The following is a 114,213-nucleotide window of genomic DNA, read 5'->3' as shown; positions in this document are numbered from 1 at the left end:
TCCATTCACCCCAATCGTCAAAGTAAGACGCGACTGCTGCACCGGTACCTTCTTCTACCTGAATACCCACTGGATTGCGTCGATAAGGTTTGAATAGATCCAAAGGTCGATAGCCATAACCTACCCCCCAATCCAGTCTTACCTTACCCAAAGTCAGATCCACGGCGTCATCGAACACGCTACCTTGCCAAAACAGCTCTTGGATAATCAGCTCGCTATCAAATGACTGGTCAGAATCAGAGTGATAAATATCATTGGCTTTCAGAGCAACTAAGCCAGTAAACCCCTTCCAGCCCAGCTCTACGTCAAGTAACGCATCCATTGATTCACTACGATCGGTTTCAGCACTTCCAAACAACATCGAGTCTCTATGCTTTGCTGCGCTAGCGCTGATGGTGTAGTCCCAATCGACTTGCACGCTTTGAGCCATCGAGAAGCTCGACCAAAGCAAGAGTCCGCAATACCAAGTGTGTTTGTTCATGGTTACAACTCTGCCAGCGCATTTCGAGTGAGATAAGCGGGGTTATAGTATTTGTCAGCCAATTCCACCTCGGTAATTTCTTGGTATTCAATCACGGTCTTTTTCGCTGGTTGGATTTGATCCAGCAAGGTCATTGCCGTTACCCGTGTTTGGCCGTTTCGCTCACCAGCCTTAAACCACGCCTGCTTCGCCAACTTACCTGAGCGCAAGTAAAGATCGGCTTTGATTGGGAAGTCGGATTGTTTGTTTAACCAAAGGTCGATTTTTTGATAGCTTGCCCCTTTAGTGGTTGCCACCAACGAAAGTAGGTTCGCTTCGACAGTCTCCCCGTCAATGTCCAGTGACTCAACATCAACCAGTGTGGCTGAATAATCTTCACTCCAAGTTAAGGTCGATATATCACCCACCGAGGCTTCACCCAATAACTTTTGCATTGGGGTAATACGAATCGGACGGCGACTTTTCGGCATCACTAACCAGTAGTTATCTCCAAGCATCAGCATCTTTTGCCCTGCTTCTACTTCTGACTTAAACAGCACCAAAGACTCTCTGTTTGGGCGAGTGTAAACGCTGTATTTACGAGTTTTATCCAGTTGATGATGTTCATATAAGCTCACCAAAGAGACCACCTTGGCGGATTTAGCCTCAAGTCGATATTGGTCCGCGTTGTGTACCATCTGAACCACATCGTTCGCCCACACATTACTGACCCAAAGCGACGGGCTGAGAATAAGCGCAGCACCAACCAGGTAATTTTTGAATGAATTAAACATAGATTAGCGCCTCCGTAATTGGCTTTTTCACGCCTTTTGATGCAGATATCCAAGCCGCAGCGATACAGATAGCCATTACGCCCAATGCAGTAACAGCGAAGAGTTCAAACGAAAAGTAGATGTTCAGTGGGTAGCCTTCTGTGCGACCTGGAGGTGGCGGCATTTGCACATCGACAACCATTAACAAGGCGCTAGTCAGTAAGCTTGCAACACCGCCAAGTAACGCACCAATCGCGGCGAGTAGAGCGGATTCTTGAATAAAGCCACGCACAATTTCGCTCGGATACGTGCCCAGTGCCGACAAGGTACCGATTTCTCGAGTTCGTTCCGTCACTGACATGGTCATGGTATTAAACAAAGCAACAAACACCACCAATGCCATCACCGCCCCCATGATGCCAAAAATGCGATCGTATAAATCCTTGACCTTGGTGTAGAAAAACGCCCTTTCTTGCCACGGTGTTACACTCACCTCTTGAGGTAAGGTCATCTTCGACAGCTGCTCAGTTACCCAAGTTTGATTTACCTTGGTCAATTCAGTCTCAAATAAGAACACCGAAAGAGTGCTGACTTTATCGGTCACGAGCAGATCTTGCGCAGAGGCGATATGAATGTAGAGCTGGCGTTTATCCAATTCAGGCACACCGGTGGAATAGATACCCCGCACCTTATAGTCATAGGCATTCAGCGCACCATCACTGGTTGTCGCCAGTAACGTAACCCAATCTCCCGGTGACACATTAAGGTTTCTTGCCAGGTCTACACCCAGCATCACCTGAGGCTCATCGGCCTGATAACGTGACGAGTGAATGCTTGACAGCGTTTTTCCGTCGCGTACATCAAGAAACGGTCCTTTCATATCAAATTCACGTTCGTTGACGCCAATACCAACAAAGATCGTTGACTTGTTGCCATTGGAAACCAGTCCGGTAAAGTCAATTCTTGGTTGCACGCCTCGAATGTCATCGTGCGCTACTAAACGTTGAATGATGTCATCTGAGCCACTGAGTCCATTTGAAAGCGGCATCTCTTCATCACTTTCAAAGTAATCAGGCTGACTAATGGTCAAGTGGCCGACATCTCGCGCCGTTGACTCTTTTAGCGACTCATAGGTGTAAAGCCCAAAACCACCAGCGGCCGTGAGTGCGAACACTGCGATGGCAATGATTAACACTGAAAGAAGGCTTCTTCTCCCATTGCGTTGCAGGTTTAAAAACGAAAAACGCAATGAATCAGGAATTAGCTTGCCCATTGCATCACCTCCGTTTGAATCATGCCATCCACCAGTTCAATCGTGCGATCACACTGGGTCGCCATGCGTGGGTCATGAGTAGCAACAATAAAGGTTGTACCCATTTCATGACCTAAGCTTTTCATCAGGTCAATGACAGTCGTTGCTGTCTGGCTATCTAAGCTTGCAGTTGGCTCATCAGCAATGACCAGTTGCGGCTTGTGTACTAAGGCTCGAGCTATGGCGACTCGTTGCTGCTGACCGCCCGATAAGTTGTCTGGTCGGTGATCTTTCAAATCAAGTAGGCCGACTCTGTCTAACAACTCTTCCGCTCGCTGCTTTTGCTCTGCCAACGAGTAGCCGTTCAGCATCAATGGGTAGGCGATGTTTTCCCACGCACTCATCACCGGAACAAGATTAAACTTTTGAAACACAAACCCGAGTTGCGTTCTTCTTAGTAACGCAGCTTGACGCGGATCTTTAGGGTAAGCGTTACCTGATAACGTAATCTCTCCTTGGTAATCCATATCCAACAAACCGAGAATATTCAGTAAGGTACTTTTTCCTGAGCCTGAAGGACCGCAAAGTGCCACCATTTCTCCTGTTCGTATCTCTCCAGCGACATCACTCAGTGCTTCAACGGTCTGATGCCCCATCTGATAGTGCTTTCTAATTCCTGAAAATTTGATCATAACGCCCACCTAAGCTGCTTGTTCAACAATGGCTGTAGCCTGCAAAGTCATTGGGTGATTCGGCTGTTGAGTTTGCATTTCTTCAAGCCACTTCTGAGCTTGGGGTCTGTCTTCAGCACGTAATGCAGCTTGAATCGCGTAGATGTATACCCACGAAATCGCATCGTAGTGTTGAGTAGTAAACGTGTTGTCTGCCAATAGGTCTAGGAAGATCTCGTAGCCTCTGTCGAAGTGGTTAAACATATCTGGCAATGAGGTAAACGTCGCTGCGGCGATCGATCTGGCGAGCAGAAATTCAGGTAAACCTTGACGAATTTGCTGATCTTCAAGTCCTTTCGGTTGAGAATTGAGAAGATCTAACCCTTTGCTGATCGTCGCTAGCCCTTGCTCGGTGTACTTCATTTTGTTCCAAGGCATGAACGCATCACGGCCCATCAAGGTTTGAGTGCTGCCCAAGTAGACTAAGCTGAGTGGGTCAGCGCCTTGGTCTTTAATTTGCGCATCCAACTCTTGGTAAACCTGTTCAACTTTATCTTCATCACCTTCTGCTGCTTGATTGTATTGCGCAATGATCGCTTCTGATGGAGCCGCTGTAACGTAAGTCGCTGCCAGTAAGCTTAGTGAACATAGAGTTGCTAAAGTACGTGTTTTCATGTTTCTCATCCTTGCTTTGTTTGATGGAAACACTCTATCGAGGATAAGAACACGCTGCTGATGAATGCGATGAATGAACAAATAACGGCGTGAATGGAAAGATTCTGGATTGAATGGTGAGCAAATGTTCAACTCGGTCCGTCCGAGAGTAGTAATTTAGAGCTATGATCGTTAAAGTAACCCGTAATTTCGAAGCAGCTTGCCTAACGTGGTAAGCGGATAGATGGATAGTAAAGATGATTAAAGACGACAAGATTATTGCCGATCTAACAGAGCTAGAGGCATTCCTTATTGCAGTTGAAAGCGGCGTTCTTGGCCTAAACAATGCGGAAGGCGTTGTATTAGCGACGAACAATAGCGATGGTCGCCGTTTTGTAGCCGTGCTTGATGACAAGCACCAACTGATTCTTGGCCGTTGGGTGACCGAAGAAGTATTCCAAACAGGTCAAGACTTAGTGCGTAACGGCCCTAAGCGTACACACTAATGACTCAAGCCGGCCTCTGCGCCGGCTTTATAGTTCTTCAGGCATCACCCTCTGATTTCGTCCTTGATCTTTGGCTTGATAAAGACACTCATCTGCCACCTGAAATGCATGCTGCGAACGTTTAAGCGCCGCCAAAGACGCAGGATGACTCGCCCCTAACGAGATCGACACATTCAGTTCCAACTCTTTTAGGCTGTATGGCTTGCTATTAATCGCATCCACTAGGCTTTGAGCTCGAACTTGGTAGTCATTGTTCGCTTCCAACAACAATAAAAACTCTTCTCCACCCCAACGAACAATCAACTCTTTGTCGGTGAGCTTGGCTTTCAACCTGCTGGCCGTTTCAGTCAGTACCGCATCGCCGACCTCATGCCCATAGTTGTCGTTGACTGATTTAAACCAATCGAGATCAATTAACGTCACTCGGTAATTCAGGTTTGCATCGAGCAACGTCGGATGCTCAAGTTCTCTATGATACAAGCGGCGGTTACCGACTCGGGTTAAAGCGTCTTTGTAAGACAGATCATGTAAGTGTTGGCTGCGTTTTTTCTCTTTTTTCCAGCGCCTTACTACCCATAACGCGATGACTGCGACAATCGCAAGCCAGGTATACAAAACACGAAGACGTTGCTCACTGATGCCTTTTTCCAACTCTTTGAGATCGTTTTGCACATCGAGTAAATCACGTTCACGCTCTATCTCTTCCACTTCGAAGGCCGTTTTAAGCAGGTGAATTTCCGCGAGGATCTGATCACGTTCTTGAGCATGATAGTTTTTGTAAACATTGAGTGCTTGCTCGTACTCACCTTGCTTTTCAAGAATGTCACCGAGGATTAAGTGACTTTTTATCAACCAACGCTGATGCTCGATGGCGACAAACGTTCCGATGCTTTCAACAATGGCTTCATGGGCACGTTCAATATGACCCAGTTCAGACATAGCAAGTGCGTATTCCAACTGACAAATACCTTTTTGCTTTGGAAAACGATCAATGGCATCCGTATTAATGCACGTTTGTGCGGTTTGACTGGCTTGCTGCGCACTGCCTTCTAGAAGCTGCAGCCTCGCCAAAGACTTGATTTGGACAATCTTGTAATACGCGGGCGTATCTTCTCGAACGTACTGCAATCCTTTTTCATAGGCTTCGCGTGATAACGTCACTTCTCCAAGTTGGTTATAAACATAAGATTGATTCATCAAAATGATCAGCAGACTTTCAGGCTGTGCAAACTGAGACCTGGCATAAATGGCTTCAGCTTTCTTTAAATACTCGATGGCTCGGGGCCACTGTTCAGAGTGAACATAAAGCAAACCTAAATTATTGTTGAAACGGGCGTTATATTCATTGTTAGGATATTTTTGGCCGAGCTCAGCCCCTTTCATAAAGTATTTCTGGGCCTGCTTGAGCTGGTTGTTCGCATTGTATAAGATGCCTGCCGTGTTATAGGCCTCAAGTAATAGAAACTCGGCACGTATCGCTTCAGCATACGAAATCGCATCGGTCACCAACTGAATACCTTGAGCGTAGGTGCCTTGTTTAATTTTGCGATACGCTTGTTCAACGTCCAGTTTCGCATTCAACCAATGTATGTCGTGAGTTTGAGCAAGTGCGCGTAACTCTTTGTCTATCTCTTTGATGGTCTCGGGTTGATTTTTTGCAGCAGCACGCTGAATCCATAAGGTAAAAATCTGTTCAACTGTCGTCGACGCATGTAGCTGTTGAGATTGCCATTGGGTGAGTTGTTCTAGCGCCTGAGTCGGCTGCTGATATGCCAGGTCGTAAATCGAAAGTAGCGGGTGGTTTTTCTTCACTCGTTCTAACTTTTCTTGAGGAGAGAGCGCCACGGGAGAATCATGCATCGAAGAGATCGTTTGTTGCTCGAAATGAAACGCCTCTAACGTCACTACAAGCAGCAGTGAAAGTGACATAAACAGAAATACAGTCGTCGCTTTGTTTGACATTAGGTTGGTAAAAAATCCAAGTTACACACGCTTGTTATAAATTATACAGTGTTTTGATAAAACTAGGTGATGAAATCAGTGTTGCAAATCATGACTTAACGATACTTCTCCCTCATCAAACACCGTTTTGGGGTATATCCTTTTGACTCGCATTTCTCACTCAACCAAATCGAATAACAAGTCAAATAAAAGCCGATAAAAACAAAAAGGTGCGAGTAAAAAGAACTCGCACCTTATTCATAATTACCTATGACGTGATGTTATTTGGCTGGTGGCGTGCCTTCAGCATTCGAAATAATCACATCCAGTTGGACAGCTGCCCCCATAGGAATATCGCTCACACCAATCACCGTTCTTGCTGGCAGCTCGTTCTCAAAGAACGAAGTGTACACATCATTCACAGCATCTAGGTCTGCCATATCACGAAGTTGAAGGTTCACTTTAACCACATCATCCATCACATGGCCGATGCTTTCGACAATTGAACGAACATGGGTTAAACATTGCTTCGCTTGCTGCTGTACGCCACCTTCAAGCAACTTGCCCGTTGCCAAATCGATCGGTAGCTGCGCCGCAATATGGTTGTAGTGAGAGAACGCCACCGTTTGGGTGTAGTAAGGGCTGAGCGGCGCTTCAGCGGTGTTGTTGGCACGAATCACGATACCGTGGCGATCTTCAACTTCTTGCGGTGGAGTGCCATCACCATGAGAAATCACCACATCGATTTGTACTTTCGCCTCCATTGGCAATGCTTCGACCGCAACAATCGAACGAGCCGGTACATAAGCGACGGTACGCGCAATCGCCGAGTCAGGGAAGAAAGTGGTGTAAACTTCATTCACTGCGTCCACATCAGCAAGGTCTGTTACGTGAATGGTTGCCTTAACGATGTCATCGAACGGTACATCAATACTTTCTAAAATGGATTTTACGTTTCTCAAACATTGCGCGGTTTGCTCTTTCACGCCGCCCTCTACCAAATCCCCTGTTTCAGGTACGATTGGCAACTGAGCTGAAATATTGTTGTAGTGAGAAAACGCGACAGTCTGAGTAGAAAGAGCGTTACATGGCGCCGCTTCGGTGTTTCTTGCCAGTTTAATCAAGGCGCAAGCTTCTTGAGGGTATGTCCCCTCGCCGTTTGAAATCAGCGCATCAATTTGAACCAGTGCATCACTGTTTGGCAAAGCCGCAACAGCAATGATCGTGCGTGTTGGCATGTAGTCCGAGAAAAACGTGCGATACGCTTCATCGATGGCTTCAACATCCGCAATGTTTTTCACGAAGATATTGAGTTTTACAACGTCATCCATGACATGATCGATACTTTCCACAATCGCTTTAATGTTCAATAAACATTGATGTGCCTGCTCTTTCACGCCACCCACAACCACTTCACCCGTTGTTGCATCAATCGGCAACTGCGCTGAGATGTTGTTGTAGTGTGAGAACGCCACTGACTGCGTAGAGTATTCGCAGATAGGTGCATGTTCAGTGTTTCTTGAAGCTTTAATGATCACGTCAGTCATTTTTATATTTATCCTTTATCTTGATACCGAAACAGTGTCGGCAAGCGTTATTGGTATTAGTTGATGACCTGATACTAGGGAAATTTAGTAAGCGTGAATGTGATGATATTCAAAGAGTATTTGAGCGTTCGACTCTTGCGTTTTTGGATAATTAACCAAGCAAAATCTAATTATTCAGCCGCACCGAGAGAATTGGTGATTATCTCTGTTTTCATGCTTTTTTAATTCGTCAGTCTTGACTAAATACCCCACCGTCGGCAGCTCAAAGCGAAAGATTTTGTCGGAATCTGATGGTTCGTTCACAGTAATCCAGCGCGAGAGATTCGCTTCCTTGAATAATATCCAGAAAAACGAGCCCTCTTCGCATAATGTTTCTTAAGCGTACAAAAAAGAGCCAACGGACTTCGTTGACTCTTTTATAAACTGGATATGATCCTCTATTGGACAAAAATGCGTTGAAGCATGAGATCGCAAGTGTTTCCTTCGATAAGGTTAGTTTGTGGAAAGTTAAGTAGACGGCTCTGTTTCTTTTGAAATATTATTTGATGATGGATGGAAGCTGCCTGGGAGGCGGCATAAGATAGGGAATAGAATCGCTTGTGAATTATCAGACCTTTCAGCCACACCGAGAGCTAGAATCGCTAATCAGTTGCTACTGGACTTTGGAAGTCCCTAAAACGGAAGACACTCAAAGACAACGAATCATTCCAGACGGTACCATCGAAATGGCATTTATTCTTGGAGACGATATAAAAAGATATACCTCTGAAGATAGCTTCATAATACAGCCTAGAGCGATGGTACTGGGTCATACCATCGCACCTTGTTATATTGAACCGACGGGGTACGTCAACACATTCGCCATTCGTTTTTACCCTTATGGATTTGCTAACTTTGTAAATGGACCTATCAAGGCGTTGGCAAATACCGAGACACCCTTAGCTCGATTGTTCGAGGAAAAAGCGGCTAAGAAGTTGGAACAAGACATCATCCGCGCCGAAGATACGGAGCAAAGAATAAAGATAATCGAGTCATTTTTTCTCAACAAGCTCAATGAACAGACGACGCTGGATAATATCGTCAAAACAACAATAGATGCTCTATTCGCAACAAAGGGAAGTGCGTCGATTAACACGCTCCTCAAAGAGGATTTATCCAAAAGAAGACAACTTGAGAGGATGTTCGTAAAACAAGTTGGCGTCAGCCCGAAACAACTAGGTAAATTGATTCGGCTTCAAACTGCTTTAAAAGCGATGCTTAACGAAGAGGAAAGCCTTACCCACATCGCTTATCAGAATGATTACTACGATCAGTCGCACTTTATCAAAGATTTCAAAGAATTCACCGGAGTCAGCCCAAAAGAATTTCTAGGAAATAAGAACATGGCTCTTTCTTCTATTTTCTATAAGTGAATTTAATCTGTCGCATTTTTACAATTCCTTCTTCTATCGAATACGTAATCTTTCCTTAGCATTTCAATCAGTAGGTATGAGGTTACATAAGTAACGTCATGACGAGCCTTAGCGTTGCAACGTTAGCTTTGGCTCCACTGTTTGTTGCAACACAAACCGGATGGAATCAGAAAAACCGCGATTCCGCTATGAGTCAAAAAGGAGAAGGTATGAACAGCTATATTTCTATTTTTGAAATTCCAGCATTAAATATTTCAAGAGCGATCGAATTCTACCAGGCTATTCTGGCCATCAATATAGAAAAAATGGAAATGCCAGGTATGGAAATGGGCATATTCCCTTATGAAGATCAGTCAGTTACTGGCGTTATTTTAAAAGAAGAAGGTTTCCAGCCTTCATCAAGTGGCGTAACTATCTATCTAAACGGAGGAGACAACCTACAGGTTGTTCTTGATGAAGTGGTGAAAAATCACGGGGAGATTGTTATCCCTAAAACAGCTCATGCCGATGACAGTGGATTTTTTGCCATTTTCCTTGATTCTGAAGGAAACAGAATAGGGTTACATTCTCCCAATTGATTCATCCCCTCTCTGGCTCAGATAAGGTGACCATTGACTGGTCGCATTTTACGCATAGCCAAACTTTCCAAGAAGGCAGCGTTCTTGACTCTGCCTTCTTTACATCGCCTTTCGACTAATTTTTTAATCATTTCTGGCGGCTGTGTTCGAATTTCAAAGCGTAACCCATCAAGGGACATGTCTGAGCTAGCCTACTCGACTAGCTCAAAGGTGCACACTTTAAAGCACACTGCACATAAAATGGTGACTGGATATCTTAAAGCCCTCTCGCAGGTAAAACTTATGCGCGCCAAAGCGGTTGACTCCAGAGCCTAGGTGTACTTGCTGACAACCATTTTTCTCAGCATATTGTTTAACCCAATCAAGGAAGAACTTGCCTACGCCCGCAGAACGACTCTCGCTATTGGTGACAAAGTCATCGATGTAAATGTGCTTGCCCCACGAGAGCTTTTCTCCAACGTTAAATCCGCAAACTGCAGCGCAAACACCCTCCTTCTGCAGATATGCCAGTTGATAGCCATATTCCTGCTGACGGGCAACCTTGATCGCAAGCTCTTGGATTGAAAATTCTGGCCTAAGCTGCTGTAAAACGCCCAGTGCAGCCCGCTCTTCAGAAGTAAGAAGTTCAGAAGTAAGAAGTTCAGAAGTCAGTTGTTCGCCGTTAAGCGGTGCTAGAATTGATATTTCCATGGTTAAGCCTTCGGGTTATAAAGCGGAATGTTCTCACCAATAATGTATTTCTGGCGTAGGACGCTCGATACCTTATCTAGAATCATGATCACCACCACCAGCACCAATGTGATGAAGGTGACGACATCCCAATTCCAAAGACGCATATTCTCTGCATAGACCAAGCCGATACCACCCGCGCCCACAAAGCCTAATACCGCTGCCGAACGAGTATTCGATTCCAATTGGTAAAGCGTTAGGGCTAAAAAGCTTGGGAATGATTGAGTAAAGATAGAGAAACGATGCTTTTGTAGGCTATTCGCGCCTACCGATGTCATGCCTTGCGAAGGTTTTTTGTCAGCAGCTTCATGGCTTTCAGCGTAGAGTTTGCCGAATAAACCTAAGTCTTGAACAAAAATGGCCATGACGCCTGCTAACGGACCAAGACCTACGGCACGCACAAAAATCATGCCCCAGATAGCCATATCGATACCTCGACACACATCGAAGATACGGCGCATAAAGGTCGCTGCAATACGAAACGGACCTGTCATCACATTGCGAGCCGCCAGAAAGGACAAAGGCAGTGCCACAACCGATGCGGTCAAAGTACCACCAAATACAATCGCTAGCGTGATACCAATTTGCTTAAAGTAGTACTCGAACGGCCAGTCCCAGAAGTCTCGCCACACAAACATGCTTAGGAAGTACGTTCCAATTTTTTCACAACCCATCGCAAACTGTTCTTCAGAGACGCCATAAACGGAGAAAAACAGGAAGTAGTAACCGATGATTACGGCAACCGTCAGCGCCACTAGACGCAGATAGCGAGTTTGCAGGGAAAAGACCTCAGCGTTTTGTTGTTTGATTTGGGTAATTGCTTGCTGTTCCATTATGCGCCACCACTGATAACTTTTCTTCGCAAGACACCAGACAGCGAATCGATAATGCCTACCACAATGATAATCAGCATAAGGGTAATACTGACTTGGTCATTGCGACCTAAACTTATATTGGTCATTAACTCCTGACCAATACCACCAGCGCCGACTAGGCCTAAGATGGTTGACGAACGGAAGTTAACTTCAAAACGTAGGAAAACAAACGAAAGCACTGTTGGCTTAACCTGAGGCCAAAAAGCAAAACGGATTCTCTGAATCGGGCTTGAGCCACAGGATGTTAAGCCGCGAACTGGTTTGTCAGAAATGGTTTCAATAGACTCATAAAACAGCTTGGTCAGGCTACCAATACTGTGAAGTGTCAGCGCAACAAAACCAGGGAAAGTACCGACACCAAAAGCCATGACAAACATCACCGCCCATGCCAGCTCGGGCATCGTACGTAAGAAGGCAACAAATGAACGCACCCCAACACGAACTGACGCTGGCGCATAACCATTACTTGCACACAAAAAGGCAAGAACGATAGCAACTGCAGAAGAGACCAATGTCGCTGCCATCGCGACGTTGATGGTTTCCCAAAGGAGTGGGATCTGAATATGCAGGCGATATCCCCAATAAATCAGTGACCCTGGTACCGCGTGACCAGCCTCATCACGGCCCGCAAACAGATGCTGCCAAGAAAGGTCTGGAATGGTGTCGTAGATATAATCAAAAAGCGACGGGGCGTTATTAATAATCTGGCGGAGACTAAACTCAGCAAAGTGTCCAGAAAGCAAATAAAGCAGCATAAACATCCCTGACCACATGAATGCGTCGGTTTTCTGTTTACGGCGAACCTGCTGATAATAGTGTTCGAACTGCATAACAAATCCAAAGATACAAAAATAGTGAAGAGCTTACTCCCCAACCACGTTCACTTTGCAGTGGGGAGTAAGCTAAGCCGCAAGGGGCATAGAGAAGGCTTAACGCTTAGCGAATTTCGTCGCTTTAACCAGGTCGATGATCGATTGGTATTCGGCAACGTTTGTATCCGCTAGGTGCAGCGTGCCACCCGCAGCTTTGCTGAAACACTCATTTTGTTCCGCAGATAGCTTCTTGATTGCTGCCGTTAAGTCTGCTTTGAACTTAGGCTCAAGGTTATTGCTTACCAGCGTTGGGCCATTTGCAATCAATGGCGATTTCCAGATGATGCGGATTTTGCTCATTAGATCTTTATCGTGATCAAGGTAACGACGGATGGCACCCGCGCTGTAGCCTTCATTCTCATTACCTAGCATTGAAGACCAAGTGACCGCTGCATCAAACTGGCCATTGATAACACCAACGATGTCTTGCTCGTGGCCGCCAGAGAAACCGACTGACTTAAAGTAGCCGTTGTACGCGTTATCCATATTACCGCCTAGCGATTGCTCAAGCTGGTTGTTTGGAATAAGGAAACCAGACGTCGAGTTTGGATCAGCAAATGAGAAATCTGTGCCTTTTAGATCTTCAATGGATTTGAACTCACTGTCAGACTTAACCAAGATCACCGAGTGGTAACCACGCGAATCATCGGTATTGTCAACCGTGATACCCACAAGCTCGACTGCGTCTGGGTCGTTTAGGTAGATTTCGGCAAAAGACTTAGGAGACATATTGATGACTAGGTCGATCTTGTTGCCTAGTAGCCCTTGGATTACCGCGTTGTAATCCGTTGAGTTACGGATGTTTGTCTTAACACCCAACTCTTCTTTTAGAAACTCTGCTACACACTGGTTGTCGCCAATTTGCTGAGCTGCATTTTGGCCACCAAGAATACCGAGGTTGATTTCCTTTGGTGCTGCTTGAGCATTAAAAGTCGCCATTGAAGCTGCGATCATACCTAGGGCAAATACCTTTTTCATTTTCTATCCTTAACTCTAAAGATTTTGAGCGTTTGTGCTCGTTGCGTGTATTAAGTGGAATAAAAACTATTGAGCTGCGTTTAGCTCACCTGATCGATTTCGTCACCGTACAGCTGGTTCAAAATCTGTTCATTCAATCCAGATGGATGGCCGTCATAAATCACCCGACCTTTTGCTAGACCGATAACTCGTGTGCAGTACTGTTGAACCAGTTCAATTGAATGCAGATTCACCATCACACCAACCCCATCGGAGGCGACTTTTTGTAGCGCTTCCATAATGCGGACTGTGTTTTTAGGATCGAGTGAAGCGACTGGCTCATCGGCAAGAAGAATCTTAGGTTTTTGCATCATGGCGCGGCATATCGCGACACGTTGTTGCTGACCACCAGATAGGTTTTCAGCGCGCTGAAGTGCATACGGCAACATGTTGAGCCATTTGAGGAGTTCGATGGCTTCCGCTCGATCTTTGTCGCTAAACACTTTAAGCAGAGACTTGAACGTAGAGGTAAAGCTGAGGCGGCCAAGCAGTACATTCGAAATAACGTCCAAGCGAGGCACTAAGCAGAAGTCTTGAAAAATCATGCCACAGTGAGTGCGCCAGTTGCGGAGCTCTTTGCGGTTCATGCTCAGTACATCGTCTGTAGTGAGGTCAGTATGGACGTTAAGGATATGCCCACTGGTCGCGGGTATTGTGCCGTTCAGTGTATGCAATAACGTCGATTTACCCGCTCCTGAGCGCCCCACTACAGCAACAAATTCACCCGCTCTCAGCTCGAAGCTAATCCCGTCCAGTACCAGTTTCTCTTGCTGATACGCTTTAGTCAGATTCTGGACCTCTAGCACCTTGCGCCCAAGATCGATTAACGGTGCTTCAAAGGGGTCATTGACGACCTCAAATAGCGGTGCAGCCATTGCCATAATGTTTCTCCATGATCTATAAAATACTGGAGCAATTACAATTCAAATAGTTGAAGGAAATTGTTCAATTTAATGACACTTAGGTTAATTAATGCTCTAGACAGATATAAAACACCACGACCTCTTTTTCCTAAGTTACATAAACTTACTGACCAACAGAGGGGTTGTGGGCACATAAAATTTAATCAGCTATGACAACAAAGAAACAGAATCTATCTAACACTTATCTGTAATCAGTTGGTCATGAAACAGGCTGAACCATAGGGAAAAGAAGCGCCGCAGACGTGGATGGAACGTGAGGGGGCTTCGTCGGCAATCGAAACCCGTTAAACGCTTATGATAAGGTGAACGCTATTGCTCAAAAACGCTAAGGAACTCTGCCGCGCCTTTTTGGAACAATGGTAATGCTTGTGCAATTTGTGCATCTTGCCAATCCCACCAGGCGAGAGCTTCTAAACGCTGCGCGATTGTTGGATCATCAAAACGAGAACGTAGAGGTTTGGCTGGGTTTCCAACCACAATGGTGTAAGGTGCAACATCCTTAGTCACTACGCTACCAGCGCCGACAATAGAACCATTGCCAATCGTCACTCCCGGCAAGATGATCGCACCATGCCCAATCCAAACATCGTGACCAATGGAGACTTTGTCTTCTGCACGCCATTCAAATACCTCGTCATCGAGTGACTGAGAACTCTCCCCTAGCCCATACTTTCCCGGTCGATAGGTGAAGTGGTGTAAGGTGGGCCTCCACCAAGGATGATTGCTTGGGTTCACACGGACTGATGAAGCGATTGAGGTAAATTTTCCGACATCGGTGAACATCAAATCACAGTCATTTTGGATATAACTGTAATCGCCCACTGAAACATTATTTAGCTTGCAGCGCTCTGCGATCTCAGTCCAACGCCCGAGCGTCGTGTTGTGAATGCGAGAACAGCTAGCAATTTGCGGTTGATGAGAAAGCTGCGCTGATTCAGGTTGGCTTGGTACAGATGGGCTCATATTTTTATCTCCTGATTGTCCCTAAGCAGGTGAAGACTTTGATTAAAGAAATTTGGATGATCGTGCGCCCACTCAAGTAAGGTATGGCTAAGGTGAGTTAGCCCCATATTGACAGGCTGACAACACTCGAAAACATCCAGAATCTGGTAGATATCGTTATGGTTTTTCGACAAACGTGTCTGCTCGCAGTCTATTGGCGGAAAGCTACAATCGATGATCATCCACTCGACATCACGTTGTGCTAACCACGCTTTTGTTTCCGGTGGCAGACCGTTGGTATCCGTCAGGTAAGCAAAGCACTTTCCCTGATACTCAAAGCCATAACCCAAACAGAGTTTGGAGTGAATCAACGGCAGTGGCGTAATGGTAATACCTTGCCAATAAAAGGATTCAAAGGGCTGAGTTCGAGATGAGAAATCCAAACAACCGGGATGCTTGTAGAGATCATCACAACCGATCGGGTCATCTGGTGAGAGCACGGGGATCGTCGGCCCCTTACCCGTTCTAAGGTCAAACAGACTGATCACATGATCCATGTGGTAATGCGTTAGTAAGATCGTGTCTATACTGCCAGATGGAAACCGTTTGAGCAGATCCGGCGCATTTGCATCGAGCAACAACTTCTGACCATTGTGCTCTAACAAGGCGGACGCTTTTTCTCTTCTCAACGAAGTATCGCTTTGAGCTTGGATGCAAACCGAACATTCACATCCATATACCGGGATCATCTCTGAACCCGCCGTGCCTAATAATGTCAGTTTCACGCTGTGTACTCCTTGCCAGTCACACCATCACCTTGACTCACGCTGTAATTAGCTCCTAAGGTTACGGTTCGATGGATTTGCCAAAATTGCTCTGCGGCCTGCTCTAGGCTTTGGCTATTGTCGAGCTCAAAGACTCCCTCAACATCGCCCAAACAAAACTGTTGGCTTCGCAATAAACGGCGCTCGATCTCTTCATCGGTTTCACGTCCTCGTTGTATTAGACGCTGCCTTAAAACACTTGGTGCAACCGTGACAACCATCGGAACTAATGCCTGACCAAAAACCGCTTGAGCTTGAGCCAATTGAGCCCGAGAGCCATTTAAGATGACGTTGTGGCCTTGCTCTAGCCAAGAAAGCACCTCACTGCCGACACCATAATGATTGCCATGGGCTACCCAGTGCATCGCAAAGAGTTGATTGTCTCTGCGTGAAGAAAACTCAGCTTCACTCAGCGCGACATGATTCTCGCCACCAGCATTAGCGCACCGAGTGATGTAGCGATGAGCAACCATAAACTGATCCACATAACGATGGCGCACGGTTTCTATCAGACTATCTTTGCCGACACCTGATGGGCCAACGACATAGAAAAGCTTACCTATAAGCCCCTGCCTGCTAGGAACAAAAGAAGCATCCGAGGATGCTTCTTTGATAAGTGTTTTTTCCATTGTTAGAAAACCTTCTTGCCTTGACGCCAAACACGCTTCACCAATGGGTGGCCGTCGACTTTATGGGCTAACACCATATCGGCACGCTTGCCTTCGGCGATCACTCCTCGGTCATCTAAGTTGAGTGCTTGTGCTGGGTGCTTAGTCACTAACTTTACTGCTTGTGACAACGTCAAGCTGTTACGCTCATCGGCGGCTAGCATATAAACGCCTTCCAGAAGACTCATTGGGTAATAATCGGAAGAGAGAATATCCAACACCCCTAGTGACGCTAATTCATGCGCCGCCACGTTACCGGAATGTGAGCCACCACGGACAACGTTAGGTGCGCCCATCAACACCTTAAGACCTAACTCGTGGGAGCGTTTTGCCGCTTCAATCGTGGTCGGAAATTCGGCTATTACCATACCGAGTTCTTTCGATTCGGTGACATGCGCTTCGGTCGCATCATCATGGCTTGCGGTTGGAATGCCTAGCTCACGACATTGACGGCAGATCTCGTTGCGGTTTTGGCTCGACCAACGCTCTGACAACGATATTTGGCGAGCTTCATACGCTTCCATTTCATGATCCGCTAAGTTGTACTTGGCCTGATAATAGGTTCTGAACGCCTCAAGGTTCACAAATTGACGTTGACCAGGCGCGTGATCCATCAGGGAGACGAGCTGCACCTCCGGTAGGTTCACAAACTTCTCAAATGCTGGCACTGTGCTTTCATGTGGCACTTCGCAGCGTAGATGCAGGCGATGTTCAGCGCGGGTTAAGTTGCGCTTTTGGCTTTCAACCACGGTATTGATGAACTGCTCAAGGTTGGCTTGGCGTTTCTCATCTCGATAATCCCCCAGACAAACGGCATCAAGTACCGTCGTAATCCCAGAGCCGATCAATTGAGTGTCGTGAGCACTCATGGCAGAAAATGGCGGCCAATCCACTTTAGGACGTGGAGTGAAGTACTGTTCAAGGTTGTCTGTATGCAGCTCAATAAACCCCGGCATTAGGTGGCCATTTTCACCATCAAACGCTTGAGGAAGTTGGCTTTGGGTATCAGACATACTGGTAATGATGCCATCTTTGATTTCAACCGAGCCTTTTACAACTTCGTTATCTAGAACTAGATTGACATTGGTAATGATCATGCTGCTATCTCCCTTATGCGCAGGCTGCCATGGATTGTGTTTTCTTGACGTCGTACAAACGGTCGGCGACTTGGCCTCTTGTCTCTTGGTCGTGGAAAATCCCCACGATAGCGGCGCCGCGTTGTTTAGCTTCATTAATCAAGCTCACGACAACCGCACTGTTGGTGGCATCTAAAGAGGCGGTTGGCTCATCGAGCAACAGGATTGGGTAATCGACGATAAAACCACGAGCAATGTTGACGCGCTGCTGCTCACCACCCGAGAAGGTTGCTGGGGCAAGGTGCCACAAATGCTCCGGTACATTGAGACGAGTCAATAACCGCTTTGCTTTTTGCTCTGCCTCTTGTGGGCAGCCGCCCATTTCTAGCATCGGTTGCATCACCACTTCTAATGCGCTGATGCGTGGAATCACACGTAAGAACTGGCTAACCCAGCCGATGGTGTGTTTGCGTACATTGATGATTTCGCGCGGCTGAGCAATGGCAATATTGACCCAACGACCTTGGTGCAACACCTCGATATCACCACTGTCGACAAGGTAGTTGGCGTACAAAGCACGCAGCAACGTCGACTTTCCTGAACCTGAGCTGCCGTTTAGTACCACACACTCGTGGCTCGCAACGGAAAACTCTGCGCCATTTAGCACTTCAAGTGCCACGCTATTTTGGTTATGCAGAACGAAGGTTTTGCTTACGTTCGACACCTTGATTTTGGTCTGATTTGTCATCTGCTTATTCCTAATTCTGCAATACCGAAGAGACCAGTAACTGTGTGTATGGGTGCTGTGGATCATCGAGCACTTGGTCGGTCAAACCCATCTCAACCACTTCACTGCGGCGCATCACCATCAGACGGTGTGCCAGCAGACGTGCAACGGCCAAATCATGAGTCACGATCACCACCGAGAGGTTGAGTTCGGTCACTAAGCGGCGCAGCAAATCAAGCAGCTTGGCCTGAACAGACACATCCAGCCCTCCGGTTGGCTCATCCATGAAAATAAGCTTTGGGGAAGTCACGAGGTTGCGTGCAATTTGCAAGCGCTGCTGCATACCACCAGAGAAAGTCGTTGGCATGTCATCAATGCGATCGGTTGGGATCTCAACATCGCTCAGCCACTTGGCCGCCACTGCTCGGATATCACCGTAGTTACGCTCCCCGACTGCCATTAGGCGTTCACCAATGTTACCGCCAGCTGAAACACGCGCGCGCAGACCATCCATTGGATGTTGGTGTACAACGCCCCATTCTGTGCGCAGCAGTTGGCGACGTTCGCTTTCTGCCATCTTATAAAGATCAGCTAATTGGCTAAGCTGCTGGTCACCGCTACCACGCACATACAACACCTCACCACTGTCTGGAGTTTGGCGACCCGACAAGGATTTAAGTAAAGTACTCTTGCCTGAACCAGACTCGCCAACGATGCCAAGGACTTCTCCTGGAAAAAGGTCAAAGCTGACATTGGTAAAACCTTTACCCGGCGCATAAAGCATAGAGAGTTCACGTACAGACAGTAACGGGGTTTCCATGTCGATGTTCATTGATGGGTTGCTCATGAAAAACTCTCCTGTACAGCTTCATTTTTAGCGACTTGCTCTTGGCAGAAATCGGTATCGGAGCAAACAAACATATGGTTGCCAGCATCATCCATTACGACTTCATCAAGGAAGGTATGGGTAGACCCACAGATCGCGCAGCAATCGTCCCAGCGCTGAACCTCAAATGGGTGGTCATCAAAATCTAAACTACGAACCTTGGTATAAGGTGGGATGGCATAGATGCGTTTTTCACGACCTGCCCCAAACAGTTGCAGGGCTTCCATCTCATCCATCTTCGGGTTATCGAATTTGGGAATTGGCGATGGGTCCATGATGTAGCGATCGTCAACGCACACTGGGTAAGCATACGAGGTTGCGATATGGCCAAATCGAGCAATATCCTCATACAGTTTGACGTGCATGATCCCGTACTCTTCTAATGCGTGCATCTTGCGCGTCTCGGTTTCACGGGGTTCGATAAAACGAAGTGGCTCAGGGATTGGCACCTGATAGACCAGAATCTGCCCATTCTCTAGTGGCGTCTCGGGGATACGGTGACGAGTTTGAATGATGCTCGCATCTAACGTCTTTTCTGTCGTCTTAGCATCGGCGACCGATTTGAAGAACTCACGAATCGAGACTGCATTGGTCGTGTCGTCAGCGCCTTGGTCTATCACCTTTAACGTATCGCTGGTGCCGATTATTGCGGCTGTAACCTGCACACCACCGGTACCCCACCCATACGGCATTGGCATCTCGCGGCCACCAAATGGCACCTGATAGCCCGGAATAGCCACGGCTTTTAATAATGCACGGCGGATCATGCGCTTGGTTTGTTCATCAAGGTAACCATAGTTGTAGCCCGCCATACCTTGTTCGGCAGTTGAAACCATGCTCATGACTCATTCTCCTTGCTACTGTCGTGCTCTTTGTGCATTTTGCGCAGCAATTCCAGTTCTGATTGGAAATCTACGTAGTGTGGAAGTTTAAGGTGAGAAACAAAGCCGGCCGCCTCAACGTTATCTGAGTGAGAGAGCACAAACTCTTCATCTTGAGCTGGGCCATCAACCATCTCGCCATATTCGGGCGCCTGAAGAGCGCGGTCTACCAATGCCATCGACATCGCTTTGCGCTCGGTTGAGCCAAAGGTGAGACCGTAGCCGCGAGTGAACTTCGACTTTTCGGTTTTACTTCCTTCGAACTCGTTCACCATCTGACATTCGGTCAACTCGATCTCGCCGATATCAATCGCAAAGCCCAACTCTTCAGGCACAAGTGACATGGCACATTGGCCAATGCGAATCTCACCAGCAAAAGGGTGATTACGCCCATAGCCACGTTGCGTTGAGTAGCCCAAGGCCAACAAGAAGCCTTCATCACCACGGACAAGATTTTGCAAACGTGCACTGCGGTCACATGGGTAAGTCACCGGATTCATGGTGATATCTTGCGGTGTTTTTTCGTCATCTGCTTCGACTGTCATCAGATCGAGCTTCTCAAGCATTTCCATCACTTGTGGGCACGCTTGCATTGGTTCTGATTCAGAAGAATCAAGGTGTGGGGTTTCACCTTCCGCGAGCAGAGTAAAGTCCAACAATCGGTGTGTGTAATCGTAAGTTGGACCTAACACTTGGCCGCCCGGCAGATCTTTATAGATGGCAGAGATTCGGCGCTCGATACGCATCTGGCTGGTCTCGACAGGCTGCGTCACCGACAAACGAGGTAGCGTAGTACGGTAAGCGCGTAACAAGAAAATAGCCTCGACCAGATCGCCATTGGCCTGCTTTACCGCAAGTCCGGCAAGCTCAGGGTCGTAGATGCCACCTTCCGTCATCACTCGGTCAACCGACCCTGCGAGCTGCTGGCAAATTTGCTCAACGCTGAGTTCATTGATATCGCTATTACCGCGGCGCTTCTTCGCTTGTAACTGGTGAGCGTTATTGATGGCCTTTTCACCACCTTTTACTGCGACGTACATGCGGTCACCTCAATCTTGGTTGTGCGTGGAATGGCGAGTAGCGCTTCACCGCTAACAAGCAGTAAATCAATACCGATCGGAAAGGCAAATTGGTCTTGGCGCTGCTCCAAAAACGCGATAAGTGACGCTGGCATTAAGTCACTGTCGATCTCAACCTGAGTTTTAATTCCAGGACCGGTTAAGCGCAGCACTTGGCTTGTCGTTTGCTCTGACGCAAGAGAAAGCGCCTTCAGTTCAACAATCACCGTGGTTGACGAGTCTGGGTATTCTTCATTACCTACGTAGAAGGCTGCATCCCCCCATGAGAACTCAGCAAGGTCTTGCTCTGCTATGACAGCGAAGCTGGCTTTTTCTTGTGAAGGTTCAATCGACACTCCGCAATGAAAGCGTAAATTTTCAATTAGCGTGCTTTGCGAGGCATAGCTTTTTGATAGCCATAGCGGAGTCGTGTTGTCGGTCAATGTCAGCAAAGTTTGCGTTGCTGCGCTGTGCATTGAGCTAAAGCCTGAACAGCGGTCGAGGGTAATCAACTTACCTGGTTCTGACAGTGCGGTGAGCAGCTGCCTAAAGCAGTGTTGGCTATCATGTACCGCGTTAGGAAATGCGGTGGTAATTGTATTCATCTTGATATTCCATAAAGCTAGCGCTGGGCTAGCATTCGTCCTTCGAAATGTACTGAGTTCGAACTGCACCTAACGGCATTATTTAGTCTTCGCCACGAACAAGAGTGAAGAAGTCCACTTTACTGGTCGCAACCTCTTTGGCTCGTTGTTGGTCACGTTCAAATTTCAACGCCGCTAAAGGCTCAATGATTTGATGCATTAAAGCTTGGTGATGAACACCCGTTTGCAGCATGCCATCAATAACAGCGGCCAATTCAGCGTGCGGCTTGTTGCGGCCACATAGGTAGCTGTAGCCCATCTCACCTGTGTCGAGTTTGACGGCAGCACGAGTGATGGTGACATCGCCCATATTGAATGGATTGCCTGAACTGCCCATGCGAGCACGGACTTGTGCTAAGCCAATTTCTGGCTGACGAATCACTTGATAGCTCGGCTTTAGCTCTGTTGCTTGCCAATGCTCAACAAGTTCTGCGTACTGGCTCTGGGCCAAAGTAGAGATCCAATTAGATCTTTCGGTCACGTCTGTCATTTAATGCTCCATGACGATTTCGGTGGTGTCTGAACGACTGTGGGAGAAGGAAAATTCCGCCACCCTGTCCGTTCCTTTGATGATGTTGTGGGTTTTAATCGTGAGAATTGGGGTGTGCTTATCGATCTCTAGCAGTGAACATTCCTCATTGGTCGGCTCTTTTGCCCCAACACGGGTTCGTTTCCGCTCAAGTTCAATGCCAAGGCCGCGATTCATAAACTCATGCAATGAGCCCTGCCGGTAATTCTTGATGATGCTCCACCAGCTAGGATCAACCAGGTAATGGTCGATAACCGTTCGCGGTGAGATCTCGGTTTTGCGCAAGGTGCGCAGATGAATGATCTTTTCGCCTTGAGCGACGTTTAGCTCAACGGCTATTTGGGACGGCGCAACAATGATGCGGCTCTGAATCACCTCACATCGCGGGCGTGCTCCTTGCTCAATCAGATTCTTGGTGAACTTTGCGTCTGCATTCACAAGGTACTCGTCTGGTTGGCTCATCACTCGATTACCTTTGCCTTGATGACGCTGGATAAGCCCCGTGTTCACCAACTCGTCAATCGCACGTCTTAGGGTGTGACGATTGACTGCAAAGCGTTCAGCCAGTGAGCTTTCTGATGGAAGAAAATCCCCCACCGCATAGTGCTCACGAACCTCTCGATCCAGTTTTGTTGCTATGTCTAGATAAACGGGCATAACCCCTCCAAGCATAAATGGCGATACAGTCACTAAAGGTGCTTACCGCCAGCTTTTAGAAAGGCAGATATCCGGGCAATTTCCGCATTTATCGGCCTTGGAACAGCAACAACTTTGCCGAGGTTATATGAACAAGGGGTGTCAAAAGGGTTTCAGAAATAAGTCATCGTCAGTGAACGAGATACTTATCTAGACAAGTGAAGATCTACGCAATATGCGGCGTTAGTAAAGGCAGGTTTGTTCAATCACTAAATTGGTTGATGTAAAGGTTTAACCAAACCTTCATATAAGCGGTAAAAAGAGATTACCTAGGTTAGTGCCAGTGATACTTGGTTTGATGAAGTGAACTATGCGAAGAGAGATGGCTCTCACCTGACTAAAGTGGGACTGATCATGAAAGGTAGTCAGATGCTTATGGACGCATTGTAACGGTGAGAAATGAAAAGTCCGGCTGATTAGCCGGACTTTTGTATTTGAGCCGATTACTTTGGCTGATGGCCCGTTTTCTTGGCGAGCTCTTGCATTGCTTCAGCGAACGTTGTTGTTGCGCCTTTGGGCTTAACCTGCACAACCTTGTACCCCATCTTTTCTAACGCTTGGCGCTCTGCCAACACGTCTTTATCGTCTTGCTGGCTACCTTGAGCAGGTTGATGAATGTAACACCCCTCTAATTGGCCATCTTCAACCAGTTGGTGGTGTTTCAGTGCGTTGATATCTAGATTCATAGTACTTCTTTTCGTTTAAATGGGGGGTTCTTTAGCAAAGGCGTCAAATATACAATTTTATCGCTGCTACCAATAGGTATTTAGCCATGAAAAGTGAATCTAAACACCGCTGTCCAATCGAATATAAGTCATCTCAGAAGTACGCAAAAAGAGTCAGCCTGACGGTCTAACTCTTTTAAAAAAACAAAGGGGATAGTGAAGCGCTGTGACAGGTTACATACGCTTTAACGGCTTAACCACACTATCTAGCCCTTCATTCTTCACGAGCCATTTTGCCATATCAAGCGTTAACGAGTATGTGTAACTCAGTCAAGTCATAAGCTCAATAGGCTTTAGATACAGAGCGTGAACACAGCTCTAAAACCAAGCAATACACGTTATTTATTTAACCATTTTAATAACACATGATTGGTTTCTTCAGGCTTTTCTTGCTGAATCCAATGACCGCAGTCTAGGCTGATAATATCTACGTTGGGAACAAATTGTGATAGGTTTTCAGATTTTGGTATCACATCCTTCTCACCGTAAATCATTAGTGTTGGATGGAGAATGACTGGATCGACCTTTGCCAATAAGTGCCAATTTCTGTCAAGGTTTCTGTACCAATTAATGCTTGCGGTAAAACCGGATGACTCAAAAGCGGAAACAAATATCGCGAGCTCATTATCAGTCAGTATTGAGCGGCCTTTGGTAGATTTCGCCTTAGCAAGGTTGATCATCATCATGCCTGGTTCTGGAGTACTCTCTGGCGGAGCAATTCTGTATAAATTATTAAAAAATCGGTAGGTATTTTGCTCTAGAATTGTATCAGCAACACCGGGCTGTCGATTAAAATGGACGAAATAGTAATCTTCTCCCAAATATTGTTCCATTAGTTCTATCCAAGGTCTTTCTCCGCGTTCCTGGTAAGGTAGAGCAAGGTTTATCACCTTCTTTACACGGCTTGGATGCAGCAAGGCTAGGCCCCACACCACCATTGCTCCCCAGTCGTGACCTACAAAAACCGCATTTTTATAACCAAAATAATCTAAAAGTGCTGTGAGATCCGAGGTTAAATGTTCAATATCATACGCTTCAACATCAACTGGCCTCGATGACTTTCCAAAACCTCGTTGGTTAGGAACAATGACATGGTAGCCAGCTTCAACCAACGGTTTAATTTGATGTCTCCATGCAAAGGCTAGCTCAGGCCAGCCATGGCAAAGCACTATGGGATTGCCGTAATTTTGTTTACCGGCTTCAAAAACCTCCAATACCACATCATTAGCAGGAATCATTGTCGCGGTAGGAAAGTTGGGGTGGTCAAACATTATGGTACTCCGATAGTCATTTGAATTGTTGAGTGTGCAGCCACCACTTCAAAAAGTGCTTTGCTGACTGTGAAGACACTGTTATAACCCTTAAAGGTGCCAAAAAGTGGCACCTTTAAGGGTTAAAGTTCTAGTATGACAATTCGACAACGACAAGAAGCGATAATACGCAGCCTAAGACGCAAAGGCACAACCACCATTTCTGAACTTGCCCAAGAGGTAGGAACTTCACGACGTACGGTGCTACGTGACTTAACAGCGCTGCGCGACGAAGGTTTTGTAATTTATTCCGAGCCAGGGCGCGGAGGCGGGATCCAACTTGATCCGCACTCTGTTCAAACGACAGTGCGTCTTTCTGTTGCCGAAGTTTTTGCATTGGTGATCAGTGTCTCTTCCGTGTATGCGATAGGTGGTGTGCCTTTTACAGGGCTTGCTGATGTCGCATTGTCTAAGATTGAAAAGTCTTTACCATCGGATAAACTTCACGATTTACGACGATTGCTAGATTGCTTGTACATAGGAACACTTGCTCCGCAGGTTAACCTTACAGACATGGGCGACCCAGATTCGTCGCTGCTCCCTGAATTTGAGGCTGCTTTTTTAAAGCAATGTCCATTGAGATTTTGCTACCGAGATGCAAAAAAGGTAGTAACCGAGCGGTATGTCGAACCTCAAGCGATGCTGATATTACCTCCACTATGGTACTTGGTGGCATGGGATCCATCGCGACAGGGTTTTCGGCATTTTAGGATGGACAGGATCAGTCACCCTAGGATTATTGAAGGCGAGACCTTTAAACGACGTCATGTTCCTTTCGATGAACACGTCTCGCCAGTTCGAAATTTTGCACATAGTGTTAAGGTTGTACCATAAAGAAAAAACAAGAGTACAAGTAAGGTCGAGGTGAAACTCGCCTTGGGGCACTTCTGTGTTACGAAGTGCCAACTGTGAAGGTTCTGGACAGAAATCATTTGGACTATTTACTTAACCCCTCGATCATCGGAGTAGTGTTAGCATAGTATTTGTTTAGTCGAACTAGTCAATTTAACTGGAGCAGATCATCACTAACCCCACTCCTTAATAGCCAGTGCTTATACCATTGTTTTCGATGACTATCGATTGTTGGCGAGAACCTTTACAATCACCTTAAACTTATTGGCGGCATTGGTTTTTGTCCACAGTACATCTCCGCTTTTTGAGCAGCCAGAAATATGCTCTGGAAAAAGTTGTTTACCTTGCTCACAACCCAGCTGTAAATCGAGCTTTCTCGCACTGTTTTTGCAGTAGTCACCGCTGATAGAACCGTTGTAGGTCACGTTCACCTTTTGTAGATCAACTCCGTGTTCATTGGACCTTACAATCTCAACTCTTTCACCCTTTAACTCTTTATCATCGCAAGCACTGAAGAAGCCGTCACGTACTGCTCCTGGAATAGAGATATTGGCAATAAATTCCCTTTCATAATAGGAAAATGGTCCCTCTCTTTTTCGCGCCATTTCAAGTATTTGTTGGCCGCCAATTGAGTTTGGTGTTAGCTGCTTTATGTTTTCTAATAGAAACTGTGAATACTTCAATTCCATTTGTTTAATTTCTGCTTGAAGTTGCTCTACTTCCCCTTTCAAAATTTGTTTCTCAGTTTTTCGAGTTCGGAGTTCTTGCTTAAGTTGATCAATTGTCACATAAGCTTTTTCCAGTTTAGCGACACTGTCTTTGATGTTCATTTGAACTTCCAGACTACTGTTTGCAAAATACACTGTCCCGATAAGCAAAGCCGAGGACCCCGCGAGCTTGAGCGCTCCAACTTTAAACTCGGAACCAGATGTACCCCCCAAATATTTGTATGTAATCGTAGCAACAGCTATGCCTAATAGGATCGAAAGCAACATAGGTGGATAGTAATATCCGTATATTTGCCAAACCGTTAACATTGCAATTGGTCCTAGCAACCCAAAGATAATGATTAAAGGAAATGCGACCGAATCAGATCTTCTTCTAAATCTAGGTGATTCAGGTTCGCTCGATTGTACTGAGTCTTCTTTGTTTTTTTTCTCTGTCATTTTTTCTCCGGCATGGTTTAATATCACCATCATCTGCTCAATTTGGGACCTGATCTTGCTTATTGCGCTCGAATTATTTGTACCTCAAAACTAACAAATCATCTGAACTAGCGATTAGATACAAATCCATTTCCAAACTCTGCTGCGTAATTCGAGTTAACTAAATCAGGCTATTACGCTATGAACATCTCCTACGGATACCTAAAGCTACCCTTCAATGAACTGTATTGTTGGCCCGCCCAAGCGGGCCAATATACCCTAACTCACCATCAATCCATGTTGCGGTAAAAGCTCTCGCAGAACATACCAACGGTGATATGACGCCGCCTGATAAAAACGATAAATAGGATGCTCCATCGCCTCAGCGCTACTTCCATGGCGAAGAGCTTCAAACCCATCATTCCAATCTCTGTACTCTGGAATATCTTCCGCGATATTGAACAATTCACCGTACTGAGCTTCGTGTTTCCACTTCGCAATCCGCTCATCACCTTTAGCCTGATACTGTAAAACAGTGACAACTTTAGATGCTAAATGCTCCCAAGTCTGCTGTTGAGACTCGTCTTTCCAATCAGGATTATCGTTAGCAATTTGGGTAAAGATATTATGAATCTTTTGGCAGTACTCAGTAAAAGTCGCGACATTATCTCGCCACCCTGAATGACCTGACAATTCATACTCAAAACTCCAGTGGAGATAAGGCCTATCTGGAAACGTAACAACACTCCCATGACCGAGTGCATTGGAGACACTTTCAGCAACACTCGATTTAATATTGCGAATGATGGGGTTAAACCTGTCCCAAACACTGTTCTTTTTAGTCACAATGTAATCTTTAATTTCCCCATCTAAGTCTTTAAACTCAAAGGAAAACTGCTTTACACTGTTTCGTCGAGAGCTCACGCCAGAAAACCCATAGTGAGCAAAGGTATCAGCGTAGACATGCGCCATAACCCCTAGCAACTCTAAGAAATAGGGCTTCGTAGATTGTGCTATGTGGTTGGTACACATCTGTTGTGCAATGTCACTGTCTTTTCGACAAATCAACTTCTCAGTAAATGAATTACCTTCATTGCCAGGAAGAAAGTGAAAAGGAACCCAAACATTACGCTGATCTATAGGGTCTAGGTTTTCAAAAGAAGTGGTATGATGCGCAGTGGCCTCCACTTGACAGCTTGAAGCATCCTCTAGACTAATGCCGTTTCGCTGTGCGTTGTCATCTACAAACTGTGCAGAGGTTGCTATAATGCGAGAAGCTTCTCGGGTAAGCCCAGCAGCACGTGCTAGGCAGTAAGTTCCGTAATAATGCATATCGATTTGCATAAGTCCTCCTAGCGAACCGCGTTGATAATATCTTGTGTGAGATCCCAAGCCTCTTCACCCAATTGGCGAACATTGCTTTCAAACTCAGCCACACTCAAATTGCGTTCGGATGCCGCCTGTATCACATCCATCAAGGCTTGATATTGGGCATGACCTTTAATCGCAGGACTTAACGCCTCCAAATCAAAACGAGTGTCCAACAGTAGTTGAAGCTCTCGTTCTGCCAATTGACGGTTTGCGGTTGCAACAGACTTCTTAATTCGGTTTCTCATACTCATTTGATTTTCTCCAGGTAAGGTTGTGCTTTCTCATCGAGTTCACGAACCTTATCTAAGCCTTTATCAGCTTGATCCGATAACTCACTAAGTTGTTGGTTGATATTGTTTCTTAATTGCTCTAAATCGACACTTTCAAGTAGCTCATTCTGCACATCTTGCACTTCTCTAATGCTATTAAGATGAGCGGTAATGGTCTGATTCCCTTGCTTCATTAATGCGAAACTCTGACGGATATCAGCTAACATCACAGACTCAGCTTTTTCCAAAGGCACGACGAGCTCACGGCGCTTCGCCTCAATTTCTTCAGTCGCAACAAGCGCCCATTCCTTAACACCATTGAGTTGAGCGAGCCTATTGGGCTTATCCACGGCGACGAAGTCTTCCACTTGGTTGTCATAAAGCACTTTCCCTTGCGCCATCTCAATCAGCATTCCTTCGACTATCCAGTCTTCCAGCAACGCAGGTACCCACTCGTTGTACAAGTACTCTTCTCGCTGCTTTTTAAGGACAGCAATGTGTTTACGTACCAAGTCCATATAGGCTTGTTCCACATGTGTCATGTCCTTATCCATTTTGTAGGACAGCTCAACGACTTCTTTGGGGACCGAGGCCGAGCAAGCCGAAAGGAGCAAAGAAAGCATGATTATCCATAATGACTTCATATTGCTTCTCCGATAAAGGTGATGATCTGAGCGTTAACCACCTCAAAATTAAGTAGATACAATGGCATTACTAATGCAATGACCATCACACCGATCTTTTGTAGGTTATTTGTGAACCTATGCTCAGGCGGCGTTGTTCGTATCGCATGAGACGCAAACACGGTGAGAAATAGAGCCCCAGCTTGGCTTATTGCGGTAACAATGATGTGGAAAGGAAGGTGATCCAAACGAATGGCCTCAACATAGGCTTTTAGCCCTTGACCTTTCAACGATTGGACGACGCTAACGTAATAAGGGTCTATAGGGGATCGATAGATGGAATAAAGAATGTAGAACAGAACACCATAGGCTAGGGTTTTAATAACTTTTGTATTCTTAGATTCAAAATAGCCGAGAGTAAAAGCGGCATTAAAAAGAAGGAACAATAGACTAAACCCGAGGGCCCATTCTCTATGGCGAATATAGAGAATAGCGGCGATAACACCCAACACTCCAAAGAGGAATATCTCACCTTCGGCTTGCGATTTCGTTGGCTGGCCGCCGTTGTAGTTATGGTTGTGATTGGTAACGTTGTTACCATGACCAATCTGGATATTACTGTCATCGCTCGCGGTGATTGTGCCGCTATTCGAGACGCTAACATGGCCCTTTGATAGCCCCTCGCTATTGCGAGAGTCTGCATTAAGTATTTTTGTCCAAGTAATGCCAGCGATAGGGCCAATAAAAACCGCGAGCACGATTGGATCTGTCAGTAGATCTAACATAGGTTTGTACCTTTCGATAAGGCGAGCGAAGCCCGCCTAGCTAAATTGATGTCACTTATCGTGGGTATGAGCTTTTATGCTTACAAACGTATTCGAGTCGGCCGAAACGGCGACGCACATACGCGCAAACATCAACGAGTTTTGGTCGAATACTCATGAGAGATTCCTCCATACTTCTTAACAAAGAGGGAACTCAACGATTGAAGTGAATGCTATAGAAAGGTAATATCGCAATTCTCACCGAGCGATTGGGTTTCTATAGAGACCTGAGACCTCTTAGTGTTGGGTCTTGTAATCGATCACGCCAATGACGACTACATTTCACTTCGCTAGTAAAAAGGCACTTTTAGTAACTTACTGAAAGTGCCTTTTTATTTTTCTTTTCGGACGCCTTTGAAGGGTGTGCCATCTAGCTTCACATCCATAAAACGTCCTGTATTCGCATCACGCTTGACCCAGTGACCCGAGGGTGTTTGAGTCTGTGAACGTTCGCGAACCATACCATGTCGACGGTTATCGCCTGTTTTTCCGTTAGTTGCCATACGGTTCTCCTGCAAATTCAATTAAAGTATCTTAGGGCAAGGCTATCTAGCATTGACCACGCTTATTACTATGTCATAAAAACTGAGCAGAGATCAATCAAAAGTTAAAAAGTTAATCCATGACAATTAATTTTTTAACTCTAAATAATTAATTATTACTAACCAAGGTCGGTGTTAAGCTTCTTTTTCTTGCTATACTGTGGTTAAATTTAGTTAGCAAGAAACTGAAAGAGACATACAGATGTACACTATAAATGACTTAATAGAAGAAATCGGTAACCAATCGAAAGCGGTTCGACTCGCGTTTATCGACTTTAAGGTTAGATTTAGTGGGAAGATTTATAGAACAGAAATAGTAGATGAATTTGGTGTATCTGAGCCTTTAGCAACAAAAGACCTTAATGAGTATAAGCTACTTACTCAACAAAATAACATTCACCCGAAGTCTCATCAGATCAAACTCGATACTTATGCCCCTTTAGTTGCTATAGATGCCCGTAAGGCCCTCGAAATGCATTTTGAAGGTTTCTGTCGCCATAAGCTACATAATCACGAATCCCCATATTATAAACGAGCTTGTGATTTGAAGACCGATTTAGACCCAAATGCAGTAGCTGTAATTACTAGAGCTATTACAGACAGAAAACGTGTTGTAGGGGAATACGTATCTGCTAATAGTCATAATCGTAACATCCGAACATTGGAGCCCTCTACAGTTTTCTTTGATGGTTTAAACTGGGTTTTTCGAGCAAAAGATATTAAAGAAGATACTCATCTTTCAATATTCAAAAGTTTCCATTTTTCCCGCTTTGAAAACATAACCCCTACTAATGAAGAGTCACTATCATCAGTTAATGATGATAGTGAGTGGAATACACTGATCCCGATCCAATTGAGCCTGCACCCCAATCTAGATGCTAAAGGAAAAGAAGCTATTCGTATCGAATTTGGAATGGGTAACAATGAAGACTTAGTAGTGGTTGAAAAAGCAGTATTTGCTTGGTCATTACTGGAAAGGTGGGCAGTTGACTCAGGGACGACTCCTTGCAGTGTTCCTACGGAAGCGAACAGGTTCAAATTCTACTTAAAAAACGCTGACATGTTGCGGCACGTTAATAGCGTAGAACGAATGATGCATGACTATGTTATAAAAACTGAAATGTAATTGAGTACTGTCTGAAACATACTCCCAACACTGCCACAGCTGCGCCATTAGCTTATAAGTGAAAACCTCATGATGTAGCCCTTTGCTCACTGATAGCGCCTTTTAAAAGCCGACAATCACGGGATGCTGATTTATCAACTCAATTGAATAAGTTTTAGTGGGGAAAGGCAGGTTAACAAGGTATTAATGAGCAAATGCACTAACAAGAAATGGGGCAGAAACGGGATAATGGAATCTGTCAGATCTGATTAAATCATGGTTTGCGAACTGACAGATTGAGTCATGACTAATTCAGTTTATGATACCTATGCTATCTCTTCGTATTCAAGATCAAAGAAATTGTTATCTGAAAGCTTCGCTCTTCGAAGCACTATGTTGGATAGATTTTTTGTCCGGTTCTCATTGAGAGTCGCCACGATGCTTTGTATTAGTTTTACGGTGCTCTCAGGAAACTTGTAACCGACAGTTATGCTTTTTATGTATGCTGTAGCGTTATGAGTTCGGTTTGGATAAGTTGCTTTCTCGTAGTAGACCTTATCTTTCTTGTATGCAAACAACCTTACTTCTTTTTCATATGACCAGTCGCTGTTCTTAATTAGCATGTATTGATTGAAAAGATACTTGTCCTTTTTAATGAATCTTTGTTCGGGATGTTGGTATTGGATTTTTTCAATACCAACCTGATCTGGTAAAGAGCCTTCAAAACAGTATTCAATCATGAGACCAGAATGGTTTTCTGCATAGTGTGACCACATCAACATTGAGTTTTCATTATGTGAAAATGAACACAATCGAAAGTCAGGTCTAAGAACAACAAAATCTTTATCTTTAGTAAGATTGTCATATGGCAGCTCAATAGGGTCATTGAGTTGCTCTGCTGATGCCAGATAGAAGTAGCCATTCACTAAAGCATCTAATGTGAACTTATTGAAAGGATAATATTTGTACAGAGAGTTGCCACTGTCGTGCAAGAACCGATGGTGAATAAAACCCTCAGTTAAACTATGATTGAATAGTTCGACATAACTTTCATATAGTTCTTTATCAATCGTTGAGCTTGAGCGGTGCAAACAATATAGATAGTTGTTGATGATGGTGCTATTTTTTTCGCCACTAGACAACATGATATCAAGTGCAAGCTTAGCGTGCTCCAATGCGGAGTCGAAATCATCGAGGTTTTCGAAACATACACCGAGTAGATTATTAACAGACATTGAGGACTCCAAATCAGAGAGGACACCCAATGCTTTGTGATATTCACCTTTGTCCATCAATAAACTAGCGATCTCAATATCATCAAGCTCTTGTTCTTTTGCTGATGCTAAACTGTCTTCAACTCGCTTGCTATGCCATTGTTCTTTTAGCTCTTGTAGAGTATCCACTAGTGAGTCATACAAGTGATGACCGGTGAGGCTTTCATGACGCAGATTAGCCTTTATGTCTTTGTACAAAGCGTAGTCCGTTAACTGATGTAAATTGTCACGCTTTGCTAATATGGACTTGAGTTTATTGATGTTTACTAGAACAAGATATGCAAGATAAAGGGCTAGAACTTTCCCATCGCTGCCAGTATCCGTGTCTCCAAAGTAGTTTACGCTGTTGACATCTTTTTCATACTGTTCATCGAGTGATTTGCCTAAGAACTGGGATGACAAAATGTGTTGTAACTTCAAGACATGTGAAGAATGGATAAATTTTTCTTTCTCAAACGCACGCTCAACTAACTCAATGACTTCATCATAAGCCTTTGCTTCAAAAGCATATTTGATGATTGCTTCTTGCGTTAGATTTGAGTTGCCTTTAGCAACTTCTTTCTTAACTTGTTCATAAGCTGATTCAGCATCACCTATAAGTTTCAATCGCTCGTAATAACTGATCTTACTCCAAAAGGTATCTTCATCAATATGAGCGTGTTGTAGATAAGGCTCGATGATTTGTTTAGGAATATATTTTGCTGAGTTGATTAGAGCGATCCCATCTTCGTACTCTTCAAGATGAAAGTGACAACACAAAAGTATCTCTATTTGACTCTCAACTCTTTCATCTAGACAAATTGATTTAAGCAGCTTCCATTCATCAACGGTAAGTTCTGAATTGATCAAACTGGGTGCGTAAAAGCGATTCATCTTGTTATTGATCAGATCAAAATTACCTGATTCATGTTCAATGGAAATTGCTTTGAATAAATGGCGTGGGTCACGCGTAGAACGAAACAGGCCCCAGTGAGCATGTACGTTCTGCTCAGAGTATGTTAGCGCACGCTCATAGTAATATATGGCGATATAACGGTCGTCACGTTCATAAAATAGGTCAAAAGCAGTGTCGCCTAGGTAGTTGAATGCTGACGCATGATCGCCTTTAACAGCTAATATCTGATTGAAAGCAGAATCAGTTGGTTCTCCTTTGGCTTCTAACAAAAAGTAATAGAGACCAAGATTCAATTCATCTTCGTTCCAAGACTCCTCTTTGTTCAAGTATTCTAGTCTAGAAAATCGTCTATATTTGAAGTCGTGCTTTACTTTAAAATCCATAGATCACCCAGAAATACGTAATTAGAACAAGGATATATGATTAGCATGTGTTTGGATATAGAGCGTGCGTATAATGGTCGGTAATTTGAGTTCTATTAATAGTAATGACTGCTTTTTGTGTCCGACTATCAATGGATGATAAATTACTCAAGCAAACACGATTCAAACACATCGGTTACTTCCTATTTTTTCTCAGTAAAGAGTTGATATGAAGAGAAGCTTACTCAATTAGCGTGAAGGATCTGGCCTTAGCCGTAGGAGGCCTCAAAGCGTAAGTGCGGCAGATTTCCGATGAAAAGATGTGTGGAGCCTTCAGGGGCCGCCCCTCTTTCATTGGATTAGATTTGATAGGAAAAACGCACGCTCTCAGAATTGTGTAGAGTATTTGTTCTAACAGGTTTAGGGGCAAAAAAGAGTCAGCCTTACTGGCTGACTCTTTCAAAAAACAAGGGAGATGGTGAAGTACTTATGAGGCGTTGTAGCGGGTTACATACGCTTTAACGGCTTAACCACACTATCTAGCCCTTCAATCTTCAACGCTAGACAAAGCTTCAATAAATCACCTAGCTCACCGCTCGGGAACCCTTTCTTATCAAACCAAAGCAAATACTCTTCTGGAAGATCAATCAATACACGGCCAGCGTATTTACCAAAAGGCATTTGTACTCTTGCTAACTTAAGCAGGTTCTCTTTTTCTAGCATGGATCTGTCTACAATTGTTCAGGGTTTTCTAGAGTAACACCTAAACGCTCTACCCAATAGTTGATTGCATCTTTCGCGTCATCTAAAGCATCAATCATGGTCGAGAAGTCTTTATTGCCTGCTTCGCGGTCGATAGCAGCAAACAGTGGCGTTCCATCTTGTGCATCGCTGACCAACAGCTCGACACTCGCACTGCCCACATTAGTGTGCTCACCGGTCGCCACTTTTGAAATGGTCGACATCGCTAAACCAAATGGAAGCACGCTGCTGGTAACAGCCAATATTGGGTTGGGCGTTTCAACGTTACTTAACGCAATGCTAAGGCGTAAACTGCTGCCGGTTGGTTCATCAACAATCGTTTTATAAGGGGAGATTTTATCTTCTAGTCGGCTGACCATGTAATCGGTCAATTCTTGGATCTCTTCTTGATCAAGCGTGTCTTCTTCTGCAAGAACAAACACTTGGTCAATCACCACTGAGTCGTACTCGTCTAACTTATCTTTAAGTCGTGCTGGATCTCTTAGGCCAATACGTGCCCAAACTAAATCTACGCCACCTTTTGGCCCTGGCTGAAAATCTTCATAGGTGGTGAACTTCGTTGCGCGCTGCACAGGGCCGCCCGCACACCCCACCAATACAACACCAGTCAGGACTATTAGGGCAAGTTTTATAGATTTCATAGATAGCACTTCAATTAGGGAAAATAATTAACGTGAGGATGCTATACCATATGTGGATCTTTTGTCGATTTTGTTTGGCTATTTCAGACCCAGGTCTAAATTAAGATGGCTGTACTCGATGAGCATACTCGACGATGACTTGGTTACCTTCAATGTAGGCATTTTGGATTTCACCATCGACACTCATGCGGCTTTGTAGATACACCACTTTAGGCCCTGAGCTTTGGCTTTCTTTCAATGACGGCACCACTGTATGTGGTTCAATGTGAAGTAAGCGACAAAACTGAGTGACAAACTGCATGGTCACTGGGTCTTCTCCACGTAATACACGAGAGAAACTAAGCTGATTCATACCGAGTTTTTTCGCAAATTCCATTTGGGTTAAACGCATTTTAGATTTCTTTGACATCCACGTTTGGTAGAGAGCCTCTCTGTCTCTTTCGGTAAATTCCATGATGGTTCCTTGCTTTTATTAGACTGGGCATATTGTCGGAGTTTTCTGAGCTAATGCTGTCAAGAACGAGTCAGGCAAAGTCAGCGCATTGTCGGAAATTCCCAAAAAATTGACACATAGCGTGGATAATAAAAAAGCCAAACTATTCACCAAGACAATGGTTAATTCTAATAACCCACCATTATTCAATGAGTTACAAAATCAACCTTTATCAGCTGGCAAGTTAATTTTTGAAACAAACTTTAAACCGAGATTATCATTCCACATTTTTATCGGTCACATGGCATTTATAAATTCCGTTGGCTACATTCCGCCTGCCTACATAGGCAATTCTGGCAAACTATCTGAAAAGGTAGGACGCAAAGCTTCCGGTCTGTCGGCATGATTGCCCATGATAGCGGGGTTGCCGCTCTTTACTTTAATAATCAATGAGCGCTTGCCGGAGTTAACTTTTTTTGTCAAAAAGTCAGAGGACAAATAATGAACAAGCTCCCTAAAAAATCTCTTATCGCCTTAGCGTTGCTTTCCGTTAGCGGTGCAAGCTACGGCCACGGTTATGTGTCTGCTTATGGTGACGGTGTGGCTGAGAGCCGCGTAGCGCTGTGTAAGTTCCCAGCCAGCGACACCAATGAAAAGAACACCAACTGTGGTGCGATTCAATATGAACCTCAAAGTGTTGAAGGCCCTGATGGCTTCCCAGAAACTGGCCCTCGTGATGGCAAGATTGCCAGTGGCGAAACCTCATTAGGCGCAGCACTGGATGCGCAAACCGCAGATCGCTGGGTTAAGCGCCCTATTCAATCGGGTAGCCAATACTTTGAATGGACGTTCACCGCAAACCACGTAACCAAAGATTGGAAATACTACATCACTAAAGCCGATTGGAATCCAAACCAACCTTTAGCGCGCAGTTCATTTGATTTGAATCCTTTCTGTGTGGTAGATGGCGGTATGGTTCAACCACCTAAACGTGTGAGCCATCTGTGTAATGTGCCTGAGCGTGAAGGTTACCAAGCGATTCTGGCAGTTTGGGATGTGGGTGATACCGCCGCTTCTTTCTACAACGTGATTGACGTTAAGTTTGATGGTGACGGTCCTGTTCTTCCTGACTGGAACCTTGGCGGCCAAATTACACCAACGATGAATCTGAATGTTGGCGATAAGGTTTATACCCGTATTTTCGATCAGCAAGGCGAGAATGCGAGCTACACAACTGAGCTAATGATCGAGTCGAGTGAGCAAGGTAAAGCGAACAACTGGTCACACGCACTGGCAACCAAGATCAACCAAGAACAGACTCAGATTCGTTCCGGCCAACTAGGTGAAAACGGTGAAGTGACGCCGGTTTATGGCACTAACCCTGTTTACTTAAAGCAAGGCTCTGGCCTGCAAAGCGTTGAGATCGGCTACAAGATCGAAACACCAGAACCGGATTACGATCTTCAAATCGATGGCTTAGAGCCTGAGTACATCATCGGTCAAGACGCGACTCAGCTTGATCTTACTCTGTACGCCGTGGGTGACATCACCGCTGAGCTGACGGTTTACAACCACCACCGCGAGCCATTAGCGTCATACTCTGAGTCTTTAAAAGATGGTGATGTTCAGCCAGTTCAACTGACGCTTTCAAAATCTGAACCGGGTCATCACATGCTGGTTTCTATCATGAAAGATACGCAAGGCAACGTGATTGAACAAAACACGCTAGATTTCCACTTAGTGGAAGAGCAAACACCGCCACCAGCAGGCGACTATGACTTTGTTTTCCCTGAGAACTTTAGCAACTACGAGGCAGGTACTAAGGTTCTAGCAACTGACGGTAATATCTACCAATGTAAGGCTTTCCCATACTCTGGTTTCTGTGTGCAGTGGTCGCCATCTGCAAACCACTATGAACCAGGTGTAGGCTCTCACTGGGCAGATGCTTGGAACAAATTGAACTAATCATTAGCTATGATTGATAGATAAAGCGGATGCACACAGCATTCGCTTTGTTGTTTTCATACATCGACAATTTAATGGAATCAGCCCCTCACTCTCACAAAGGCTAACACTTTTAATATGCATGTCAGGGAATAGGCTTTGTATATTCAATGGCTTTCACAACCAATATAAGGTCTGAGATACGCACATGAATAAAGTTCTATTTCTTTCGTCTTTACTGACTCTCTCTTCGTCAGCGGCTTTTGCAGCAAGCAGCCATGATGTTTCTGACAGTGTGATTGCCAAACAACGAGCGGCACTGGCCGAGAATACTCAAGGGCAAGGCTTTGGCCCTCAGTCCCCACGAGACATTGATAACCTTTCCGGCAATAACTCACGCCACTTCGGCACGGCGCCTAGCTATACTGAAATGAACCTATGCAATATTCACTTCCACAAAAATGCAGAGCACAAAGGCGGTGAATTCAGTACCTACGCAGGGAACGGCGATGGTAAGGGTTACAACACTGGCTATGTCTATAATGGGCAGCTAAGTGAAGCCGAATTGAAACCGTTTAAAGGACAAGTGGGCGCTAAAGGCCACGGCCAGCTTCAACCCGGTGACACGATTGAGCTTCACTATGTGCATTCGAGCGCTCAGGTTACGCCGGGGCCAACACTTGGGGCATGTCTCAGTGAATCCATTGCAAATCCTCAATTGCGCGTAGAGACACAAGTCTTTGTCGTAGTGAATGACAAGAGCGCACTCGATCTTGTCGACTTAACCAAATTTAAACAGAAAGACGGTGTCTACCAAGCGATCAACATTCCTACTGAGACCGGTAAACCTATCCAATACGCGGGTTCAACAACAGGCCCAAGCTACAACGAAAAAGCTTCCCCACTGCAAGTTACTTGGAGCGTTCGACCAAAAGTCGCCAAGGTAGATATTGCATCTGTGGCCAAATGGCTAGAAAGCAATAAATTTGATGAAGACCACGCACACGGGGTTCGTAATCTGGTGACCAACCCAGATTTGCTCTCTGCTGACCATTAAATCGATTCAACACATACGTAAACGGGCACTTATGTGCCCGTTTTCTTTATGACTGATGGCAAGCGATGTTGATGTCTTCACTGCCCGATTGGCTATACAAAAACAGCAGTTTCCCATCGACCTCATACCTTAGGTCGGACTTGTAACCCACGAGACTGTCTTTGTCTCTGATATAGAGTGGCGATTGCTCCGGTCTTAGGTTCCAATCCACTCGTTTAAACGTCTGCTTAAGCTGATTCCCCTTAGTCTCGTTATCAGCCGTTAAGATCAGTTCATACGGTTCTTCCATACCATCTTGATGGACTAACTTACCCGTCTGAAAATAGGTCACACTCTCTTTCGAGGTAAAGTAAATGGCCGTGATTTCTGAGACTTTTCGATAGTGACGATAGGTTTCAGACGTAAATCCAGACTTCGACTCAGAGCACAACCAACGTGTACCGGTAAAATTGTATGTCGCAAACTGCCATTGATAGATCACGCTTGCGATCAATATGGCTATCAGTGCCCCTATTGTAACTCGCATCTTACCTCCCGATTATCAAATGCCATAAGCACCGACTCGGCCATGGTTAAATTCGTGACATTAAAATGCTGAAACACATGAGAATGTGGACTGGTCTTAGACTTCAGCCTGACCGTCATTGCAATCACATCGGGCTCATAAATAGAGGGAAAAACACGTACATAAGCATTAACGGCACAGTGAGTAAAAGAAGCTTTGCGAAGTTGGGCAGTTAAAAACGCCTTATCAACCATGCCGTCCGTGCCATCCATAAAATAGAACGTTGGCTCTCCATCTAGCAATTGCACATATTGCGAAGAGTCCGTAAAGGGTGAACGTGGTTTAAAAGGTTCAAAAACAAACGTCGCCGCGATCATCGCCAGCAAAGCAAACACCAAAAGGTAAGAAGCTTTGAAATGAAGGCCCTGCTTTGATGTATGTTCAACGCTTTCTAGTGATGCCTGTGGCGAAGCCTCTACCGAAATTGGTTCGACATCGGCGGTATCTTCATTTGTTTGAACAGATTCCAGAGCCTCAATAATCTTAACCTCCACATCAAGGAAGTACCCAACCTTGCTGATGGTTTGAATATTGATCTCTTTGGCGCTTAACACATGGAAATGGCGGCGTAGACCCGAAATGACGTTGGTTAGGGCTTGGTCGGTTACCACAGCGCCACCCCAGCACTTTTCAAACAGTTCTTCGCGAGATGCAGGCGCGCCTTTTAATAGCAGAAACACCAACACTTCGTAAGGCAACGGACGCAGGACAACTTGGTTACCAACGTCGTTAGATAATGTTCGTGTTTCGCATTCTAGCTTTAGTGAAGAGAACTGAATCGCTTTCATTGAATCGCTATACCTTGCTGTTAGATCTTAGCAACGTACTCAAGAAGGCTCGTTGCGACAGCCGATGTATGAATGGCTGATGATTTATAAGGTGGCACAGTCTACTTGCCTGCATTTATAAATCAAGAGTAGCAATCTGGTAAAAAATTGCACAACACCTATATAAAACAAGCGCTTAAATTGAGTTTAGAAAAACCTAAATTTCACAATTTTATAATGTGTGTTTTTTATTTGAATTTTATTTAGCCAAAAAATCTCAGTTTTATAGAGTCTGCCCCGAAAACAACCTCACTCAATCGAGACTCTAAACAATGAAAAAACTCCTTTTAGTCACTGCCCTTTTCTCTAGTGTTGCGTGTGCAAACGTTCACAACGGTTTCTACCTAGGTGCAGGTGTGGGTACCACAGATTTTGACGATGACGGACTTTTAACTAGCTCTAGTGCTGCAATCACGACCGATTCTGATAACTCATACAAAATCATTGCGGGTTACCAGTTCAACCGTATTGTTAGCTTAGAAACGCAATACACTAGCTATGGCGACACCAACATTAAAGTGCATGCGCCTGGTCAAGGTATGCACATCACCGCAGGCAAAATCGAACAAAAAACCTTTACCGTTGCAGCTAACCTAGGCTACACGTTTGATAATGGTCTTCGTCCTTTTGCCACTATCGGCCTTGGTTCGATTGATTACAAGATGGGTGATTTTTCTGATGATGGCGGCGTTATCCGAACAGGTGTAGGACTTGAGTACACACCTCAACAGCTGCAAGGTTTGTCACTGCGTACTGCATACGAAGTCGATAACTACGAGCTTGAGATGCAAGATGTTTATTTCTCTAAAACTTACAATCAATCGGTAGGCGCTTGGTACTTAGCGGCGACTTACAAGTTCTAAAAAAAATGGCGAGGTATCAACCTCGCCATTATTCTATCTGAACAGTTTAGAACCAACTTGCCACTAAGCGTTTGAGCCAATCCATCAGCTTTTTAAAGATGCCACCTTCTTCAACATCTTGCTGAGCAACTAAGGTAGCACTGGTAACTTCATTACCCTCAACGCTGTAAATCACTTTACCGATCGGGTCACCTTTGCGAATTGGTGCGGTCAGTTCACCCGCAAACTCCACTTCTGCGATCAGCTTATTGGCGTCACCTTTAGGCAACGTGATCAAGACCGTTTCATCTACGCCTGCAGAAACGTGATCGACTGCGCCCATCCAAACTCTGGCCTCTGCTAACGTGTCTGTCGGCTTAGTCGGTGACACAGTATCGAAGAAGCGGAAACCATAACTCAGTAGTTGCTTACTCTCTGACTCGCGGCTTTTCGCGCTGTTAGACCCCATAACAACCGAAATCAGTCTCATGTCGCCACTCGTTGCTGAGGTCGCCAAACTGTAACCTGCGCCGCTTGTGTAGCCCGTTTTCATGCCATCGACATTCAGGCTACGATCTCTGAGCAAGCCATTACGGTTGTACTGAGTGATGCCGTTATAGGTGTAAGAGGTTTCACTATAGAGTGGGTAGATGGTTGGTAGGTCACGGATGATCGCTTGGCTAAGTAATGCGATATCGTGTGGCGTTGAATAGAGACCATCACTATCGAGCCCGTGCGGATTGGTATAACCGGAATTGTTAAGGCCCAATTTTTGCGCCCAAGAATTCATCAAACCAACAAATGCGTCTTCACTGCCCGCTACGTGTTCCGCAATGGCCACACTGGCATCATTACCTGACTGGACGATTAAGCCTCGGTACAAGTCCATAAGCTCAACGTCTGTGCCCACTTCAATGAACATTTTTGAAGAATCAGGAAAGTTTTTTGCCCATGCATTGCGGCTAATTCGGACTTGGTCACTCAGTGAGACATTACCACTGTTGACCTCTTGGCCTGCTACGTACGCCGTCATCAACTTAGTTAAACTGGCTGGATTGAGCTTTTTGTCGGCATTTTTCTCTACGATCACTTCACCGGTGTGATAGTCGATCAGGATATAGCCTTTTGCGCCTAACGCTGGAGGGTCGGGAATGATGGTGGGTGCAGCCATTGCCCCAACTGAAACAGAAATTGTCGAAAGAAGTACTGATGCTGTTAGAAAGCGTGATTTCATGATGTGCGACATCTCACTGTAGTCGTTTATAGTCGGATTCAGTATAGACAAGCTGATGCAAGATGCAGCGACTCTGAAACTAATCGTTACTATTCAACACGAAATATCGAAATTATGGCTGTTTGCTCCCAAATTTAGACACAAAAAAACCAGCGAGTTTAACCGCTGGTTTTCACTAAATTTACTTTTCTTATGCTGCTTTCAATAAAGCATCTTTCTTCGCCATGAGTTTTTCTCTGTAAGCAAACCAAACATACGTCGCTACAATTGAGAAGAACAAGTAAGAAAGCGAGAACACAAAAGGTGAACTAATCAGCTCTTGAGATAGACCCCATAAGACGCCAGTTACCGTGATGGCAATCTTTGAGAACAGCCCACAAAGCAAAAGCACCAATGCTAACTGAGGGAAACGGCTGCTTCTAAAAGCAAACCAATAGCAGCTACCAACCGCTAGAGTTGCGACGTATAAACCAAGTAAGAATGAATGAAGATGATCAGCCGATGCAACGCCAGCTGAGATGGATACCATAAAAATTAGAAATAACTTCATACTACTTCGCCTCTGAATTCAAATTTAGGAAAAGCTTCCTTTCATTTTTGCAAACTCATTTTGCGGTTATTTTCGCCATTTCCCATAGAAATACAAGTGCTATTTTTGTGCATTTATTAACCATAAATACCTCTGTTACACCGTGTGAAATTATTGTTAAATACCTAATTTTGTTAGATTCCATATCTCAATGAGTTAGAGCAATATGACTAAGATTACTCACTTCTGCGGTTACAATTAAATAACATTAGTTACAATTTAAAAAATCTTCTTTTTTGTGAACAATATCGATATAAGGGTGTGGTTTTATATAAAAATCCCACCTCAAAAACTGAGTTTTCAATAATGACCTCTTGCCCTTCCCCAAACGGAGTAATTAGTGTGAGCTCTCGCACTCTTCCCTCCTATTTCGCTCGAATACGTTAGACGCCTTTGTTACCTTTGCCGCACAATTTTTTACGTACTACATACCATGCCTTCGAAGTACAGAATTAAGAAGATTGTCGAGATCGGCGACACCCTTCATCGTAGCGGTTGCGCACCCTACAAACTCGAAAAATATACGCAATTTTATGCCCGTAAGCATGGCGTTGACGTGATGATTCAAGCCTCACCGACAACGGTGAATTATCAATTCCCCGATGATAATAATGTGGTGGTGATGAAACGCCATCAACCAGCCTCCATCAACCTGAGTTTGCTCGCCAACACCATTATTCGAATCAATCAGCCAAGTAATGAGCCCGTTCCAGAACCGGTGGGATACCCGAAGTGGGTAATCGCCTTGGCTAACATGGGAATCCCACCTGCGTATTTGATGCTTGTGGGCAGTACCATGGAAGCCGTCCTTTTCTCGATCTTTTTAGGCTTCGTGGTTTGGCTAACACAGCAAGTTTGCAGAGCTCGCCGCGCCATCGCCGCAGAGTTTATCGCCGCGTTGTTGACGGGTATTCTTGTGGCCGCTTTTGCCAGCACGGGCGCAGCTATTCCTATTTGGGCACTCTGTATCGCCGCCATCGTTTTGTTTGTCCCTGGGTTATCCATCGCCAACTCGTTAGAGTGTCTTGCTTTCAATGATTTGGTATCAGGAACAAGTCTACTCGGGCAAAGTGCGTTAACCCTCATTAAGTTATTTGTCGGGATCGTCATGGGGCTGAACATAGGTGAAGCGGTATGGGGACAAGCGGAGTCAATCAATTATGTCAATGAAGTGCCCACATGGCTGCACATCTTTGGCCTGTTTCTGATTTCTGTCTCGATTGGTGTGATGTTTAATGCGCGCCCGATGGACATTCTTCTAGGTTTACCCGTTGCGGTGCTTGGAATGTGGGGTCCATTCTACCTAGGTTTTGATAGCGGTTGGGTTGTCGGCACTTGGGTAACGACCGTTTTGATCACGCTCTACGGTACTTGGGTTGCGAAAAAGATGGATCTCACTGGCTCAATCTATATTGTTCAAGGCATCATCATTTTGGTACCAGGAAGTCGAGTACTGGTGAGTGCAAGTCAGTCTGTATTTGAGCAGTCGATCTTGCCTATACCAAGTATTGGTTTGTCAGCGTTGTTTATGTTCTCTGCCATCGTGGCTGGACAGATCACGGCGTATTCCATCTATTCTCCGAAGATCGAACGTTAATCAAAGCCAACGCTCTTAACGCCTAATAGAAAGAGCCCTATTCAAACCACGCTATTTAAGCGGCTTTTGAATAGGGCTCTTTGCCTCTATGTTTCATGTTTCGTTTAAAACTGCCTTTCCCTTTTTTCGCTTTCTCTACTCTAATCCGAAATAGTTGACTGGTTACCGCCGCTTTCAGTGCATTATCGTTGATTTGGCCACGCCCTAGTTCCGTCTCGATGTCGACTGTTGCACTCTCTTGGTGCTTCAACCGTTTTTGCTTTGCCATATGGCCTCCGAGGGTTTGTTAAAACCTGTTTGGTGTTGATCTAATATGATATTTATTAGTAATAACTCTAAAAGTCTTCAGAACAAATATTACACGATTTATAGATGTATCAGCAAAATTATCGAAATAATACCTAGCGCAAATTTCTAACGAAAACCTTTGCATCATGGTCAAAAATCCCTCGCTTGTTATTGACTTAGTTGCACGTCTCTTTAGACTGATTATCAGCTTGAAAACGGTACTTGTTTACTTTCGCCGTTCCGTTAGGTTTATCGATATCTTCCGTAACGTCGTGCACTATAGCAATCTCCTTTTCCACGCTATCAATGCCGTATGGCTTTTACATGATTTATCAAGGATATACGTTATGTCTAACACTGTTACTGGTACAGTAAAATGGTTCAACGAAACTAAAGGTTTCGGTTTCATCCAACAAGAAAACGGTCCAGACGTTTTCGCTCACTTCTCTGCAATCACAGGTGACGGTTTCCGCACTCTAGTTGAAGGTCAGAAAGTTGAGTTCGTTGTGACTACTGGCCAAAAAGGCCCTCAAGCTGAGAACATTAAAGTACTTTAATTCTTAAGTACTAAAGATTTACAATAGCCAGCATTACGCTGGCTATTTTTTTATATATAAGTTGTTTTATGGCTCTCAAACCCACTATCTATAAGTTCCGTATTTCCCTATCTGACACCAACCGTGACATTTATGACTCGACTCAATTGACGGTTGCACAGCATCCTTCGGAAACCGTACCTCGCATGATGGCTCGCGTGTTGGCATTCTGTGTGAAATGGCAACCAGAACTGGCGCTAACAAAAGGACTTTCGACCACCGAAGAACCGGACCTTTGGGTTAAATCGCTCGATGATCAAATTCAACTTTGGGTTGATATTGGCGAACCGTCTTTGGACCGCATGAAAAAGGCTTGTCGCCTAGCACCAGCAGTTGATGTGTTCTCATTCAATAGCAAGTCAGACGTATGGTGGGAGCAGACTAAAAACAAGTCTCACCAATATAAGGTCAATATCCACCGCTTTGACCCAGCAGCCATTGAAGCGCTGTCTGAAACCGTGGCAAGGACCATGGACTTATCAGTGATGATCACGGGCAACAGCCTTTTCGTAGACTCCGACAACGGCTCTCATGAAATCACATTAGAGACGCTTCAATCGAATGACTAAGCTCGAAGCTCAACTGAAAGCGATTCAAGCAGACTCAATTCCGAGTGTGGCGAATGATGGCAAAAATTGGCAATTACTGTGCGACAAACACAGTGATTTTTATGCTCGAGTTCTTAGCAACAAACCGGATATCAAACCCATTAATCACCTGCTCGGCTTACTCACAAAACTGCATATCGAAGAGACATCATCCGTCACCTCTTATGCAGAGTCAGCATCGGCTATGCGTCAGTTGATCGATGAAAAAGTTGGCCCAGAACACAGCCATAAATTTGATGAGCTTGGTAGCCAACAGCTTTCTCTTGTCACTCATTTGTGGGTGTATCTGCAGGGGTATTTGCGAATGGATTTCAGTTTAGCCAATGATCACGCATTCAATACCGCTGAACTGCTAAGTCCAATGCTTCAGTCTCCCACTCATGAGCTGCGCGCTCAGTTTCTAGAGAGTTACTATCTTGGAGTGGAGCGTTCTCCTATTCAGGAAAAGTCAGAGTCGAAAGTCATGGCTCTGATTAAACGCTTATTTGGTTAACATTACTCACCACTAGTGAATGGCTTTCCATACACTAGTGGTTTGTTCATTAGACATAGTCTGATTTCGATCTCAGAACAATCAGCGCACCCGCTGGCTCATCATCCGCTTTGATCATTGGGCTCACTTGAACTTCCATCCACTCTTCTTGAGACGATTCTCCGAACTTACGAATCAGCGAAATGCCGCTGTATTCACTCGCACTGTGGATCGCACGATAGAGCCAGTTTGCAGGGCTTGGTGTATCTTGCGACATATTGGAGATAAGAAACTCAAAACTTTGACCGTACAGCTGATTTGCACTCACATTCAGCCATTCCGTCGCGGCCGGGTTACAGTAATCAATGTTCCCTAAGTGATCGACCGTAAAGATCACGTCACTGATAGAGTAAAGCAACAGCTGACTAAACTGGTGTTGTTGGTACAAGTTGTTATAGATGCTACTGAACTTTTCACTCAGCTCCCCGACTTCACCATTTCCCGCGTGTTTGAACGGTTTCAACTCTTCAGCAAGCTGTGAGCCATCAACTTGGTTTAACCAACGGATCAGTTCTTGAAGTGGGCGCGTGATGTACTTTCGAAGCAAGACAATCATCAGGATCGGCGTAATCAAAATCGCCGTCATAGGGGCTGCAGAATGCAAAATATGCTCTTGCCAAGACGGAGCCTCCATCGCACTGTGCACTTGAATCTCTAAAGGAACTCTGTCTCGATTGTCCTGAGCAATCACATACGTTCCTTGCATAGTATTCTGCTCAAGACTTTGTTGCTCGGTAAACATTTGCCAACGGGTCTGAGCAATAAACGTGAAGAACTGAGTCTCTTCCGTCTTAGTCACAATGCGAAATTTGTCACCAATTAGCTCTGAAATCCCTGACATTGTTTTTTGGTTGATCTGTTTGAAGAACAACAATCGCCCATTTGACGGAAAATTAAGGTTGGTGCTTTTGATCGGAGCGCTGGCGAAAAGGAATAAGCTCTCATTATGGAACATGATGCCTTGATAAGGTATATCATCCACATCATGCTTTACATCATATAAATGCTCGTGAAAAGAAATGTCATCAAAGCCCGAGATATTGGCGCTGGTCGCTATTGTTTCGTTAGCATTATTGAGTATAGCTACACCGGCTATATGCAGTGTATCAAGTAACTGAACATCAAAGTTTTCAACAAAAAACGGCTCATTGCGGCCTTCAATGTATTGGTAGGTCTCGTCCCAAAATGCGTAATCATGAGCGATGATGCTCAGCTGATCGAGCTGGTAGCCGAGTAACCTTAAGCCTAGGACAGACTTACTCTCGTTCTCTTGAAATTGGCGGGCCGTGTGTTCATGTCGTTCTAAGTAATAAGAAGCAACGGTTATCGCACCGAGCACAAACGTCGTTACTGCAAGAAAAATTACAAGCAATCGTTTTTCAGTTGAACCAAGCAAGTCGAAGCACCTATAGATTAATGACCCTTGAACTATACAGGATAACATTCTATTAGTATGTTCTTTAAAGAACACAAAAAAGGCCCTTTAACGATAAAGGGCCTAGGTAGAGTTGGTGGTAGGTTTACGTTCTTAGTTCAAACCTTCACAGGTGAAATTACAAATAAGTATGAGGACCGAACACTTCATAGTGAACACGAGATCGTTCAACACCCAGTCCTTCCAACTGTTTAACGACAGATTCCATAAAGCCTACTGGGCCACATAGATAGAAATCACCGTTATCCAATGGAAGCTCTCGTGCGATGAGGTTGGCATCTAGCTCACCGCTAAAATCTGCGCCTGTATCATTTAAGTACCAGCTGTATGAAGGCCAGTTGTTTTCTAATGCCACTTCTGCCGTCTGCTTCTTAAACGTGTGTTGTTGGTCGTTATTACATGCGTACATGACTGTCACATTGGCTTTGTTTTGATCGGCCAGTGTTTGAAGCATGGCTTGCATTGGCGTAGCGCCGACACCCGCCGAGATCAATACAACAGGTTGGCTCTTCTCTTGATAGAAGAAGTCGCCCGCTGGTGGGTAAAGGTTGACTACATCACCTTCTGCGATTTCATCATGCAGATAGTTAGACACCAATCCTTTAAATTCGCCACTTTCTCGCTTAACCGAGATTCGGTATGACTCACCATTTGGCTTTTGCGACAGCGAGTATTGACGAATTTCATTGTGTTCGCCAGCGGTTGGTTTTACTTCGATACCAATATACTGGCCCGGTAGATAGTCCAATACCGGTTCGCCATCTTCCGGAGTCAATACAAAGCTAGTCACAAACTCTGACTCTGCCGTTTTTTGACTCACAATAAAGCGTCTTGCGTTCGCCCAGCCACCCACAGCCTGACGGCGCTGCAAATAGAGTTCGCCTTCACGATCAATAAAGATTTGCGCCAAAAACAGATAAGCCGCAGTCCAAGCCTCTTCGACTTCACTGGTAAACGCTTCCGGTGCTAATTCGCGCAATGTTTCGATTAAGTGATGGCCTACGATTTGGTAGTGCTCGGCTTGGATATTGAAGCTGGTGTGTTTGTGGGCAATACGCTCAACAGCCGTCGTCAAGGCTGCTAAGTTTTCAATGTTTTTCGCATACGCCGCGACCGCTTCAAACAGTGCCACGCTTTGACGCCCAGTCTTTTGATGCGTCATATTGAAAATGTCTTTCAGCTCAGGGTTATGAGAGAACATTCTTTGGTAAAAATGTTGAGTTAATGCAGGCCCCGCTGACTCCAAGAGCGGAATAGTGCTTTTTACGATTTCAATATGTTGGTTGTTAAGCATTGGAGCTTTCTCCTCGTTATTATTTGATTTCACTTCCATATAGCAGGAACAGTGCCAATAATTAAAACCCTGTAAACAATTGGAAATTATCGCTTTTTGATTAATATTCATGTCATTTTGACCCACAAAAATCAAGTCATAATGACACTAAAAAGTTGTTTTATCACAGCCAGTGTGTTTAATTCTAAAGCATAGACGTAATCTGAAAGAAAAAGTGGACTCACATGCAAGATATCTCTGTCTCTACTCTGATCGATATGACCATCGGGCTCGCGCGTGGTGATAATGAACAAGACCGTTTCAATAGCCTGCTCGATGCGATTCGAAAGGCGATTCAGTGTGACTGTGTCGCTTTACTCTCTCTGCAAGGAGACACCCTCGTTCCACTCGCAATGCAAGGCTTAACTCGTGACACGCTAGGGCGACGTTTCAAGATTGCTGAGCACCCAAGGTTTGCCGAAATATGCGCGTCTAAAACGGCGGTAAGATTCGATGCTGACAGTGAATTACCCGATCCTTTCGATAACCTGCTTCTCGATTATGAGGGCGATCTGCCTATGCACTCCTGCATGGGGCTCCCACTTATCTATTCAGACAAATTACTGGGTGTCCTTACGTTAGATAGCCTATCGCCGGGCGTGTTTGAACAGATCCCCACTCGTAGCCTAGAGGCCCTTTCTGCCATTGCAGCATCAACGCTTAAGGTGGCCCTGTCTGTGAGCCAACTGGAACAACAAGCCAAGCAGACACAGCAAAGATTTGAAGAGTTAAACGAAGAATCATGGGATCGCGATGGTGGCGAGATCATTGGTGATAGCTCTGCGATGCAAAACCTTAAGGCAGATATTGAGGTTGTTGCCCCTTCTAACTTCAATATTCTTATCCATGGAGAGACCGGGGTTGGTAAAGAGTTGGTGGCGAGAAGCCTCCACCACCTTTCACCACGAAAGAAACACCCTTTGGTCTATGTAAACTGCGCAGCGATCCCTGAGAATTTGGTTGAGAGTGAACTGTTTGGACACGTTAAAGGCGCCTTCACTGGCGCTGAGAAATCACGCTTAGGTAAGTTTGCCCTTGCCGATGGTGGCACACTGTTTCTTGACGAAATCGGTGAATTGCCTTTGGCTGCGCAAAGTAAGATCCTCCGTGCGCTGCAAAACAACGAAATTCAGCCTGTCGGACAAGACAAGGTTGAAACGATTGATGTGCGCGTATTGGCTGCCACCAATCGAGATCTAAAAGAAGAAGTCGCAGAAGGCCGTTTTCGATCAGATCTCTTCCACCGTTTGAGTGTTTACCCTATCACTGTCCCGACCTTACGTGAACGTAACGGTGACATCGTTCTTCTGGCTGGCTATTTCCTAGAGCAAGCGCGACGAAAACTTGGCATTGTTCAGATCAAACTAGGCAAAGAAGCACAGATGGTACTGTCACAATACAACTGGCCAGGCAATGTGAGAGAGTTAGAACATGTGATTAACCGAGCGGCACTAAAAGCAAGAGCGCGAGGCCGTGGAGGCAAGTTGATCACGATTTCTGCCGAAGAGATTGGTGAACTTAGGGCACTACTCGATCTACCACAAAGCCTTGATATTCCAGCCTCTACAGCAAGCCATGAGATTGACGCCTCGCTTGGATTAAGAGAGTCCACCGAAGCTTACCAACGCCAAATGATCATCGAAGCGCTCAACAAGGCCGAGTTTAATTGGGCTCAAGCCGCAAGACAGCTGAAAACCGACCGCGCAAATTTAACCAGGCTGGCAAAGCGATTGGGGCTCGAAGTGACAAAGCAGCACCACATTAAGCAACACTAAATTAAGCTAGGTTGAGTTTAAGTATGATCACAAGTCGGTTACAATGCGTAACGTAAATGTCACCGTAGATTTTAATAATATTCAATAGGATTTGTATGAAGTTTATCCGCTGGTTCCTTGGGCGAGTTATCTTACTCCTAAACTTTGTTTTTTCACCAAAAGGCGTAAAGCGTTCAGCTGACGCGCAACAAACGGCAAACGAAAAAGCTCAGTCACTCGCACTGTATCAATTTGAAGCGTGCCCATTTTGCGTAAAAGTGCGCCGTGCAATGAAACGTCAATCGGTTAGCTTTGATTTACGTGACGCGAAAAACGATCAAGCACACCGCGCAGAATTGGAAGCCGGTGGTGGTAAAATTAAGGTTCCTTGCCTAAGAATTGAGAAAGAAGGCAATGTAGAATGGATGTATGAATCTTCTGATATCGTTGCTTATCTGGAGAAAGAATTCGCATAACTAAGGAGAGTCTATGTCTTATGTGCCACTGAATATTGATCAAATCAAAGCCATTGTGTTTGATCTCGATAATACCTTAGTGAGCTCAGATATGGACTTTCGTTGGTTAAGAGAGCAAATCGGTTGTCCACTCAATCTCGATTTGCTCTCTTATGTCGAACAATTAGATTGCACTCAGCAACAGCAATATGCCTCCGCCCTCATTCTGCAACATGAACAAGAAGATGCTCAGTCTTCCCATCCAATGCCTGGATGTTTACCACTGCTAGAGTTTATAGAGACGCACGCTCTCCATACCGCTGTCATTACTCGCAATTGTGAACAAGCAACCCACACCAAATTAGCCCACAATGGTTTGTCGATTCCGGTGGTCATCACCCGCGAGCAATTTCCACCAAAACCCGCTCCCGATTCACTGCAATATTTGGCGAAGAAATGGGACTTAGCCAGTTATGAAGTCCTGTATGTTGGTGACTACCTTTACGATCTTCAAGCGGCGTTCAATGCCGATATGCCCTCTTGTTTGGTGACTCATGGCAACGACACTCCTTTTCATCATCATGCGTCCATCGTTGTGGAACAGCTCACCGATTTACGCGACCAGTTTTATCGAAGCTTCCAAACTCGACGTTAGAAATTCAACGTAATGATGAAAACACCATAGAGTTATACCGCACACTGTGCAAGAATAGCCCCGTTAAACAATAGTCAGAGATAGGATATGCCAAACAATAAGGTTCTCGTTCTATACGCTCATCCATCATCACACCGCTCAGAAGTAAACCAACATTTGTTGACTGCTGCGCAAAATATGGATGGCGTTACGGTTGTCGACTTGTACAAAGAGTACCCGACTTACCACATCAATATCGATAAAGAGCAGCAAAGGTTGGTCGAACATGACACCATTATCTTTCAGTTCCCGCTCTACTGGTATTCCACTCCGGCCATTCTTAAAGAGTGGCAAGATTTAGTTTTAGAATACGGCTTCGCTTATGGTAGTGAAGGTACCGCCCTTCATGGTAAAAACTTTTTCTGTTCACTCTCTGCCGGTGGTAAAGCCGATGCTTATCAAACCGATGGTTACAATCACTACACGATTCGAGAGTTACTCCATCCATTAGAGCAAATGGCAACTCTAACAGGTATGAGATACCTTGCGCCTTTCGCTCTGTTTGGGGCCCGTACCGCTCAAGAAGATGGTCGTGTAGACATACACGTAAACCAATGGCAGAAACTGTTGGAAGCCCTCGTCGCTGGCAATGTTAACTTTGACAAAGCAAGCCAAGTTGAAAAGCTTAATCACTACTTAGAAACACTGGATAACGAGGCAACGCAATGACCGGTTATTTCTTACAAGCATTTATCTATCTGGCCGCTGCCGTTATCGCCGTCCCTATCGCGAAACGTTTGGGGCTTGGTTCGGTACTCGGCTACCTCATTGCTGGTGTTATCATTGGCCCGATTATTGGCTTAGTCGGAGAAGAGACAACCACCATTCAACATTTCGCCGAATTTGGTGTGGTGATGATGCTATTTTTGGTTGGTCTTGAGCTTGAACCAAAGATGCTATGGGCCATGAGAAACCGTCTAATCGGTCTAGGTGGGCTTCAAGTTGGCGGGACCACCGCGATCGTCATGGGCATCGCGCTGTTTTTTGAGCAACCTTGGACGATTGCACTCGCCATCGGTTTGATCTTCGCGCTCTCTTCTACTGCGATTGTCTTACAAACGTTTAACGAGAAAGGACTTAGCAAAACCGAAGGCGGCCAGAATGCCTTTTCTGTGCTTCTGTTCCAAGATATTGCCGTCATTCCAATGCTAGCCTTCATCCCTCTTTTGGCGCTGCCTGAACTGGTTGAGCAAGCACAATCGGCGGTCAATGCAGCCTCAGACCATCATGACGAACTCAGCCTAGTTGCCGGCCTTCCTGGTTGGGCATATGGCATGGTGATCATTGCCTCAATCGTTGGCTTGGTTGTCGGTGGCCATTACCTAAGTCGCCCACTGTTTCGATTTGTCGCAAGTTCAGGCTTACGAGAAATCTTCACTGCGACCGCATTAATGCTGGTGGTTGGTATTGCTGCACTGATGAGCTTGGTTGGCCTTTCTCCTGCGCTCGGCACCTTCTTAGCAGGTGTTGTGCTAGCGAACAGTGAATTTCGTCATGAACTGGAATCCAACATCGACCCGTTCAAGGGGCTATTGTTAGGCTTGTTCTTTATTACCGTTGGTGCTGGCATCAATTTCGGTATTTTGTTTGATGATTTCGCTATGATCATCGGCCTCACGATTGGTGTGATGGCTCTGAAAGCGGGTGTACTTTATGTACTGGCGTTGATTTTCAAAATCCGTAACAGCAACCGCTGGTTGTTTACCCTAAGCTTGGCGCAAGCGGGTGAGTTTGGTTTTGTACTATTGAGCTTTACCGTTCAAAACCATGTTATTCCGCAAGATATCGCTCAAACGCTCTCACTCGTTGTTGCTCTTTCCATGTTCTTAACACCGGGTCTTTTCATTCTGTTTGATAAAGTGATCTTGCCAAGATTCCAGGATGCATCAAACGATCGCGAAGCGGATACGATTGAAGAGCAAGGCACAGTCATCATTGCCGGTATCGGGCGCTTTGGTCAGATCGTTAACCGTCTGTTGGTTGCCAATGGAGTGAAAACCGTCGTTCTGGATCAACAAGCAGCGCAAGTGGATGTTATGCGTCAAATCAACACCAAAGCCTACTTTGGTGATGCAAGTCGCCCAGATCTTCTGCATACCGCAGGGATCGAACATGCATCTATGATTGTGATTGCCATTGATAATCGAGAAACCTGTGTTGAGCTGACGAAGTATGTTAAGCACACCTACCCACAAGTGAAGGTCTTAGCCCGTGCTTTCGACCGAGGTCATGGCTATCTTCTTCGTCAAGCAGGCGCAGATATTATTGAGCTTGAAACGTACCATTCCGCACTTGAGCTTGGTTCTCATGCCATGCGCGAACTTGACTTCCATCCTTTCCATGTTGAGCGCCAAAAAGCGTCCTACAAGCGAGTGGAAGAGAAAAAGTCCGACTTTTTGTATAAAGCATGGGAAGACGATTCGGAAGGTGAACGCTTCGACAACAACTACCGTAAGTTGTTTATGCACCTAGAAGAGCAGATTAAGGTCGCGATGCAAGCTGATCGCAACGATCGACACGATTCCAGTGAACGCGGTTGGACGCCGCCACCAAAGGGTTATGCCGATCACATAAAAGAAGATTCATAGCTCAAGCTAAGAAGTTTCAATGATGACCCTTGAAAACTCAGTCACTGACCAAGATGTATGTGACACGCAACAATACCGAGGCTAAATAGCCTCGGTTTTCTTTAAACTCAAAACCCAAACAAGCCTCTGATTATGACTTCAACCACTCAAGACTCATCGCCTTCTCTTGGCAGACAACTCTACCAAATGACTTGGCCAATGCTGTTTGGCGTTCTTTCCATTATGAGTTTTCAGCTCATCGACAGTGCCTTTATTGGTCAGCTTGGGATCTTACCTCTTGCAGCACAAGGGTTCACATTGCCGATTCAGATGATCATTATTGGCCTTCAGGTTGGCCTTGGTATTGCGACAACCGCAGTGATCGCAAAGGCAATTGGCGCTGATGATATGCGCTATGCGAAACAGCTTGGTGGCTTGGTCATCGCAATGGGCAGCATTGGTGTTGCGCTGTTTTCTGTGCTGATTTACCTGCTTAGAGAACCGATTTTATCGATGCTTAGTGCGCCTGAAAGTGTCTTGCCAATCATCGATTCATATTGGATTTACTGGCTCATCAGTGCTTGGGTCGGCGCTGTACTCTACTTCTTTTACAGTGTCTGCCGTGCCAATGGTAATACCATGCTGCCAGGCACCATGATGATGGTGACGAGCTTACTGAACTTAGTGCTCGATCCTATCTTCATCTTCACTTTTGATATGGGTATTGACGGTGCCGCGATTGCGACCATCGTCGCTTTTGCTTTAGGTATCGTATTTGTTGCGCCAAAAGTCATCAATAAACAATGGATGAGCTTTGATTGGCACGACCTCAATATCGCGAAAAGTGTCAGCTCAATTGGTCACATCATGGGGCCAGCAATGATCAGCCAACTGCTGCCACCTCTTTCTTCCATGTTAGCGACTAAACTCCTTGCAGGGTATGGCACCGCTGCCGTTGCGGCTTGGGCGTTGGGCTCACGTTACGAATTTTTCGCGATTGTGTCAGTATTGGCGTTAACCATGTCGATGCCACCAATGGTCGGAAAACTCTTAGGTGCTAAAAACATCGAAGACATCCGAAAATTAGTCATCATCGCGGCTAAGTTTGTATTTGGCTTTCAGTTAGTCATCGCGGCACTGACATGGCTCACCTCGGAGCAACTCGCCTCGCTAATGACCAGCGAGCTAGAAGTCGAGATCATTCTTAACTATCACTTGCTAGTCGTTCCTTTCAGCTTGGGCCCACTAGGGATTTGTATGTTGATGGTGTCTATCAACAATGCTCTAGGTAAGTCTTACACGGCTTTAACAATTTCTGCACTGCGGCTGTTTGCTTTCTTCTTGCCATGTTTATGGCTTGGTGCAAAGTTAGGTGGCATTGAAGGGCTCTTCTGGGGGGCGTTTATTGGTAATATCTTTGCTGGGGTATGTGCTTGGTCTATGTATCAAAGAGCACTCGCTCAGGTAGAAAGAAAAATGCAACTCGCTTAATCGCAACCCGTTGCATTTTTATACAGCTCACGTTAGTCTGAACTTTCACCAGATTGGAATTTATATAATGAATACGTCGTTTACCTACCTTTGGCTTCTACTCCTTAATGCCTGTAGCCGGTAGGTAAACCTGTGCCTGGCTACGAGAAACGTAGCCAGCCCATTTCTCGTAGCCTTAACTCTCACAAGGAAACGAGATATGACCCAACAAACCGAGACACTTGCCCACCCCTCCCATTCCTCGAATAAGATCGGCATCTTGCTTGCGCTTGCTGGCTGCGTACTCTTTTCTGTTAAACCCGTTTTGATCAAAATCGCTTACCAATATGGCGGTGATGCGACATCGATCATGACGTTAAGAGCGTTCAGTTCTCTTCCCCTTTACTTCCTTGTGTTTGTCTACCTGTGCCGCTCAGTAGAGAACCGCGAAAAAGTCAGGTCGCACGGTCTGAAAGCCGCCGCAATTGGGGTGTTGGGTTATTACTGGGCGAGCTTTTTAGACATTGCTTCACTCGAATTTATTTCAGCACAATTAGAGCGCCTACTGATCTTCTTGTTCCCAACGTTTGTGGTGTTCATTAGTTGGTTCTTTTACGGACAAAAGCCGAACCGCTCAGTCATCGCCTCTACCTTGCTTGGTTATCTGGGGATCAGCTTCATTGTATTTCATGATGTGAGCACATTGGGCTCTGCGGTCATCACTGGTAGCGGCCTCGCCATCGCCTCTGCTCTGATTTTTGCGTTCTATTTAGTATGGAGCAAACCATTAATTGGCCACTTAGGCAGCTCTTTGTTTACCAGTATTGGCATGGGCAGTGCGGGCATTGCGATACTGATTCACCTTTCGCTCAGCAATTCTAACCCTGCATCATGGGGTTCAGAACTGGTGATGATTGGTGTACTGCTCGGCATATTTTGTACCGTTCTCCCTTCGTATTTAATTGCAGCCGCGATGGCAAGACTAACGCCCACGTCACTCAGCCTGACCAGTAATATCGGCCCTGCGGTCACCGCCATATTCGCTGTGGTGGTACTAGAAGAAGTGTTCACAATTTGGCATGCCTTAGGGCTAAGTTTAGTTGTAATGTCTGTTTGGGCGATTAACCAAAAGCGTGAAAGTCGCTAACAGATAACTCAATCATTCGACTTTATTGATTAGGAACGTCAAATAACTTAGATGATCTTAACTGGATAAAGTCGTATGATTCATGCCATCAATTTTTCAAGCACTTATACCATGACAAGCAGCACTCACCACCCGATTCAAGGCGCAAGCTGGATGCTCACAGCGGGCCTCGCTTTCGCGATCGTTAACAGCCTTGCGCAAATTGCCAGCATTAAATTTGGTCTCTCATCGACCACTGTCGCCTTAGTTCAATACGCCATTGCTTTGGTTGTTATCTTGCCGTACCTAAAAACCCTAGGGATCCGTCAATCCTTGCGTACTGAGCATTTGGGCATGCATGTTTTTCGAGTGTTCCTCTCGGTTATTGGGATTCAACTGTGGCTATGGGCGCTCGCTTATCCTGTGCCGATTTGGCAAGGGATCGCTTTGTTAATGACCTCACCTCTCTTCGCCACTGTTGGCTCTGGCTTGTTTTTAAAAGAAAAAGTGGGCCCAGCTCGTTGGTTCGCTACCCTATCAGGCTTTGTTGGTGCGATGATCATTTTGGAGCCTTGGTCTGACGATTTCACTTGGGCAACGCTATTACCGGTAGGCGCAGCGTTCTTCTGGGCCTGTTACTCACTCATGGTCAAAAAGCTCTCGTCCGATGACTCACCGTCGACAATGGTGGTTTATCTGTTGGTCTTGATTACCCCATTCAATATTTTGCTTGCTCTGCCAGACTGGCAAACGCCAACAGGTGGCACTATTTGGCTCATCCTGCTCGCAGCAGGTGCTATGACAGCTTTGGCGCAGTGGGCTATTGTTAAAGCCTATGCCGTGGCTGATGCTTCGTTTGTGCAACCTTTCGATCACGCCAAACTGCCACTGAACGTTTTGGCCGGTTGGCTCGTATTTAGCTGGGTTCCACCGGGTCGTTTATGGCTAGGCGCTGCCATCATTATTGCTTCTGTAGCGTTTATTACTCGTTGGGAAACAAAAAAGTCAAAATAGCTGAAAGATAATTCATCCTATGCCGTTCTAATTAGTCATAGGTCGTTAAGGGAGAGTAATCTATGACAAGTCCAATCAAATTGACGTTGTACCGCTGGGGCGGAAGTTGGGGTCCATTCAAAGTCAACATTCCTTGTGGAGAGTGTACCTTGACGAAAGATATTCTCAAAGATACCTTCGAGAATGAACTCGATGGTATTCCGATTGAATTAGAAGTCAAAGATTGGCTATCGCATTGGTGGGAGCCGCTAAAAGTTGGTGCTTGGCACGCACCGATTCTGCTGGTGGAAGGCAAGGTTGTCAGCCAAGGTGAAGCACTAAACCGTGGTGTATTGGTGCAATCCATCATTCAAGAATGGACAAAACGTGACACGTTAAAAGGCAATATTGTCTATGGCAAAGCGACCTGCCCTTACTGCGTAAAAGCGAAAAAGATCTTGGACGAGGCCGGTATCGAGTATGACTATTATGATGTCGTTAAAGACAGCGCCGCACTGTATCGTATGATCCCTGAAGTCAAAGCGCATATCGGCCAGAAAACGCCGGTGACGGTACCTCAGATTTGGTTGGATGGTCACTATATTGGTGGCGCAGACAACTTGAGTGCCTGGGTGGAAGAGAAAGGTCTGAATACCGTACCTGACAATGTAGTTTCTCTTTAGCAAAGTCCCTTCACACTATTCAAGACGAAAAAAGCCCCGCTTCAGTAGCGGGGCTTTTCTTGGCTATGTGTCGCTTGTTCGGGTTAGTTACCCAGCGAAAACCGAAAATTCCATTTCACTTTAGCGATTATTTAGATAGCTTCTTCATCATGCGTTTGATGAAAGATGCTTTCTTCGCTTTAGGCTTACCATACAATGCATCATGCATTGCTTGCTTTGCGATCATTTGACCAAGGTACGCGTTGCCTAATTCGTGATTCATGATTGTCTCCTCAAAAACAGGAGTGTGATTTTAGTCACATTTGAGACAAAAACAAGAATTAGATCACATTATGCGCGTTTTGGTTGTGTGTAAGTTTTACCTGCAAGTAGATACGTATCTTTGCGCTTCACATCGAACATCACATCAAAGAACCAAGCAACAAAACGAATCACGTCATCACCTTCGTCCATTACATGCTCGACAAACTCTTGCTCTTCACCTTGATCGTTTTCTTGGGTAGTCACATGGTAGATTCGTTTAGCGCCATCAACTTCTGCCAATGCAAATTGACCCGCTAGTGATTGCGCAGCTTCAGCGACGTCACTCTCTTGTGATGCTTTTAGTAGCTCAAGTGCTTGCGGTAGGTTTTCCGTCTCGCAAAGTGACTTTACCAGCGTTTCAAATTCTTTATGTTCCATCGTATTCATCTCGACATTTCAATTGCGGGCATTGTACCTGCAACGCACTCTCAAGCAAACTCTTGCTTTTCCTGAGTGCTCATGCGAGTCAAGATCAACACACTTGCCATGGCTGCGGCTGCAAACAGGTAAAACACCCCCATCGCCAGTTGACTGTCAATCCAATACTCAACCAAATAGCCACCGAATACACCCGCTAGGCACATTTGAATCGAGCCAGAAAGTGCCGACACAGAGCCCGCCTGACGCTTATGCGGCTCCAATAACATGCTGATCGAGAGTGGAAAAGAGATCCCTTGAGCAATGGTCAGCCATGTAAACGCCCACACTAAGTTGAACAAAGAAACCGGCATCACAATCAACCATAATCCAGCAAACATCATAATCCCAACGGCAAAACCGATCAGCTGATGAGTAGAGAGATATCGGTTCAATACATTCAGCAAGAGGCTTCCTATCATTAACCCTGCGGAAGGAATGATCATCACAGAGCCATATTCCGCCGCTGTTAAGCCAATTTGATGTTGTAAAATAAACGGCATCACTGAAAGGGACACTAGGCTAGCCAAGTAGCTGACCCAGTTATAACTGGCACTCGATAGAACCTGTTTGTTGGTTATCAAATGGCCATAGTTTTTAACGACTTTCGTGACCTGAAACTTGGATTTTCCGTAGCTCATCGTTTCGGGCAAAACACAATAACCCAACACGAAGATAGCCACCAAATAGGCCAGCACAAACACAAACACCGCTTCCCAGCCAAGGTAAAAAGCAAGCCACCCACCAATGACCGGTGCCACAATCGGCATGATCGAAGCTGTGACGGAAATATAAGAGAGCGCTTTGGTTAACTGATGACCTTCGTAACTGTCACGCAGTACACTTCGCCCTAGCACAGACGCACTACCCGCTCCCATACCTTGTAGTAAGCGCCCAGCCATTAAGGTCGCTAAACTTTCTGGATAGATGACACATATAACGGTCCCCACAAGGTAGATACCTTGACCAAGCATAAACACGGGTCGACGACCAATGGCGTCTGATAGAGGGCCATAAAATAGCTGTGACGCACCAAAACCAACCAAAAAGAGAGTCACTAACTGTTGGATGTCGGCTTGGCTCACATGCAAAGTTTCACTGATCATCGGTAACGCAGGCAAATAAATACTGACCCCAACCTGCCCGGTCGCAATGATCATCATAGCCAATAAGATAGGTGTTTTTTTCATCAAAGCTCCTTACTCAATAATCATGACAATCAGTGTATATTGCTTACTAATGAATGATAATATGAAAGATTGGAAAGGAATTACGTCTCAGCAGGAATCAATAAGGGTGTATTATGGATTGGATTCAAAGCGTACAGAGCTACATTCGAGTCGTTGATGAAGGCAGCTTCAATGGCGCAGCTCGTAAGCTCAATACCACCAGCTCAGCAATCAGCAAACGTATTCACTGGCTTGAAGAGCGAATAGGAGCACAGCTACTTAAACGCACAACTCGTTCGGTCACCCAAACTGAGGCGGGTGCGCTCTTCTACGAACGGGCAAAAGTACAACTTGAAGGTTGGCAGTCGATTGTTGATGAAACTCGCTCGGTTTCTGAAACCCCCGTCGGTCTACTTAAAATTGGTGCGACTTTGGCTGTAGGATCGAAGTTTTTGGTTCAATACCTTAATGATTTCCTGAAAATGTACCCTGACATTCGTATTCAGCTCATCACTACAAATCATGGGCAACTGCCCGAGTTGAGTTTAGACCTCTTCATTAGCCGCGAAATCGAGCAACTTAATTCACTCAGCTTTAAAGCGACACCTCTGTTTGAGCATCGAGCGGGATTTTATGCCTCTCCAGACTACATTGCTCAGCACGGAGAACCGACTAATGCCAAAGAACTAACCCAACACAACATGCTGGTATGGGGAGAAAGAACCCAGCGTGAAATCACACTCACGAATGGGGAAAAACTCAACCTGAACGGAAACTTTGCTACCACGAACCCAGAGGCGCTTTTCTACGCAGCCAAAAGTGGTATGGGAGTCATTGTCACCAATGATGTGATGATCAAAGAAGAACTAAAGAATGGAGCGCTCAGAAGAGTCTTACCAGATATAACTGCCGATGAAGCAACTGTTTATGCCTACTACCCTAAACTGGATTATCAGCACACTCGTACCAAACTGTTTCTCGACTACTTAAAACAGCGACTCTCTCAAGCCCAGTAACACGATTATTACTAAGCCATACCTACGAATTAAAATGGATTTTAATTTGAAATAATATGCATCACCTACCATATTTAGTTTGTAACACCAATGATTGATAAGTGACATAAGTCGCAATAATAAAGAGTTACTCGTATGGCTAGTGTAATCACAACATTCCCACATCTTAGTATCGATGTTCTAAGTAAGACATTGAGCATGAATGGGCAAGATCTACTCAATACCGCAACGTGTGAACTTCATCAGCTCACGCATTCGTTTTGTAGCTGCATTATCGAGTTGGATCAGTTCAGTCCTCGATCCGTATTGCTCGCCTCTGCCAGTGAACAAACCCTCAACCGTCAGCATCTGATGTCTCCCATTAACAGTGCAACATGGGCGTTAATCACTCAATCGAACCAAACCTATACCATTTGTCCCGACAGTGCGTCTAACAAGCACCCGAACGAACACTTCCTGCGTGATAATGACATTGAATCCTACATTGCCATTCACTTAAAAACAGAGCATGGAGAAACCTTAGGCGTCTTACTCTCTACCTTTAACTATGTCATTGGCCCCAAATTGGAAAAACAGCTGGTTGACTACCATGTTGTGTTTGCCAATATTGTCACACACAGCCTACGCTCGAAATGGCTTTCATCTCGGTCGGAAACCTTAGTCGATCAATTAAGCTATGAAGTTTCTCATGATAATTTAACCGGGCTTTTTAATCGCAGCTCTTTGTCGGACAAAATTGAACGACTTAACGAACTCAACACCGAAGAGTTTACGCTGGCTTACGTAGACATCGATAACTTTAAATCCATCAATGACCTTTATGGTAATTACATCGGTGACCAACTCATCAAGTTTGTCGCTAACATCATCAAAGAAACAGTCAAAGATAAGCAACTCGCTTTTCGAATCGCCGGAGACGAGTTCGCTTTCATTACGATATCAGGTGACCCATTTGAGGTTTGTCACAGCATCATTAGTAAGCTAGAACAGGGGTACCAAGATCCAGCGCACAACATTAAGTTTAGCGTCAGTATTGGATTGGCAAAAAGTACAGGCTCGAATGCGTCAACCGATCAAGTCATACTCAACGCAAGCCTTGCCTTAAAAGAATGTAAACATTCACAGCATATTAATGTCCAAAGCTATGACACACATCTGAGTGCGCAATACTACCGCCGCACCCTGATCATTGACGCACTGCGCAATGAATTGTCGAGAGAAAGCATTTCCGATGGTGAGATCTTTGTGGTTGCTCAACCCATTGTTGAGAAGAACAACAACCAATGGCTCTATTATGAAGTGCTTGCGCGTTGGCAAAGTTCTGCACTCGGTACCGTCACGCCATTCGAATTTATCGAAGCCGCGGAGCAATCAGGGCTGATCGTCGAACTGGGTGAGCGTATTGTCGAACTTGCCTGCAAAGCGAAAGTGACGTTAGAACAAGGATTAGGACACAAAGTAAAATTGGGGTTGAACTGTTCAGCGCATGAGATCAATAACTCTGAACGCTATTTGGAACACCTCATCTCTTCCATTGAACGTTATAATTTCTCACCAAAAGAGTTCACCATTGAGCTCACCGAAACCGTGCTTCTTTCGCAAACGGATGAGGTTAAACAATTACTGACTAAACTGCGTCAGTTAGGATTTACGGTCGCGTTGGATGACTTTGGTACTGGTTACTCGAGTCTTAACTATATTCATAGTTACCCTATCGACTGTATAAAAATCGATGCGACCTTCGTTCAAAACATGGTTAACAACACCACCTCAGAGCGGGTGGTCTGGTTGATTATTCAATTGGCGAAACAGTTAGACCTGAAGCTGATTGCCGAAGGCGTAGAAACACAAGAAGCGCTAGAGAAGCTCTACTCGATGGGGTGCAACATGATCCAAGGGTACTACTTCTCTAGGCCAGAAACCCCAGAAAGGTTAATACAGCAAAACTTTACACGATTGGAACAACTGCAAGTCTCTAATGGGTAGAGACTTGCAGGTTTAAAATGGCACTTCGACCTGCATCATGACATCCCCTTCACGCTGGTCATGCCAACGATAGTCTACACGCATCCTTGGCTGGCCAGTGTTCATATCACCGAACCCTAAACTTAGCTGTAAACCGTGACTACGGATCCACTCTTCTGTGTCCATCGAAGCTAGCTCGTCTTCCAGTTCACTCGGAACCCAAACACCAAGCCCAATATAATTAGAGGCTAAGCTTTTGCTTAAAATAGGGCTAGCCTCATTGTCGAGTAGCCAGTCTGACCAGTACGAAGCGTAATCGGTCGACTCTTCGAGTACATAGTGGCTAATCGTATCAATCGACTTAGCGGTATAGCCGATGCTGTCCATAAACGAAAAACAGACGCCTTGATCAACAACAACTGATTGAGAAGCGGATTCCTTGCCATACATCTCACACGCATTAGAAAAGGAAGACATCAACAAAGTCCCCCATATCAATCCGTATTTTGACATTCACACCTCTTATATATCGCACGCTTAACTGTTTAATAATACTCTTTTTCGGCAAGTTTGCGAGATACTTTAGGTGTTGTTAGTTCAAAAATTGGTTTTTTATCAATAAGGGCATTGCGGATATCAGTACTTCTCACTTGAACCTTTTCTGGGCAGCTAAGCACCGACCAACGGCTCAAGATTTCTTCAGCCTTGTAAAACTTTGAAAAGCTGAACAAATTATCTGGCCCCATTACAAATGTCAGTTCTGAGTCCGGGTAAAACTGCTCTAACGCCTCCAAAACCGCAAACGTCGTGACACTTTCACCCGGTTGATGCAATTGTTCTTCAATTTGGCAACGTTCAACATTGCTCACGTCCAAATCGTCGATAAACAGGTCTACCAATTCGCAACGGATCGCGTAATCCAGCATATTTTTGCCCCAAGCGTGAGCAATACTTGGCAACAAAAGCACCGTATCGAAATGGCTGAGTGACTCGATAACACTTTTGTGGCCTAAACTTGGTGGGTTAAATGCGCTTCCAAAGATGGCGATTTTGTTCATTGTTGCTCTTCACTGTTAGGGAAAACCGCGATCGCAGTTTTCTAATTTGTTGATTGAGGTATGATATAGCAAAGGTGACTTTATCACGTTTACTTCAGCGTAATAAAACTCGGTTGAGGTAGCCCCGCTAAAGTTACCAATTTAGAACTTTCATTTTCAACTAAATTGCTTGCAGGAAGGAAACATAATGGAACAGTTGATTCGCGATGAGATGCGCGTACTGCCATCGATTGACCCGCATTTCGAAATTACTCGTCGCGTAGACTTTATTAAGCGTAAGCTTCAAGAATCAGGATGTAAATCATTGGTACTTGGGATCAGCGGTGGTGTTGACTCCACAACGTGTGGACGATTAGCGCAACTGGCCGTCAACCAACTCAATGAACAAAGCAACGGAAGCTACCAATTTATCGCCGTTCGCCTCCCTTACGGTGAGCAAAAAGATGAAGATGAAGCTCAGCTAGCACTGCAATTCATTCAGCCTTCTCACTCTGTATCAGTGAACATCCAAGCAGGCGTTGATGGACTACACGCGGCAAGCCACATTGCTTTAGAAGGCACCCATCTTCTGCCCACTGACAAAGCAAAAGTAGACTTTGTTAAAGGCAACGTAAAAGCTCGCGCTCGTATGGTCGCACAATATGAAATCGCCGGTTATGTCGGTGGCTTGGTGATTGGTACCGACCATTCAGCAGAAAACATCACAGGCTTCTACACCAAATTTGGCGACGGTGCGTGTGACCTTGCACCTCTTTTTGGTCTGAGCAAACGCCAAGTACGCGAACTGGCTGCAACTCTAGGTGCACCTGAACAGTTAGTGAAAAAAGTGCCAACAGCGGATCTAGAAGAGTTGGATCCTCAAAAAGCCGATGAAGATGCGCTTAACCTGACGTATGAGCAAATCGATGACTTTCTAGAAGGTAAACCGGTTTCACAAGATGTCGCCGATCGCTTAGTTCATATCTACAAAGTGACCCAGCATAAACGTCAACCGATTCCGACAATCTACGATTAAGTCTCTCAGAGGCTCTATGGTCACGTAGAGCCTCTTACTCTCCCCGCCCCTTTAAATTTTTCACTTAAGCCTGACACTAACGCGCCCCTAAGCTGCAAAAATCCGCTCAAAAGGTCAGCATTTCCTAGCTACTCTCGCTATTTTTCACTAAACTGTAGCCTTAAGTTCTCGATCTTTTCATATAGGCAACGCTTAGCGCCTATTTCCTTCTTCGCATTTTATATTTCGACATGAACTAGTGTATTAAGATATGGAACAAGATAAATTTACGAATATTTATCGATTACCTACGGCCGTACAGATCAGAATTGGAAAGTGGCAACAGAGCTTTAATGGCACTTCTGATCTAGTGATGCACCAAGCAATCGATGTGAGAAATAAGCAATATCGTCAACCCAATTTCTTTCCTTCTGGTTGGAGTGTTCAACTGTTCGATAAGAATGACATTTCTATCACTCATCACGGAAAATACATTCAAACAGCGATGCGCACCATGCTTGATCGCAAGGTGTCTTACAAGCGTATTTACTTATCGCGCTTACCTTTAGAGCAAGCTGAACCAGCCATTCTAGCGTTTAAACTTGAGTGGATTTCTAAGCACAATCGTGTAGCAAAAAAATATAACCAAATCAAAAAGAAACAGTTCATTCGTTTTGCAATGGAAGAGGTTGAAACGCTCTACCCTTCGATTCCAAAAGGTGAGTTTGACGTCCAACTATGGAATAAGTTGGTTGTTTCTGAGATCGGTAGCCCTAAGAAATTCGACAACCCTTATTTTGTCAAAAAGGCACAAGTTTAAGGTCTAACCACCAGATTCACGCGCATTAAAAAGGGGCTTGAAAGGCCCCTTTTCATTTTTGCAAATACTAGTAACGGCTTAACAGCTCTTTATAGCGGCTGTTTCCCGATTCATCTTCTTGTTTTAACAACTCCAAACCTTTTTGCAGCTTTTCAACCACCGCTTTATCGGTCTCTCGATTAACAGCAAAATACACATTTCCCTCTTGAATCGTATAAACAGGCTCAAACAGGGTTGGGTCGACTCCCGCCTGTCGCGACCACCAATAGGCCGCACGTTCAGAGTAAACCAATAGATCAATTCGTTTTTTCATCAATTGCTCTGCAAGAATGGTGACATAAGAGGCTTCTTGCATCGAATCACGCGGGACACCCAATGACAACAAGCTTTGCTCACCGATGTCATCTCTTATCACACCAATTTTATAGTTGGCCATATCAAGCGGATGATTGATTTTTATTTGAGAGTCTTTGCGTGCCAGAACCACCACCTTGATGTCAGCAATCGGTCCGACCCAATCAAATAGCTCTTCTCTATGGCTTGAACGCGTGGTTGAAAATAGGATGGAGTTTTTGTGAGTCAACACCGTTCGATAGGACCGTGCCCATGGCTGTAAGGTCACTTGAGAAATTGTCACTGGCTCTCCAACCAGCGCGCTCGCCTCCATGAGTATGTCAACCGCATACCCCGTGATTTTGTTGTCTTGGAGGAAATTCGCGGGCGGGTAACTTTCTGTATAAAACGATATCTCTCGTAAATCGTTATTCGAAGAGTGAGCAAACGCGCTCAAACAGAAGGTCAACCCAACCAACATTACAAATACAATGCGTAAAGACATACACCGATTCACAATACTCTCCCCTTAGTCGCAACCTACTATTAAAGTTAGTTCACACTGGCTAAGTTCTAAAGGGAGAAACGTAAAATTATATTAGCCCGTTTCGACTTAGGCCTCTTTTTACGCTGGTACACATCTTTCCAAACCGTCGAATTTCATCAAACTGCGGCATAACACCTCTGTCTAAGGCGGACTCCCAATACATGAGCTCAGAATCAACCATTTCCAACAATTTTTTGGGGCACCCAACACAGCTTCCTTTCGCACCACAGACAAACGTGTCCGATTCATAAAGAGGCAGTGTGCTTTTCACTTGTTCGATAATATCGCGCATTGCCGTTGCTCTATCTGGCTTTCTTAGTGTTTCCAATGTTGTTGCTCACTCGGTTAGGGGGCGTGATTATAGATCGTCAACCTAACTTGCCAATACCCATAAAGAGTAAGCGGTTTAATTTTATACTTTTACCCTGCGATACACTGGCCAACTCGGTGCTTTCGCTACCAGATAAACCGCCAAGGCCGCCAGCAGAAATCCACCAATGCCTAGCATATCAAATGACTCATCGAACATTAGCCAGGCTTGAATCGCGGTAACAGGAGGAACCAAGTAAAACACCGACGCCACTTGAGCAGATGCCCCCTTCTCAACCATGAAAAGTAACAGTAATACCGCCACGCATGAAAGAACAACAACCAGCCAAATTAGCGTCAGGGTAAACGGTAGATTCCATGTCACCTGCATGGTCTCGAACGTCAATGCGTAAGGAAGAAATAGCCCAGCAGCGGCAAAGTACTGAACCGCAGCGCTACCCACCATATCAACACCTTGGCAATACTTTTTCTGATAGAGCGTGCCAAGCGTAATCCCCACTAGTGACATCAAACAAAGGGTGACTGCCGCCCACTGATGCTGATCATTCTGCCACTCTACCTTCCCCATCAACACCAACGATATCCCGATAAAGCCGATGACTAAACCCATCCATTGCGACGGCTTAAAGGCATGCTGAGTAAATGACACTAATAGTAAGGCGGTTAAGATTGGCTGCAATCCGACCAAGAGTGAAGTTAAGCCTGCAGGCATGCCCAAATCAATCGCGAGGTATGTTCCGCCAAGGTAAAAGCCATGAATGAGTACTCCCACCACCGCACTGTGAAATAATGCCCGCCCTTGAGGGATACGTCGCCTGAATAAAGCGATTAATACGAGAAACAGGCACACATTCGCCATCATTCTGATGCTAAGCAGCGTTGCGGGCTCAGCATATTGCAATCCAAATCGAGCCCCAACAAAGCCAGATGCCCAAAGCAATACGAACACAAACGGGACACATCGAACAAACATAGAATTTCCTCTGGCTTTTTTCCTTTCAGTAGCGTTACTTTAATAGGAACAGAAAAACTCAAAAGGCACAGATAAGGGTTATTTTTAGGGTACAGAATATGAACTCACACAATAAATATCTGATGGCCGAACATTTCATCAAGCAACAACTGGATGAAGGACGACTCGTTGTCGAGGAAAAACTGCCTTCGATTCGGTCGCTCAGTCATCAACTTAATGTCAGTAAAAATACGGTGATTCGCGCCTATCAAGAACTTGAAGCGCAAGGTGTGGTTTATTCTGTTCCTAAGTCGGGGTATCGCGTTCGTTCTGATGATGAAACAATAAAACCGTTGCTTGAGCCAAGCAGTGTCGATCTATTATCTGTTTGCAAAGAAGTACTGACACATTCGCAAGAGAAAGAATGGTTAGCGACCGGCTCCGCTCACCCTTTCATTGACACCAATGCCATTAAAAGTCTGTACGCTGAAATTGGTCGGCACAGTCGCCGACAAGCAAATCTCCCTAGTCATTATCAACTTCCCCCTGGCAACGACCAATTAATCAAGCATCTGCGGAAAATTAGTCAAGACCTCGAGGTCAATGTCGCGACGAATGAAATAGCGATCACCCACGGCGCTCAGCAAGCGATCAGCCTCGCACTTAGGGCCATCACCCAACCTGGCGACATTATCGCGGTTGAGTCTCCCTGCTATTTTGGCAACCTATTGTTAATGCAATCACTGAGCTTAAAAGTGGTTGAAATCCAAAGCTGCCCGAAGAGTGGTATTGAGCCTATTGCTCTAAAAGAAGCCCTTGAGACATGGGACATCAAAGCGATACTCGTTACCCCTAATTTCACCAACCCCACAGGCGCGCGAATGCCACTTCACAAGAGGTTAAAGCTGTTAGAAGTAACCCAGAATATTCCCATTATTGAAGATGATGTGTTTGGCGCTTTGGCATTCGATGATGGCATTGCTCCCTTAAAGTCACTCGATAAGCAAAATCGTGTCATCTACGTGAACTCCCTTTCTAAGATGCTCGACTCTCGGCTTAGAATCGGTTGGATTTGTGCTGGCCAATATCAAGCAAAAGTTGAGAAGTTTCTCCTGTGTGACAACATGGGCAGCCTCAACCTTATGCAATCGGCCGTAGGTGAATTTTTAGGTAGCGGTAAATACAGACCGCACGTACAAAAAATGCAGCGACTGTACCAAGCCAATTTGAAGTTATTTCACCACCATCTTACCCAGTCACTTAACCAATATCCTGAGCTAGTCGGCCAGTATCATGCCGTCATGCCTCAAGGATCATTTCTCTTGTGGCTAATGCTACCAAGTAAGTTAGACAGCTGGGCGGTCTATAAGGCACTTAAAGACCATCAAATCAGCACCTTACCCGGAACCCTTTTTGGCACGTCAGGGCAGTATAAGAATTGTATTCGGTTCAGCTGTTCGAACTTTCTAGCAAATTCAGAATGGAAAACGGGAGTTGAAAAACTGGCTTCGATTATTCATCATCAACTGACCACTCAATAACAGGACACATTATGACAGCAGCAATTCAGGATGTTTTAGATTTTTGGTTCAACGAGTTAGAACCGAAAGATTGGTTTGTCAGTAGTCAAGACGTGGATAAGACCATTTCAGAGAGGTTTGGTTCGTTGCTAGAGAGCGCCGCCAAAAGTGAGCTGTTTGCTTGGCGTTCAACGGCACAAGGACGCTTAGCTGAAATCATCGTTTTAGACCAGTTTTCTCGCAATGTTTATCGCAACACTCCTCAAGCATTTGCTCAAGATCCTCTCGCATTAGCACTGGCTCAAGAAGCCATCGCAAGAGGTGCAGACAAAGAATTGAGCAAGCAAGAACGATCCTTTTTGTATATGCCTTATATGCACAGCGAATCGGCCTTGATTCATCAACAAGCCGTTACGTTGTTCAACCAACCCGGTTTAGAAAACAACTATGACTTTGAACTAAAACATAAGGTGATCATCGACCGTTTTGGCCGCTACCCGCACCGTAACGCGATTCTTGGTCGTGAAAGCAGTGCAGAAGAAACCGAATTTCTGACTCAGCCTGGCTCGGGATTCTAAGCCACCCGATAAACAGTCGCAGCGCACGGATTAAGCACTTAATAGCTGCGGCTTACAAACTCAACTTCATTCACGTAATGTAACTTGTTGGTGTAAGACGCAAGGGCGTACATCACATTTGCCAGTAGATTGGAATAGCGGAACAAAATATCGGCGGGTGACTTTTTGCCTGAGTGTTCTACTGCAACCAGCGCTCGAACAATCTTCTTCGCTTGGGTACGACACAAATGCAACTCTGCAGAAATAGGGTGACCACCGGGTAAAACAAAGCCGCGAAATCCCCCTTCTAATCGTTCACGAAGCACGTTGTAGTCTTGATAAAGTTCTTGTAACTGATCTTCATCAATAGCTAACTTTCCTCTTACTGAACCGTTTAAGTGATAAACGTTCGGTTGAACACGACTTAAGATGTCTTTCGACAACTCATCCAACTCCATCGTGAGCACAAGCCCTATTCGACTACACAATTCGTCTGCGGCGATTTCAAAATCGCACACAGGGCTATCTTCGTAGATAAACGGGTAACAGATTTCACCGTGATCTTTACTAACTGGTCGCATTGTCGTTCCTTGGAATAATCGCTAGATAGGAATAAAGGAGCACATAGGCTCCTCTAAACATTACTCGAAACAGAGAATATCTGCTATTCCAACGGCAAATCAATCATTACGCGTTAGAGACTTTCTTATGACCTTCTTGTAGGTGAACGAAATCAACCAGATCATCCCCTGACACCTGATAAGCTTGACCAAAACCTTTTACAAATAGGCCTTGTTCTGCTTTTAGGTTGAATAAAACGAAATCTTGAAGCTGGCTAAGACCTTCTATGATCTCACCGAAGCGTTCTTGCATTTGACCAACCACTTGTTGCCATTGCTCTGACTCTCGTTCAACGACGTTTGCTACCGCATCAAAGGTTAGGCGCTTACGAGCAAAAAGCTGTTTTGAGCTTTCTTCATCTTCAATCATCATGATCGAGACGTTGGGGTTCACTTGTAAATTGCGAGCGTGGCGGGCAATTTCAGAGATCAATACGAAATAGCCATCTTGATTTTGTACGTACGGCGCGTAGCTAACATTTGGGCGACCGTTTTCATCAACCGTCGCAAGCTGTAGCGTGCGGCGCTCCTGACGAAACTCTTTTATTTCAGGCCCTAATCGACCTTGAAGACGCTCTTGCTTGACTTGTTGATCCATGATGATTCTCCTAATTCTCTTATCAATCTTGTATCGATTATTTCTTAAATTCTTGTTGCCACTGCTTGAATGTCGTCACTTGCGATTCAATCAGTTCACGTTTTTCGTTGCGGCCAAGGTACACTTTAAAGATGTTGTTGCCTGCTTCGCAGAAGAAACCAAAGTAATGACTTTCTCGGCCCATAAATGGCTTACTGACTAAAGCAATGTTCTTCACATTGTCTAACTTCAGGTGGCCATGCATCTCGCCCTCTCGGCCCATTAAGTTGTAGTAACCGCGAGCTTCTTTGCCCTTAGGAAAAGGCGCTTTCACCTCAAAGATTGAGCCAAAGGAATGAACGATGGTCGTGACAGGGCCAAAGCCCACCAAGCTCTCTAAGATTGCCTGCGCCTGCTCGCCATCAACCAACGCAACCATCTGTTCTGGCAGCGCAGCGACCACATCAAATTCAGAAACATTCAGCTTGTCTGCAATAGCAGCGGGAAGGAGTTTGGGTTCTTGCTCAAGAATCAGAGCAACTTGTTGTTGTAGTGCTTCCATGTTGTTTTCCAATTTACCGGCTGTCTTTTCAAAGTCTAATTTATAAATTCAAATAACTTAATCAATCGTTCAGCGCTCGCCCATTCTGGCTTCACACTAAAATCTCAAAAACTGGAAAGGATCATAAATTGACGATAATGATAATGCAATTGATAATTGATCTTATTTGTATTGTGAGCAATAATCCTACTCCGTTTCGTAATTGAGAATCACAAGAAAGAGGCCCTAGTGAACGTTAAGCGATACACTATAGCGGGTAGCATATCCTTGGCTGTCCATGCAGCGTTTCTGCTCGTCGCGCAAGAACCCAAAGCTTTCGCTATGCCTGCAGGTGCTCAATCCACCTCAGTGTCTATCAATTTTAAGGCTGCCACTTCGCCACAACCACCAGCAGTCGAAGAGCATGTGACTCATGCAGAGCCAACACCAGAGCCACCGAAACCTATCACGCCACCAGAGCCCAAAAAGTCGGTCGCAAAAAAACCGGCTCCAGTTAACAAATCAATCCCAGTTAAACAGAAGCCGGTTGAACAAAAAAAGATCGTAAAGACACCACCTAAAAAACCGCCCGTTCAGCAAGCTAACCCTAAGAAGACCGAAAAGCCTGTTCAAAAACCGGTTGAGAAAGTCGTCAAGAAAGAACCCGAGCCAGTCGCAGAAGAACCGCAACTTCAGCCAGCTAATCAAGGCGCATCGTCACAACCTGTAATGGTCAAAAGGCCGTCTTTCTTAACTCGCCCTAGCGCCCCTAAATACCCTCGTATGGCACGTAAACGTGGCGTCGAAGGGGTTGCGTTATATGAAGTTTGGCTCGATGAAGAGGGTGACCAGGTAAAACAAGTGCTCATCACATCCTCTGGTGCTACCGCGCTCGATAAATCGGCACTTGATGCCATTAAGCAATGGAAGTTTTCTCCTCATACCGTCGGTGGGCAAAAAATGGCTCACCGAGTGCAAATCCCAGTTCGTTTTAAGTTGGATCGATAATGGAACAATTACACCACATACAGCAGCAACTTGGCCTGATGGCTTGGCCTCTTATCATCTGTTCTGCACTCACCTTGATGATCATCGCGGAACGCCTGTTTCAGGTGTTACTTAGCCTTGGCGTAGGGAAAAAAGCCATACGTGCAGAACTTAAAACAATCAGTCCGACAAATAGCCAAGAAATTGAGCAGTTGGCTGAGCAGCTCTCTCCTCGCCGACCACTCTTATATAAAGGCGTCGCTATGGTTTTGGCCCATCACTCTTTTCCAAAGGTTTTACGTGAAGATGCGGCAGGCATGTGGCTACAAGAAAAACGCCACCAGCTTAATTCCGGATTAAGACTCTTAACTCTGATTGGCGTGATCAGCCCACTCATCGGCCTTTTGGGTACCGTACTGGGCCTAATTGAAATGTTTAAAGGTGTGGCAGCCTCAACAGGTAATATCACGCCTAATGATCTTGCTGATGGCCTTGGTATCGCCATGCGCACCACCGCTGCGGGCCTGTTGATTGCTCTCCCTGCCATTGCCGGTGCGCAGCTCCTTGGCTTGTGGGCCGATAAGGTGATGGCCAAGCTAGAGCATACCTTGAATTATGTGAATTTATGGCTCGAAGGAATCAGCCTTCAGCATGTGTCACCTGACTCAGCAGTTCACCCAAAGCAGACAATTGAGGCGACATCATGATCAAGGTGAAACAAGAGGAAAACCGCTTTGGTTTGACTCCCGATCTGACGCCGCTGCTCGATATTATCTTCATTGTGATGGTCTTCCTAATGTTAACCGCGGCAGTAAAACTAGACTCACTGGAAGTCGACTTACCCGCAGCGGATTCAAGTGCCGTCTCTGAAGTCGATACACAATCACTTACGGTTAATATTCTCGAATCGTCCCCGCATTGGGCCATTGACGGTCAGGAATACATCGACTGGGAAAACTTCACCTTAGCGTTATTAGAAGAACACCGCACCAAAGAGCGCCCTATCGTCATTGGCGCAGACAAAACCGCTGACGTTCAGCACCTAGTGAAACTGCTCGCTTTTCTCCAAGAAAACGGTATTCAAGCCACACAGCTTCTCACGGAAGAATCAAAATAATTAGAGTTACCTATGAATAACAAAACTTTGCTCAAGACTTTTACCGCCATCTCTCTTTCACTCTGTGCTGCAAGTGCTTTTGCTAGCGAGCGCATCATTAGCGCGGGCAGCGCTGTGACGGAACTTATCGTGGCACTCGATCAACAAGACAAGCTCGTCGCGGTCGATGTCACCAGTGAACTGCCCTCTGATAACGCTTTACCGAAAGTTGGCTACCACCGCAGACTATCAGCAGAAGGCTTATTGGCATTAGGGGCGGATACCCTGATTGGTTCTGATGAAATGGGACCACAAACCACACTTGATCAACTGCGCTCTGCGGGTGTCGATGTGGAAATCGTCAACACGAAATCTACCCCTGAAGGCCTGTTAGAACGTATCGATGAGATCGCTGAACTGACGGGTTCTCAGGAACAAGCTGCGATTCTAAAGCAGACTGTCTCAGCGCAAATTGCCCAACTAGAAAAAAATAAAACCGAGCAGAATGGAGCGAAGAAAGTGCTGTTCTTGTTGATCCATGAAGGACGCCCAGCGAATGTTGCCGGTGCAGACACAACACCCAATGCGATCATTGAACTTGCCGGAGGCGTAAACCCTGCCGCCTCTCAACTCACTTCATACAAGCCACTTTCCAACGAAGCGATCGTTGAAATGCAGCCAGACGTGATCTTAGTCAGCGGTCGCAGTTACGACAAACTTGGCGGTGCCGACGAAATTTTAAAACAGCTTCCACTGCTAGCCGCAACGCCGGCAGGTCAAAACAAACAGTTCATTCAAGTTAACGGTCATGCCCTTGTGGGTGGATTAGGTCTAAAAAGCTTGTCTGAAGCTGAACGCCTAAGCGAACTATTAAAGTAACGAGTGCCGAACATGCTTTTACGTCGAGTCTCTTTGCCGGTCATCATGACCGGTTTTGGCTGCGCTTTACTCGTCACAACCCTTAGCTCTGTGACGGTTGGTCCAATGGATATTGGATTTTGGCAAAGTATTCAAAGCCTAATTCTGCGCTCAGACCAATTGGCACCACACATCAATCTCGTCATTCATGAAATACGCTTCCCAAGAACGATATTGTGTATGCTGGTTGGGGCTATTCTGGCGATTTGCGGTACGGTCATGCAGGGGTTATTCCGTAACCCGCTTGCTGAGCCAGGCATTATTGGTGTCTCAGCGGGGGCGTCATTAGGTGCAGCCCTCGCCATTGTTTTGTTCGCTGAGATCAGCACTCAGTATCCTGAATTTATGAACTTTGCGGCAGTGCCTGTTTTTGCTTTTCTTGGCGGAGCACTGACCACTATTTTGGTGTATAAACTCGGCACGAGCAAAATCGGGACGTCTGTTACCATCATGCTATTAGCAGGTGTGGCAATTAGCGCGCTTTCTGGTGCAGGCATCGGCTTTATGAATTTTTTGGCCGATGATCAAATGCTACGAGATCTTTCTCTTTGGTCAATGGGTTCGCTTGCCGGTGCAAACTGGACCAGCATTCTACTGTGTGCCATCACTCTAGTTCTTCTGTTAGCGATCTTTATGCGTAAGGCGATGTCTCTGAATGCCTTACTGTTGGGTGAAGCCGAAGCCAATCATCTCGGGATCCCGGTCCAGCGCTTAAAACGTCAATTGATCTTGCTCACCGCAGTGGGCGTCGGTGTCACCGTCAGTGTCTCAGGCATGATTGGATTTATTGGCTTAGTGATTCCTCATTTAGGGCGAATGCTATCAGGCCCGGATCACCGTACTTTGCTGCCCATTTCCGCCTTGATGGGCGCACTACTGCTCACCTTCGCAGATATGTTCTCTCGTGTTGCTGTTGCGCCCGCAGAATTGCCGGTTGGTATCGTAACAGCGCTGATTGGTGCACCTTTCTTTATCTATTTACTGTTCAAGCAAAAAGGCAAGATTCTCTGATGAGTAATGTGGTTCTATCTGCCAAAAATGTGTCGATGTATTTTGGCAAGCGTTGTGTGCTTGATGATGTCAATGTTGATATTCGTGCTGGCGAAGTAACGACTCTACTTGGTCCAAATGGAGCAGGTAAAAGCACCCTACTAAAACTGTTGTGCGGTGAAATTCCGTCCAAATGCGACATTCGCTATTTCGATCGAGCTCGCCAAGATTGGCAAGCCACTGAGCTTGCTAAGCACTTAGGCATGTTGCCCCAGCACAGTACGTTGAGCTTTCCTTTTTTAGCGAAGGAGGTGGTTGAGCTTGGGGCGATTCCTCTCAATATCACCAATAAAGAGACCCAATCGCTGGCCGAAGAATGTATGAGGTTAACGGACGTCAGGCATCTGAGCGATCGCCTTTACCCATCTCTTTCCGGTGGAGAAAAGCAGCGGCTTCACTTAGCTCGTGTTCTTGTTCAGCTTGCTCATTCAGGTGACAAAAGAATATTGATGCTTGATGAACCCACCTCGGCTCTCGATCTTGCTCATCAGCACAATACCTTGAAGATCGCCCGTCAACTGGCCGATGAGAAGAATACCGCCGTGGTTGTCGTTCTGCACGATCTAAACCTCGCTGCGCAATATTCCGATCGTTTGATCGTTCTTCATAACGGCAAACTGGTGTGTGATGCTTCGCCCTATCAAGCGCTCACATCAGAAATGATTGAACACGTCTATGGCTATGCTTCAACGATTGGCGAGCATCCCTCTTTAGGCTTCCCTGTTGTCTATCCTGCAGTGTAAAGATTAACTGCTGACATTCTGAACGAGATACTGTAAAATCCGACCTCGCTTGGAGGTCGGTATGTTGTTCTTAAAAAAAATTGCTTGGGTTTTTGTACTTTACATTCTGTCTGTCTCGCACAGTTATGCAAACAACACCACACTCACAATATTCAATTGGGCCCATTATCTTTCTGATGATGTTGTTCACCAGTGGCAAAACGAAACTGGCGTACCCATTGAACAAGCTTTTTATGATGATGACGTAGAACGTGATCGCATCATTAATAGGCGTTCTCACCGCATTCTGGATATCGCCATCCTTGATGAAATCTCAAGCCACAATTTCCTAGAAAATGGTAAGGTTCTCGACCTAACCAAATACGATATCCCAAACCGAAAATACATCCCTGAACTTTGGCAAGATCAGTGTGGAGATGCAGGTATTCCCTACTTTTGGGGAACGCTTGGTTTGGTGTATCGAAAAGATCTGTTCCCGACACCACCTAACTCATGGTGGGAAATATTGAGTCCAAAACCTGAGCATAGAAAGCATATTATCTTTATGTCAGATTACACCGACATGTTTATGCCCTCCCTGTTTACCATGGGCGTCGCTCTCAGCTCAACGGACGCAAATCTGCTTAAGGCTGTCTATCATCAGTTAGAACAGCTTATCCCTGATGTACTCGCATTCGATTACGTGTTGAGTTACGCAGAAAGCAACCCTCATGATCTTAAGAATATTCACCTTGCTATGGCATATTCAGGTGATGAGGAAGTTTTAAACAGCCTAGACGCTGAGTACGAGTGGGGGTTTGTGACCCCAAGTGAGGGAACCATTGTTTGGGTAGATTGCTTAGCGGTTTTTTCACAGAGTCAGCATATTGATGACGCGATCAAGTTTATCGACTACCTCACTCGCCCAGAAATTTCTGCGCAAAACGCTCGCGATGTGGGGAACTCCACTGCCAATGACGAAGCACTGCGTATCAATCAAGTTCGCGAGGGCGGGAACGATATGTTAACAGTCACTGGGCAGCTACCTCACAATCCGCATTATTACAACGAGATTCGTAGAGTATCGATGACACTAAAGCATCGAATTGCGAGCTCAATTATTAAACAACATGAACAACATAATCATGAAAACAAGTAAATCACTGTCATTACTGGCAATCATCGCCAGTCTCCCATGCTTTAGTGTCGCACAAGACACTTTGCACCTGTACATGTGGGAAGACTCACTGGCTGACAAAGTGGTTGAACAATGGAATGAACAACAGACTTATCAACTCCAACAGTCTTTTTTCGACAACGATGATGAGAGGGATCAGTTGATGCTCGACGGTGAAAAGCTCCCGTTTGATATCATCACCTTTGATAATGTCTCAGCTCAATACTACGGAGAACAAGGTCAGCTTGTTGACGTCAGCGATTTGAGTAACCGCAACAATAACGGACAACGTTGGAATCAGGCATGTGGTGACTACGCGGTTCCCTATTTCTGGGGTATGTTGGGGCTCGCTTATCGCAAAAGCCAGTTTCCAACCCCACCGAACAGTTGGCGCGCAATCACTCAGCCTAAACCCAGCATTAAAGGCCATATTGGATTATTATCTGACACGGTAGAAACCCTCTTCCCAGCCCTACTCACTTTGGGCTTTGCGGGAAATACCAATTCTACCGGTGAACTTAAACTCGCTTATCAATATACGCTTTCCATGCTGAACGATATTCTGACGTTTGACTATGCGATCAGCTATGTACGAACCTCTGACACTCCCAAAGACCTCTATATTGCAATGGCGTACAGCGGCGATCAGTTCGCGCTCAATAATTTCTTTGACGAGGGAGATTGGGACTTCGCGATTCCGCAAGAGGGCAGCTCAATTTGGGTTGATTGCCTGGCGATCAATGCCCACTCAAGCAAGGTTAAACAAGCGAAGCAGTTTTTAAACTACATCATGGATGCTCAAGTTGCTGCGCTGAATGCGGAGTACATTCAAGTCGCCACACCGAACGAAAAAGCGCACGAGTATCTCTCTGCAGAATACTTAAATAACTCGACCCTGTTCCCTAGAAAAGGCACGTTGCAAAACAGCTATATTGATAGCCGATTAAGCGGGTCCAGCAATACGTTAAGAACCAAAATCATCAAGACCATTCTAAGCAAACATGAAACTCAGCACTAAAATACTACTGCTGATCTCGCCTGCGATCATGATCAGTACCGCGCTTTCAAGCTACATCATCTTTTCGATACAGAAAGATGCGCTTATCAAGCGTGAACACAGCTATTTGCAATTAAGAATGGAGAAACTAACGAGCCACTTTCAGCGCTCAGCTTCCTTCTTAAATAGTTTTTCTTATTCTTTGACCAAGAATCATGTCATCGAAGACTACTTCAATGACCATGACAACCCATACCGAGAATTAGAGTTGATCGACACGCTTCAAGAAAGCGTGAATGAGCTTCAGAACGGCAACTTAACCTTCGTCAATCTGTCTTTGTTTGATGGCCATCAAGATCTGCTTTATTACGCCGAGAGCAGCAATGACCCTTTCGCTGAAATGGACTCAGCCCTTATTGCAAACTTTAAGGCAACATTAGCCAACACGACGCGGTTTAGTCATTCTTATTTCACCTATAATTCATTTGGTGAAGGAATGCTGATGCGCTATGACATGCTAGACAAACGAACAGGTAAGAAGCCACTTAGGTTCGACCCAAACAATGTCTTCTTCGTCGTTGTCTCCGTTTCTTTGAACCCTTTTAATAACTTACGTAGGCAGATTGAGTTCGACACTCAAAGTAGCATTGTTTTCAGTAAGCAACCGCTGACGATAGAGTCTGAACGAGGCGCTTTCTCGGTTCAACTGACTGACAATCATTATGCGACCATCGATCCTGCCACCTTTCTAATTGAAAGCAAGATCAACGATGTCTGGCACCAAATTGCTTTCTCATTCTCCGTTGCTGGCTTGATTACTATCTCGGTCATTTTGATGATCTTATATCGTCACGTCATCTTCCCCATCACTAAGCTAGAGAAACAACTACGAGATGTTGAAAATAAAGAACGAGACAACATTGAAAAACTAGATTCTAGTGACGAAGTGGCCAGTTTATCTGTTCGTCTTTACGATATGTACGAAGAGCTCGACAATACCTATCAGAAAACCAAACAGCTTGCTGAACGTGATTCCCTTACAGACTTAGTCAATCGTCGACAGTTTCACGCGCAATCAAGCAATACCTTGAAGCACTTGCCACAAGATACGTCTGCTTGGGTGGTTTACATCGACCTAGACAATTTTAAGTTCGTCAATGACAAATATGGCCACCAAGAAGGCGATCAACTGTTAGTGGAGTTTGCCGACTATTTGAAGCTTACCTCTAGACCGAGCAGCAAGCATGAACAATCAAACACCATTGTTTCCAGGTTGTCGGGGGACGAGTTTGCTATGCTCATCACGGCGCCGAAGTCATTAGGGAATCTTGCACAACAACGCGTTGAGAAGCTCTTATCGCATACGGACCAAGATCAGTATGCGTTGTCAAATGGCTCTCCCGTGACGGTAAGTGTCGGGATCGCTAGCTACCCTGAGAATGGTCACGACATTAATAAACTGCTTTCTTGCGCTGACGCTGCCATGTATCAAGCCAAAAGCCAGGGTAAAAATCGCTATGCTTATTACTCAGAGCAGTTAAATCAACAAGTGTTGCGTAGAGCAAACATCGAACAGGCGCTCCGTGAAGCCTCATTGGATGAAGAAATGTCACTGCTTTTTCAACCTTATATTAATAGCGACAACAAGAAAGTCGTTGGTGTTGAGGCTCTGTTACGTTGGCACTCCCCTACTTTAGGGCCTGTTTGGCCAGATGAATTTATTCCCATTGCCGAGCATAGAGGGCTATTCGGTCATATCGACCGCTGCGTAATTAGAAAAGCCTTTGCTCACTACCGAAAACTGGAAGAGGCATTGGGTGAGGGCGTCAAACTCTCAATCAACCTTTCTTCAGCAGAACTCAATACGGATGAGTTAGCAGATTACATTGAAGAGTTTCGTGCGCTTTACTCACTGAGCCCTGAGGTAATCGAGTTTGAAATTACTGAGACATTTTCCAATGAAGACGCCGAATTTCCACTGCTGCACAAGCTGTCTGACTTAGGCTATTTGTTAGCCATTGACGACTTTGGTTCTGGTTTTACATCGCTAACTCAGTTGGTTCAGTATCCGGTACAAAAAATTAAATTTGACCGTTTGTTCTTAAACTCACTGATTGAAACGAACAGTAAACACGTACTTAAGCCGTTGATTGAATTGTGTCACTCGCAAAAGCAACTTGTGACGGCAGAAGGCATCGAAGATTTGGAAATGCAACAATGGTTAACAGGTTATCACTGTGACTTATTGCAAGGGTATTTTTACGCTAAGCCAATGCCACTCAAAGAACTAAAGCAATGGAATCAATCGTTTGGACAAGAGGCGGCCTAACAGTTAGACCGCGTCATTTCGTTTTACATTCGAAACGGTTCCAATTACAGCAAGCGGCGACGCAGACCTGTTCGCTCTAATACTCGAGTAGAAATTTCTTCAACAGAGAGCGATGAGGTATTGATGTAAGGGATCGCTTCTCTTCGGAACAATGCCTCAACCGTTTTAAGCTCGTGCAAGCACTGTTCATTGCTCGCATAATCGCTGCCTGCCAAGCGATTTTCTCGTATCTCTGTCAAACGTTCTGCATTGATCGTCAGTCCAAAAAGCTTATGACGATGGATCTCAAACTCAGGCAGTAGCTTCATGCGCTTTAAGTCATCATCAATAAACGGGTAGTTCACCACTCTTAAACCGAACTGCATCGCCATATAAAGGCTAGTTGGCGTTTTCCCGCTGCGTGACACGCCAAGCAATATGATGTCAGCCTCTTCCAGTCCTTTCAGGGTGATCCCATCATCGTGTGCCAAGGTGTATTCAATCGCAGCAATTCGGTCAAAATACTTGTCTGAATCACGCCCAACGCTGCGAGATCGCTGCAATTTGGGTTTTGGATCCATTTGAATGTCATCTTGAACTTTCTGAACAATACTTTCTAGCACGTCATAAGCATGGCTATTGGAGGCCAGTAACTTAGTACGCAATTCTTCAATAACGATGGAAAAAAACACCAACGGTTTCACGCCATTTCGTTGGTAGGAAGTATTAATTTCTTTGAGTAAGTCAGCTAATTTGTCTTCACTTTCAACAAAAGGAAAGGTTTTTTCATTTGCTTTAAAGGGGAATTGACCCAGAACAACATGCCCTAAGGTTTCACATGTTATCGCCGTTCCGTCAGAAACATAGAATACATCACGACTTTGACTATCAATTTGCATTTTATTTTAAACTTTAAAATTCTTTTGAGTAGGATAGTAGCCATAATATCGATAATAAAACCCGGTTGACTGTTACGTCCCCCACAGCTTTCAAAATTCCTCGTGAATTTTTTTAAGCCTCTACGTAATCGTTTGCCAACCCTACTTAGCTGCAATGTTTCTGGAGAAAGACATGCAAAAGAACACCCTCTGGTTCAACGGTTTATCTATGGATGATGTCGACAAGGTCGGCGGTAAGAACGCTTCTTTGGGCGAAATGGTTTCAAACCTGTCCAATGCTGGCGTTTCGGTTCCTAACGGTTTCGCGACTACATCCCATGCATTTAACCAATTTTTAGATTTCGAAGGTCTTGATGATCGCATTCATCAACTGCTTGATGAACTCGATGTTGATGATGTTGAAGCTCTGCGTAAGACAGGCGCAACCATCCGTCAATGGGTTCTCGAGGCGCCCTTCCCTGCGGATTTAGAGCAGGATATCCGTGACAACTACCAAGAATTAATTAATGACAACGATGAACTGTCTGTCGCAGTACGCTCATCAGCAACCGCTGAAGATTTGCCTGATGCATCATTTGCTGGCCAACAAGAAACCTTCCTTAACGTCAAAGGGATTGACGCGGTTCTAGAAGCAACAAAGCACGTCTATGCGTCGTTGTTTAACGACCGAGCGATCTCTTATCGCGTTCACCAAGGCTTTGACCACCGCGGTATTTCGCTGTCGGCGGGTATCCAGCGTATGGTTCGTTCAGATAAAGCGTCATCAGGCGTCATGTTTACCCTAGATACGGAATCGGGTTTTGACCAAGTGGTATTTATTACCTCATCTTGGGGCTTGGGCGAAATGGTCGTTCAGGGCGCTGTGAACCCTGATGAATTCTACGTTCATAAGCCAATGCTTGAAGCGGGCCAATACCCTATTGTTAAAAAAACCTTTGGCTCAAAACAGATCAAGATGATCTATTCGACCAATCAAGAGATCGGCAAGCAAGTGGATGTGATAGATACTTCTGCCCAAGAGCGTGACAACTTCTCTCTGAATGATGACGAAATCAAAGAACTTGCCAAGCAAGCCATGATCATCGAGAAGCACTACCAGCGTCCAATGGACATTGAGTGGGCGAAAGATGGTATTGATGGCAAGCTTTACATTGTTCAAGCCCGCCCAGAAACCGTCTGCTCTCAGAGCGAACAAAACGTCATTGAACGCTACGAACTCAACAACAAAGCCGACGTTTTAATTGAAGGTCGAGCGATTGGTCAACGCATCGGTTCTGGACCGGTACGCTTAGTGGATTCTTTAGACCAAATGTCCCTGGTTCAAGAAGGCGATGTACTCGTTACCGACATGACAGACCCAGATTGGGAACCTGTTATGAAAAAAGCCTCTGCAATTGTAACCAACCGTGGCGGTCGTACTTGCCACGCGGCGATTATCGCCCGTGAACTGGGTATTCCTGCGATTGTTGGCTGTGGTAATGCCACCAGCGCACTGGAAGATGGTGCAACGGTAACGGTTTCGTGCTCTGAAGGCGAAACAGGCTACGTTTACCAAGGTGAGCTGGAATTTGAAGTGAAACGCTCGGCGGTTGATGAACTGCCAATGCTGCCAACCAAAGTGATGATGAACGTCGGTAACCCAGATCGTGCGTTCGACTTTGCTCAAATCCCAAATGAAGGCGTTGGCCTTGCTCGCTTAGAGTTCATCATCAACAAAATGATTGGCATTCACCCGAAGGCGCTACTTAACTTCGATCAGCAAAGCGATGAGTTAAAAGCTGAAATTCAGCAGCGTATTCGCGGTTATAAAGATCCAATTGATTTCTACGTAAGCAAGCTGACCGAAGGCATTGCGACAATCGCAGCCGCATTCTGGCCTCAACGAGTGATTGTTCGTATGTCTGACTTTAAGTCCAATGAGTACAGCAACCTCGTCGGCGGTCAAGGTTACGAACCACACGAAGAAAACCCTATGCTTGGTTTCCGTGGTGCTTCTCGCTACATTTCACCTGTGTTTGAAGATTGCTTTGAGCTTGAAACTCAAGCAATCAAGCGTGTTCGTAACGAAATGGGGCTAAAGAACGTTGAAATTATGATCCCATTCGTTCGTACTCCAAGCGAAGCAGCGTCGGTGATTGATCTACTGGCTAAGTTTGACTTGCGCCGCGGCGATCAGGGCTTAAAAGTGATCATGATGTGTGAGCTACCTTCGAACGCGATTTTGGCTGAAGAGTTCCTGAAGTACTTCGATGGTTTCTCAATCGGTTCAAACGATATGACTCAGCTTACCCTTGGTCTTGACCGTGATTCAGGTGACGTTGCTCACCTGTTCGACGAGCGTAATCCGGCCGTTAAAGCCATGCTAAAAATGGCCATTGATGCGGCAACCAAAGCGGGTAAATATGTCGGTATCTGTGGTCAAGGTCCATCTGACCATGATGACTTCGCTCAGTGGCTAATGGAGCAAGGCATCAGCTCTGTATCTCTGAACCCTGATACGGTCATCGACACGTGGCTAAAACTGGGCAAAGTTTCTCAGTAACCATCCAATAAACTAAAAAGGCGACCAATTTGGTCGCCTTTTTTTAGACATTTGTCTTAGCCTTGCTTCGCCGAATCTTGATCAGCGCTCGCTATTTCCAATTCTTTTTGTCTTAGCATGGTATCAAACTCATCTCGACTCGCTTTAAATGCAGCCATCTCTTTTTTAGGCACTGAATTCGCCATTGGAATATTCGCTTTCATCGCGTTTACAGGGCGACCTCGGTCAATCAATTCATAGTGAATATGCGGCCCAGTAACACGGCCTGTTGCTCCTGATAAACCGATGCGCTGACCACGAGACACTTTCTGCCCTTTACGCACCAAAATCTTACTTAGGTGCAAATAGCGAGTTTTGTATCGACTGCCATGCTGAATCACCACGTAGTTACCCGCATAAGGGTGTTTACGCGTCATAATCACAACGCCATCACCGGTTGACACAATCGAAGTTCCCGTTGGTGTCGCCCAATCAGTCCCGTTATGCGGAGACACGCGTCCGGTCACAGGGTGTTTACGATTCGGGTTAAAGTTAGAACTTAGACGATAACCACCATTAACTGGTTTGCGCTGAAAAGCTCGCTGCAGGCTGTCGCCATTCGCATCGTAATATTGACCATCACTATGCAAATAGGCGGTTAATACTCGATCACGGTTGAAGATTTTCACCGCATGTATTTCACGATTGCCTGTTAATTTATGATCAACAAACTGACGCGATTGCACCACTTCAAAGCGGTCACCGGCACGTAAGTCTCGAGAGAAATTAATCTTATCTTTGAGTAAAGAGACCACTTGCTCGATCTCACTTTTACCTAAACCAAGCGCATTCACGGATTGCGAGAAACTGCCATTAATAATTCCTACTAATGGAAATGAGCGCCATTCACCCGGAATTTTAATGTCAGAAAATTCATAACTGCCATCATCGACTCTAGTGTAGACAGCACGTTCAACCAAGCTGAACTCTAATTCCATTTTCGCCAGATGGTTGGTTTCTTCATCTCGCCAGAATCGAAGAGTATTACCCGGCTTTAAGGTATCTAATGCGAGAAAGTTGAGATCGGTTTCCATAATGCTCATCAACTCACTGTAGCCAAAACCGAGTTGATTGAAGATATTGCTTAGATTATCACCAGATTGAATAACGTATTCATAGTTAGGGCGATCTTCAATGGCAACTTGCTCAGATAAGATGTCGTGAACAATCTTCGATTCAGGGAGAGAGAGATCAATGGTGCGATGGTAACGGCCATGCTCTGGGGTTGTAGATAATGCAAGCGCAGCAAACACTGGAAGCGACAAGAGCATCATCTTTTTTGGCCTAGACAGCTCTCGGAAACGAGACTTCAAACTTCTAGATTGCACAATTTGACCTATAACATCGAAAAAACAGAGGGCATAAGAGTACAAATTTGTCTATTGCTTGTCACCTTAAGATTGTCAGAATTTACCCAAAATAAGGCGCATTTCGCGCCCATTTATTGATAACTTTAAAGTAACTCGCTAAGAGCAATAATTTTTATTGATGAGTCGAGATCAAACTGTTGTCTTCACCAAAACCATTCGGTCGGTATTGATCTGCGTTTGGATCGTTAATCCACTTTTCTTCATCAATCAGATAACGGAATTCAAACTGACTGTCTTTTGGTAAGCGCGTCTTAAACTTATACGATTTAGAACGGACGACCTTCTTCATTTGAGTTGGCTTCCAATCAAGAAAATCTGCAACAATCGAAACCGAATTACCGACTTGCTCCGCATCCAACTCAAAAGTGACTTCGACTTCATCTTTGGTTTTAAAAAAGCGTTTATTGATCATTATTTACTCCGTTAACAGCAATATACATTCAACACATCGTATTTGCTCGCGCATCAATTGGTTTGATCCGCCGTATACACTTGTTGAATATGAAATCCATCTCACAACATAACAGTCGAAATAATAGGCAATCTCTCGCACTTACTCAATAGAAAAACGTAAACGTTTACTTTTGCTTAGTAAAAATCCCTTTATCGTTCAGCTCGTAGGCTGTTTCTGTTCGCTTGTTTGGCACCTCTGCTAGGCTTTGATCTTCGCCATGCACAAGCAGTTCTACCGTCACAATAGCGTTCTCTACGTTTATGCTGGTGACGCTAACTCTGTCTCCTAAAAGCACACTCTCTTTAACAATCATGCGCTGACGAAATTCGTCATAATTGGACACTGACAAATAGTAAAAAGTGCCTGACCCTTGATTGCTCACCGCGATGACCACGGCATAGGTGTTGTCGTTAATCTGAGCGATTTGGCTTGGGTTAATCGATACGAAGCCACGTTCTGCACCGTCTTCGTAATTGCCCTTGAGAAGTCCACCATCCAACGACTCACTGACAAACGTAAATGCGCTACTCTGCGGTATTTTAATCGTCCATGGATTTGGCGTTACTATGCCAAACACTGATTGCATGACAGGGTTAGTCATTGAAGGCTGGCTAGGAAATTTCGCCAAGATCTCCTCATCAGATAAGCTAAATCGATAGATACCTGCTATTGCGACTATGATTAATAGTACGATAGGTGTCAGTAGTATTAAGGGGATTGGAAGTCGACGTTTTTTCATTGGCTCTTGATCTTTTTAAACTTTTAGTAAAATTAGCGTCATGTTAACAGGCAATAGCAAGGAGTTAAAATGGCACAATCACACAAAATTCGTATGGCTGACTGTAGCTGTGGCCAAGTGAACCTCGTCTGCCGAGGTGAACCTATTCGCACTTCGGTTTGTCACTGCTTTGAATGTCAAAAACGCACAGGAAGTGTGTTTGGTGTGCAAGCACGTTTCGAAGCATCTCAAGTTTCTTTCAGCGGAGAGATGGTGCAATACACTCGTATTAGTGATTCAGGCAACGAGGTGACCTATTCATTTTGCCCAAGGTGCAGTACAACCATGCTGCTCAAATTACAAGCGGCACCCGAAAGTCTGGTTATCCCTGTCGGTGTTTTTAACGAACACGATCTGCCTAGCCCGAGTTTTTCAGTCTACGAGGAGAGAAAAAGCGGTTGGGTAAAATTTGATTGCCAGATCGAACATCATCATTAATTCTTAAAACCCGAATCATTGTTAAAGATCAACCTTTAGTCTCAACTTTCACTACCTGACTCACGCAAGTCGCTCTATAATTTCGCTCTTCTATTTAAGGAGCGTATTTTGATTTCAAAACTTCCACGCTGGGTGGAGTCAGGTGCATTTTTACTGGCTCTTCTTGCGGGTACAGTGAACGCCGTTGGCTTACTCGGCTTCTCTCATCAAGCCGTCTCACACATCTCTGGGACGGTTACGCTACTTGGCACCTCTTTAGCTTCACTTGATCAACAAGCCACCCATCTGCTGTTTATTTTGCTGAGCTTTTTATTGGGCTCAGTGATCAGTGGTGTATTTATTGAAAGTACGGCTTTAAAGCTCGGGCGTCGATATGGCATGGCACTTTGCCTAGAGAGTATTTTACTCCTTATCGCTTATTGGCTTCTAAAGCACGACAATCACATGGGTCAATATTTTGCTTCCGCTGCCTGTGGCCTGCAAAATGCGATGCTGACTACGTTTAGTGGTGCTATTGTCCGCACCACACACATGACGGGTATTATTACTGACTTAGGGCTCATGATTGGCGCTAAATTGCGCGGGCAACAGTTTGATTACCGCAAAGCCAAACTCTTTATGTCTATCTTCATCGGTTTCTTATCTGGTGGCTTAGTCGGTGCTCATCTGTACTCAGCTTTTCAAATTGGTGCACTACTTGGGCCTGTTTTCCTCTCAGCGTTGCTTGCCATCACCTATTGGATATTCCTTGCGAATAAAGAAGCCAGGCACTAGGTTTTTCGTGAATATTTAGCTCTGTATATTGAATAGTATTGCACGAGAGTGCGAAAGGGATTACTCTTGCGCCCTATTTGATAAATATGGATATATATTGAATAAATATGCCATACGGATTGGCTAAATTATTTGACTAAGTTGTATTCGAGAAACCTATGCACAACAACGCTCAACAACCAGAACAGTCGCAATCAAAAGGCAACTTTTGGGTGTTCTTTATTCCTTCGCTGATCGGTCTATTCTTATTCATGGCGCCTGTTAGCTATGAAGGCGACATCACAATTCCTGTCGCGGTTCTTGCCAAATCGCTTCAAGCGCTTTTGGGTAACTCGCTGGTTACCATAATCACCGCTATCATCGCATTTATGGCCGTCGCTTCACTGCTGTGCCGTATAAAAACGCCTGGATTCATCGCCAAAAGTGAATTCTTAAATGGTCTGTTTAATCCAACTCCTCTTTGGCTAGCAGTACGCTTAATTGGCGGCCTTGCCGTCATCATGAGCTACTTTCAAGTAGGCCCTGTCGCAGTATGGGAAGAAAATACTGGCGGTTTGGTTTTAGAAGGCCTGCTTCCTACTCTGTTCTCTGTGTTTATTTTTGCCGGCTTATTGCTGCCACTGCTATTGAACTTCGGCCTGCTTGAGCTGTTTGGTACCTTGCTGAGCAAAATCATGCGCCCTGTCTTCAACCTGCCAGGACGCAGTGCGATTGACTGTATGGCTTCTTGGTTGGGTGATGGCTCTGTCGGTATCTTGCTAACAAGCAAACAGTATGAAAACAAGTTCTACACCCAACGTGAAGCCGCAGTGGTTGGTACAACTTTCTCAGCAGTATCGATTACATTCAGCCTTGTCGTGATTGCCCAAGTTGAATTGGAGCATTTATTCCTGCCATTCTATGGCGCAGTCTGTTTAGCAGGTCTTGTCGCCGCTGTTATTATTCCGCGTCTTCCTCCTTTAAGCCGCAAGAAGAACGAGTTCATTGATGGCACTAAGCCCGACTCTGACGCAGATGCTATCCCTCAAGGTCACACAACTTTCTCTTGGGGCCTAGATTTGGCATTAACTAAAGCCGCAAAAGTGACGTCGATTAAGAGTGTGTTTGGCGAAGGTGTCCGCAACGCCGTTGATATGGTCTTTGGTGTGCTACCGGTTGTCATGGGGTTAGGTACAATTGCTCTTGTTGTCGCTGAATATACCTCTGTGTTTAGTATTCTCGGTCAGCCATTTATTCCATTCTTAGAGCTGCTACAAATCCCAGAAGCCGCAGCCGCTTCGGAAACCATCGTTGTTGGTTTTGCTGATATGTTTATTCCAGCGATCTTAGCTGCATCAATCGATAATGAAATGACACGCTTTGTGATTGCGGCAATGTCGGTCACTCAGCTTATCTATATGTCTGAAGTAGGTGCTTTACTTTTGGGTAGCCGCATTCCAGTCAATATTTTTGAACTGTTTGCCATATTTATCCTGCGTACGCTGATAACCTTACCGGTTATCGCCGGGGTTGCTCATCTCATCTTCTAATCCAATAAAGCTCCTTTCGAGGAGCTTTATTTTTATGCGCATAACCTTTTATGTCCAAGGCATTCCATTGGACATAATTCGAACATATACTTATGGATAGATTTATAATTTAATCAAATGGATTTGCTATGATAAAGCCAAGCAAAATGTTCTGGCTGATAATCTCTCTCCTTATCAGCATCAGCTTTCAAGCTCACAGCTCTCAGCTCGTCATCAAGCAGAACGCTCAAACGCCCATAACACTTGGCCATGAAGAGATCGTTTCTACACTCACACCGACTCAATTTTCAACCCATTTACCTTGGTTCACGGGTGCAAAGGAATTTACCGGTTTTACCGTGACTGACCTGCTGGCGCACTTCAACATCGAAGATGCTTTTTCTGTCTCTTTTATCGCTCTCAATGACTACGCGGCAAGCTCTCGTATTGAAGACATTGTTCAGTACGAACCCATTGTGGCTTATGAAGTCAATGGAGAGAAACTTAAAATACGGGATAAAGGCCCTTACTGGCTTATCTTCAATCTAGATAAGTACCCAGAAGCTGACAATGCCGTCTTCCATTCTCAGATGGTGTGGCAAATTGATGAGATTTTGATACATAGACACAGTGATGCGGAAAAGAATTAGCAACCTGAACCCAGCCGTATTGCTGGTCAAAGCGAAGTATTTACTGCTTATACTCAGTGCGATTGTCGTCGCTGCCAATCTCTATTTTTTGAACTCTACCCGAACTCATGCTGAGTCATACACTGAGCAACAGAACCAAGCGACGTGGTTTTTATTCCAGCTCACTAAAGAGTTTTCTGAGCTCAAGACCATTACGCCATTCTCAGCCGACTCTGAGACTTATAGAGCTCGAACCCTTCTAAAATATGAGCTGACCTGGTCACGCTTTGATTTGCTTCTAACAAGTCAGGAAGCCGATACCTTTATTGCGCTTCCCGGAGCACGTAACTATTTTCAAAGTTTGTTCAATCAATTTAAAAGTCTCGAGCCACAACTTGAGCAAATCCACACTAAGCAGGGAGCAGAACGCTTAGGCCAAGAATTCAGTGTTCTATTTCAGTCAATGATCGAATACGTTAACACCAATTTCCGTGTTAAGAGCCCCTTGTATCAAACACAGATGGATGCCGCGAAAAGTCTACATAACACACAGCTGATCTCGTTAATGTTGCTGGTTGTGTGTATCGTCTTAGCGATGTTTATTCTGCATAAAGAAGCGGTGTATCACAAAATTCTCTCACGAACGGACTCTCTGACTGGTATTGGCAACCGGCTGGCTATGTTTTACGACCTAAACAAAAAGCTCTCACAGAAACAGCCTTTCACCTTGTATCTACTGGATCTCAACGGGTTTAAACAAATCAATGACCGTTATGGGCATCTTGCTGGTGATCAGGTTCTAAGAACCATCACAGGTAGGCTTAATGAGTTAAGGCTCGAGTGTTATCGAATTGGGGGGGACGAATTTGCAGTGATCTCCGGACAAACTGAGGCTGACGCGATTAATCAAACGATCGATCTTATTCACGACAGCGGATTTAAGCCTGTAATGCTCAAAGACGACACATATTTAGATATAACAACAAGTATCGGCATCGCTTGCTACCCTCAAGACTCTAATCAAGTGGCGGAATTACTCAAAAAAGCAGATCTAAGTATGTATTCTGACAAACGCTCACAAAAAATACACGCCGTAAATAGCCGTTAATTCAAGCTTCTAGCTCTTACTAGTGCGGGCTTTAGATCGTATTTATCGATAATCCGATACGCCGTGGCTCTGGATATACCCAGATATTTTGACGCTTCTAAGACATTACCATCACAGTGTAACAGTGCATCGCGTAAACTTTCACCTCTATGCATCGTCGCTGTATTGGTCGATTCCATCGTAGGATAAATATCGAGATCTTGTGCCGAAATCACCCCCATTTCATTCATCAAAACCGCTCGTTTAACAATATTGATCAACTCTCGTACATTACCTGGCCATTGGTAACACAATAGCTGCTGTCTAGCACTTTCATCAAAATGAGATGTATTGCAGTTATACTGAGCGCTAAACTTCTCCATAAAGTAATCCGCCAAAAGTAACGTATCTTTGCCTCTTTCCCGCAGAGCAGGAACATTGACTCTGAGTACGTTCAATCTGAAATAGAGATCTTGACGAAAACGACCTTCTTTCACCGCTTGTTCCAAGTCAACATGGGTTGCCGCTACAACGCGAACATTGACACCAACAGGCTCACTGCCTCCTAAAACATCAATGGTTCCTTCTTGTAAAAAGCGCAGTAAATTGGCTTGCTGAGTCAAAGGTAAATCACCAATTTCATCTAAGAACAAGGTGCCATTGTGCGCTGAAGCGATTTTACCTCTTCGACTCGAACTCGCTCCTGTGAACGCCCCTTTTTCATGGCCGAACAATTCAGAATGGATCAATTGTTCATTCAGCGCTCCACAGTTGACCGCCACAAATGCTTCTTCCGCTCGCGATGAAGCATCATGAATCGCCCTTGCGACGAGCTCTTTCCCCGTTCCGCTTTCACCACATATTAACGTGTTCACATCCGCTGGAGAGACTTTTGAAATGTGTTTTCTCAATCGATGAACGCTGGGGGAGTTCCCAATGATAGAAATGACCTTGCTATCAACGGATCTCGTTTTAGCTATCGAAGACGTTTTTAAGTCAAGCATACCAACTTGGTGGCCAAGTGTTTTTAGCACCATTTCTTGTGGCAAAGGGCTTGTGTAATAATCAACACAGTAGTAAGAAATATAGGTCAGCTCTTCACTAGTCAGTCGTTCTTTTTGTGATTTGTCTAGATAGGCGATGGTACGAACTCCAGCTCCAAAACCATGCAGCGCTTCTAATTGCTCGCATTGATATCGACCACAAGAGAAATCAAATACCACCACAAGCCTATGGGCATTTTTGAGTATTTCTTTCGCCGTATCAATGGATGCCACAATGCGATAACCCCACCCTTGTTCGGATAAAATGCCCGACCAGAGTGTGTGATCTCGGGAAATAACTAATATCGATACCGCTTGTTGTTCTCGCATATTAATACCCTGTCGCTATTAGAATCGGTAAGGAAAACGGACACTAATCGCATAATCAGCGGCATCATCACTTAACCCAGAACTGACTTGCGTAACCATGCTCAGATTCTTTGAAAGAGCCATGGTTGATCCTATGCCTAACGTGGCACTATTCCCATCACTGCCAATCACTTCAATCCAATCACCACCATCGAGTTTTTGTTTCGAGGTACTGCTCATCGATTGGCTAAAGTTAATGGCCAAGCTCATCCGCTCACTGATCGCAAAGGCCACACCTAAACCATAATCCCAGCTATCTCCTAGCTTGACGCTGCCTGATTGATTGCCATCAGCGCTGCTAATGTCGCCAAACTGCTCTTCAAGCTGATGGGTATAATTTAGGTTCAAAAAAACGATGGCAGGATCATAGGTTTTGACAATAGAAATGCCCGTGCCTAATCCCCATACTCCATTGCCTGTTGGCAAGTCATCTGGGACATTTAGGTTACCGGATTGAGAAGAAGAGGTGGCAATGCCATACGGGTCTTTGCCTGTTGGAGCCGTCACGCGAAAATTCCAAACCAGATCCGGGGAATCAGAGGTTTCTTTTAGCACTCGATAGTAAATACCAGCACTGATATCACCAATACCTGAGCTTGAGACTTTACCTGACTCTAAGCCATCACTGGAGTTATTTTGGCCAACCGTTTCATAGTCTGACCAACGATAAACCGTCGGAATACTCAGCTCTGCCTGCCAACGATCATCGATGGTATATCGCCCTGAAAAATCCATATTGAATGTATTCGAGCGCACTCTATCCAAATTAATATCACCAAGGAAAATAGAGTCGAGCGCCAGAAAACCACTCAACGCGAGATCTTTACGATCAAAGTAGCTATATCGGAACGCGGTTTCCAAAGTGAACTTTCGGGTAAATACATTACCCGCTTCTTGATAAACATCTTCTGCGCTACGACTTTTTTGGCTCGACTCTTGAGGTTTGGTGGCATTAATTGGCTTGGGAGGTGAAGTTTGATTACTGGCTGTCTGCGTTTCAGGGCGAGCCTCGGAAGCCGTATCCGCGTTCGAATCCAACACCACTTTTTCTGGGCGAGATAGTGTATTTGAAGTCTTATCATCACCAAGCTGTGCTCGCATTTCTGCCGAAACACGCTGATTTTTTTGAACTAGAGTGTCAATGTTTCCCTGGTGATTAATCAACACTTGCTGATGATTATTAACCGCTTGAATAACCTGCTGCATCACCTGCTGTTGCTGCTGCAACTGCGCTTTCAAAGCGTCATTTGCTGCTTTTTGCTCAGCCAGTTGCTGGGACAAAGCTTCAACTTGATCATTAGCATGCACATACAAGACAGGGCTAGCCGTTGCTATAAGACAACCTATCGTAAGCGAGCTCTTTTTCATATTCACCTCCTGGATATGAACTCGCTAGATGTTAAATTAATTTATGAGTTAGCGCTGTCTCGAAAGTGAGATTAAAATGGGAAGCGCATGCGGTTAGCTTATAAACCCTTTAGTAATGAGTGAGATATCATTAAGTCTCGATTTTGCTTCCACGAGTCAGGAATTTTGACTTCCATCAACATTTGGTTTTGAACAACAAGGTCATCACCTCTAAGTTTGATTCCTTGATAAGCGCCATGCGCTGATTTAAGGCTGCGAATTTCTTGAATCGCGATGCTTTCTCCAATCGTCACTTTATAGCCGACTCGGTTTTCTCCGCCAGAAACTTGGTAATATTCCACTTGTGACGAGTCCGATAACGACGTTGAATTGAGCCCACTACTGTTGACGATTTTTAGCTCTGAGGCATTGCTCGCTGAGTTTCCGTTACCAGCAATTTGGACCAGTTGCACCATTCCAGAACCGTTACCATGAATGCCGCCATCATCAACATTATTTTGTAGGTCGCTACCATCTAGTGGGGTAACGCTGACGCTTCTTCCATCGATAACAACATCCATGCCAGCCGAACCAGATGAGTTAGAGTCGCTCCAATGAGTGATCATTCGAACGCCAAAATAGAGGTCTTCTCCTGACCGTGCAACACGATACTTACCCCGCATGGTCGACAACTCATTTTCATCTACTAACGTCGCCTGCATTGACTGCCAATCAACCGCGGCGTTAGCTTGAAAACAAACGAAAAGACAAGCAGCTAAACATGTATTGTTCATGGTAACCCCTTTTAGAATAACTCCGACGCACTGAAACCAAAATCCAACAAATTGAAGGCCGTAACAGGGGCGAATTGATCGTCAAGTGAGCGGACGGTAAGCGGAGGAGAAGGTATCGCCAAAGGTGAACTTTGATCGTAACCTTGCCCCACCACAGCCAAGACAACTCCCTGCCAACCCTGAGTAAATTGCTCAATAGACATGGTCAGATTGCCAAGCGCAGGATCAGCAATATACACATTGCCATTCTTGTCCGCCCTCTTTAACACAACGAAATGACGGTAGCCTTTAATGTCCAACAATACGATGGTTGGGATAGGCAAAGCGCTCAGTTTGTCCGCTGGAATATTGTACCCTTGCACCCTCATACCTAAGCCTTGTTCGACATAGTTTTTGATATCCAACATCGAAAAACCGAGTTTTCTTGCAGCATTCGCATCCGACACCTGAAACATACCATTCATCACTTTCTGCTCATCAGTGTCGATGTTGTAGCCATAGCGTAGCAAGGTCGCCAGAGAAGCAGCTCCGCAAGAAAAATCCGTCTGTTGCCTAACAATATTTAGAAACTTTCTCTCTTTGATGCTGACCACCTCTTTTTGCATCGAGCCCACACCAGGCACAAGTCCATCAAGATGAACCGTTGCTGCGTGAGTCAACGTCGATATACAGAATCCAGCAATCAAAAGACAAAATTTCATACTTTTCCTTAAGCTTAAAAGGATGCCCTCCGAAGAGGGCATTTCGATATTTACACCATGTAGTTAGTTGCCGCGAGAAGCGACAAGCGTAACATTGTTGCTTTGTAGGTTACCCAAACCAGACGCTACGTTGACGCCAATAACACCTGTTGCGCCATTGTAGCTGTTGTTGATTGTTGCCGTGTTACCTACGCTAACAAGCGCGCTGTTGGTACCTGTACCATCATCAGACACTGCGAACGAGCTAAGTTGAACACTTTCAACGGCTAGTCCTGCGAACTCAGCCATTCCATCAACATCAACCGTACCATCTGTCGTTCTTGTTGCTGCGCCATTGGCAAATGAACCTTGGATATTCGCTGCAACGGCAGGACCTGATTGGTTACCATCCGCAATCTGCATCGCGACGTTGTTGCTTTGTCCATTCGCGACACCAACCGCCAAGTTAGTACCTATAACACCAGTAGCTTTGTTAAACGCGTTATCACCAAGTACTGCGGTGTAAGCGCCCGTGGCGTTGTAGTTCACTTCATTGATTACCGCGGCTTGAACATTGATAGCACCTGTTGGAGCACCAGCATCTGTACCGGTAACCGATACAGCCACATTGTTAGCCTGAGCGTTTAGCTGACCTGATGCCACGTTAACACCTAAAATACCTTTAGCTTCTGTGAACGAATCTGACAATGTCGCTTCACTTGCAAACAATTGGTTAGTCACCGTCATTGGGTTATTGGTACCCGTATTACCTGTTCCCGCGCCATTTAGCTGAGCGCCGATAACTTGCGCACTACCTGCAACAGCGACTGATGGCTGTCCATCGTTAGATGACAGTGCCACATTGTTGGTTTGCGCATTAGCTTGACCTGAAGAAACGTTCGCTCCTACGATGCCTTTTGTCCCGTTGTTAAACGAGCCAGATAATGCCGCTTCGTTTTTGAATCCACTGCCTAGAGATACGTCAACTTCATCAAACTCTTGCAAGCTCACAGCAGCTGCTGCTAACACACCATCTTGCATACCAGACTGGCCATCAGCCGCCATCGCTACATTGTTAGACTGCGCATTCGCTTGACCCGCGGTAACGTTGGCTCCAACAATACCGCTTGAGCCATCAAACGAGCCAGTAAGAGCGGCATTATTCTCAGAAACTTGAAGATCAGCGTTCGCACCTAGCGAGACATCACTACCATCGATTTCTTGAACGCTCGCAGCCAACACACCACTGAAGCCCGATGTCGTTTGGATGCCATTCTCATCAAATGGGTTAGTCGCTCCGCCACCAGAGCCATTACTGATCGCAACGTTGTTCGCTTGTGCGTTCGTTTGACCCGATGACAGGTTAGCGCCAACAATGCCCGAGGTTCCCGTAAATGAACCATTGAGCGTCGCCTGATTGTCTACCGCAATGCCTTCGGTAATGTCTGCAGCGGTATTGTTGCTGATCACATCTTGATTCGATGCAGCGATAACAGAGCCTGCGCCCGCACCATCATCAAAGGCTTCATCCAATGCAATTGCGACGTTGTTTGCCTGAGCATTACCTTGACCAGCTGCGTTATTCACACCGACAACACCTGATACACCACCAGTGAACGAGTTATTGATTGAAGCAGTATTGGTGATTGGTGCTTCATCTCCATCAGAAATCGTATTGGTATTACCCACGACAGATTGATCTGAGCTCGCCTTCGCTTTAATTAAGTCCCCTTGAGAGTCATCTTGAGCATTGCTCGCATACAAACCAAGTGCGACGTTGTTACTAGCTGCATTGGCTTGTCCTGATGTTACGTTGACGCCCACAACACCACTCACACCACCTGTAAATGAACCATTAATTGTTGCGTCGTTATCAATGTAACCATTGCCACTTGCAAAGACATCATTTGACGTTACATCCTGAGTGCTCGATGCTTCAACTTGGAGCTTATCAGCTGTAGATTCGTTCTGATCATTGTACGACGCTAATGCGACGTTATTTGATTGAACGTTGGACTGACCGGAAGCCACATTGACACCCATGATTCCTGTCACATCACTATCAAAGTTTGAACTAATCGTTGCACTAGAAGTTAGGTCTGAATTACTACCCGAACCAATATCGGACTGAGTAACCGTTTGTTCACTCTGAGCCAATACATCCGATGAATCGACGTCGCCAAACGCACTGCTCATTGCAACGTTGTTTGTTTGAGCATTACCTTGGCCTGCCGCGATATTTGCACCTGTAATACCGGTAATATTGTCTAATGCGTTACCTGTTAACGTCGCGTTCGACGACGCTTCATAATCTCCAACATCAGCTGTCGTGATCGAGTTGCCTGCGACCGTTTGTTTAGAGCTTGCCTGTACAACGCCACTGTTATCTGATTGCGAGTCAATCCAACCAGCCACTGAAGCAACACTCACTTGGTTCGACTGAGCATTAAACTGCCCGGCCGCAGCATTTGCACCAACGATGCCTTGCGAACCAGAGAAAGAACCGTCTTTAATGGTTGCGTTGTTCGTGACTTGACCAAGCGACGCATTTTCAGTTTGAGTGAGTGAATTCGATGAGACAGATTGATTGGATGAGGCAATAACACTCACCGCATCTACAGGACCGTTCCCATTTGGCTCAGTCACTGCAACTGAAACGTTGTTGGTTTGCGCATTGTTTTGGCCTGCGGCGGCGTTCGCACCCAAAATACCGTTGGCTCCAACGAAACTGTTAGAAATAGACGCATCGTTAGTCGATGGCCCATTGCTGTTGCCCTTATTGTTGGTGTAACTAACAGAATTGTTTTGTACCATCTGATCGGCAAGCGCGTTGACATTCACGTTACTGCCAGTATCTGGTTCAGGAAGGGCCGTTACGCCAAGTGTGACATTATTGCTCTGTGCGTTCAGATCACCAGATGCTACGTTAAGACCAAAGATACCTTTCACTGAGTTAAACACCTGAGAGACAAATGACGTATTGTTTTGGAAATGGTACGGGTCGCCATCAACCACAACACTATTCCCATCTAAGCTCTGCGTGCCTTTCGAGCTCAGAGTCACTTGTGTTACTTCGGTTTGGTTGTCCAGAGGTTGTTTATTGTTCGTGTTGTCTGGCAGTCCATCCAATGCCTCACCGATATTGACGGCTGCCTCGCCTTCAGATGGGTCGCCCGAGCCGACTGTAACAAAATTGGCTAAAGCGACAGAGTTTGCTTGCTGGTTTGCCATGCCGGAGGCAACGTTAGCGCCACCAACACCGTTTGCACCATCAAAAGCTCCCCCCTGAACATTAGCCACATTATCCGCACCAAGTGATTCGATAGTATTGCCTTCAACCTCACCACCTTCTGAGCGAGCAAAACCTAAAGATTGATTTGACGCTGCGGTTAAGGTCAATTTACTCGCATCTTCTGCGTTACCCATCGCGACATTATTGGTCTGAAGGTTTGATACACCCGCAGCAATGTTCGTCCCGATAATGCCTTTAGCTTCGTTAAACGCGCCATCTAGCGTCGCACTGTTATCATCATCACCACCAAAGTCTTTCTGCATTGCTAGGTTTTCACCACTGCTACCTTGCGCAGAGGCCGCTCTCACAGATGCCGCTTCATCGGAGTTACCTTCAGCACGCGTTCCCATTGAAGCTTGGTTACTGCCTTGGTTATAAAAGCCCGCCGCGACGTTGGAGTGAACCACCCCTTTCGCGCCATCAAATGCCCCACCACTTAATGAAGCATTGTTAGTGATCCCCGAATCACTAACATTATTAGAATCGAATGTCACATCCACCCAGTTATCAGCAGAAACCTGCAGATTGTTGGCCTCCACTTCGAGTCCATCTGCATAGGCTGGCGCTGATAGGATCGTTCCGATGATGACCGCTAACGGTACCTTATTCCATTGTTTTTCCATGGTGTTTTTTCCTCATTTCATTGAGTTCAATTTATGGTTGTTGGCATTTGGAATGTATTACGCACGGTATTGCCACTACCGGCGATTTGGCTCATTTGTATCACTCCGCTCGCTCCATTAAGCGCATGCGAATCAATCTCAGCTGACAGGTCAAGGCCCAATTCTGAATATCCACTTTCAGAGATGGCTGCTGACTGAGAGCTAAGATCAGCCACTTCCCAATTCACTTCTGAACCGGGAGCGAAAATGATGACGTTCTGTTGTTGGTTGCTGTTCCCAGCGGCTAGGTTTGCGCTGATATAGCCACCAGCATTGTCGAATGCACCTGATTCGATAGATGAGGAAGCTGAATTAGTAAGAACTGAATTTTGCGGTGAAGAGACAATGGTGAGTTCGTAATCCGCTTCCGCAGAGTAAACAAAGCTATTGCCCTGAATATTGTGATCGCCAGCCGCTAAATTGATCGCAATAGCGCCTTCCGCCCCTTGAAACGTGGACGGCCCTATCGTGACCAAATCTTGTGCTGAGACGTGAAGACTCAATATGCTCGCAATTAACAAAGTTTCTTTTTGCATTATCCCTAACCTGAATCCAACGATGATTCACATTAGGTACAGCAACGCTTATGCCAAGAATTTTTTTCCAATTAGTCAAACAGTTAGAAATAAAGAAGGGGTAAGACAGTCTCAACTGAGACAGTACAATGAGACAGATGAGACACAAGTGAAACACGTCTCGCCTTTCCTTTAGGCACAAAAAAGCCCCTCATATAGAGGGGCAAAGTTCCATCGCTTATAGTTATAATCTTATATGCCAGTAAAACTCATTAACCAAAGTCACCGTTGACATAGCCACGAGTGCGGTCATCTTTAGGCTCACTAAAGATCACTTGCGTATCATTGTGTTCAACCAGCTCCCCCATCAAGAAGAATGCAGTTCTATCTGAGATACGGCGTGCTTGCTGCATTGAGTGTGTCACGATAACAATCGTATAGTTCTTTTTCAGCTCTTCCATCAGCTCTTCAATTTTATGAGTCGCAATTGGGTCAAGTGCTGAAGTAGGCTCATCCATTAGAATTACATCGGGTTCCATCGCAATCGTACGAGCAATACATAAGCGCTGCTGCTGACCGCCTGACAAACCAAATGCATGAGATTTAAGACGATCTTTTACCTCATCCCACAAAGCGGCGCCACGCAGTGAGCGCTCTACTACTTCATCAATGTGTTTTTTATCTTTAATACCTTGAGCGCGAAGACCGTAGGCAACGTTTTCATAAATGCTCATTGGGAATGGATTTGGCTTTTGGAAAACCATACCGACTTTAATGCGTAAGTCAGCGACATCGATGTTTCCGTAAATGTCATCACCATCCATTTCCAAGCGACCCGTGATGGTCACTCCTTCAATAAGATCATTCATGCGGTTTAGACAACGCAGCAACGTTGACTTACCACAACCCGATGGACCGATTAGCGCCGTTACTTGACGCTCTGGCACTGGCAGATTGATCGATTTTAGCGCTTGGTTGTCGCCGTAGAAAAGGTCTAGATTTTCAATATTAAATTTGTTCATTTTCGTTTCTCTTAAATCTTAAATTCTGTCTTGATTGCTGGTTTAGAAAGCTCAGTCAACGTTAGTAAGTTGCTGTATTGAAACGTCTAGCAATCAGTTTCGTCAGGGTATTGATCAACAGGACAACTACGATAAGCACAGTGGCTGTTCCGTAAGCTTGGTTCCACTCTTCAACCGTGAAGAGCTCTGTTGTCAGCTTGTAAAGGTGAACCGTTAGGGTGCGTCCTGAGTCCAGTAACGACTCTGGGATACGTGCCACCATGCCCGCCGTTAAGAACACCGGCGCTGACTCACCAATCACACGACCAATACTTAGAATGACCGAAGTTAAGATACCTGGCATTGCACTTGGTAGAATCAAACGCCAGATTGTATAAATTTTTGATGCACCCAAACCATAAGAGCCTTCTCTGTAGGTTTGTGAGACTGCCATTAACGCTTCTTCTGTTGTACGTATGATGACCGGGAGAATCAGAATACTCAGCGTCAATGCACCCGATAGAATCGAGAAGCCAAGCCCCAGAATCGCCACAAAGAAGGTCATACCAAACAGACCAAAGATAATTGACGGAATACCCGCGAGTGACTCGGTACAAAAACGAATCACTTTCACTAAACGGCTGCCAACCTTTGCATATTCAGTAAGGTAGATGGCCGTCATGATACCCAAAGGCGCCGCCACTGCGATCGAGGCAAGTACCATGTAGATGGTTGATACGATCATTGGGAAGATACCGTGCTCTTCTCCTGTGCGCGTGTAGTTATCAGTAATGAAGTTCCAATCTACATGCTGAAGACCATTGGATAAAATGTACCAGATGATCCAAAACAGAAATCCAACCGTCATCGCAGCCGATGCCCACACGAAGCCGTTAAGAATATTATCTTTTCTTACACGTGCTTTCTTAAGCTTTGCAGCATCCATTGTCTGCACCTTTGAATGATTATTTGTGTTAGACATTACCATTACCTCGCCTTCTCACGGTTAAGGTAGAGAAGTACCGCATTGAGCGACATGATGAACACCAATAGAACAACGCCCGTCGCGTAAAGTGCACTTGCGTGGACACCACTTGCGTATGACATCTCAATCGCGATGTTGGCTGTTAGTGTACGCGCCGAATCCAAGATACCTTCCGGCATTGCTGGGGCATTACCCATCACCATAATGATGGCCATTGTTTCACCCAATGCACGGCCAATACCTAGAATGACACCCGTCATAATTCCGCTGCGAGCTGCCGGTACAAGTAACTTAAAGATGGTAAAGATTTTCGATGCGCCTAGAGCAAGCGAGCCTTCTTTATAAGTACGTGGTACAGCGCGAATAGAAGTTTCAGAAACGGTAATTACCGTTGGCAGAATCATCACACCTAAAACAATGATTCCGGCCAGAATCGTGTTACCCGCTGGGACATTAAAGATCTCTTGGATAAGAGGAACAATAATCACTAGACCGAAGAAGCCGTACACAACCGAAGGGATGCCTGCAAGAAGTTCAACCGCGGGACGGATGATATCTGCAATTCTTTTTGGTGCAATTTCAGCAATATAAATAGCCGTTAAAACCCCGATTGGCACACCAACGACAACAGCGCCTAGTGTTGAAACAACCGATGCGACGATCATGGTTGCAACACCATACAGCGCCGGTGGTAGCCAGTTTTGGCCAAGAACGATGCCTGATACGCCAGCTTCTTGGAACGCTGGGATACTCTCTTTAACGATGAAGTAAGCGATTACCGCTAAAGAAACAATACCGATTACCGCACTGGTTAAAAATAGGCCGTGGAAGATACGTTCTCTCCAATCTACGCGTTTTCTCGCGCGCAGACCTGACTTATTCATTTGAGTCGCGTCAGTATTCATAAACTTTTCACTATTTGCGATGGTCATAGAAAATCTCACGATTCAGGCAACTGTTGGCCTAAATGGTTGGATTGAAAGCGCTCAGCCCGAAATAGGTGGGCTGAGCAAATCTTGAAAACTTGTTACCAAGTCTAGTTAACTGAGATGTAGCCTTTGTTGTCTACAAGTGCCTGTGCATTGTCTGATACCATCCAGTCTAGGAACTTTTGAGTTTCAGCTGATGGTTTGCCTTCTTTGTAAAGAACAAGGAATGGACGAGCCACTTTGTAAGAGCCGTTCTTCACGTTGTCTACTGACGCTTCTGTGCCGTTAATTGCAAGAGCGTTTACAGACGTATCAACCGTACCTAGTGAAATGTAGCCAATTGCGTAAGGGTTTGAAGCAACCATAGTCTTAAGAGCACCATTGCCGTTTGCTACTTGTGCACGTTGAGAAATCGCAGAAACTTTCTTGCCTGAAATCTTCATCTTAAGTTTCATGATGTCTTCGAATGCACCACGAGTACCAGAAGCCGTATCACGAGTGATTGCTACGATAGGCTTGTCTGCACCGCCTACGTCTTTCCAGTTTGTAATTTCGCCTTTGTAAATCGCTGTCACTTGCTCTGTTGTTAGACCATTTAGTGTATTTTTAGGGTTAACAACAACCGCGATACCATCGAGTGCAACAGTCAATTCTTTCAGAGCTGGTTCTTTTTCAGACTCTTTTAGGTTACGTGAAGACATACCTAAGTCTGCAGAGCCGTTTTTCGCTGCTTTTACGCCTGCAGACGAGCCAGGGCCTTGAACTTCGATAAATACATCCGAGTTAGTCTTCATGTATGTTTCAGAGAAAACTTCCATCAGTGGCGTTACGCTGCTAGAACCAACTGCAGAAATAGTTTCTTTAGCAGAAGCTGGAGTTACTGCCATTGCGCCTAGAAGTGCGATTGCACCGATTACTGTCTTTTTCATCACAAATTTCCTTAAGTGGCTTTATTGCCGTTGTGTTTCACTTGAACGGTGCTCACTTTAGAACTCGAATATGACAGTTGTGTTTCACTTACTTTAAGCCTCTGTGACAGCTTATTTATGTGGCGATCTGTTTAAATTTAGAGGCAAATAGTAAAACAAAAAGAACACCACTCCGTAAAATGCGATGTACATACATGCTCAAGGCGGACATTAACCGCATGAAATAGAAGGAAAATATGTTGCATAGTGCCTGTTCAAACTTTCAAAAAACCACTTTCTTTCTGCGTTGAATTATCTTCAAAAGGAATTAGAATCGACCGGATAATAATAAAAAAGTATAAACATTTTGATTTCAGAGGATATTACATGCGCCAGTTACTGAGCAGCTTATCAATCAAGCTGCAAGTTGTTGTTCCAGTCGTATTTACATTATTGCTCCTTATAGGCGGCATTACATTCAGTACATCAAGCCTTAAGCTCGCTTTTGGCGAAGTCACTACTTCCACCGAGAACTTGGTTCAGCATAAAGACCAACTCACTCAAATCATCGACAACACCTACGGTATGAGAATCAAGGCTATCTATAGTCTTTTCCGTGCTGAAGACGTTAAGCAACTACAATCGACACTTCGTGCGAAACAGAACGAAAACATGCGTCTGCTGACCGCGCTTAATAACGTGTCTGGCCTACAAAGCGAAGTAGAGCAAATGAAGACCGCCGTCGAGAATTACGTGGATTACTCTATCAATACGATGATCCCACTTCTCAACGTTAAGCACAGTCAAACTCAAGCAACTGCTCAATTCCAAGCAGAATACGACCGAGCCAGCGCTGTTTATCGTGATAAAGGTGTTCAAATGGTGAAGGCCATTGAAAACCTATCGAAAAAGTTAAACCAGATTGCGTTAGAAGAAGTGGCTCACAATGAATCGATCCATAGCAGCGTCTTGACCAATTCAACGATTGGACTGGTTGCCGTACTTGTTGTCGCTTTCATTATTAGCTGGTTACTAGCGGGGATTATCGTTACGCCAGTTAAAAAGCTTCAGCAGGCGATGAAAGAGTTAGCCCAGGGCAATTTAACGGCTTCTGTTGAAGAACAAGGTAACAATGAAATCACTGCATTATCACGAGATTTCAACGCCACAGTAGGACAGCTTAAAGGCACGGTAGATTCTCTGGTACGTATCAGTGTTGACGTTGCATCGGCTTCGACTGAACTTGCTGCAGTCATGACGCAATCAAGCGCAAACTCAGATCAAGAGAAGAACGAAGTGGAACAAGTCGCTTCTGCGATCAATCAGATGGAAACAACAGCGTCAGAAGTGACTCAGAATGCAAACCTAGCTGACTCAGCCTCATCACACGCAGACCAATTGGCTCGTGAGAGCTTAGCGATTTTTGAACAGAACACTCGAGAAAGTGCAAAAATGGCTGATCAACTAACGGAAGCGGCGAACGTAGTAAATAGCCTGAAAGAGCAATCGGAGCAGATTGGTAAAGTGATTGAAGTGATTGAAGGCATTTCAGAGCAAACCAACTTGCTAGCACTCAATGCGGCTATTGAAGCGGCTCGCGCAGGTGAAAGTGGTCGAGGTTTTGCGGTCGTTGCAGACGAAGTTCGTATGCTTGCAGCTCGTACACAAGAGTCGACTAAAGAGATTCAATCAATCATTGAAGAGCTACAACAGCAATCTGGCAGTGCAAATGACAGCATGAACTCTAGCCTAGAGATGCTTTCACAAAATCAGCAACAAGCTGCTAAGGTGAGTGAAGCTCTGAACAACATCAGTAACTCAATCACTGAGCTTACTACCCTTAACTCTCATGTTGCAGTGGCATCGGAAGAGCAAGGTCAGGTAACGGCAGACATCAACAACAACTTAGGTAATATCTACGAGTTGGTAAGCCAAAACGTAACGGGCATTACGCAAGCGGCAGCAGCAAGCCAAGAGCTCTCTAACCTTGCTGAAAACCAAAAGGAACAACTCGGTTTCTTTAAAGTTTAATAGTACAGACAAGAAACAAAAAAGGGGTTGCCATTTGGTAACCCCTTTCTTTTTATTCGTCGTCGACCTTTGGGGCAGTCTTTTTCTTAGGAATAAAGACGCTATCACCAACAGCCACGTTTTGGTGGAAGCTCTTATCACGTTTAACTGGTTTTTTAACACTCTTCTTCGCTTGAGGCTTGCCTTTAGTAACCGCTTTACCTTTGTTACGAAAATCTGGCTTATTTGGGCGTAACCCTTTAAATTTACCGACCAGCCCTTCTAGCTGAGAGAAGCTCAAATCTTGCTGCAAGTAGGTTTCTACACGCTTAAAGCTATCCCAGTCTTTTGGACCTACCAAAGACACTGCATCACCTTTGTTACCTGCACGACCAGTACGACCGACTCGGTGAACGTACTCTTCGGTATGCTTTGGCATATCAAAGTTAATCACGTGCGTTACATTCGGGATATCAAGACCACGCGACGCAACGTCTGTCGTCACAAGAATTTTGAACACAGCACGCTCAAATTGGCTCATGATCGTATTACGCTGTGTTTGGTTCAAGCTACCGCTTAAGGCTACCGCTTTCAGCTTCTTCTCATTCAGCTTCACAGTTAGGCGCTCAGTATCAACTCGTGTTGCCGTGAAGATAATCAACTGCTTGTATTGCGCTTCTTCGATGATGCGATCTAACAGCGCTTCTTTATGGTCAAGGTGATCACAAAGGTAGAACTTCTGAGTGATGTCTTTGTGCTCTTCTGTTGCCGCACCAATCGCAATACGTTTTGGCGCATCCAACATTTCAAACGCAATATCATTCACTTCTGCGTGATCGAGCGTTGCAGAGAACATCAGAGTCTGACGACGACGGTGCTTAGCCGCGTTATGAATACGACGCAGTTCAGGCGCAAAACCCAAGTCCAACATACGGTCAGCTTCATCGAGAATCAATGTCTCTAGGCCGTCAAGGAATACAGAACGATGCTCAAGGTGATCTGCTAAACGCCCTGGTGTCGCGACAATAAACTTAGGGTACTTACGCAGTGCCTTAACTTGATCGTTAAAGTTCTCACCACCTACGATCAATGTCGCATCGTATGAAAGACCACCGAGCATTGAACGCAGCTCGCCGTACACTTGCTTTGCAAGCTCACGCGTCGGAGCCAAGATAACTGCTCGTGGATCTTTTGCAGAAAATGCTTTATTTTTTAGAGACTTGTGTAGCATAGGCAGAACAAAAGCCAATGTTTTTCCAGAACCTGTCTTTGATGAAGCCAACAGATCTTTACCAGCAATAGAAACCGGAATGGCCTTCTGCTGTATTTCTGTCGCTTGCTTAAAGTCAAAGTGCTTCAAGTTCTTTAATAAGCGATTGTCTAAACCTAAATCTTTAAAATACAAAGTATTCTCCAATATGATGCTCGAGTGTTGCTGGTCGTAAATTCAACACCAGCCAACCAAATAAAATTAAAAACAGGCTATGATAACTGTAATAGACAAATTAGGGTAGAGATCACAGAAAATATTCTTTTGCCCGCGCTAAGTTTGCTAACTCATTGAACAATCGCTCTGCATTCATTTCTCTCATCAATGAGACTTTGATCAACTTATTCGATAATTACTTAAAAACTTGGGTTTTTTTGACTTTTCCTGTCTTTTGGAACGACAAATTAGAGGCTACACTGATTGCGTCACTATACGATAAAAAGGTATAGGGCCTTTAATTGATACTAATACATGCAAGGAGTTCTCTTATGAACAAAATGTTGATCGCAGCTGCTGCATCTTCAGTTCTTCTACTAGCAGGTTGTGCATCTGGTCCAGATGAAGCGACAACAGCTAAAATGGATGAGCTAAGCAATCAAGTAAGCCAACTAAGCCAAGACGTTCAAGCTCTGCAGTCTGAAGTACGTAAATCTGGCGACGCTGCAATGTCTGCTCAAGAAGAAGCAGCACGTGCTAACGAACGTATCGACAACATTGCTCAGTCTTACACTAAGTAATAACGTTAGATTCGAAAAAAGGGCTGTTTAATAACAGCCCTTTTTTATGTCTTCAAGTTCACTAGTTGATAAAGGTTGGTGCGACGACTTCTACCGGGACCCCATTCTGAGCCAATATTGCGGCACGCGCTTTCACATCTGATTCTTTATATGCTTCTAGCCACCAGCTCAGTTCTTGAGGAATGACCAAGTCTTGCTGAATACCGTCACTACGTGTTAACGGCTCATGTGCTTCAAGGAATACACTTCTATCCGGCTCTAACGCCACCTTAATCGGTTCGTTAATCACTTGCACTTTTTCCCCTAATTGCACTTGAGGGAATAACCATTCAATATCTTTAGGATCCATACGGATACATCCAGAGCTAACCCGTAAGCCGATACCAAAGTCTTTGTTGGTGCCGTGGATTAAGTAGTCGCCCGCACCATGAGCCAGACGCAGCGCGTATTCACCTAACGGGTTTTCCGGTCCAGCAGGAACCACAGCTGGTAACTCAATGCCTTTTGCAAGGTACTCTTTACGAATTGAAGTAGGCGGCGTCCATGTTGGATTTGGGCGCTTTTGACTAATTTTTGTGGTCATCTCTGGCGTATCACGCCCTACACGGCCAATGCCAACAGGAAAAATATGAACGAGGTTCTTCTCTGGCTCGAAGTAGTAGAGTCTTAGTTCAGCCACGTTAATGACAATGCCTTCTCGGTCAACATTGGGCAGAATCACTTGGGTTGGAATCGTCAATACGAAGTCTTCAGGTGGTAAAAATGGATCAATCCCTTTGTTCGCAGCCATTAAAGAAAGGAAGCCGACATCGTATTGCTTAGCAATATTGGCCAGTGTGTCCCCTTCTTTCACTTGATGATATTGCGTGCGACCAACAATACTGCTGCCCTCTGCTGGTAACTCATAAGTGGCACCAAACGCAGATGAACTTAAGCAGGCAAGCAGTAAAACAAACTTACGCACCATTCATATATTCCTTAGCTTCTTTGTAAAGTGCTAAGGTTATCTCTCTTTCTACCTTGTGATCAACTATCGGTGCAGGATATGACAAGGACTTAGCATTTGGCCACATCCACGGCTTATGAATCCATTTAACCGGCACAGCTGAAAGTTCAGGAACCCAAGACAGAACAAACTCCCCCATTCCATCAAACTTTTCCCCCTGAGTGACCGGATTAAAGATTCGAAAGTACGGCTGCCCATCACACCCTGTTGAAGCGCACCATTGCCAGCCTCCATTGTTCGCAGCGTAATCACCATCAACCAGTTTAGAGATAAAATAGGCTTCGCCGATACGCCAATCTACATGAAGGTCTTTAACTAAGAAGCTTGCCACGACCATGCGCAGACGATTATGCATCCAACCTGTCTGATTAAGTTGCCTCATCGCGGCATCCACTATCGGATACCCGGTTCTACCTTGTTTCCAAGCTTCTATTTTGTCTTCTTCATTGAGCCAACGCAGGCTATCCCCCCAAGGGACAAAGCTCTTACCCTTACAGAGTTTCGGTTCAAAATAGATAAGATGCTGATAGAACTCTCGCCAAATCAATTCGCTTTGCCACACTTCTCGTCCTTGGCTTAACGGCATTGGCTGATCGAACATTAATCTTGCCATACATTGACGAATAGAAAGAGCCCCAATAGCGAGATAGGCTGAAAGCTGGCTCGTACCGGATAACGATGGGATATCACGCTCACTGTGGTAATTGTCGATTCTCTCAGCAGCAAAAGAGCGAAGCTGACCAATAATATTGTCATCTTTCACTGAGTAGTGCTCACTGCTTTCACGAGGGTAATCGAACGGGCTCTGAGAGGTAAAGACCTCCACTCCTTCATGTGTCAATTCCGCTCCCTCATGCGCAGAGGTAAACTTATTAACCTTGAATCCCGTTTTATAAAGCTCCGCCAGGTACGCTTTCTTAAACGGAGTAAAGACCTTGAAATAGTCTCCCTGCTTATTAAGCACAGAACCTGGCTTTAACAAGCATTTGTCATCAAAGCCTTTAACCTCTATATCTCGATTCTCTAATCGCTCGTATAGTTCACTATCTCTGCGCTGCTCATCGATTTCGTACTCCTTGTTAAACAATACCGACGAAGCGTGATGAGACGCGGCAATCTCGGCGACTAATCGAGCCGCACATTGGAAAGTTGGCACCTGCGCATAATAGAGCTTGATATTGTGACTTGCCAAACTCTCACTAAAAACCGCAAGCCTGCGAAAAATGAGATCCGCCTGAATAGGCGCCATCTGATGTGATCGCCACGTTTCTGGAGTCGAGACATACAACGCAGCAGTAGGTTCACCACTTTGTCCCGCAGTAAATAACGCACTGTTATCATCCAGTCTTAGATCGCGCCTGAGCCAAACGATTTTCATGACGAGCCTTTTGACGACTGAGTAGGGATAAACTCACACCCGATAAGCTCACCTGGAAAACTGGCTTCTAGCTTATCTACAACAACGGATTGACTGGCACTGATCGGTTTGGAGCTAAACAGTGACAAACAATCAAAACGAGAGATGGCTTCGTTATCAATCAAGCCTGATAGATCTTCAACACCTTCGATCATCACTACATGCAGACCACGTTCAGAGAGTGACAGTGCCCAAAATAGAGCCGAAATATTCATCCGACCATCACAGCTGACCATTAAACATTTGCCTTTTTTCGCCGCTTTGTTTTCCGCTTCAATGATGCTGATTAGACGATTACTTAACACCGATTCAAAGAGCCCCATCTGAAGCACTCGAGGGCCATACTTAACTAAGTTCAGCGCGGTGTATGTTGGCTGGATAAATTGCTGCTCTACCAAAGAACGTGGGTATTCTTTTAGAACTTGGCTTATGATCGATTCCACTTTACCTTTGTTAAAGTCAGTGATTGCATCCAATAAGGTATCAACTTCCTCAAGGGCGTTTCGTTGTTCGGTCGCGTCTTCATTATTATCCGTATTAGACTCAAGCAATGCTTTGACTTTACCAATTGGCACGCCCTTAACAAGCCAGCTTTGAATACGCCCAATGAGTGCGATGTCTTCTTGGCTATAAAGCCGATGACCCTTTTCGGTGCGCATTGGTTTTATCAAGTTGTAGCGACGCTGCCACGCTCTTAATGTGACCGGTTTTACTCCGGTGATTTCTGATACTTCTCGGATCGCGTATTGCTGCTCATAATCCATAACGTAAACGTAACTCCTGAGGATAAGGCTGTAAGTAAGCTTGCTGTTCAATGTAGCTGTCTGGATGTGCTGATAAATAGTGTTTAATCAAGGTGAGTGGCGCGAGCAGTGGGAGCAGACCCACTCGATAATCATCGATTGTTTGTCTTAATTCTTGCTTCTGCGGTTTGTCGAGGTTGCGCTTAAAGTAACCTTGCAGGTGCATCAACACATTGGTGTTATTTTTTCGACTTGCTCTGTGAGCCAAGGCCTTCATCAGCCCTTCACGATATAGGTTGTAAAACTCATCCATTCCATAGTCGCCTATATGCGCAACCAAACTGCCTAAGCTTTTGTATGATTCTGGGTGATGCGCCATCAACGTCAATTTGTAACGAGAGTGAAACGCAACGATTTTCCCACGCGTAGGCTCACCTTCCATTGAGGTATAGAAGTCATTCAGGGTATAGACACGCGTGATGAAATTCTCTTTTAAGATCGGATCGTTCAAGCGCCCATCTTCTTCGATTGGGAGCCAAGGCATGGATGACATTAACTCTTGAGTATATAAACCCACCCCTTCATTCACCGCGCCTGCTTTTTTGTAGACTTTAACTCTCTCCATGCCGCAGGTTGGCGATTTAGCACACACCACATAACCGCAAAGCTGCTCACCCTGCAGCTGAGCGACTTTCTGTTTGGAGTAGCTCACCATCTGTTCTGTATGGTCTTGAGTCGGGTCTTTCGTTTCCACTAAGGCGATTCGTTCTTCATTACTGACAAGTCGGATCGTAGGTCTCGGCACACTCATCCCCGCTCCAACTTCTGGACAAACAGGAACAAACTCAAAGTACGGTGACAGCTCTTTTGTAACGAATTTGCTGATCTTGTGTCCGGAGTCAAAACGAACGTTTTCCCCTAGCACACAAGAACTAATGCCAATTTTGATTTCATTTCCCATCATCTAACCCTCTATTGCTAGAGTTATACAAACTTAACTCTTGTATAAGATCTAGCATATCAATCATAAACTATACAAATTTTCAGTTTGTACAATGTAATTTTTGATACGCAGAGAAAAAGAATTTGGTTCACTTTAGCACGCAAACGTTTTTACAAATCGATTGCTCATTCACTTTCAACAGATTTAGTTATCAATAGGGGTTAATATGCTAATTCACCGCCCTTTTGTGACCTACCTCTCAAGGAAGCTTGCCAGTTCTAGCTAGTATTGCCTCAACAGATTTTTCAGATTCAACATATTTAGTAATCAGAGATTGATTTACGGAGTAATAACTATGGCAACCCCACATATCAACGCACAACCAGGTGATTTCGCAGAAACCGTTCTAATGCCAGGTGACCCGCTACGCGCTAAATACATCGCAGAAACTTTCCTAGACGATGTGAAGCAAGTATGTGACGTTCGCAACATGTTCGGCTACACAGGTACTTACAAAGGTAAGAAAGTATCAGTAATGGGCCACGGTATGGGTATCCCTTCTTGTTGTATCTACGTTCACGAACTTATCGCTGAGTACGGTGTGAAG

At 45.1% G+C, this 114,213-nt stretch carries 117 protein-coding genes and 1 riboswitch (2 of these 118 running past the window's edge); of the genes, 45 read left to right on the top strand and 72 right to left on the bottom strand.

What is annotated here, in order from left to right:
- The 5 genes in view from EJ063_RS05735 to EJ063_RS05715 are tightly spaced (at most 9 nt apart) and all read right to left on the bottom strand, a layout consistent with a single transcriptional unit that may run on beyond the window.
- A protein-coding gene (locus EJ063_RS05735; RefSeq protein WP_126573033.1) for a hypothetical protein crosses the window boundary here: on the bottom strand, positions 1 to 481 show its beginning. 782 nt of this gene lie to the left of the window's left edge; the window shows 481 of its 1,263 coding nt (coding positions 1–481); the start codon lies at positions 479 to 481; its stop codon lies off the left edge, out of view.
- A 2-nt stretch (positions 482 to 483) separates the two neighbouring features.
- Positions 484 to 1,254 carry an outer membrane lipoprotein-sorting protein gene (locus EJ063_RS05730; protein ID WP_126573032.1) on the bottom strand — a complete coding sequence of 257 codons (771 nt, stop codon included), beginning with the start codon at positions 1,252 to 1,254 and terminating at the stop codon, positions 484 to 486.
- Positions 1,247 to 2,506, bottom strand: a complete 1,260-nt coding sequence (locus EJ063_RS05725) for an ABC transporter permease (protein WP_126573031.1) — start codon at positions 2,504 to 2,506, stop codon at positions 1,247 to 1,249. Before EJ063_RS05725 ends, EJ063_RS05730 begins: the two co-directional genes overlap by 8 nt.
- Entirely contained in the window at positions 2,494 to 3,177 is a 684-nt protein-coding gene (locus EJ063_RS05720) for an ABC transporter ATP-binding protein (protein ID WP_126573030.1), read from the bottom strand. The genes EJ063_RS05725 and EJ063_RS05720 overlap by 13 nt, the downstream gene beginning before the upstream one ends.
- Before the next feature lie 9 nt (positions 3,178 to 3,186).
- Positions 3,187 to 3,831 carry a hypothetical protein gene (locus tag EJ063_RS05715; protein ID WP_126573029.1) on the bottom strand — a complete coding sequence of 215 codons (645 nt, stop codon included), beginning with the start codon at positions 3,829 to 3,831 and terminating at the stop codon, positions 3,187 to 3,189.
- Positions 3,832 to 4,067: 236 nt separating this feature from the next.
- Between EJ063_RS05715 and EJ063_RS05710 the strand changes: the two genes are divergently transcribed.
- Positions 4,068 to 4,316, top strand: a complete 249-nt coding sequence (locus EJ063_RS05710) for a hypothetical protein (RefSeq protein ID WP_126573028.1) — start codon at positions 4,068 to 4,070, stop codon at positions 4,314 to 4,316.
- A gap of 27 nt (positions 4,317 to 4,343) precedes the next feature.
- Here EJ063_RS05710 and EJ063_RS05705 read toward each other — a convergent pair whose 3' ends face one another.
- Both EJ063_RS05705 and EJ063_RS05700 read right to left on the bottom strand, forming a co-directional pair.
- On the bottom strand, positions 4,344 to 6,278 hold the full coding sequence (locus tag EJ063_RS05705) for a tetratricopeptide repeat-containing diguanylate cyclase (RefSeq protein ID WP_126573027.1): 1,935 nt from the start codon (positions 6,276 to 6,278) through the stop codon (positions 4,344 to 4,346).
- A gap of 260 nt (positions 6,279 to 6,538) precedes the next feature.
- Complete coding sequence (locus EJ063_RS05700) at positions 6,539 to 7,804, bottom strand: RidA family protein (RefSeq protein WP_126573026.1); 1,266 nt, start codon at positions 7,802 to 7,804, stop codon at positions 6,539 to 6,541.
- Positions 7,805 to 8,403: 599 nt separating this feature from the next.
- Here EJ063_RS05700 and EJ063_RS05695 point away from each other — a divergent pair.
- The gene (locus EJ063_RS05695; protein WP_126573025.1) at positions 8,404 to 9,216 is read left to right on the top strand and encodes an AraC family transcriptional regulator; all 813 of its coding nucleotides are present in this window, start codon (positions 8,404 to 8,406) and stop codon (positions 9,214 to 9,216) included.
- 98 nt (positions 9,217 to 9,314) lie between these two features.
- Positions 9,315 to 9,794, top strand: a complete 480-nt coding sequence (locus EJ063_RS05690) for a VOC family protein (RefSeq protein WP_208640342.1) — start codon at positions 9,315 to 9,317, stop codon at positions 9,792 to 9,794.
- A gap of 219 nt (positions 9,795 to 10,013) precedes the next feature.
- Here EJ063_RS05690 and EJ063_RS05685 read toward each other — a convergent pair whose 3' ends face one another.
- The 18 genes from EJ063_RS05685 to EJ063_RS05600 form a co-directional block, all read right to left on the bottom strand.
- Positions 10,014 to 10,484, bottom strand: coding sequence for a GNAT family N-acetyltransferase (locus EJ063_RS05685; RefSeq protein WP_126573024.1), 471 nt, complete (start codon positions 10,482 to 10,484; stop codon positions 10,014 to 10,016).
- A gap of 2 nt (positions 10,485 to 10,486) precedes the next feature.
- Entirely contained in the window at positions 10,487 to 11,356 is an 870-nt protein-coding gene (phnE, locus tag EJ063_RS05680; protein WP_126573023.1) for a phosphonate ABC transporter, permease protein PhnE, read from the bottom strand.
- Positions 11,356 to 12,228 carry a phosphonate ABC transporter, permease protein PhnE gene (phnE, locus tag EJ063_RS05675; protein ID WP_126573022.1) on the bottom strand — a complete coding sequence of 291 codons (873 nt, stop codon included), beginning with the start codon at positions 12,226 to 12,228 and terminating at the stop codon, positions 11,356 to 11,358. Before phnE (EJ063_RS05675) ends, phnE (EJ063_RS05680) begins: the two co-directional genes overlap by 1 nt.
- A 99-nt stretch (positions 12,229 to 12,327) precedes the next feature.
- Positions 12,328 to 13,248: a phosphonate ABC transporter substrate-binding protein gene (phnD, locus tag EJ063_RS05670; protein WP_126573021.1), complete on the bottom strand. Its 921-nt coding sequence runs from the start codon at positions 13,246 to 13,248 to the stop codon at positions 12,328 to 12,330.
- Positions 13,249 to 13,328: 80 nt separating this feature from the next.
- Positions 13,329 to 14,168 (bottom strand): phosphonate ABC transporter ATP-binding protein, encoded by an 840-nt coding sequence (gene phnC / locus EJ063_RS05665; RefSeq protein WP_126573020.1) that lies wholly within the window; start codon positions 14,166 to 14,168, stop codon positions 13,329 to 13,331.
- A gap of 351 nt (positions 14,169 to 14,519) precedes the next feature.
- The gene (locus tag EJ063_RS05660) at positions 14,520 to 15,173 is read right to left on the bottom strand and encodes a DapH/DapD/GlmU-related protein (protein ID WP_126573019.1); all 654 of its coding nucleotides are present in this window, start codon (positions 15,171 to 15,173) and stop codon (positions 14,520 to 14,522) included.
- Positions 15,170 to 15,937, bottom strand: a complete 768-nt coding sequence (gene phnP / locus EJ063_RS05655; RefSeq protein WP_126573018.1) for a phosphonate metabolism protein PhnP — start codon at positions 15,935 to 15,937, stop codon at positions 15,170 to 15,172. The genes EJ063_RS05660 and phnP overlap by 4 nt, the downstream gene beginning before the upstream one ends.
- Positions 15,934 to 16,605: a ribose 1,5-bisphosphokinase gene (gene phnN, locus EJ063_RS05650; RefSeq protein ID WP_126573017.1), complete on the bottom strand. Its 672-nt coding sequence runs from the start codon at positions 16,603 to 16,605 to the stop codon at positions 15,934 to 15,936. The genes phnP and phnN overlap by 4 nt, the downstream gene beginning before the upstream one ends.
- 2 nt (positions 16,606 to 16,607) lie before the next feature.
- Positions 16,608 to 17,741, bottom strand: coding sequence for an alpha-D-ribose 1-methylphosphonate 5-triphosphate diphosphatase (gene phnM, locus EJ063_RS05645; protein ID WP_126573016.1), 1,134 nt, complete (start codon positions 17,739 to 17,741; stop codon positions 16,608 to 16,610).
- Positions 17,742 to 17,754: 13 nt separating this feature from the next.
- Positions 17,755 to 18,468, bottom strand: coding sequence for a phosphonate C-P lyase system protein PhnL (gene phnL, locus EJ063_RS05640; RefSeq protein ID WP_126573015.1), 714 nt, complete (start codon positions 18,466 to 18,468; stop codon positions 17,755 to 17,757).
- Positions 18,469 to 18,478: 10 nt separating this feature from the next.
- Entirely contained in the window at positions 18,479 to 19,294 is an 816-nt protein-coding gene (gene phnK / locus EJ063_RS05635; RefSeq protein ID WP_126573014.1) for a phosphonate C-P lyase system protein PhnK, read from the bottom strand.
- On the bottom strand, positions 19,291 to 20,175 hold the full coding sequence (locus EJ063_RS05630; RefSeq protein WP_126573013.1) for an alpha-D-ribose 1-methylphosphonate 5-phosphate C-P-lyase PhnJ: 885 nt from the start codon (positions 20,173 to 20,175) through the stop codon (positions 19,291 to 19,293). Before EJ063_RS05630 ends, phnK begins: the two co-directional genes overlap by 4 nt.
- Positions 20,172 to 21,254: a carbon-phosphorus lyase complex subunit gene (locus EJ063_RS05625; protein WP_126573012.1), complete on the bottom strand. Its 1,083-nt coding sequence runs from the start codon at positions 21,252 to 21,254 to the stop codon at positions 20,172 to 20,174. The genes EJ063_RS05630 and EJ063_RS05625 overlap by 4 nt, the downstream gene beginning before the upstream one ends.
- Complete coding sequence (gene phnH / locus EJ063_RS05620; RefSeq protein ID WP_126573011.1) at positions 21,239 to 21,877, bottom strand: phosphonate C-P lyase system protein PhnH; 639 nt, start codon at positions 21,875 to 21,877, stop codon at positions 21,239 to 21,241. The genes EJ063_RS05625 and phnH overlap by 16 nt, the downstream gene beginning before the upstream one ends.
- Positions 21,878 to 21,959: 82 nt before the next feature.
- A complete protein-coding gene (gene phnG / locus EJ063_RS05615; protein WP_126573010.1) occupies positions 21,960 to 22,406 on the bottom strand; it encodes a phosphonate C-P lyase system protein PhnG in 447 nt (148 codons plus the stop codon).
- Positions 22,407 to 23,102: a phosphonate metabolism transcriptional regulator PhnF gene (gene phnF, locus EJ063_RS05610; RefSeq protein WP_126573009.1), complete on the bottom strand. Its 696-nt coding sequence runs from the start codon at positions 23,100 to 23,102 to the stop codon at positions 22,407 to 22,409.
- A 482-nt stretch (positions 23,103 to 23,584) separates the two neighbouring features.
- On the bottom strand, positions 23,585 to 23,827 hold the full coding sequence (locus tag EJ063_RS05605) for a hypothetical protein (RefSeq protein ID WP_126573008.1): 243 nt from the start codon (positions 23,825 to 23,827) through the stop codon (positions 23,585 to 23,587).
- Positions 23,828 to 24,204: 377 nt separating this feature from the next.
- Complete coding sequence (locus EJ063_RS05600; RefSeq protein ID WP_126573007.1) at positions 24,205 to 25,137, bottom strand: alpha/beta fold hydrolase; 933 nt, start codon at positions 25,135 to 25,137, stop codon at positions 24,205 to 24,207.
- A 135-nt stretch (positions 25,138 to 25,272) separates the two neighbouring features.
- Here EJ063_RS05600 and EJ063_RS05595 point away from each other — a divergent pair, with 135 nt between their 5' ends.
- The gene (locus EJ063_RS05595) at positions 25,273 to 26,010 is read left to right on the top strand and encodes a helix-turn-helix transcriptional regulator (RefSeq protein WP_126573006.1); all 738 of its coding nucleotides are present in this window, start codon (positions 25,273 to 25,275) and stop codon (positions 26,008 to 26,010) included.
- 239 nt (positions 26,011 to 26,249) lie between these two features.
- On the opposite strand, the gene EJ063_RS05590 is transcribed toward EJ063_RS05595, so the two are convergent.
- The 6 genes from EJ063_RS05590 to EJ063_RS20995 form a co-directional block, all read right to left on the bottom strand.
- Positions 26,250 to 27,194 (bottom strand): hypothetical protein, encoded by a 945-nt coding sequence (locus tag EJ063_RS05590; RefSeq protein WP_126573005.1) that lies wholly within the window; start codon positions 27,192 to 27,194, stop codon positions 26,250 to 26,252.
- 258 nt (positions 27,195 to 27,452) lie between these two features.
- Positions 27,453 to 28,517, bottom strand: a complete 1,065-nt coding sequence (locus tag EJ063_RS05585) for a DUF6765 family protein (protein WP_126573004.1) — start codon at positions 28,515 to 28,517, stop codon at positions 27,453 to 27,455.
- Positions 28,518 to 28,525: 8 nt separating this feature from the next.
- Positions 28,526 to 28,795, bottom strand: coding sequence for a hypothetical protein (locus tag EJ063_RS05580; protein WP_126573003.1), 270 nt, complete (start codon positions 28,793 to 28,795; stop codon positions 28,526 to 28,528).
- Positions 28,792 to 29,355, bottom strand: a complete 564-nt coding sequence (locus tag EJ063_RS05575; RefSeq protein WP_244225141.1) for a hypothetical protein — start codon at positions 29,353 to 29,355, stop codon at positions 28,792 to 28,794. The genes EJ063_RS05580 and EJ063_RS05575 overlap by 4 nt, the downstream gene beginning before the upstream one ends.
- Positions 29,356 to 29,453: 98 nt before the next feature.
- Positions 29,454 to 30,221: a hypothetical protein gene (locus EJ063_RS05570; RefSeq protein ID WP_126573001.1), complete on the bottom strand. Its 768-nt coding sequence runs from the start codon at positions 30,219 to 30,221 to the stop codon at positions 29,454 to 29,456.
- Between the two features lie 371 nt (positions 30,222 to 30,592).
- Positions 30,593 to 30,763, bottom strand: coding sequence for a hypothetical protein (locus tag EJ063_RS20995; protein WP_165387637.1), 171 nt, complete (start codon positions 30,761 to 30,763; stop codon positions 30,593 to 30,595).
- 241 nt (positions 30,764 to 31,004) lie between these two features.
- On the opposite strand from EJ063_RS20995, the gene EJ063_RS05565 reads away from it, so the two are divergent.
- A complete protein-coding gene (locus EJ063_RS05565) occupies positions 31,005 to 31,928 on the top strand; it encodes a BrxR family helix-turn-helix transcriptional regulator (RefSeq protein WP_126573000.1) in 924 nt (307 codons plus the stop codon).
- Positions 31,929 to 32,233: 305 nt separating this feature from the next.
- Here the strand turns inward: EJ063_RS05565 and EJ063_RS05560 are convergent, their stop codons facing one another.
- From EJ063_RS05560 to EJ063_RS05545, 4 genes are all read right to left on the bottom strand, one after another.
- Positions 32,234 to 34,459, bottom strand: a complete 2,226-nt coding sequence (locus EJ063_RS05560; protein WP_126572999.1) for a DUF2971 domain-containing protein — start codon at positions 34,457 to 34,459, stop codon at positions 32,234 to 32,236.
- Between the two features lie 486 nt (positions 34,460 to 34,945).
- A complete protein-coding gene (locus EJ063_RS05555) occupies positions 34,946 to 35,161 on the bottom strand; it encodes a DUF3820 family protein (protein WP_126572998.1) in 216 nt (71 codons plus the stop codon).
- Positions 35,162 to 35,169: 8 nt separating this feature from the next.
- Positions 35,170 to 35,841, bottom strand: a complete 672-nt coding sequence (locus EJ063_RS05550; protein WP_126572997.1) for a DUF3313 domain-containing protein — start codon at positions 35,839 to 35,841, stop codon at positions 35,170 to 35,172.
- Positions 35,842 to 35,941: 100 nt separating this feature from the next.
- Positions 35,942 to 36,295: a helix-turn-helix domain-containing protein gene (locus EJ063_RS05545; protein ID WP_126572996.1), complete on the bottom strand. Its 354-nt coding sequence runs from the start codon at positions 36,293 to 36,295 to the stop codon at positions 35,942 to 35,944.
- Positions 36,296 to 36,619: 324 nt separating this feature from the next.
- A riboswitch (cyclic di-GMP riboswitch) is annotated at positions 36,620 to 36,706 on the top strand.
- Between the two features lie 69 nt (positions 36,707 to 36,775).
- On the opposite strand from EJ063_RS05545, the gene gbpA reads away from it, so the two are divergent.
- On the top strand, positions 36,776 to 38,239 hold the full coding sequence (gbpA, locus tag EJ063_RS05540; protein WP_126572995.1) for an N-acetylglucosamine-binding protein GbpA: 1,464 nt from the start codon (positions 36,776 to 36,778) through the stop codon (positions 38,237 to 38,239).
- 187 nt (positions 38,240 to 38,426) lie between these two features.
- Positions 38,427 to 39,275, top strand: coding sequence for a delta-class carbonic anhydrase (locus EJ063_RS05535; protein ID WP_126572994.1), 849 nt, complete (start codon positions 38,427 to 38,429; stop codon positions 39,273 to 39,275).
- A 46-nt stretch (positions 39,276 to 39,321) separates the two neighbouring features.
- Here EJ063_RS05535 and EJ063_RS05530 read toward each other — a convergent pair whose 3' ends face one another.
- Both EJ063_RS05530 and EJ063_RS05525 read right to left on the bottom strand, forming a co-directional pair.
- Positions 39,322 to 39,801, bottom strand: coding sequence for a hypothetical protein (locus EJ063_RS05530; RefSeq protein ID WP_126572993.1), 480 nt, complete (start codon positions 39,799 to 39,801; stop codon positions 39,322 to 39,324).
- A complete protein-coding gene (locus EJ063_RS05525; RefSeq protein ID WP_126572992.1) occupies positions 39,786 to 40,628 on the bottom strand; it encodes a winged helix-turn-helix domain-containing protein in 843 nt (280 codons plus the stop codon). The genes EJ063_RS05530 and EJ063_RS05525 overlap by 16 nt, the downstream gene beginning before the upstream one ends.
- Positions 40,629 to 40,939: 311 nt before the next feature.
- On the opposite strand from EJ063_RS05525, the gene EJ063_RS05520 reads away from it, so the two are divergent.
- Complete coding sequence (locus tag EJ063_RS05520) at positions 40,940 to 41,530, top strand: porin family protein (protein ID WP_126572991.1); 591 nt, start codon at positions 40,940 to 40,942, stop codon at positions 41,528 to 41,530.
- A 46-nt stretch (positions 41,531 to 41,576) separates the two neighbouring features.
- Here the strand turns inward: EJ063_RS05520 and EJ063_RS05515 are convergent, their stop codons facing one another.
- The gene (locus tag EJ063_RS05515) at positions 41,577 to 42,743 is read right to left on the bottom strand and encodes a D-alanyl-D-alanine carboxypeptidase family protein (protein WP_126572990.1); all 1,167 of its coding nucleotides are present in this window, start codon (positions 42,741 to 42,743) and stop codon (positions 41,577 to 41,579) included.
- A 190-nt stretch (positions 42,744 to 42,933) separates the two neighbouring features.
- The gene (locus EJ063_RS05510; protein ID WP_126572989.1) at positions 42,934 to 43,293 is read right to left on the bottom strand and encodes an NADH:ubiquinone oxidoreductase; all 360 of its coding nucleotides are present in this window, start codon (positions 43,291 to 43,293) and stop codon (positions 42,934 to 42,936) included.
- 472 nt (positions 43,294 to 43,765) lie between these two features.
- On the opposite strand from EJ063_RS05510, the gene EJ063_RS05505 reads away from it, so the two are divergent.
- The gene (locus EJ063_RS05505) at positions 43,766 to 44,929 is read left to right on the top strand and encodes a threonine/serine exporter family protein (RefSeq protein ID WP_126572988.1); all 1,164 of its coding nucleotides are present in this window, start codon (positions 43,766 to 43,768) and stop codon (positions 44,927 to 44,929) included.
- A 55-nt stretch (positions 44,930 to 44,984) separates the two neighbouring features.
- On the opposite strand, the gene EJ063_RS05500 is transcribed toward EJ063_RS05505, so the two are convergent.
- Positions 44,985 to 45,197 carry an alternative ribosome-rescue factor A gene (locus EJ063_RS05500; RefSeq protein ID WP_126572987.1) on the bottom strand — a complete coding sequence of 71 codons (213 nt, stop codon included), beginning with the start codon at positions 45,195 to 45,197 and terminating at the stop codon, positions 44,985 to 44,987.
- A 367-nt stretch (positions 45,198 to 45,564) separates the two neighbouring features.
- On the opposite strand from EJ063_RS05500, the gene EJ063_RS05495 reads away from it, so the two are divergent.
- The 3 genes from EJ063_RS05495 to EJ063_RS05485 all read left to right on the top strand — a co-directional run bounded on the left by EJ063_RS05495 (position 45,565) and on the right by EJ063_RS05485 (position 46,914).
- Positions 45,565 to 45,774, top strand: coding sequence for a cold-shock protein (locus EJ063_RS05495; RefSeq protein ID WP_004412161.1), 210 nt, complete (start codon positions 45,565 to 45,567; stop codon positions 45,772 to 45,774).
- Positions 45,775 to 45,842: 68 nt separating this feature from the next.
- Complete coding sequence (locus tag EJ063_RS05490) at positions 45,843 to 46,382, top strand: YaeQ family protein (protein WP_126572986.1); 540 nt, start codon at positions 45,843 to 45,845, stop codon at positions 46,380 to 46,382.
- Positions 46,375 to 46,914 (top strand): hypothetical protein, encoded by a 540-nt coding sequence (locus tag EJ063_RS05485; RefSeq protein WP_126572985.1) that lies wholly within the window; start codon positions 46,375 to 46,377, stop codon positions 46,912 to 46,914. The genes EJ063_RS05490 and EJ063_RS05485 overlap by 8 nt, the downstream gene beginning before the upstream one ends.
- A 49-nt stretch (positions 46,915 to 46,963) precedes the next feature.
- Here EJ063_RS05485 and EJ063_RS05480 read toward each other — a convergent pair whose 3' ends face one another.
- Entirely contained in the window at positions 46,964 to 48,349 is a 1,386-nt protein-coding gene (locus tag EJ063_RS05480; protein ID WP_158675990.1) for a CHASE4 domain-containing protein, read from the bottom strand.
- A gap of 157 nt (positions 48,350 to 48,506) precedes the next feature.
- Entirely contained in the window at positions 48,507 to 49,682 is a 1,176-nt protein-coding gene (gene hmpA, locus EJ063_RS05475) for an NO-inducible flavohemoprotein (protein WP_126572983.1), read from the bottom strand.
- A gap of 224 nt (positions 49,683 to 49,906) precedes the next feature.
- Here hmpA and norR point away from each other — a divergent pair, with 224 nt between their 5' ends.
- The 9 genes from norR to EJ063_RS05430 all read left to right on the top strand — a co-directional run bounded on the left by norR (position 49,907) and on the right by EJ063_RS05430 (position 59,463).
- Positions 49,907 to 51,496, top strand: coding sequence for a nitric oxide reductase transcriptional regulator NorR (gene norR, locus EJ063_RS05470; RefSeq protein ID WP_126572982.1), 1,590 nt, complete (start codon positions 49,907 to 49,909; stop codon positions 51,494 to 51,496).
- A 95-nt stretch (positions 51,497 to 51,591) separates the two neighbouring features.
- Positions 51,592 to 51,951: a glutaredoxin family protein gene (locus EJ063_RS05465; RefSeq protein WP_126572981.1), complete on the top strand. Its 360-nt coding sequence runs from the start codon at positions 51,592 to 51,594 to the stop codon at positions 51,949 to 51,951.
- A 13-nt stretch (positions 51,952 to 51,964) separates the two neighbouring features.
- Positions 51,965 to 52,585 carry an HAD family hydrolase gene (locus EJ063_RS05460; protein WP_126572980.1) on the top strand — a complete coding sequence of 207 codons (621 nt, stop codon included), beginning with the start codon at positions 51,965 to 51,967 and terminating at the stop codon, positions 52,583 to 52,585.
- 87 nt (positions 52,586 to 52,672) lie between these two features.
- Positions 52,673 to 53,293 carry an NAD(P)H-dependent oxidoreductase gene (locus EJ063_RS05455; RefSeq protein WP_126572979.1) on the top strand — a complete coding sequence of 207 codons (621 nt, stop codon included), beginning with the start codon at positions 52,673 to 52,675 and terminating at the stop codon, positions 53,291 to 53,293.
- The gene (locus EJ063_RS05450) at positions 53,290 to 55,212 is read left to right on the top strand and encodes a monovalent cation:proton antiporter-2 (CPA2) family protein (protein ID WP_126572978.1); all 1,923 of its coding nucleotides are present in this window, start codon (positions 53,290 to 53,292) and stop codon (positions 55,210 to 55,212) included. Before EJ063_RS05455 ends, EJ063_RS05450 begins: the two co-directional genes overlap by 4 nt.
- A gap of 132 nt (positions 55,213 to 55,344) precedes the next feature.
- The gene (locus EJ063_RS05445; RefSeq protein ID WP_126572977.1) at positions 55,345 to 56,682 is read left to right on the top strand and encodes an MATE family efflux transporter; all 1,338 of its coding nucleotides are present in this window, start codon (positions 55,345 to 55,347) and stop codon (positions 56,680 to 56,682) included.
- 199 nt (positions 56,683 to 56,881) lie between these two features.
- Complete coding sequence (locus tag EJ063_RS05440) at positions 56,882 to 57,808, top strand: DMT family transporter (protein ID WP_126572976.1); 927 nt, start codon at positions 56,882 to 56,884, stop codon at positions 57,806 to 57,808.
- Between the two features lie 111 nt (positions 57,809 to 57,919).
- Positions 57,920 to 58,801: a DMT family transporter gene (locus EJ063_RS05435; RefSeq protein WP_126572975.1), complete on the top strand. Its 882-nt coding sequence runs from the start codon at positions 57,920 to 57,922 to the stop codon at positions 58,799 to 58,801.
- Positions 58,802 to 58,863: 62 nt separating this feature from the next.
- The gene (locus EJ063_RS05430) at positions 58,864 to 59,463 is read left to right on the top strand and encodes a glutaredoxin domain-containing protein (RefSeq protein WP_126572974.1); all 600 of its coding nucleotides are present in this window, start codon (positions 58,864 to 58,866) and stop codon (positions 59,461 to 59,463) included.
- Positions 59,464 to 59,590: 127 nt separating this feature from the next.
- Here the strand turns inward: EJ063_RS05430 and EJ063_RS21315 are convergent, their stop codons facing one another.
- The 3 genes from EJ063_RS21315 to EJ063_RS05420 all read right to left on the bottom strand — a co-directional run bounded on the left by EJ063_RS21315 (position 59,591) and on the right by EJ063_RS05420 (position 61,373).
- Entirely contained in the window at positions 59,591 to 59,725 is a 135-nt protein-coding gene (locus EJ063_RS21315; RefSeq protein WP_279630370.1) for a hypothetical protein, read from the bottom strand.
- A 68-nt stretch (positions 59,726 to 59,793) separates the two neighbouring features.
- Positions 59,794 to 60,144 carry a hypothetical protein gene (locus tag EJ063_RS05425; RefSeq protein WP_126572973.1) on the bottom strand — a complete coding sequence of 117 codons (351 nt, stop codon included), beginning with the start codon at positions 60,142 to 60,144 and terminating at the stop codon, positions 59,794 to 59,796.
- A gap of 50 nt (positions 60,145 to 60,194) precedes the next feature.
- Positions 60,195 to 61,373 carry a multidrug effflux MFS transporter gene (locus EJ063_RS05420; protein ID WP_126572972.1) on the bottom strand — a complete coding sequence of 393 codons (1,179 nt, stop codon included), beginning with the start codon at positions 61,371 to 61,373 and terminating at the stop codon, positions 60,195 to 60,197.
- Positions 61,374 to 61,486: 113 nt separating this feature from the next.
- On the opposite strand from EJ063_RS05420, the gene EJ063_RS05415 reads away from it, so the two are divergent.
- Both EJ063_RS05415 and EJ063_RS05410 read left to right on the top strand, forming a co-directional pair.
- The gene (locus EJ063_RS05415) at positions 61,487 to 62,368 is read left to right on the top strand and encodes a LysR family transcriptional regulator (protein WP_126572971.1); all 882 of its coding nucleotides are present in this window, start codon (positions 61,487 to 61,489) and stop codon (positions 62,366 to 62,368) included.
- A 135-nt stretch (positions 62,369 to 62,503) separates the two neighbouring features.
- The gene (locus tag EJ063_RS05410) at positions 62,504 to 64,354 is read left to right on the top strand and encodes a putative bifunctional diguanylate cyclase/phosphodiesterase (protein WP_244225140.1); all 1,851 of its coding nucleotides are present in this window, start codon (positions 62,504 to 62,506) and stop codon (positions 64,352 to 64,354) included.
- 12 nt (positions 64,355 to 64,366) lie between these two features.
- Here the strand turns inward: EJ063_RS05410 and EJ063_RS05405 are convergent, their stop codons facing one another.
- Complete coding sequence (locus EJ063_RS05405) at positions 64,367 to 64,846, bottom strand: hypothetical protein (protein WP_126572970.1); 480 nt, start codon at positions 64,844 to 64,846, stop codon at positions 64,367 to 64,369.
- 32 nt (positions 64,847 to 64,878) lie between these two features.
- Positions 64,879 to 65,391, bottom strand: coding sequence for a nicotinate-nicotinamide nucleotide adenylyltransferase (locus EJ063_RS05400; protein WP_126572969.1), 513 nt, complete (start codon positions 65,389 to 65,391; stop codon positions 64,879 to 64,881).
- 187 nt (positions 65,392 to 65,578) lie between these two features.
- Here EJ063_RS05400 and nadE point away from each other — a divergent pair, with 187 nt between their 5' ends.
- Both nadE and EJ063_RS05390 read left to right on the top strand, forming a co-directional pair.
- A complete protein-coding gene (gene nadE, locus EJ063_RS05395; protein ID WP_126572968.1) occupies positions 65,579 to 66,406 on the top strand; it encodes an NAD(+) synthase in 828 nt (275 codons plus the stop codon).
- 250 nt (positions 66,407 to 66,656) lie between these two features.
- Entirely contained in the window at positions 66,657 to 67,205 is a 549-nt protein-coding gene (locus EJ063_RS05390; RefSeq protein ID WP_126572967.1) for an MSHA operon transcriptional regulator, read from the top strand.
- Between the two features lie 67 nt (positions 67,206 to 67,272).
- On the opposite strand, the gene EJ063_RS05385 is transcribed toward EJ063_RS05390, so the two are convergent.
- From EJ063_RS05385 to EJ063_RS05375, 3 genes are all read right to left on the bottom strand, one after another.
- Complete coding sequence (locus EJ063_RS05385; protein ID WP_126572966.1) at positions 67,273 to 68,043, bottom strand: substrate-binding periplasmic protein; 771 nt, start codon at positions 68,041 to 68,043, stop codon at positions 67,273 to 67,275.
- A gap of 88 nt (positions 68,044 to 68,131) precedes the next feature.
- Positions 68,132 to 68,377, bottom strand: coding sequence for a hypothetical protein (locus EJ063_RS21240; RefSeq protein WP_126572965.1), 246 nt, complete (start codon positions 68,375 to 68,377; stop codon positions 68,132 to 68,134).
- Positions 68,378 to 68,497: 120 nt separating this feature from the next.
- The gene (locus tag EJ063_RS05375; protein ID WP_126572964.1) at positions 68,498 to 69,388 is read right to left on the bottom strand and encodes a DMT family transporter; all 891 of its coding nucleotides are present in this window, start codon (positions 69,386 to 69,388) and stop codon (positions 68,498 to 68,500) included.
- Positions 69,389 to 69,486: 98 nt separating this feature from the next.
- Here EJ063_RS05375 and EJ063_RS05370 point away from each other — a divergent pair, with 98 nt between their 5' ends.
- Both EJ063_RS05370 and EJ063_RS05365 read left to right on the top strand, forming a co-directional pair.
- Complete coding sequence (locus EJ063_RS05370) at positions 69,487 to 70,908, top strand: aminotransferase-like domain-containing protein (RefSeq protein WP_126572963.1); 1,422 nt, start codon at positions 69,487 to 69,489, stop codon at positions 70,906 to 70,908.
- Positions 70,909 to 70,919: 11 nt separating this feature from the next.
- The gene (locus tag EJ063_RS05365; RefSeq protein WP_126572962.1) at positions 70,920 to 71,465 is read left to right on the top strand and encodes a DUF924 family protein; all 546 of its coding nucleotides are present in this window, start codon (positions 70,920 to 70,922) and stop codon (positions 71,463 to 71,465) included.
- Between the two features lie 38 nt (positions 71,466 to 71,503).
- Here EJ063_RS05365 and EJ063_RS05360 read toward each other — a convergent pair whose 3' ends face one another.
- The 3 genes from EJ063_RS05360 to hutX form a co-directional block, all read right to left on the bottom strand.
- Complete coding sequence (locus EJ063_RS05360) at positions 71,504 to 72,025, bottom strand: ATP:cob(I)alamin adenosyltransferase (protein WP_126572961.1); 522 nt, start codon at positions 72,023 to 72,025, stop codon at positions 71,504 to 71,506.
- A 106-nt stretch (positions 72,026 to 72,131) separates the two neighbouring features.
- On the bottom strand, positions 72,132 to 72,662 hold the full coding sequence (gene hutZ / locus EJ063_RS05355; protein ID WP_126572960.1) for a heme utilization protein HutZ: 531 nt from the start codon (positions 72,660 to 72,662) through the stop codon (positions 72,132 to 72,134).
- A gap of 37 nt (positions 72,663 to 72,699) precedes the next feature.
- The gene (gene hutX, locus EJ063_RS05350) at positions 72,700 to 73,203 is read right to left on the bottom strand and encodes a heme utilization cystosolic carrier protein HutX (protein WP_167469872.1); all 504 of its coding nucleotides are present in this window, start codon (positions 73,201 to 73,203) and stop codon (positions 72,700 to 72,702) included.
- A gap of 228 nt (positions 73,204 to 73,431) precedes the next feature.
- Here hutX and EJ063_RS05345 point away from each other — a divergent pair, with 228 nt between their 5' ends.
- The 9 genes from EJ063_RS05345 (at position 73,432) to EJ063_RS05305 (ending at position 82,458) form a co-directional block, all read left to right on the top strand.
- A complete protein-coding gene (locus EJ063_RS05345) occupies positions 73,432 to 74,190 on the top strand; it encodes an energy transducer TonB (RefSeq protein ID WP_126572958.1) in 759 nt (252 codons plus the stop codon).
- Positions 74,190 to 74,876 carry a MotA/TolQ/ExbB proton channel family protein gene (locus tag EJ063_RS05340; protein WP_126572957.1) on the top strand — a complete coding sequence of 229 codons (687 nt, stop codon included), beginning with the start codon at positions 74,190 to 74,192 and terminating at the stop codon, positions 74,874 to 74,876. Before EJ063_RS05345 ends, EJ063_RS05340 begins: the two co-directional genes overlap by 1 nt.
- Positions 74,873 to 75,286, top strand: coding sequence for an ExbD/TolR family protein (locus EJ063_RS05335; RefSeq protein ID WP_126572956.1), 414 nt, complete (start codon positions 74,873 to 74,875; stop codon positions 75,284 to 75,286). Before EJ063_RS05340 ends, EJ063_RS05335 begins: the two co-directional genes overlap by 4 nt.
- Positions 75,287 to 75,298: 12 nt before the next feature.
- On the top strand, positions 75,299 to 76,144 hold the full coding sequence (locus EJ063_RS05330; RefSeq protein ID WP_126572955.1) for a heme/hemin ABC transporter substrate-binding protein: 846 nt from the start codon (positions 75,299 to 75,301) through the stop codon (positions 76,142 to 76,144).
- A gap of 12 nt (positions 76,145 to 76,156) precedes the next feature.
- Positions 76,157 to 77,194: a FecCD family ABC transporter permease gene (locus EJ063_RS05325; RefSeq protein ID WP_126572954.1), complete on the top strand. Its 1,038-nt coding sequence runs from the start codon at positions 76,157 to 76,159 to the stop codon at positions 77,192 to 77,194.
- A complete protein-coding gene (locus tag EJ063_RS05320; protein WP_126572953.1) occupies positions 77,194 to 77,976 on the top strand; it encodes a heme ABC transporter ATP-binding protein in 783 nt (260 codons plus the stop codon). The genes EJ063_RS05325 and EJ063_RS05320 overlap by 1 nt, the downstream gene beginning before the upstream one ends.
- Before the next feature lie 61 nt (positions 77,977 to 78,037).
- A complete protein-coding gene (locus EJ063_RS05315) occupies positions 78,038 to 79,114 on the top strand; it encodes a polyamine ABC transporter substrate-binding protein (protein WP_126572952.1) in 1,077 nt (358 codons plus the stop codon).
- Entirely contained in the window at positions 79,101 to 80,150 is a 1,050-nt protein-coding gene (locus EJ063_RS05310) for a polyamine ABC transporter substrate-binding protein (RefSeq protein WP_158675989.1), read from the top strand. Before EJ063_RS05315 ends, EJ063_RS05310 begins: the two co-directional genes overlap by 14 nt.
- Positions 80,134 to 82,458, top strand: coding sequence for a putative bifunctional diguanylate cyclase/phosphodiesterase (locus EJ063_RS05305; RefSeq protein ID WP_126572950.1), 2,325 nt, complete (start codon positions 80,134 to 80,136; stop codon positions 82,456 to 82,458). Before EJ063_RS05310 ends, EJ063_RS05305 begins: the two co-directional genes overlap by 17 nt.
- A 44-nt stretch (positions 82,459 to 82,502) precedes the next feature.
- Here EJ063_RS05305 and ppsR read toward each other — a convergent pair whose 3' ends face one another.
- A complete protein-coding gene (gene ppsR / locus EJ063_RS05300) occupies positions 82,503 to 83,336 on the bottom strand; it encodes a posphoenolpyruvate synthetase regulatory kinase/phosphorylase PpsR (protein WP_126572949.1) in 834 nt (277 codons plus the stop codon).
- 154 nt (positions 83,337 to 83,490) lie between these two features.
- Between ppsR and ppsA the strand changes: the two genes are divergently transcribed.
- Entirely contained in the window at positions 83,491 to 85,878 is a 2,388-nt protein-coding gene (gene ppsA / locus EJ063_RS05295) for a phosphoenolpyruvate synthase (RefSeq protein WP_126572948.1), read from the top strand.
- Positions 85,879 to 85,934: 56 nt separating this feature from the next.
- On the opposite strand, the gene shyA is transcribed toward ppsA, so the two are convergent.
- From shyA to EJ063_RS05280, 3 genes are all read right to left on the bottom strand, one after another.
- Positions 85,935 to 87,245 carry a peptidoglycan DD-endopeptidase ShyA gene (gene shyA / locus EJ063_RS05290; protein WP_500691440.1) on the bottom strand — a complete coding sequence of 437 codons (1,311 nt, stop codon included), beginning with the start codon at positions 87,243 to 87,245 and terminating at the stop codon, positions 85,935 to 85,937.
- Between the two features lie 154 nt (positions 87,246 to 87,399).
- Positions 87,400 to 87,699, bottom strand: coding sequence for an isoamylase early set domain-containing protein (locus EJ063_RS05285; RefSeq protein WP_126572946.1), 300 nt, complete (start codon positions 87,697 to 87,699; stop codon positions 87,400 to 87,402).
- Positions 87,700 to 87,865: 166 nt separating this feature from the next.
- The gene (locus tag EJ063_RS05280; RefSeq protein ID WP_126572945.1) at positions 87,866 to 88,480 is read right to left on the bottom strand and encodes a hypothetical protein; all 615 of its coding nucleotides are present in this window, start codon (positions 88,478 to 88,480) and stop codon (positions 87,866 to 87,868) included.
- A 69-nt stretch (positions 88,481 to 88,549) separates the two neighbouring features.
- On the opposite strand from EJ063_RS05280, the gene EJ063_RS05275 reads away from it, so the two are divergent.
- The 5 genes from EJ063_RS05275 to EJ063_RS05255 all read left to right on the top strand — a co-directional run bounded on the left by EJ063_RS05275 (position 88,550) and on the right by EJ063_RS05255 (position 92,976).
- Positions 88,550 to 88,957, top strand: coding sequence for a GFA family protein (locus tag EJ063_RS05275; protein ID WP_126572944.1), 408 nt, complete (start codon positions 88,550 to 88,552; stop codon positions 88,955 to 88,957).
- 108 nt (positions 88,958 to 89,065) lie between these two features.
- Positions 89,066 to 89,731, top strand: a complete 666-nt coding sequence (locus tag EJ063_RS05270) for a YoaK family protein (RefSeq protein WP_126572943.1) — start codon at positions 89,066 to 89,068, stop codon at positions 89,729 to 89,731.
- A 158-nt stretch (positions 89,732 to 89,889) separates the two neighbouring features.
- Positions 89,890 to 91,260, top strand: a complete 1,371-nt coding sequence (locus EJ063_RS05265) for a YjiH family protein (protein ID WP_126572942.1) — start codon at positions 89,890 to 89,892, stop codon at positions 91,258 to 91,260.
- Positions 91,261 to 91,406: 146 nt separating this feature from the next.
- Positions 91,407 to 91,889 carry a putative pterin-binding protein gene (locus EJ063_RS05260; protein WP_126573122.1) on the top strand — a complete coding sequence of 161 codons (483 nt, stop codon included), beginning with the start codon at positions 91,407 to 91,409 and terminating at the stop codon, positions 91,887 to 91,889.
- Positions 91,873 to 92,976: a GGDEF domain-containing protein gene (locus EJ063_RS05255; RefSeq protein WP_126572941.1), complete on the top strand. Its 1,104-nt coding sequence runs from the start codon at positions 91,873 to 91,875 to the stop codon at positions 92,974 to 92,976. Before EJ063_RS05260 ends, EJ063_RS05255 begins: the two co-directional genes overlap by 17 nt.
- On the opposite strand, the gene EJ063_RS05250 is transcribed toward EJ063_RS05255, so the two are convergent.
- The 10 genes from EJ063_RS05250 to EJ063_RS05205 form a co-directional block, all read right to left on the bottom strand.
- The gene (locus EJ063_RS05250) at positions 92,973 to 94,328 is read right to left on the bottom strand and encodes a sigma-54 dependent transcriptional regulator (RefSeq protein WP_126572940.1); all 1,356 of its coding nucleotides are present in this window, start codon (positions 94,326 to 94,328) and stop codon (positions 92,973 to 92,975) included. The genes EJ063_RS05255 and EJ063_RS05250 overlap by 4 nt on opposite strands.
- An 18-nt stretch (positions 94,329 to 94,346) precedes the next feature.
- Positions 94,347 to 95,735, bottom strand: a complete 1,389-nt coding sequence (locus tag EJ063_RS05245; protein ID WP_126572939.1) for a transporter — start codon at positions 95,733 to 95,735, stop codon at positions 94,347 to 94,349.
- Between the two features lie 98 nt (positions 95,736 to 95,833).
- Positions 95,834 to 96,508, bottom strand: a complete 675-nt coding sequence (locus EJ063_RS05240; RefSeq protein WP_126572938.1) for a hypothetical protein — start codon at positions 96,506 to 96,508, stop codon at positions 95,834 to 95,836.
- Between the two features lie 11 nt (positions 96,509 to 96,519).
- Entirely contained in the window at positions 96,520 to 97,209 is a 690-nt protein-coding gene (locus tag EJ063_RS05235; RefSeq protein WP_126572937.1) for a C39 family peptidase, read from the bottom strand.
- Between the two features lie 63 nt (positions 97,210 to 97,272).
- Positions 97,273 to 101,103 (bottom strand): beta strand repeat-containing protein, encoded by a 3,831-nt coding sequence (locus tag EJ063_RS05230; protein WP_126572936.1) that lies wholly within the window; start codon positions 101,101 to 101,103, stop codon positions 97,273 to 97,275.
- 26 nt (positions 101,104 to 101,129) lie between these two features.
- Positions 101,130 to 101,678 (bottom strand): FapB/FapC family functional amyloid domain-containing protein, encoded by a 549-nt coding sequence (locus EJ063_RS05225; RefSeq protein ID WP_126572935.1) that lies wholly within the window; start codon positions 101,676 to 101,678, stop codon positions 101,130 to 101,132.
- A 251-nt stretch (positions 101,679 to 101,929) separates the two neighbouring features.
- Positions 101,930 to 102,679 (bottom strand): phosphate ABC transporter ATP-binding protein PstB, encoded by a 750-nt coding sequence (gene pstB / locus EJ063_RS05220; RefSeq protein WP_126572934.1) that lies wholly within the window; start codon positions 102,677 to 102,679, stop codon positions 101,930 to 101,932.
- Positions 102,680 to 102,740: 61 nt separating this feature from the next.
- Positions 102,741 to 103,604, bottom strand: a complete 864-nt coding sequence (pstA, locus tag EJ063_RS05215; protein ID WP_126572933.1) for a phosphate ABC transporter permease PstA — start codon at positions 103,602 to 103,604, stop codon at positions 102,741 to 102,743.
- Between the two features lie 41 nt (positions 103,605 to 103,645).
- A complete protein-coding gene (gene pstC, locus EJ063_RS05210; protein WP_126572932.1) occupies positions 103,646 to 104,575 on the bottom strand; it encodes a phosphate ABC transporter permease subunit PstC in 930 nt (309 codons plus the stop codon).
- 104 nt (positions 104,576 to 104,679) lie between these two features.
- Positions 104,680 to 105,501 (bottom strand): phosphate ABC transporter substrate-binding protein, encoded by an 822-nt coding sequence (locus tag EJ063_RS05205; protein WP_126572931.1) that lies wholly within the window; start codon positions 105,499 to 105,501, stop codon positions 104,680 to 104,682.
- Positions 105,502 to 105,867: 366 nt separating this feature from the next.
- Between EJ063_RS05205 and EJ063_RS05200 the strand changes: the two genes are divergently transcribed.
- Positions 105,868 to 107,511, top strand: coding sequence for a methyl-accepting chemotaxis protein (locus tag EJ063_RS05200; protein WP_126572930.1), 1,644 nt, complete (start codon positions 105,868 to 105,870; stop codon positions 107,509 to 107,511).
- A gap of 52 nt (positions 107,512 to 107,563) precedes the next feature.
- Here the strand turns inward: EJ063_RS05200 and EJ063_RS05195 are convergent, their stop codons facing one another.
- A complete protein-coding gene (locus EJ063_RS05195; protein ID WP_126572929.1) occupies positions 107,564 to 108,907 on the bottom strand; it encodes a DEAD/DEAH box helicase in 1,344 nt (447 codons plus the stop codon).
- 341 nt (positions 108,908 to 109,248) lie between these two features.
- Here EJ063_RS05195 and EJ063_RS05190 point away from each other — a divergent pair, with 341 nt between their 5' ends.
- Complete coding sequence (locus EJ063_RS05190) at positions 109,249 to 109,497, top strand: Lpp/OprI family alanine-zipper lipoprotein (RefSeq protein WP_126572928.1); 249 nt, start codon at positions 109,249 to 109,251, stop codon at positions 109,495 to 109,497.
- A 61-nt stretch (positions 109,498 to 109,558) separates the two neighbouring features.
- Here EJ063_RS05190 and EJ063_RS05185 read toward each other — a convergent pair whose 3' ends face one another.
- The 4 genes from EJ063_RS05185 to EJ063_RS05170 are packed head-to-tail and all read right to left on the bottom strand — an operon-like array spanning position 109,559 to position 113,624.
- Positions 109,559 to 110,464: a L,D-transpeptidase family protein gene (locus EJ063_RS05185; RefSeq protein WP_126572927.1), complete on the bottom strand. Its 906-nt coding sequence runs from the start codon at positions 110,462 to 110,464 to the stop codon at positions 109,559 to 109,561.
- Positions 110,454 to 111,881, bottom strand: a complete 1,428-nt coding sequence (phrB, locus tag EJ063_RS05180) for a deoxyribodipyrimidine photo-lyase (RefSeq protein WP_126572926.1) — start codon at positions 111,879 to 111,881, stop codon at positions 110,454 to 110,456. The genes EJ063_RS05185 and phrB overlap by 11 nt, the downstream gene beginning before the upstream one ends.
- On the bottom strand, positions 111,878 to 112,684 hold the full coding sequence (locus tag EJ063_RS05175) for a MerR family transcriptional regulator (protein WP_126572925.1): 807 nt from the start codon (positions 112,682 to 112,684) through the stop codon (positions 111,878 to 111,880). The genes phrB and EJ063_RS05175 overlap by 4 nt, the downstream gene beginning before the upstream one ends.
- Complete coding sequence (locus EJ063_RS05170; protein ID WP_126573121.1) at positions 112,674 to 113,624, bottom strand: YbgA family protein; 951 nt, start codon at positions 113,622 to 113,624, stop codon at positions 112,674 to 112,676. Before EJ063_RS05170 ends, EJ063_RS05175 begins: the two co-directional genes overlap by 11 nt.
- Before the next feature lie 337 nt (positions 113,625 to 113,961).
- Here EJ063_RS05170 and deoD point away from each other — a divergent pair, with 337 nt between their 5' ends.
- Positions 113,962 to 114,213: the start of a purine-nucleoside phosphorylase gene (gene deoD, locus EJ063_RS05165; RefSeq protein ID WP_126572924.1), read on the top strand. It continues 459 nt past the right edge of the window; the window shows 252 of its 711 coding nt (coding positions 1–252); the start codon lies at positions 113,962 to 113,964; its stop codon lies off the right edge, out of view.

It is taken from the genome of Vibrio aquaticus (genome assembly GCF_003970385.1).
In the GTDB taxonomy this organism is placed as follows: Bacteria; Pseudomonadota; Gammaproteobacteria; order Enterobacterales; family Vibrionaceae; genus Vibrio; species Vibrio aquaticus.
This window is presented reverse-complemented; position numbering and strand designations above follow the sequence as displayed.

Excerpts from the sequence above, each read along its gene's own strand:
- hutX (WP_167469872.1), bottom strand. The coding sequence starts at position 73,203 with ATGGAAGCACTACAACAACAAGTTGCTCTGATTCTTGAGCAAGAACCC.
- EJ063_RS05730 (WP_126573032.1), bottom strand. The coding sequence starts at position 1,254 with ATGTTTAATTCATTCAAAAATTACCTGGTTGGTGCTGCGCTTATTCTC.
- EJ063_RS05250 (WP_126572940.1), bottom strand. The coding sequence starts at position 94,328 with ATGCGAGAACAACAAGCGGTATCGATATTAGTTATTTCCCGAGATCAC.
- EJ063_RS05360 (WP_126572961.1), bottom strand. The coding sequence starts at position 72,025 with ATGCGACCAGTTAGTAAAGATCACGGTGAAATCTGTTACCCGTTTATC.
- EJ063_RS05260 (WP_126573122.1), top strand. The coding sequence starts at position 91,407 with ATGTTCTGGCTGATAATCTCTCTCCTTATCAGCATCAGCTTTCAAGCT.
- phnE (WP_126573023.1), bottom strand. The coding sequence starts at position 11,356 with ATGGAACAGCAAGCAATTACCCAAATCAAACAACAAAACGCTGAGGTC.
- EJ063_RS05425 (WP_126572973.1), bottom strand. The coding sequence starts at position 60,144 with ATGGAACATAAAGAATTTGAAACGCTGGTAAAGTCACTTTGCGAGACG.
- EJ063_RS05410 (WP_244225140.1), top strand. The coding sequence starts at position 62,504 with ATGGCTAGTGTAATCACAACATTCCCACATCTTAGTATCGATGTTCTA.
- EJ063_RS05690 (WP_208640342.1), top strand. The coding sequence starts at position 9,315 with ATGACGAGCCTTAGCGTTGCAACGTTAGCTTTGGCTCCACTGTTTGTT.
- phnE (WP_126573022.1), bottom strand. The coding sequence starts at position 12,228 with ATGCAGTTCGAACACTATTATCAGCAGGTTCGCCGTAAACAGAAAACC.
- EJ063_RS05375 (WP_126572964.1), bottom strand. The coding sequence starts at position 69,388 with ATGTTTGTTCGATGTGTCCCGTTTGTGTTCGTATTGCTTTGGGCATCT.
- EJ063_RS05310 (WP_158675989.1), top strand. The coding sequence starts at position 79,101 with ATGAAAACAAGTAAATCACTGTCATTACTGGCAATCATCGCCAGTCTC.
- EJ063_RS05245 (WP_126572939.1), bottom strand. The coding sequence starts at position 95,735 with ATGAAAAAGAGCTCGCTTACGATAGGTTGTCTTATAGCAACGGCTAGC.
- EJ063_RS05705 (WP_126573027.1), bottom strand. The coding sequence starts at position 6,278 with ATGTCAAACAAAGCGACGACTGTATTTCTGTTTATGTCACTTTCACTG.
- EJ063_RS05370 (WP_126572963.1), top strand. The coding sequence starts at position 69,487 with ATGAACTCACACAATAAATATCTGATGGCCGAACATTTCATCAAGCAA.
- EJ063_RS05175 (WP_126572925.1), bottom strand. The coding sequence starts at position 112,684 with ATGGATTATGAGCAGCAATACGCGATCCGAGAAGTATCAGAAATCACC.
- EJ063_RS05485 (WP_126572985.1), top strand. The coding sequence starts at position 46,375 with ATGACTAAGCTCGAAGCTCAACTGAAAGCGATTCAAGCAGACTCAATT.
- EJ063_RS05235 (WP_126572937.1), bottom strand. The coding sequence starts at position 97,209 with ATGAAATTTTGTCTTTTGATTGCTGGATTCTGTATATCGACGTTGACT.
- EJ063_RS05505 (WP_126572988.1), top strand. The coding sequence starts at position 43,766 with ATGCCTTCGAAGTACAGAATTAAGAAGATTGTCGAGATCGGCGACACC.
- EJ063_RS05725 (WP_126573031.1), bottom strand. The coding sequence starts at position 2,506 with ATGGGCAAGCTAATTCCTGATTCATTGCGTTTTTCGTTTTTAAACCTG.
- EJ063_RS05340 (WP_126572957.1), top strand. The coding sequence starts at position 74,190 with ATGGAACAATTACACCACATACAGCAGCAACTTGGCCTGATGGCTTGG.
- EJ063_RS05185 (WP_126572927.1), bottom strand. The coding sequence starts at position 110,464 with ATGGTGCGTAAGTTTGTTTTACTGCTTGCCTGCTTAAGTTCATCTGCG.
- EJ063_RS05385 (WP_126572966.1), bottom strand. The coding sequence starts at position 68,043 with ATGTCTTTACGCATTGTATTTGTAATGTTGGTTGGGTTGACCTTCTGT.
- EJ063_RS05715 (WP_126573029.1), bottom strand. The coding sequence starts at position 3,831 with ATGAAAACACGTACTTTAGCAACTCTATGTTCACTAAGCTTACTGGCA.
- EJ063_RS05405 (WP_126572970.1), bottom strand. The coding sequence starts at position 64,846 with ATGTCAAAATACGGATTGATATGGGGGACTTTGTTGATGTCTTCCTTT.
- EJ063_RS05460 (WP_126572980.1), top strand. The coding sequence starts at position 51,965 with ATGTCTTATGTGCCACTGAATATTGATCAAATCAAAGCCATTGTGTTT.
- EJ063_RS05625 (WP_126573012.1), bottom strand. The coding sequence starts at position 21,254 with ATGTACGTCGCAGTAAAAGGTGGTGAAAAGGCCATCAATAACGCTCAC.
- EJ063_RS20995 (WP_165387637.1), bottom strand. The coding sequence starts at position 30,763 with ATGGCAACTAACGGAAAAACAGGCGATAACCGTCGACATGGTATGGTT.
- EJ063_RS05685 (WP_126573024.1), bottom strand. The coding sequence starts at position 10,484 with ATGGAAATATCAATTCTAGCACCGCTTAACGGCGAACAACTGACTTCT.
- EJ063_RS05365 (WP_126572962.1), top strand. The coding sequence starts at position 70,920 with ATGACAGCAGCAATTCAGGATGTTTTAGATTTTTGGTTCAACGAGTTA.
- EJ063_RS05315 (WP_126572952.1), top strand. The coding sequence starts at position 78,038 with ATGTTGTTCTTAAAAAAAATTGCTTGGGTTTTTGTACTTTACATTCTG.
- EJ063_RS05320 (WP_126572953.1), top strand. The coding sequence starts at position 77,194 with ATGAGTAATGTGGTTCTATCTGCCAAAAATGTGTCGATGTATTTTGGC.
- EJ063_RS05630 (WP_126573013.1), bottom strand. The coding sequence starts at position 20,175 with ATGAGCATGGTTTCAACTGCCGAACAAGGTATGGCGGGCTACAACTAT.
- EJ063_RS05305 (WP_126572950.1), top strand. The coding sequence starts at position 80,134 with ATGAAACTCAGCACTAAAATACTACTGCTGATCTCGCCTGCGATCATG.
- EJ063_RS05200 (WP_126572930.1), top strand. The coding sequence starts at position 105,868 with ATGCGCCAGTTACTGAGCAGCTTATCAATCAAGCTGCAAGTTGTTGTT.
- EJ063_RS05495 (WP_004412161.1), top strand. The coding sequence starts at position 45,565 with ATGTCTAACACTGTTACTGGTACAGTAAAATGGTTCAACGAAACTAAA.
- phnD (WP_126573021.1), bottom strand. The coding sequence starts at position 13,248 with ATGAAAAAGGTATTTGCCCTAGGTATGATCGCAGCTTCAATGGCGACT.
- EJ063_RS05595 (WP_126573006.1), top strand. The coding sequence starts at position 25,273 with ATGACAATTCGACAACGACAAGAAGCGATAATACGCAGCCTAAGACGC.
- EJ063_RS21315 (WP_279630370.1), bottom strand. The coding sequence starts at position 59,725 with ATGAATCACGAATTAGGCAACGCGTACCTTGGTCAAATGATCGCAAAG.
- pstA (WP_126572933.1), bottom strand. The coding sequence starts at position 103,604 with ATGGATGCTGCAAAGCTTAAGAAAGCACGTGTAAGAAAAGATAATATT.
- norR (WP_126572982.1), top strand. The coding sequence starts at position 49,907 with ATGCAAGATATCTCTGTCTCTACTCTGATCGATATGACCATCGGGCTC.
- EJ063_RS05335 (WP_126572956.1), top strand. The coding sequence starts at position 74,873 with ATGATCAAGGTGAAACAAGAGGAAAACCGCTTTGGTTTGACTCCCGAT.
- EJ063_RS05440 (WP_126572976.1), top strand. The coding sequence starts at position 56,882 with ATGACCCAACAAACCGAGACACTTGCCCACCCCTCCCATTCCTCGAAT.
- EJ063_RS05190 (WP_126572928.1), top strand. The coding sequence starts at position 109,249 with ATGAACAAAATGTTGATCGCAGCTGCTGCATCTTCAGTTCTTCTACTA.
- phnL (WP_126573015.1), bottom strand. The coding sequence starts at position 18,468 with ATGACAAATCAGACCAAAATCAAGGTGTCGAACGTAAGCAAAACCTTC.
- phnH (WP_126573011.1), bottom strand. The coding sequence starts at position 21,877 with ATGAATACAATTACCACCGCATTTCCTAACGCGGTACATGATAGCCAA.
- EJ063_RS05265 (WP_126572942.1), top strand. The coding sequence starts at position 89,890 with ATGCACAACAACGCTCAACAACCAGAACAGTCGCAATCAAAAGGCAAC.
- EJ063_RS05435 (WP_126572975.1), top strand. The coding sequence starts at position 57,920 with ATGACAAGCAGCACTCACCACCCGATTCAAGGCGCAAGCTGGATGCTC.
- EJ063_RS05520 (WP_126572991.1), top strand. The coding sequence starts at position 40,940 with ATGAAAAAACTCCTTTTAGTCACTGCCCTTTTCTCTAGTGTTGCGTGT.
- EJ063_RS05500 (WP_126572987.1), bottom strand. The coding sequence starts at position 45,197 with ATGGCAAAGCAAAAACGGTTGAAGCACCAAGAGAGTGCAACAGTCGAC.
- phnN (WP_126573017.1), bottom strand. The coding sequence starts at position 16,605 with ATGGAAAAAACACTTATCAAAGAAGCATCCTCGGATGCTTCTTTTGTT.
- phnK (WP_126573014.1), bottom strand. The coding sequence starts at position 19,294 with ATGAGCAACCCATCAATGAACATCGACATGGAAACCCCGTTACTGTCT.
- EJ063_RS05240 (WP_126572938.1), bottom strand. The coding sequence starts at position 96,508 with ATGAACAATACATGTTTAGCTGCTTGTCTTTTCGTTTGTTTTCAAGCT.
- EJ063_RS05660 (WP_126573019.1), bottom strand. The coding sequence starts at position 15,173 with ATGAGCCCATCTGTACCAAGCCAACCTGAATCAGCGCAGCTTTCTCAT.
- EJ063_RS05580 (WP_126573003.1), bottom strand. The coding sequence starts at position 28,795 with ATGAGTATGAGAAACCGAATTAAGAAGTCTGTTGCAACCGCAAACCGT.
- hmpA (WP_126572983.1), bottom strand. The coding sequence starts at position 49,682 with ATGCTTAACAACCAACATATTGAAATCGTAAAAAGCACTATTCCGCTC.
- EJ063_RS05280 (WP_126572945.1), bottom strand. The coding sequence starts at position 88,480 with ATGAAAAAACGTCGACTTCCAATCCCCTTAATACTACTGACACCTATC.
- EJ063_RS05570 (WP_126573001.1), bottom strand. The coding sequence starts at position 30,221 with ATGTTAGATCTACTGACAGATCCAATCGTGCTCGCGGTTTTTATTGGC.
- EJ063_RS05400 (WP_126572969.1), bottom strand. The coding sequence starts at position 65,391 with ATGAACAAAATCGCCATCTTTGGAAGCGCATTTAACCCACCAAGTTTA.
- EJ063_RS05325 (WP_126572954.1), top strand. The coding sequence starts at position 76,157 with ATGCTTTTACGTCGAGTCTCTTTGCCGGTCATCATGACCGGTTTTGGC.
- EJ063_RS05285 (WP_126572946.1), bottom strand. The coding sequence starts at position 87,699 with ATGATCAATAAACGCTTTTTTAAAACCAAAGATGAAGTCGAAGTCACT.
- EJ063_RS05710 (WP_126573028.1), top strand. The coding sequence starts at position 4,068 with ATGATTAAAGACGACAAGATTATTGCCGATCTAACAGAGCTAGAGGCA.
- EJ063_RS05560 (WP_126572999.1), bottom strand. The coding sequence starts at position 34,459 with ATGGATTTTAAAGTAAAGCACGACTTCAAATATAGACGATTTTCTAGA.
- phrB (WP_126572926.1), bottom strand. The coding sequence starts at position 111,881 with ATGAAAATCGTTTGGCTCAGGCGCGATCTAAGACTGGATGATAACAGT.
- EJ063_RS05420 (WP_126572972.1), bottom strand. The coding sequence starts at position 61,373 with ATGAAAAAAACACCTATCTTATTGGCTATGATGATCATTGCGACCGGG.
- EJ063_RS05585 (WP_126573004.1), bottom strand. The coding sequence starts at position 28,517 with ATGCAAATCGATATGCATTATTACGGAACTTACTGCCTAGCACGTGCT.
- hutZ (WP_126572960.1), bottom strand. The coding sequence starts at position 72,662 with ATGGATCAACAAGTCAAGCAAGAGCGTCTTCAAGGTCGATTAGGGCCT.
- ppsR (WP_126572949.1), bottom strand. The coding sequence starts at position 83,336 with ATGCAAATTGATAGTCAAAGTCGTGATGTATTCTATGTTTCTGACGGA.
- EJ063_RS05525 (WP_126572992.1), bottom strand. The coding sequence starts at position 40,628 with ATGAAAGCGATTCAGTTCTCTTCACTAAAGCTAGAATGCGAAACACGA.
- EJ063_RS05330 (WP_126572955.1), top strand. The coding sequence starts at position 75,299 with ATGAATAACAAAACTTTGCTCAAGACTTTTACCGCCATCTCTCTTTCA.
- EJ063_RS05225 (WP_126572935.1), bottom strand. The coding sequence starts at position 101,678 with ATGCAAAAAGAAACTTTGTTAATTGCGAGCATATTGAGTCTTCACGTC.
- EJ063_RS05590 (WP_126573005.1), bottom strand. The coding sequence starts at position 27,194 with ATGACAGAGAAAAAAAACAAAGAAGACTCAGTACAATCGAGCGAACCT.
- EJ063_RS21240 (WP_126572965.1), bottom strand. The coding sequence starts at position 68,377 with ATGCGCGATATTATCGAACAAGTGAAAAGCACACTGCCTCTTTATGAA.
- EJ063_RS05600 (WP_126573007.1), bottom strand. The coding sequence starts at position 25,137 with ATGTTTGACCACCCCAACTTTCCTACCGCGACAATGATTCCTGCTAAT.
- EJ063_RS05255 (WP_126572941.1), top strand. The coding sequence starts at position 91,873 with ATGCGGAAAAGAATTAGCAACCTGAACCCAGCCGTATTGCTGGTCAAA.
- EJ063_RS05230 (WP_126572936.1), bottom strand. The coding sequence starts at position 101,103 with ATGGAAAAACAATGGAATAAGGTACCGTTAGCGGTCATCATCGGAACG.
- EJ063_RS05700 (WP_126573026.1), bottom strand. The coding sequence starts at position 7,804 with ATGACTGACGTGATCATTAAAGCTTCAAGAAACACTGAACATGCACCT.
- EJ063_RS05555 (WP_126572998.1), bottom strand. The coding sequence starts at position 35,161 with ATGCTAGAAAAAGAGAACCTGCTTAAGTTAGCAAGAGTACAAATGCCT.
- pstB (WP_126572934.1), bottom strand. The coding sequence starts at position 102,679 with ATGAACAAATTTAATATTGAAAATCTAGACCTTTTCTACGGCGACAAC.
- EJ063_RS05535 (WP_126572994.1), top strand. The coding sequence starts at position 38,427 with ATGAATAAAGTTCTATTTCTTTCGTCTTTACTGACTCTCTCTTCGTCA.
- EJ063_RS05445 (WP_126572977.1), top strand. The coding sequence starts at position 55,345 with ATGACTTCAACCACTCAAGACTCATCGCCTTCTCTTGGCAGACAACTC.
- EJ063_RS05515 (WP_126572990.1), bottom strand. The coding sequence starts at position 42,743 with ATGAAATCACGCTTTCTAACAGCATCAGTACTTCTTTCGACAATTTCT.
- EJ063_RS05275 (WP_126572944.1), top strand. The coding sequence starts at position 88,550 with ATGGCACAATCACACAAAATTCGTATGGCTGACTGTAGCTGTGGCCAA.
- EJ063_RS05565 (WP_126573000.1), top strand. The coding sequence starts at position 31,005 with ATGTACACTATAAATGACTTAATAGAAGAAATCGGTAACCAATCGAAA.
- EJ063_RS05550 (WP_126572997.1), bottom strand. The coding sequence starts at position 35,841 with ATGAAATCTATAAAACTTGCCCTAATAGTCCTGACTGGTGTTGTATTG.
- phnG (WP_126573010.1), bottom strand. The coding sequence starts at position 22,406 with ATGACAGACGTGACCGAAAGATCTAATTGGATCTCTACTTTGGCCCAG.
- nadE (WP_126572968.1), top strand. The coding sequence starts at position 65,579 with ATGGAACAGTTGATTCGCGATGAGATGCGCGTACTGCCATCGATTGAC.
- phnC (WP_126573020.1), bottom strand. The coding sequence starts at position 14,168 with ATGGCAATGGCTGCACCGCTATTTGAGGTCGTCAATGACCCCTTTGAA.
- EJ063_RS05575 (WP_244225141.1), bottom strand. The coding sequence starts at position 29,355 with ATGACACATGTGGAACAAGCCTATATGGACTTGGTACGTAAACACATT.
- EJ063_RS05510 (WP_126572989.1), bottom strand. The coding sequence starts at position 43,293 with ATGAAGTTATTTCTAATTTTTATGGTATCCATCTCAGCTGGCGTTGCA.
- EJ063_RS05465 (WP_126572981.1), top strand. The coding sequence starts at position 51,592 with ATGAAGTTTATCCGCTGGTTCCTTGGGCGAGTTATCTTACTCCTAAAC.
- phnM (WP_126573016.1), bottom strand. The coding sequence starts at position 17,741 with ATGATCATTACCAATGTCAATCTAGTTCTAGATAACGAAGTTGTAAAA.
- EJ063_RS05205 (WP_126572931.1), bottom strand. The coding sequence starts at position 105,501 with ATGAAAAAGACAGTAATCGGTGCAATCGCACTTCTAGGCGCAATGGCA.
- EJ063_RS05530 (WP_126572993.1), bottom strand. The coding sequence starts at position 39,801 with ATGCGAGTTACAATAGGGGCACTGATAGCCATATTGATCGCAAGCGTG.
- EJ063_RS05450 (WP_126572978.1), top strand. The coding sequence starts at position 53,290 with ATGACCGGTTATTTCTTACAAGCATTTATCTATCTGGCCGCTGCCGTT.
- phnF (WP_126573009.1), bottom strand. The coding sequence starts at position 23,102 with ATGCCCGTTTATCTAGACATAGCAACAAAACTGGATCGAGAGGTTCGT.
- EJ063_RS05490 (WP_126572986.1), top strand. The coding sequence starts at position 45,843 with ATGGCTCTCAAACCCACTATCTATAAGTTCCGTATTTCCCTATCTGAC.
- EJ063_RS05430 (WP_126572974.1), top strand. The coding sequence starts at position 58,864 with ATGACAAGTCCAATCAAATTGACGTTGTACCGCTGGGGCGGAAGTTGG.
- EJ063_RS05545 (WP_126572996.1), bottom strand. The coding sequence starts at position 36,295 with ATGGAATTTACCGAAAGAGACAGAGAGGCTCTCTACCAAACGTGGATG.
- EJ063_RS05390 (WP_126572967.1), top strand. The coding sequence starts at position 66,657 with ATGGAACAAGATAAATTTACGAATATTTATCGATTACCTACGGCCGTA.
- EJ063_RS05720 (WP_126573030.1), bottom strand. The coding sequence starts at position 3,177 with ATGATCAAATTTTCAGGAATTAGAAAGCACTATCAGATGGGGCATCAG.
- pstC (WP_126572932.1), bottom strand. The coding sequence starts at position 104,575 with ATGACCATCGCAAATAGTGAAAAGTTTATGAATACTGACGCGACTCAA.
- ppsA (WP_126572948.1), top strand. The coding sequence starts at position 83,491 with ATGTTTCTGGAGAAAGACATGCAAAAGAACACCCTCTGGTTCAACGGT.
- EJ063_RS05415 (WP_126572971.1), top strand. The coding sequence starts at position 61,487 with ATGGATTGGATTCAAAGCGTACAGAGCTACATTCGAGTCGTTGATGAA.
- EJ063_RS05455 (WP_126572979.1), top strand. The coding sequence starts at position 52,673 with ATGCCAAACAATAAGGTTCTCGTTCTATACGCTCATCCATCATCACAC.
- EJ063_RS05605 (WP_126573008.1), bottom strand. The coding sequence starts at position 23,827 with ATGAATCTAGATATCAACGCACTGAAACACCACCAACTGGTTGAAGAT.
- EJ063_RS05170 (WP_126573121.1), bottom strand. The coding sequence starts at position 113,624 with ATGGGAAATGAAATCAAAATTGGCATTAGTTCTTGTGTGCTAGGGGAA.
- gbpA (WP_126572995.1), top strand. The coding sequence starts at position 36,776 with ATGAACAAGCTCCCTAAAAAATCTCTTATCGCCTTAGCGTTGCTTTCC.